Source organism: Roseomonas sp. E05 (assembly GCF_030063475.1).
Lineage (GTDB): Bacteria > Pseudomonadota > Alphaproteobacteria > Acetobacterales > Acetobacteraceae > Pseudoroseomonas.
Genome location: NZ_JASIRT010000016.1, coordinates 1 through 94,178 on the forward strand (window position 1 = coordinate 1; position 94,178 = coordinate 94,178).

Annotated in this window: 88 protein-coding genes, 3 tRNA genes and 2 pseudogenes; 52 read left to right on the plus strand and 41 right to left on the minus strand. The window is 70.9% G+C overall.

Annotated features, from left to right (window positions below; all coding sequences use genetic code 11):
- The 3 genes and pseudogenes from QMO56_RS15940 to QMO56_RS15950 form a co-directional block, all read left to right on the plus strand.
- Window positions 1-99, plus strand: a pseudogene (locus QMO56_RS15940) (IS5/IS1182 family transposase); the annotation flags it as partial.
- A gap of 127 nt (window positions 100-226) precedes the next feature.
- Window positions 227-1,057: a hypothetical protein gene (locus QMO56_RS15945; protein WP_283527229.1), complete on the plus strand. Its 831-nt coding sequence runs from the start codon at window positions 227-229 to the stop codon at window positions 1,055-1,057.
- Window positions 1,058-1,069: 12 nt separating this feature from the next.
- Entirely contained in the window at window positions 1,070-1,294 is a 225-nt protein-coding gene (locus QMO56_RS15950; RefSeq protein WP_283527230.1) for a hypothetical protein, read from the plus strand.
- Here the strand turns inward: QMO56_RS15950 and QMO56_RS15955 are convergent.
- Complete coding sequence (locus QMO56_RS15955) at window positions 1,260-2,246, minus strand: ribose-phosphate pyrophosphokinase (RefSeq protein ID WP_283527232.1); 987 nt, start codon at window positions 2,244-2,246, stop codon at window positions 1,260-1,262. The genes QMO56_RS15950 and QMO56_RS15955 overlap by 35 nt on opposite strands.
- Window positions 2,247-2,374: 128 nt before the next feature.
- Between QMO56_RS15955 and QMO56_RS15960 the strand changes: the two genes are divergently transcribed.
- Window positions 2,375-2,629 (plus strand): hypothetical protein, encoded by a 255-nt coding sequence (locus QMO56_RS15960; protein ID WP_283527234.1) that lies wholly within the window; start codon window positions 2,375-2,377, stop codon window positions 2,627-2,629.
- Here the strand turns inward: QMO56_RS15960 and QMO56_RS15965 are convergent.
- Window positions 2,598-3,194, minus strand: a complete 597-nt coding sequence (locus tag QMO56_RS15965) for a hypothetical protein (protein ID WP_283527236.1) — start codon at window positions 3,192-3,194, stop codon at window positions 2,598-2,600. The two genes, QMO56_RS15960 and QMO56_RS15965, sit on opposite strands and share 32 nt — an antisense overlap.
- A 191-nt stretch (window positions 3,195-3,385) precedes the next feature.
- Window positions 3,386-3,476, minus strand: a tRNA-Ser gene (locus QMO56_RS15970).
- A gap of 309 nt (window positions 3,477-3,785) precedes the next feature.
- Here QMO56_RS15970 and speD point away from each other — a divergent pair.
- A complete protein-coding gene (gene speD, locus QMO56_RS15975) occupies window positions 3,786-4,244 on the plus strand; it encodes an adenosylmethionine decarboxylase (protein ID WP_283527238.1) in 459 nt (152 codons plus the stop codon).
- A gap of 97 nt (window positions 4,245-4,341) precedes the next feature.
- Window positions 4,342-5,214, plus strand: coding sequence for a polyamine aminopropyltransferase (gene speE, locus QMO56_RS15980; protein WP_283527240.1), 873 nt, complete (start codon window positions 4,342-4,344; stop codon window positions 5,212-5,214).
- 22 nt (window positions 5,215-5,236) lie between these two features.
- On the opposite strand, the gene QMO56_RS15985 is transcribed toward speE, so the two are convergent.
- Complete coding sequence (locus QMO56_RS15985) at window positions 5,237-5,494, minus strand: hypothetical protein (RefSeq protein ID WP_283527242.1); 258 nt, start codon at window positions 5,492-5,494, stop codon at window positions 5,237-5,239.
- Window positions 5,495-5,603: 109 nt separating this feature from the next.
- Between QMO56_RS15985 and QMO56_RS15990 the strand changes: the two genes are divergently transcribed.
- The 3 genes from QMO56_RS15990 to recA all read left to right on the plus strand — a co-directional run bounded on the left by QMO56_RS15990 (window position 5,604) and on the right by recA (window position 8,671).
- Window positions 5,604-5,834 carry a hypothetical protein gene (locus QMO56_RS15990; protein ID WP_283527244.1) on the plus strand — a complete coding sequence of 77 codons (231 nt, stop codon included), beginning with the start codon at window positions 5,604-5,606 and terminating at the stop codon, window positions 5,832-5,834.
- Window positions 5,835-5,939: 105 nt separating this feature from the next.
- The gene (locus tag QMO56_RS15995; RefSeq protein WP_283527246.1) at window positions 5,940-7,412 is read left to right on the plus strand and encodes an ATP-binding protein; all 1,473 of its coding nucleotides are present in this window, start codon (window positions 5,940-5,942) and stop codon (window positions 7,410-7,412) included.
- Between the two features lie 215 nt (window positions 7,413-7,627).
- Window positions 7,628-8,671 carry a recombinase RecA gene (recA, locus tag QMO56_RS16000; protein WP_283527248.1) on the plus strand — a complete coding sequence of 348 codons (1,044 nt, stop codon included), beginning with the start codon at window positions 7,628-7,630 and terminating at the stop codon, window positions 8,669-8,671.
- 82 nt (window positions 8,672-8,753) lie between these two features.
- On the opposite strand, the gene QMO56_RS16005 is transcribed toward recA, so the two are convergent.
- The 5 genes from QMO56_RS16005 to QMO56_RS16025 all read right to left on the minus strand — a co-directional run bounded on the left by QMO56_RS16005 (window position 8,754) and on the right by QMO56_RS16025 (window position 15,089).
- Complete coding sequence (locus tag QMO56_RS16005) at window positions 8,754-11,309, minus strand: AsmA family protein (protein WP_283527250.1); 2,556 nt, start codon at window positions 11,307-11,309, stop codon at window positions 8,754-8,756.
- Window positions 11,310-11,313: 4 nt separating this feature from the next.
- A complete protein-coding gene (locus tag QMO56_RS16010; protein WP_283527251.1) occupies window positions 11,314-12,291 on the minus strand; it encodes an RluA family pseudouridine synthase in 978 nt (325 codons plus the stop codon).
- A 96-nt stretch (window positions 12,292-12,387) separates the two neighbouring features.
- Entirely contained in the window at window positions 12,388-12,774 is a 387-nt protein-coding gene (gene crcB, locus QMO56_RS16015; RefSeq protein ID WP_283527253.1) for a fluoride efflux transporter CrcB, read from the minus strand.
- On the minus strand, window positions 12,771-14,168 hold the full coding sequence (locus QMO56_RS16020) for a replication-associated recombination protein A (protein ID WP_283527254.1): 1,398 nt from the start codon (window positions 14,166-14,168) through the stop codon (window positions 12,771-12,773). Before QMO56_RS16020 ends, crcB begins: the two co-directional genes overlap by 4 nt.
- Before the next feature lie 123 nt (window positions 14,169-14,291).
- Window positions 14,292-15,089 carry an RES family NAD+ phosphorylase gene (locus QMO56_RS16025; RefSeq protein WP_283527256.1) on the minus strand — a complete coding sequence of 266 codons (798 nt, stop codon included), beginning with the start codon at window positions 15,087-15,089 and terminating at the stop codon, window positions 14,292-14,294.
- Between the two features lie 189 nt (window positions 15,090-15,278).
- Here QMO56_RS16025 and QMO56_RS16030 point away from each other — a divergent pair, with 189 nt between their 5' ends.
- From QMO56_RS16030 to QMO56_RS16040, 3 genes are all read left to right on the plus strand, one after another.
- Complete coding sequence (locus QMO56_RS16030) at window positions 15,279-15,875, plus strand: transposase (protein ID WP_283527258.1); 597 nt, start codon at window positions 15,279-15,281, stop codon at window positions 15,873-15,875.
- A gap of 102 nt (window positions 15,876-15,977) precedes the next feature.
- Window positions 15,978-18,623 (plus strand): alanine--tRNA ligase, encoded by a 2,646-nt coding sequence (gene alaS / locus QMO56_RS16035; protein ID WP_283527260.1) that lies wholly within the window; start codon window positions 15,978-15,980, stop codon window positions 18,621-18,623.
- Window positions 18,613-19,722, plus strand: a complete 1,110-nt coding sequence (locus tag QMO56_RS16040) for a P1 family peptidase (RefSeq protein WP_283527262.1) — start codon at window positions 18,613-18,615, stop codon at window positions 19,720-19,722. The genes alaS and QMO56_RS16040 overlap by 11 nt, the downstream gene beginning before the upstream one ends.
- A 12-nt stretch (window positions 19,723-19,734) precedes the next feature.
- Here QMO56_RS16040 and QMO56_RS16045 read toward each other — a convergent pair.
- The 4 genes and pseudogenes from QMO56_RS16045 to QMO56_RS16060 all read right to left on the minus strand — a co-directional run bounded on the left by QMO56_RS16045 (window position 19,735) and on the right by QMO56_RS16060 (window position 24,170).
- Window positions 19,735-20,686, minus strand: a pseudogene (locus tag QMO56_RS16045) (IS630 family transposase).
- Between the two features lie 111 nt (window positions 20,687-20,797).
- Window positions 20,798-23,134, minus strand: coding sequence for a glycosyltransferase family 1 protein (locus QMO56_RS16050; protein ID WP_283527263.1), 2,337 nt, complete (start codon window positions 23,132-23,134; stop codon window positions 20,798-20,800).
- Between the two features lie 74 nt (window positions 23,135-23,208).
- Entirely contained in the window at window positions 23,209-23,961 is a 753-nt protein-coding gene (locus tag QMO56_RS16055; RefSeq protein WP_283527265.1) for a tRNA1(Val) (adenine(37)-N6)-methyltransferase, read from the minus strand.
- The gene (locus QMO56_RS16060; protein WP_283527267.1) at window positions 23,958-24,170 is read right to left on the minus strand and encodes a DUF2007 domain-containing protein; all 213 of its coding nucleotides are present in this window, start codon (window positions 24,168-24,170) and stop codon (window positions 23,958-23,960) included. Before QMO56_RS16060 ends, QMO56_RS16055 begins: the two co-directional genes overlap by 4 nt.
- 110 nt (window positions 24,171-24,280) lie before the next feature.
- Here QMO56_RS16060 and QMO56_RS16065 point away from each other — a divergent pair, with 110 nt between their 5' ends.
- From QMO56_RS16065 to QMO56_RS16075, 3 genes are all read left to right on the plus strand, one after another.
- Entirely contained in the window at window positions 24,281-25,336 is a 1,056-nt protein-coding gene (locus QMO56_RS16065) for a polyprenyl synthetase family protein (RefSeq protein ID WP_408906531.1), read from the plus strand.
- A gap of 143 nt (window positions 25,337-25,479) precedes the next feature.
- Window positions 25,480-26,163, plus strand: coding sequence for a GntR family transcriptional regulator (locus QMO56_RS16070; RefSeq protein WP_283527268.1), 684 nt, complete (start codon window positions 25,480-25,482; stop codon window positions 26,161-26,163).
- A 15-nt stretch (window positions 26,164-26,178) separates the two neighbouring features.
- A complete protein-coding gene (locus tag QMO56_RS16075) occupies window positions 26,179-26,697 on the plus strand; it encodes a cysteine dioxygenase family protein (protein ID WP_283527269.1) in 519 nt (172 codons plus the stop codon).
- Window positions 26,698-26,728: 31 nt separating this feature from the next.
- Here QMO56_RS16075 and bfr read toward each other — a convergent pair whose 3' ends face one another.
- The 3 genes from bfr to recQ form a co-directional block, all read right to left on the minus strand.
- Window positions 26,729-27,220 carry a bacterioferritin gene (gene bfr / locus QMO56_RS16080; RefSeq protein WP_283527270.1) on the minus strand — a complete coding sequence of 164 codons (492 nt, stop codon included), beginning with the start codon at window positions 27,218-27,220 and terminating at the stop codon, window positions 26,729-26,731.
- Window positions 27,221-27,316: 96 nt separating this feature from the next.
- Window positions 27,317-27,508 carry a bacterioferritin-associated ferredoxin gene (locus QMO56_RS16085; RefSeq protein WP_283527271.1) on the minus strand — a complete coding sequence of 64 codons (192 nt, stop codon included), beginning with the start codon at window positions 27,506-27,508 and terminating at the stop codon, window positions 27,317-27,319.
- Between the two features lie 61 nt (window positions 27,509-27,569).
- Window positions 27,570-29,381, minus strand: a complete 1,812-nt coding sequence (gene recQ / locus QMO56_RS16090) for a DNA helicase RecQ (protein WP_283527273.1) — start codon at window positions 29,379-29,381, stop codon at window positions 27,570-27,572.
- 291 nt (window positions 29,382-29,672) lie between these two features.
- Here recQ and QMO56_RS16095 point away from each other — a divergent pair, with 291 nt between their 5' ends.
- From QMO56_RS16095 to QMO56_RS16110, 4 genes are all read left to right on the plus strand, one after another.
- The gene (locus QMO56_RS16095; protein ID WP_283527275.1) at window positions 29,673-30,641 is read left to right on the plus strand and encodes a Gfo/Idh/MocA family protein; all 969 of its coding nucleotides are present in this window, start codon (window positions 29,673-29,675) and stop codon (window positions 30,639-30,641) included.
- Window positions 30,642-30,674: 33 nt separating this feature from the next.
- Window positions 30,675-32,036: a M17 family metallopeptidase gene (locus QMO56_RS16100; protein ID WP_283527277.1), complete on the plus strand. Its 1,362-nt coding sequence runs from the start codon at window positions 30,675-30,677 to the stop codon at window positions 32,034-32,036.
- 156 nt (window positions 32,037-32,192) lie between these two features.
- A complete protein-coding gene (locus tag QMO56_RS16105) occupies window positions 32,193-32,594 on the plus strand; it encodes a MarR family transcriptional regulator (RefSeq protein ID WP_283527279.1) in 402 nt (133 codons plus the stop codon).
- 394 nt (window positions 32,595-32,988) lie between these two features.
- Window positions 32,989-33,453 carry a heme-binding protein gene (locus tag QMO56_RS16110; protein ID WP_283527281.1) on the plus strand — a complete coding sequence of 155 codons (465 nt, stop codon included), beginning with the start codon at window positions 32,989-32,991 and terminating at the stop codon, window positions 33,451-33,453.
- A gap of 46 nt (window positions 33,454-33,499) precedes the next feature.
- Here the strand turns inward: QMO56_RS16110 and QMO56_RS16115 are convergent, their stop codons facing one another.
- On the minus strand, window positions 33,500-33,832 hold the full coding sequence (locus tag QMO56_RS16115) for an NIPSNAP family protein (RefSeq protein ID WP_283527283.1): 333 nt from the start codon (window positions 33,830-33,832) through the stop codon (window positions 33,500-33,502).
- Between the two features lie 128 nt (window positions 33,833-33,960).
- On the opposite strand from QMO56_RS16115, the gene QMO56_RS16120 reads away from it, so the two are divergent.
- Window positions 33,961-34,539, plus strand: coding sequence for a YqaA family protein (locus tag QMO56_RS16120; RefSeq protein ID WP_283527285.1), 579 nt, complete (start codon window positions 33,961-33,963; stop codon window positions 34,537-34,539).
- Between the two features lie 43 nt (window positions 34,540-34,582).
- On the opposite strand, the gene QMO56_RS16125 is transcribed toward QMO56_RS16120, so the two are convergent.
- Both QMO56_RS16125 and QMO56_RS16130 read right to left on the minus strand, forming a co-directional pair.
- Window positions 34,583-35,050, minus strand: coding sequence for a peroxiredoxin (locus tag QMO56_RS16125; RefSeq protein WP_283527287.1), 468 nt, complete (start codon window positions 35,048-35,050; stop codon window positions 34,583-34,585).
- Window positions 35,047-38,007: a bifunctional [glutamine synthetase] adenylyltransferase/[glutamine synthetase]-adenylyl-L-tyrosine phosphorylase gene (locus tag QMO56_RS16130; RefSeq protein ID WP_283527289.1), complete on the minus strand. Its 2,961-nt coding sequence runs from the start codon at window positions 38,005-38,007 to the stop codon at window positions 35,047-35,049. Before QMO56_RS16130 ends, QMO56_RS16125 begins: the two co-directional genes overlap by 4 nt.
- A 17-nt stretch (window positions 38,008-38,024) precedes the next feature.
- On the opposite strand from QMO56_RS16130, the gene QMO56_RS16135 reads away from it, so the two are divergent.
- Complete coding sequence (locus tag QMO56_RS16135; protein ID WP_283527291.1) at window positions 38,025-41,225, plus strand: DUF3971 domain-containing protein; 3,201 nt, start codon at window positions 38,025-38,027, stop codon at window positions 41,223-41,225.
- A gap of 10 nt (window positions 41,226-41,235) precedes the next feature.
- On the opposite strand, the gene QMO56_RS16140 is transcribed toward QMO56_RS16135, so the two are convergent.
- Entirely contained in the window at window positions 41,236-41,628 is a 393-nt protein-coding gene (locus tag QMO56_RS16140) for a DUF3574 domain-containing protein (protein ID WP_283527293.1), read from the minus strand.
- A gap of 77 nt (window positions 41,629-41,705) precedes the next feature.
- Window positions 41,706-42,932 carry a tyrosine--tRNA ligase gene (tyrS, locus tag QMO56_RS16145; protein ID WP_283527295.1) on the minus strand — a complete coding sequence of 409 codons (1,227 nt, stop codon included), beginning with the start codon at window positions 42,930-42,932 and terminating at the stop codon, window positions 41,706-41,708.
- A gap of 68 nt (window positions 42,933-43,000) precedes the next feature.
- Between tyrS and QMO56_RS16150 the strand changes: the two genes are divergently transcribed.
- On the plus strand, window positions 43,001-44,086 hold the full coding sequence (locus tag QMO56_RS16150; protein WP_283527389.1) for an anhydro-N-acetylmuramic acid kinase: 1,086 nt from the start codon (window positions 43,001-43,003) through the stop codon (window positions 44,084-44,086).
- Window positions 44,087-44,176: 90 nt separating this feature from the next.
- On the opposite strand, the gene QMO56_RS16155 is transcribed toward QMO56_RS16150, so the two are convergent.
- On the minus strand, window positions 44,177-44,845 hold the full coding sequence (locus tag QMO56_RS16155; protein ID WP_283527297.1) for an alpha/beta hydrolase: 669 nt from the start codon (window positions 44,843-44,845) through the stop codon (window positions 44,177-44,179).
- Window positions 44,846-45,240: 395 nt separating this feature from the next.
- Between QMO56_RS16155 and QMO56_RS16160 the strand changes: the two genes are divergently transcribed.
- From QMO56_RS16160 to QMO56_RS16195, 8 genes are all read left to right on the plus strand, one after another.
- Window positions 45,241-45,750 (plus strand): Rrf2 family transcriptional regulator, encoded by a 510-nt coding sequence (locus tag QMO56_RS16160; RefSeq protein ID WP_283527299.1) that lies wholly within the window; start codon window positions 45,241-45,243, stop codon window positions 45,748-45,750.
- Window positions 45,747-46,823, plus strand: a complete 1,077-nt coding sequence (locus QMO56_RS16165; RefSeq protein ID WP_283527302.1) for a cysteine desulfurase family protein — start codon at window positions 45,747-45,749, stop codon at window positions 46,821-46,823. The genes QMO56_RS16160 and QMO56_RS16165 overlap by 4 nt, the downstream gene beginning before the upstream one ends.
- A gap of 48 nt (window positions 46,824-46,871) precedes the next feature.
- The gene (locus tag QMO56_RS16170) at window positions 46,872-48,062 is read left to right on the plus strand and encodes a cysteine desulfurase family protein (protein ID WP_283527304.1); all 1,191 of its coding nucleotides are present in this window, start codon (window positions 46,872-46,874) and stop codon (window positions 48,060-48,062) included.
- A 10-nt stretch (window positions 48,063-48,072) separates the two neighbouring features.
- A complete protein-coding gene (locus tag QMO56_RS16175; RefSeq protein WP_283527306.1) occupies window positions 48,073-48,405 on the plus strand; it encodes a ferredoxin family 2Fe-2S iron-sulfur cluster binding protein in 333 nt (110 codons plus the stop codon).
- 8 nt (window positions 48,406-48,413) lie between these two features.
- Window positions 48,414-49,103, plus strand: coding sequence for a TenA family protein (locus tag QMO56_RS16180; RefSeq protein ID WP_283527308.1), 690 nt, complete (start codon window positions 48,414-48,416; stop codon window positions 49,101-49,103).
- On the plus strand, window positions 49,100-50,209 hold the full coding sequence (gene mnmA / locus QMO56_RS16185) for a tRNA 2-thiouridine(34) synthase MnmA (protein WP_283527311.1): 1,110 nt from the start codon (window positions 49,100-49,102) through the stop codon (window positions 50,207-50,209). The genes QMO56_RS16180 and mnmA overlap by 4 nt, the downstream gene beginning before the upstream one ends.
- A 32-nt stretch (window positions 50,210-50,241) precedes the next feature.
- A tRNA-Met gene (locus tag QMO56_RS16190) sits at window positions 50,242-50,318 on the plus strand.
- Window positions 50,319-50,614: 296 nt separating this feature from the next.
- Complete coding sequence (locus QMO56_RS16195) at window positions 50,615-51,562, plus strand: RimK family alpha-L-glutamate ligase (protein WP_283527313.1); 948 nt, start codon at window positions 50,615-50,617, stop codon at window positions 51,560-51,562.
- Window positions 51,563-51,617: 55 nt separating this feature from the next.
- On the opposite strand, the gene QMO56_RS16200 is transcribed toward QMO56_RS16195, so the two are convergent.
- Complete coding sequence (locus tag QMO56_RS16200; RefSeq protein ID WP_283527315.1) at window positions 51,618-52,862, minus strand: Zn-dependent hydrolase; 1,245 nt, start codon at window positions 52,860-52,862, stop codon at window positions 51,618-51,620.
- Window positions 52,863-52,954: 92 nt separating this feature from the next.
- Here QMO56_RS16200 and QMO56_RS16205 point away from each other — a divergent pair, with 92 nt between their 5' ends.
- Entirely contained in the window at window positions 52,955-53,743 is a 789-nt protein-coding gene (locus tag QMO56_RS16205) for an aldolase (protein WP_283527317.1), read from the plus strand.
- A gap of 81 nt (window positions 53,744-53,824) precedes the next feature.
- Window positions 53,825-55,039: a class I SAM-dependent rRNA methyltransferase gene (locus tag QMO56_RS16210; protein ID WP_283527319.1), complete on the plus strand. Its 1,215-nt coding sequence runs from the start codon at window positions 53,825-53,827 to the stop codon at window positions 55,037-55,039.
- A 64-nt stretch (window positions 55,040-55,103) separates the two neighbouring features.
- Here QMO56_RS16210 and QMO56_RS16215 read toward each other — a convergent pair whose 3' ends face one another.
- From QMO56_RS16215 to QMO56_RS16235, 5 genes are all read right to left on the minus strand, one after another.
- Window positions 55,104-55,874: a methyltransferase domain-containing protein gene (locus tag QMO56_RS16215; protein WP_283527321.1), complete on the minus strand. Its 771-nt coding sequence runs from the start codon at window positions 55,872-55,874 to the stop codon at window positions 55,104-55,106.
- Window positions 55,871-56,056 carry a hypothetical protein gene (locus QMO56_RS16220; RefSeq protein WP_283527323.1) on the minus strand — a complete coding sequence of 62 codons (186 nt, stop codon included), beginning with the start codon at window positions 56,054-56,056 and terminating at the stop codon, window positions 55,871-55,873. The genes QMO56_RS16215 and QMO56_RS16220 overlap by 4 nt, the downstream gene beginning before the upstream one ends.
- Before the next feature lie 67 nt (window positions 56,057-56,123).
- Window positions 56,124-56,918: a 3-hydroxybutyrate dehydrogenase gene (locus tag QMO56_RS16225; protein ID WP_283527325.1), complete on the minus strand. Its 795-nt coding sequence runs from the start codon at window positions 56,916-56,918 to the stop codon at window positions 56,124-56,126.
- 29 nt (window positions 56,919-56,947) lie between these two features.
- Window positions 56,948-58,375, minus strand: coding sequence for an NAD(P)/FAD-dependent oxidoreductase (locus tag QMO56_RS16230; RefSeq protein ID WP_283527327.1), 1,428 nt, complete (start codon window positions 58,373-58,375; stop codon window positions 56,948-56,950).
- 15 nt (window positions 58,376-58,390) lie between these two features.
- Window positions 58,391-59,146, minus strand: coding sequence for a TVP38/TMEM64 family protein (locus QMO56_RS16235; RefSeq protein WP_283527328.1), 756 nt, complete (start codon window positions 59,144-59,146; stop codon window positions 58,391-58,393).
- Between the two features lie 190 nt (window positions 59,147-59,336).
- Here QMO56_RS16235 and rpmH point away from each other — a divergent pair, with 190 nt between their 5' ends.
- The 5 genes from rpmH to yihA are packed head-to-tail and all read left to right on the plus strand — an operon-like array spanning window position 59,337 to window position 62,634.
- A complete protein-coding gene (gene rpmH / locus QMO56_RS16240) occupies window positions 59,337-59,471 on the plus strand; it encodes a 50S ribosomal protein L34 (RefSeq protein WP_159994002.1) in 135 nt (44 codons plus the stop codon).
- Window positions 59,472-59,505: 34 nt separating this feature from the next.
- On the plus strand, window positions 59,506-59,847 hold the full coding sequence (rnpA, locus tag QMO56_RS16245) for a ribonuclease P protein component (RefSeq protein WP_283527331.1): 342 nt from the start codon (window positions 59,506-59,508) through the stop codon (window positions 59,845-59,847).
- A complete protein-coding gene (gene yidD, locus QMO56_RS16250; protein WP_283527333.1) occupies window positions 59,844-60,179 on the plus strand; it encodes a membrane protein insertion efficiency factor YidD in 336 nt (111 codons plus the stop codon). The genes rnpA and yidD overlap by 4 nt, the downstream gene beginning before the upstream one ends.
- A gap of 14 nt (window positions 60,180-60,193) precedes the next feature.
- Window positions 60,194-61,966: a membrane protein insertase YidC gene (gene yidC, locus QMO56_RS16255; RefSeq protein WP_283527335.1), complete on the plus strand. Its 1,773-nt coding sequence runs from the start codon at window positions 60,194-60,196 to the stop codon at window positions 61,964-61,966.
- Entirely contained in the window at window positions 61,963-62,634 is a 672-nt protein-coding gene (yihA, locus tag QMO56_RS16260; protein ID WP_283527337.1) for a ribosome biogenesis GTP-binding protein YihA/YsxC, read from the plus strand. The genes yidC and yihA overlap by 4 nt, the downstream gene beginning before the upstream one ends.
- A 12-nt stretch (window positions 62,635-62,646) precedes the next feature.
- On the opposite strand, the gene QMO56_RS16265 is transcribed toward yihA, so the two are convergent.
- Window positions 62,647-64,773, minus strand: a complete 2,127-nt coding sequence (locus QMO56_RS16265; RefSeq protein WP_283527339.1) for a hypothetical protein — start codon at window positions 64,771-64,773, stop codon at window positions 62,647-62,649.
- Between the two features lie 162 nt (window positions 64,774-64,935).
- On the opposite strand from QMO56_RS16265, the gene argB reads away from it, so the two are divergent.
- The 5 genes from argB to QMO56_RS16290 all read left to right on the plus strand — a co-directional run bounded on the left by argB (window position 64,936) and on the right by QMO56_RS16290 (window position 70,539).
- Entirely contained in the window at window positions 64,936-65,820 is an 885-nt protein-coding gene (gene argB / locus QMO56_RS16270; RefSeq protein ID WP_283527341.1) for an acetylglutamate kinase, read from the plus strand.
- A gap of 100 nt (window positions 65,821-65,920) precedes the next feature.
- Window positions 65,921-66,748, plus strand: coding sequence for a 2,3,4,5-tetrahydropyridine-2,6-dicarboxylate N-succinyltransferase (dapD, locus tag QMO56_RS16275; RefSeq protein ID WP_283527343.1), 828 nt, complete (start codon window positions 65,921-65,923; stop codon window positions 66,746-66,748).
- A gap of 5 nt (window positions 66,749-66,753) precedes the next feature.
- Entirely contained in the window at window positions 66,754-67,881 is a 1,128-nt protein-coding gene (dapE, locus tag QMO56_RS16280) for a succinyl-diaminopimelate desuccinylase (RefSeq protein ID WP_283527344.1), read from the plus strand.
- An 83-nt stretch (window positions 67,882-67,964) separates the two neighbouring features.
- Complete coding sequence (locus tag QMO56_RS16285) at window positions 67,965-68,435, plus strand: hypothetical protein (protein WP_283527346.1); 471 nt, start codon at window positions 67,965-67,967, stop codon at window positions 68,433-68,435.
- A gap of 721 nt (window positions 68,436-69,156) precedes the next feature.
- On the plus strand, window positions 69,157-70,539 hold the full coding sequence (locus QMO56_RS16290; protein WP_283527347.1) for a PleD family two-component system response regulator: 1,383 nt from the start codon (window positions 69,157-69,159) through the stop codon (window positions 70,537-70,539).
- Between the two features lie 83 nt (window positions 70,540-70,622).
- Here the strand turns inward: QMO56_RS16290 and rpmG are convergent, their stop codons facing one another.
- From rpmG to ruvX, 9 genes are all read right to left on the minus strand, one after another.
- Window positions 70,623-70,790 (minus strand): 50S ribosomal protein L33, encoded by a 168-nt coding sequence (rpmG, locus tag QMO56_RS16295; protein WP_007002299.1) that lies wholly within the window; start codon window positions 70,788-70,790, stop codon window positions 70,623-70,625.
- Window positions 70,791-70,925: 135 nt separating this feature from the next.
- A complete protein-coding gene (locus tag QMO56_RS16300; protein WP_283527353.1) occupies window positions 70,926-72,461 on the minus strand; it encodes a S41 family peptidase in 1,536 nt (511 codons plus the stop codon).
- 41 nt (window positions 72,462-72,502) lie between these two features.
- Complete coding sequence (rnr, locus tag QMO56_RS16305) at window positions 72,503-74,749, minus strand: ribonuclease R (protein WP_283527355.1); 2,247 nt, start codon at window positions 74,747-74,749, stop codon at window positions 72,503-72,505.
- 3 nt (window positions 74,750-74,752) lie between these two features.
- Window positions 74,753-77,452, minus strand: coding sequence for a type I DNA topoisomerase (gene topA, locus QMO56_RS16310; RefSeq protein WP_283527391.1), 2,700 nt, complete (start codon window positions 77,450-77,452; stop codon window positions 74,753-74,755).
- 57 nt (window positions 77,453-77,509) lie between these two features.
- Window positions 77,510-78,613 carry a DNA-processing protein DprA gene (dprA, locus tag QMO56_RS16315; RefSeq protein WP_283527357.1) on the minus strand — a complete coding sequence of 368 codons (1,104 nt, stop codon included), beginning with the start codon at window positions 78,611-78,613 and terminating at the stop codon, window positions 77,510-77,512.
- Complete coding sequence (gene plsY, locus QMO56_RS16320) at window positions 78,610-79,194, minus strand: glycerol-3-phosphate 1-O-acyltransferase PlsY (protein WP_408906532.1); 585 nt, start codon at window positions 79,192-79,194, stop codon at window positions 78,610-78,612. Before plsY ends, dprA begins: the two co-directional genes overlap by 4 nt.
- On the minus strand, window positions 79,194-80,468 hold the full coding sequence (locus QMO56_RS16325; RefSeq protein ID WP_283527360.1) for a dihydroorotase family protein: 1,275 nt from the start codon (window positions 80,466-80,468) through the stop codon (window positions 79,194-79,196). The genes plsY and QMO56_RS16325 overlap by 1 nt, the downstream gene beginning before the upstream one ends.
- Window positions 80,469-80,476: 8 nt before the next feature.
- Window positions 80,477-81,421 carry an aspartate carbamoyltransferase catalytic subunit gene (locus QMO56_RS16330; RefSeq protein ID WP_283527362.1) on the minus strand — a complete coding sequence of 315 codons (945 nt, stop codon included), beginning with the start codon at window positions 81,419-81,421 and terminating at the stop codon, window positions 80,477-80,479.
- A 74-nt stretch (window positions 81,422-81,495) separates the two neighbouring features.
- Window positions 81,496-81,969, minus strand: a complete 474-nt coding sequence (gene ruvX / locus QMO56_RS16335) for a Holliday junction resolvase RuvX (protein WP_283527364.1) — start codon at window positions 81,967-81,969, stop codon at window positions 81,496-81,498.
- A gap of 68 nt (window positions 81,970-82,037) precedes the next feature.
- Here ruvX and gatC point away from each other — a divergent pair, with 68 nt between their 5' ends.
- The 4 genes from gatC to QMO56_RS16355 all read left to right on the plus strand — a co-directional run bounded on the left by gatC (window position 82,038) and on the right by QMO56_RS16355 (window position 85,960).
- Window positions 82,038-82,325: an Asp-tRNA(Asn)/Glu-tRNA(Gln) amidotransferase subunit GatC gene (gene gatC / locus QMO56_RS16340; protein WP_283527366.1), complete on the plus strand. Its 288-nt coding sequence runs from the start codon at window positions 82,038-82,040 to the stop codon at window positions 82,323-82,325.
- Window positions 82,326-82,330: 5 nt separating this feature from the next.
- Window positions 82,331-83,815, plus strand: a complete 1,485-nt coding sequence (gatA, locus tag QMO56_RS16345; RefSeq protein ID WP_283527368.1) for an Asp-tRNA(Asn)/Glu-tRNA(Gln) amidotransferase subunit GatA — start codon at window positions 82,331-82,333, stop codon at window positions 83,813-83,815.
- On the plus strand, window positions 83,812-85,266 hold the full coding sequence (gene gatB, locus QMO56_RS16350; RefSeq protein WP_283527370.1) for an Asp-tRNA(Asn)/Glu-tRNA(Gln) amidotransferase subunit GatB: 1,455 nt from the start codon (window positions 83,812-83,814) through the stop codon (window positions 85,264-85,266). Before gatA ends, gatB begins: the two co-directional genes overlap by 4 nt.
- Window positions 85,267-85,330: 64 nt before the next feature.
- The gene (locus QMO56_RS16355; protein WP_283527372.1) at window positions 85,331-85,960 is read left to right on the plus strand and encodes a glutathione S-transferase family protein; all 630 of its coding nucleotides are present in this window, start codon (window positions 85,331-85,333) and stop codon (window positions 85,958-85,960) included.
- 106 nt (window positions 85,961-86,066) lie between these two features.
- Here the strand turns inward: QMO56_RS16355 and QMO56_RS16360 are convergent.
- The 3 genes from QMO56_RS16360 to QMO56_RS16370 form a co-directional block, all read right to left on the minus strand.
- Window positions 86,067-86,141 (minus strand) — tRNA-Thr (locus tag QMO56_RS16360).
- 116 nt (window positions 86,142-86,257) lie between these two features.
- Entirely contained in the window at window positions 86,258-86,500 is a 243-nt protein-coding gene (locus QMO56_RS16365) for a hypothetical protein (RefSeq protein WP_283527374.1), read from the minus strand.
- Window positions 86,501-86,676: 176 nt separating this feature from the next.
- Entirely contained in the window at window positions 86,677-87,153 is a 477-nt protein-coding gene (locus tag QMO56_RS16370; RefSeq protein WP_283527376.1) for an Hsp20 family protein, read from the minus strand.
- A gap of 163 nt (window positions 87,154-87,316) precedes the next feature.
- Between QMO56_RS16370 and def the strand changes: the two genes are divergently transcribed.
- The 6 genes from def (at window position 87,317) to QMO56_RS16400 (ending at window position 93,733) form a co-directional block, all read left to right on the plus strand.
- Complete coding sequence (gene def / locus QMO56_RS16375; protein ID WP_283527378.1) at window positions 87,317-87,850, plus strand: peptide deformylase; 534 nt, start codon at window positions 87,317-87,319, stop codon at window positions 87,848-87,850.
- A 5-nt stretch (window positions 87,851-87,855) separates the two neighbouring features.
- Window positions 87,856-88,797, plus strand: coding sequence for a methionyl-tRNA formyltransferase (gene fmt / locus QMO56_RS16380; RefSeq protein ID WP_283527393.1), 942 nt, complete (start codon window positions 87,856-87,858; stop codon window positions 88,795-88,797).
- Between the two features lie 5 nt (window positions 88,798-88,802).
- Window positions 88,803-89,564 carry a tRNA pseudouridine(38-40) synthase TruA gene (gene truA / locus QMO56_RS16385; RefSeq protein WP_283527380.1) on the plus strand — a complete coding sequence of 254 codons (762 nt, stop codon included), beginning with the start codon at window positions 88,803-88,805 and terminating at the stop codon, window positions 89,562-89,564.
- A 185-nt stretch (window positions 89,565-89,749) separates the two neighbouring features.
- Window positions 89,750-90,328: a cytochrome b gene (locus QMO56_RS16390; protein ID WP_283527382.1), complete on the plus strand. Its 579-nt coding sequence runs from the start codon at window positions 89,750-89,752 to the stop codon at window positions 90,326-90,328.
- Between the two features lie 322 nt (window positions 90,329-90,650).
- Window positions 90,651-91,085, plus strand: a complete 435-nt coding sequence (locus QMO56_RS16395) for a hypothetical protein (protein ID WP_283527383.1) — start codon at window positions 90,651-90,653, stop codon at window positions 91,083-91,085.
- Window positions 91,082-93,733 carry a UvrD-helicase domain-containing protein gene (locus QMO56_RS16400; protein WP_283527385.1) on the plus strand — a complete coding sequence of 884 codons (2,652 nt, stop codon included), beginning with the start codon at window positions 91,082-91,084 and terminating at the stop codon, window positions 93,731-93,733. The genes QMO56_RS16395 and QMO56_RS16400 overlap by 4 nt, the downstream gene beginning before the upstream one ends.
- Window positions 93,734-94,178: the final 445 nt, after the last annotated feature.

Here is a 94,178-nt window from a genome sequence, read left to right on the forward strand (position 1 = left end):
CTCAAGCAGTTCCGTCGCGTCGCAACCCGCTACGACAAGCTCCTCGCCAACTTCCGCGGCTTCGTTCTGCTCGCCTCAATCGCCATCCTACTCCGCTGAAATCGTCACCACCGCCTAGAACGCTGCTGGCATGATCCGGCGCCATGACCTGCGTCAGAGAATGCGTGGCCTGATCGATATCATCCCGCGTCGCGGCGCCAGGAGGCAAGCTGCGCGGATGCGGCCAATGACGATCCCGCCTCCGCCTCCGCAGCCACCGCCGCCGCCACCCGGCCTGGACGAGAAGGTGGCTTTCCTGCGCTCACCGCGGGCCTACCCAGAGGCGCCCGCCACGGTGGAGGTGCGGGAGACGCACATGTCCTGGATCTTTCTGACGGCATCCTTCGCCTGGAAGCTGAAGAAGCCGGTCGTCCACCCCTTCCTGGACTATCGCAGCCTGGCCCGGCGCCGGCACTTCTGCGGCGAGGAACTGCGCCTCAACCGGCGGCTGGCGCCGGATGTCTACCTCGCCCTCGTGCCGCTCACGCGCGCGACCGATGGCACGCTGCGGCTTGGCGGCACCGGCATGGCGGTGGACTGGCTGGTGCAGATGCGGCGCCTGCCCGCCGCGCGGATGCTCGATGCAGCCCTCGAAGGCCACACGGCCACGGCCGGGGAGGTCGGGCGCGCGGCCGACCATCTGGCCGCCTTCTACGCCGCTGCGCCGCCCGAGCATGTACCGGAGGCGGCCTATCTCGGTCGCTTCGCCCGGGAGTTGGCGCTCAACCGCCGCGCCCTGCACGAGGGTGCCCATGGCCTGCCGCATGACGCGGTGGCCGCGGCGCTCCACACACTGGACGCCTGCCTGGCCGGAGAACGGGACCTGCTGCTGGCGCCGCTGCGCGCCGGCCGTGTCGTCGAAGGCCATGGCGACCTGCGCCCCGAGCACGTCTTCCTCGGCGAGCCGCCGGCGGTGATCGACTGCATCGAGTTCGACCGCGGCTTCCGGCTGCTCGATCCCTTCGAGGAACTGGCCTTCCTGGCGCTGGAATGCACGCTGATCCCGGGCGGCGCCTAGGCGGGAGCGCAGGTGCTGGAGCGCTGCGCGGCGGCCCTGGGCGGGCCTCCGCCGGAGCGGCTGCTGGCCTTCTACACCGCCTTCCGGGCCTGCCTCCGCGCGCGGCTGGCGGTCGCGCACCTGCAGGAGCCGGAACCGCGCGAGCCCGCGAAGTGGCGGCCACAGGCGCTGCGCTACCTGGCGAGCGCCGAGGCCGCCTGCGCTAGCCTGCGCCGCCATCCTCCAGCAGCGTCGTAAGTGAACCGCCCTCGTGCAACCGCCGGATCGCCTTGGCAAAGAGCGGCGCGGCGCTCACCACCTCGACGCGCGGCCCGTGCAGCACCGGCGGAAGGCGGAAGAGCGGCACGCTGTCGCTCACCAGGACGCGGGCGAGCGCGGGGGAACCGATCGCCTGTGCGGCGGCGCCGGTGAACAGGCCATGCGCGGCAACGGCCAGGACGCGCGCCGCCCCCTGCGCCAGGCAGGCCTCCGCCGCGCGGAGCATGGTGCCGCCGGTGCTGATGAGGTCATCCACCACCACCACCGTGGCGCCGCGCACCTCGCCGGCGAGGTGTTCGCCGCTCACCACGCCGCCGCTGCGGCGCTTCTCCATGAAGGCGTCACCGACCTCCCGCCCCAGCATCCGCTCGAACTGCTCGCGGAAGAGCTGCGCGCGCTTCACGCCGCCGGGGTCGGGCGAGGCCACCACGACCGGCGCGGTGCCGACCAGGCTGCGCAGCCGGGGGGCGAAAAGGGCGCGGCTGTCCAGATGCTCCGCGCGGCAGCGGAAGGCATTCTGGAACGCGGCCAGGTTGTGCACCTCCAGGGTCAGGATGGCATCCACGCCCACCGCTTCGAGCAACTGCGCGACATAGCGGGTGGTGACGGGGTCGTGCGGCTTGGTGCGGCGGTCCTTCCGCGCATAGGCGAGGTAGGGGGCGACTGCCGTCACCCGTGCCGCGCCCGCGTCGCGCACGGCGCCAAGAAAGAACAGCAGGCGGCACAGCTTGTCGTTCGGGCTCTCGCGCGGCCCGCCATGCAGGCTGTGCAGGACATAGACGTCGCCGCCGCGCACGCTGGCCAGGGGACGCGCCTTGTGTTCGCCGTCCTCGAAGCTGCGCTCCTCATGCGCGGCGAGTGGAATGCCGAGCGCGGCGGCGACCCGCCCACCGAGTTCGTGGCTGTCGTCACCCAGCGCGAACAGGTGCATGATGGCCTCCTTGCCCTGCAGCCTCGCGCTGCCCGCGAACGGGCCGTGGTCTGGGCCCGAGGTTCCGAGCGGGAAAGCCGGATCCGCTCCGGCGCGGCCAGCGCAGCCCGCCAGGGGAGAACAAGGCTATGCCGCCCGGCCTGCCCGATGCAATGGCGCCGCAGGGCGCGCTGTTCACCGACCTCTACGAACTGCGGATGGCACGCGCCTATCTGGTGCTTGGGATGCTGGAGGAGGCGGTCTTCAGCCTCTTCGTCCGGCGCCTTCCGGACACGCGCAACGACCTGCTCGCCGAATGCAAGCGGCACGGGCAGGGAACCGGATCGGGCCTGACCGCGCCATGCCGCGGGCTCAGAGCCGGTGCGCGGGAAGGCCCGTCGTGAGGTCGATCACCGCGTAGCCCTCCGGCGGGTGGAAGCGCGCCGGTTCCTGGGGGCCATAGCGAAGCTCGATGGCTTCGCGCGCGAGCCGGTGCCCCTCGATCTCCGTCTCGCTGCGCAGCAGGACGCCATCCGCGGTGATGCAGGCGCGCACCGGCGGCGCTCCGGGCGGCTCGATTCGCCAGAGGATGCAGGGTGCGCCGGCAATGCGTTCCTGTCCCTCGCGGAGAAAGCGGGCGTCGGCGCGCAGGGCGGGGTCCTGAAGGCCGGCCTCGGATGGCCAGGGCAGAACGGTGACCGTGCGCGCCACATCGGACACCATGAAGGCGCGCTTTCCACGCCCGTCCAGGATCGTATAGCCCGCACGCCCCGGCACCGGCCCGAACTCCACCCGCAGCCGCGCCTCCGCGGCCAGCCAGGAACGCCGCATCAGGGCGCCCTGCGCCCCGCTCAGGCGATAGGTCACCGCGACGTCCTGCTGAGGGGCCAGCCGGAGCGGGTAGGCCGCGGGGACGGTGCCACAGGCAGCCAGCAGCAGCGGGGCGGCAGCGCGAAGGGCGTGCAGCATGGCGGTGAACTCCATCCCTCGCGCGCAGGCAGGAAAATCCGTGTCGCCACGAAAATAGACCCCTCACTTGGGGTGCCGGCCCGCCGATTCACAGGGGAGGCCCGGCAGGCTCCGCTGCCCGGACCGCGGACAGGCCGTGGCCTTCGCTCGGGCGGGGCCGGAGCGGAACGGGTTTTCAGGGATGCCGGAGATGGCGGATGGGGTGGGATTCGAACCCACGATACCCTTTTGAGGTATACACACTTTCCAGGCGTGCGCCTTCGACCGCTCGGCCACCCATCCAGCGCAGGCGGCGGGGTATAGCAGGCTTCGCCGGGGCGGCAAGGGGGTTTTGCACTGCGAGATCCTCATTCCCAAAGGGACTGGAGTTTTTCCGAAGGAGGGCGGGGAGGACGGGGGGCATTTGCGGGAAGGAAGTAGCTCGGCGCGACGAGATCCGCGCCTTACGCAGGCAGGACCCGCGATTTTTTCGGCCTTCAGGTCCCGATTTTCCTTGCGGCGTGGGGAGCATTGCCCCATATGCGCCCTCCGTTGACCTGATCGATCCACGATCACCTTGGTCATCTTCTGGTGGGAAGGAGCCCCCGCACCATGGACGCTCTCGTTTCTCCGCTGGGGATGGTTTCGGATTACAGCCCGAGCGAAGCCCAGTCTGTTAACAGCCCGAACGGCGAGGCGAAGGATTACTTCGTCGAGCGCGACGGCGTGCGCTTTGCCGGCACGCACCTGATCGTCGATCTTTGGGACGCCACGAACCTCGATGACCCCGCGCATATCGACGCCGTGCTGCGCGAGGCGGCGATCGCGACCGGCGCGACGATCCTGCACGGGCACTTCCACCACTTCTCGCCGAATGGCGGAGTGAGCGGCGTGCTGGTGCTGGCCGAGAGCCATGTCTCGATCCACACCTGGCCGGAGCGCGCCTATGCGGCGCTGGACATCTTCGTTTGCGGGGACTGTAACCCGTACAACGCGGTGCCGGTGCTGAAGAAGGGCTTCCTGCCCGAGCGCGTGCAGCTCGCCGAGCACAAGCGCGGCCTGATCGGCTGACCACAGCCTTTCACGTGACGCCGCGCGTCGCGTGACGAAACTGGGGGCGGGATCGCAGGATCCCGCCCTCTTTTGCTGATTCCGGGGAAATACCGCCATGCCGACCGATTCTTGGGTGAACGAGACTCTGTACCCCGAATGGGGCCAGCGCTTCCTGGTGAAGCGCGAGCTGGCCCGCGTGCAGAGCGACTTCCAGGATATCATGGTGTTCGAGAGCTACACGCATGGCCGCGTGATGCTGCTCGACGGCGTCGTGCAGATCACCGAGAAGGACGAGTTCGTCTACCAGGAGATGCTGACCCACGTGCCGCTGCTGGCCCATGGCGAGGCGAAGCGCGTGCTGATCATCGGCGCCGGCGACGGCGGCGTGCTGAAGCGCGTGCTGCAGCACCGGAACGTCGAGAAGGCCGTGATGGTCGAGATCGATGGCGAGGTGATCCGCCTGGCCAAGGAGTACATGCCCGGCATCGCCGGCGACGCCTGGAGCGATCCGCGCGCCGAGGTGCTGGTGGCCGACGGCATCGACTATGTCCGCAAGGCCGAGGCGGGCAGCTTCGACGTGGTGATCGTGGACAGCACCGACCCGATCGGCGTCGGCGAGGTCCTGTTCACCGACGAGTTCTACGCCAATGCCGCGCGGCTGCTCTCCGACCGCGGGCTGATCGTCAACCAGTGCGGCGTTCCGGCCATGCAGGCGGAGGAACTGGCCGAGACCAGCCTCCGCCGTGGCAAGGTGTTCCCGGATATCTGGGCCTATGTCGCCGCCGTGCCGACCTATGTCGGCGGCTTCATGACGCTGGGCTGGGCGGCGAAGGACGCCACGCTGCGGCAGGTGGACACGGCCACCATCCGCGCCCGCGCCGAGGCTGCCGGCATCCTCGGCCAGACGGAGTACTGGACGCCGGCGATCCACACCGGCGCCTTCAACCTGCCGCCCTACATCAGCAAGCACCTGCCGAAGCAGGGCTGAGGGCGGCAGGAAGGCCGGGCGCCTACGCCCCGGCCAGGTCTGACATCGTGCCGGCCTGCAGGGCGAGAATCCGCGCCTGCAGGCCCATCAAGGCGCCGCCGAAGGCGCCACGCTGCTCGCGCGGCAGGGTCAGGATGGCGGCGCAGAGCGCGGTGATCTCCGCGTCGAGCCCTTCAAGGTCCAGGCGGCGCCCCGCCTGGGCGAAGGCCAGAGCCAGCGCCAGCATGGCGTCGAGCCGCTCGATCGCGGCCAGCAAGGCAGGGAGTGCGGGGGCATCCATGGCGCCACCGTAAGGCGCGCCAGATTACCAATCCGTATGAACCGTGCGCCTTTACGCTTTTTTTGAGGGCGGGCGCGCACCCTCCGCCGCACGAGAAGAGGAGCGGCGGATGGAAATCGATGAAGCCCTGGCGTTCTGCCTGCGGCGTCTCCAGGCGGAGCCGGAGCGCCTTCTGCGGCTGGCCTTGTCCATCGCCGCGCCGGTCGGCGGGGAGCCCGGGGCGGTGCCCCTCCCGCCGCGGGCGGAGCCGGGCGAGGGAAAGGCCAACCGCACCGTGCTCCAGGCCAGCCAGGACGTCCTGGCGGAAACCCTCGCGCGCCTGGACCAGGATCATTCCTGACTTCACGCGCGTGTGATAATCAGCGCCTCCATGTGGGCGGTGCGCGAATCCTGGCGGCGATGGAATCCCCGGCGGCGCAGGGCCGCCCCGCCGGATGGCGCCACCTTGTTCGAGCACCTTCCCGACGCGGCCCTGCTGCTGGATGCGGAGAAGCGTGTCCTGGCCGCCAACCGGGCGCTGCTGCTGGCGCTGGGGCCGATGCAGCCGGTGCGGCCCGGCATGGCCCCGGAACGTCTTTTCGCCGCCGCCTCGCGCCCGGCCCTCGCCGCCTGGCTGCAGGGCGGGGCCGCTCCCGCCGAGCTTCGGCTCGTGGCGCCGGAGGGGCGGGCCGGCCATCCCGTCGCGCCGAAGGGCATCGCCATGCCCGATCGCGGCATGGTCCTGCTGCTGCACGACGTCACGCAGCGGCATGCCATGGCGGCGGAAATGGCCGAGAGCGACCGCCTCCAGGCGCTTGGCCGGCTGGCGGGCGGCATCGCGCATGACTTCAACAACCTGCTGGCCGTGGTGCTGGGCGCGGCGGACCACGCCACGAGCAGCCTCGGGCCCTCGCCCGATCCCGCCGTGGCGGGCGAGCTGGAGCAGATCCGGCAGGCGGCGCAGCGTGGCGCCGCGCTGGTGCGGCAGTTGCTGGCCTATGCGCGGCAGCAGGTGCTGGCGCCGAAGCTCGTCTCCCTGAATGGCGCGGTGGAAGGCATGGCACGGCTGCTCCGGCCGCTGCTGGGGCGCCAGATCAGCCTGGAGGTGACGCTGGACGAGCCGGGCCGGATGGTGCGGATCGACCCCTCCCAGCTCGACCGCGTGCTGATGAACCTGGCCATGAACGCCCGTCAGGCCATGCCGGAGGGCGGCCGGCTGACCCTCTCGACCGGCCGCGCGCTGCTGCTGGAGCCGCTTGCCGGAGGACCGGAGGAAGTGCCTCCGGGGCGCTGGACGGTGCTGGAGGTGGCGGATACCGGCACCGGCATTCCGCCCGAGCTGCTGTCCCGCATCTTCGAGCCGTTTTTCACCAGCCGGGCGCAGCAGGGCGGCACGGGCCTCGGGCTGGCGACGGTGCATGGCATCGTCCGGCAGTCCGGCGGCCATCTGCTGGTGGACAGCGCGCCGGGACGGGGAACCCGGATTCGCATCCTGCTCCCCCGCGTCGAGGAGACGGAGCCCGTCGCGGTGAAGGCCGCTGCCGCCGCGCCGGCGCCTCCACCGCCCCGCCAGGGCACCGGCCCCTTGCTGCTGGTCGAGGACGAGGCGCCGCTGCGCAGCCTGGCGGAACGCGCGCTGCGCCGCGCCGGCTGGGAGGTGGTGGTGGCGGAGGACGGCGAGGCCGCCCTGGCGCTGGTGGAGGAGACGGCCCTTGCGCCGGTCGCCGTGGTCTCCGACGTGATGATGCCCGGAATGGGTGGCGTGGCGCTGGCCTCGGAGCTGCGCCAGCGTTTCCCGGGCCTGCCGGTGCTGCTGGTCAGCGGCTACGCGGCCTCCGTGGTGCAGAACGGCCTCGACGAATCGGGCATGAAGTACCTTGCCAAACCCTATCGCCCCGCCGAACTGGTGGAGGCCGTGAAGGCGCTGGTGGAGGCCTGATTGCCCCTTGCGGAACGGCTGAGATGTGAACATATAGCGAACACGAAACCCGCGCCGCGGCGGATGCCTGCTCTCCCTTGGTGTGCCATCGGAAGTGCCGCATTCTGTTCGCGGGCCGGAGAACGGGCCGGAAGGCCTGGCGCCCGGGCGGGCGGCGCCAGGCCGCGCAGGCCGCCGCAGACAGTGAGATCGCCAGTCGGCGAAGGGATTCCAGAATGGACAAGAACAAGGCGCTCGACGCCGCGCTCAGCCAGATCGAACGGGCCTTCGGCAAGGGTTCGATCATGCGCATGGGCGCCAAGCAGCAGTCGGACGAGGTGGAGGTCATCCCCACCGGCTCGCTGGGCCTGGACCTCGCGCTCGGCATCGGCGGCCTGCCCAAGGGCCGCATCGTCGAGGTCTATGGTCCGGAAAGCTCGGGCAAGACGACGCTGGCGCTGCATGCCATCGCCGAGGCGCAGAAGCGCGGCGGCACCTGCGCCTTCATCGACGCCGAGCACGCGCTCGACCCCGGCTATGCCCGCAAGCTCGGCGTGGACGTGGACAACCTGCTGATCAGCCAGCCCGATGCCGGCGAGCAGGCGCTGGAGATCGCCGATACGCTGGTGCGCTCCGGCGCGGTGGACGTGCTGGTGGTGGACAGCGTCGCCGCCCTGGTGCCGCGCGCCGAGCTGGAGGGCGAGATGGGCGACAGCCATGTCGGCCTGCATGCCCGCCTGATGTCGCAGGCGCTGCGCAAGCTGACCGGCTCCGTCTCGCGCTCCAACACGCTGCTGATCTTCCTGAACCAGATCCGGCTCAAGATCGGCGTCATGTTCGGCAACCCGGAGACGACGACGGGCGGCAACGCGCTGAAGTTCTATGCCTCCTGCCGCCTCGAGATCCGGCGCATCGGCCAGATCAAGGACCGCGAGGAGGTCACCGGCAACCAGACCCGCGTCAAGGTGGTGAAGAACAAGATGGCGCCGCCGTTCCGGCAGGTCGAGTTCGACATCATGTATGGCGAGGGCGTCTCCAAGGTCGGCGAGCTGATCGACCTCGGCGTGAAGGCCGGCGTGGTGGAGAAGTCGGGCGCCTGGTTCAGCTGCGACAGCCAGCGCATCGGCCAGGGGCGCGAGAACGCCAAGCAGTTCCTGCGGGACAACCCCGCCATGGCGGACAGCATCGAGAAGCGCATCCGCGAGCAGGCCGGCATCGTCGCCAACAGCATGATGGTCAGCCCGGACAGCGGCGAGAGCGACGAGGCGGCGGCGGAGTAAGCCGCCACCCCTTCGGGTTTCGCATCGGAAGAGGGCGGGTTTCGCATCGGAAGAGGGGCGCGCGAGCGCCCCTCTTGCCGTTTCAACGCCCGAGCAGCCCGCGCAGCAGGTCGAGCGGGCTGTTCTGCCGGGTTCCGTTGCGCTGCGGCTGCTCCGGCGGCACCGGCCCCTGGCGGCCGCCGCGCGCCACGGCGAGCTGCTGCGCGCAGTCCGGCAGGCGGCCGGTGCCACGCCCGGCAAGCTGTTGCGCGAGCTGGCCCAGGGCACTGTCCTGCCCTTCCATCTGGCGGCCCACGAGGTCGCCCACGATGCCGGCCGCCGCCGCCGCCGCGCCGGACGGATCGAGCCGATAGCTTGGATTGGCGAAGCTGCCGCCGACCAGCACCGGCGCTGTCAGCCCCACGCCGCCGATCCGCACCTGCGGCAGGAGGCGCAGCGCCAGGCTTTCGTCGCGCAGGTTGATCTCGCCGCTGCCCACCACGTCGGCCAGCGCGGTTTCGATCAGCATCGCCTGGGGATGGGCCACGCCATCCTGCAGGTTCAGCCGCAGGGCGACGCAGCGCAGGGCGGTGCTTCCTGCGTTGGGAGCGTTGGGCACCAGCGCCTTGCGCAGGCCGCCGCCCAGGCGCTCCAGCAGCTGGTTGTCGATCTGGCCGTTGGCGAGCGCCAGTCCGAAATGGCCGCTCAGGCTTGCCGCCAGCGCCTGCAGGTCGGCCCCGGCACCCTGCAGGGCCGTGTCCAGCTCGACCTGCCCGCTGGCCTGGGGCGGCAGGCCATAGGCCTGGAGCATCGGGCGCAGGTCCAGCCCCGCGCCCTCCTGGCGCGCCGCAAGGGTCAGGCGTGGCGGTTCCGCGGCCGCGTCGGCCGTCAGGCTGCCGGCGAGCCGGCCGCCCGGCAGGGTGACGGCGAGCGGGTCCAGCCCGAGCCGCCCCGCCGCCAGTTGCACATGGGTGCTGAGGTCGCGGTAGGTGACGCCGCCGGCGCGGAGCTCCTGAACCTGCAGCGGGAAATCCGCCTCCAGCTGCCGCAGCGGCGCCAGCGGAAGGGGCAGGGCGGGGATGACGCGGCCGGGAGCGGATGCCCTGGGTGGCAGTGGAGGGCGCGGCGGCACCGCCGGCGTGGCAGCTTCCGGCGTGGTGGAAACGGGCGGAGCCGGCGTGCCGGCCGGCACCGGGGCCAGCAGGGCATCGAGATCGAGCCGCTCCACCGTCAGGCGGCCCGCGACGGCCGGGCGCGGCTGGTCCCGCCGGAATGCCGCCTCGCCCTCCAGCACCGCCTCGCGCGCCTGCAGGTGCAGGTCGCTTGCCGTGAACCGGCTGCCGGAAAGGGCAAGGCCGGCGGAAAAGCGGGCTTCCGTCAGCCGTGGGGCGGGCAGCGCGAAGGCCGCCAGCAGCGGCGCGGTATCGGCAACCTCGGCGGAGAGCGTCCCGCTGCCGTCGCCTGCTCCCCGGGCGGGCAGGCTGCCCTCGAAGCGCGCCGTCATGCCCGGGCCGCTGAGCGTCAGGCGCAGCGGCCCGGCGGCACCGTCCCGCAGCGCGGTGAGCGGCGGCAGTTCTCCTCTGGCCTGCAGCGGCAGGCCGCGCAGGTCGAGGGCGGCCGAGAGGGCCGGCGGCTGGTCCGCGCCCGCGGCATCGAGGCTGGCGGAACCCAGGCTGAGGCCCGGCAGCCACCGGCCCAGATCACCGCCCGCGACACTGGCGTGCAGGGCCTGCACCGCGGGAAAGGCGCCCTGGCCCGCATCGGCCATGTCCGCCGTGACCCGCAGCCCGGTCAGCGGCGGCAGCGCCAGGTCGGGCAGGAGAGGGGCCAGCCGCTCCGCCCGGTCGGCGGAGGCCTCCAGGTGGGCATGCCATCCCGCCGCCGCCTCGGGCTGCCGCATGCCCCCGTCCAGCACGGCCTGCAGGCCGGGGGCGGTCAGCGACAGCCGCAACGGCCAGTCCGCCGGCTCCGTGCTGGCGCCGAGCAGCCGGGGCAGGGGACCGGTGCTGCCCTCGGCCGCCAGATCAAGGCCCCGCAGGCCGAAGGCACCCTGGAAGGTGAGCGGCGCGGCGGGCGCCGCGGCGCGCAGCGCGAAGTGTTGGACGCCCAGCACCTCCGCCCGGCCGCTCCGGGCGTCCCGCCAGGTGAGTTTGCCGCCTTCGATGTCCACGGCGGCGACGGAGGGCATCAGTATGGCCTCCTCGCTGCCGGCCTGCGCCGGGGACGCCCCGCCGGGGCTCTGCGGCCGCGGCGGCCCGAATCGCCAGTTGCCGTTGCCGGAGGCATCCAGTTCCAGCAGCAGGTCGGGCTCGATCAGCGTGACGTGCTGGAAGGCGAGCCGGCGCGACAGCAGGGGAAAGAGAGCAAGCTCCGCTTCCACCCGCCGGGCGGTGAGCATCTCCGGCCGGCTGCCGCCGGGCGCATTGGCGAGGGCGACGCCTTCCAGCGTGATGGTCGGCACCAGGGAGAGCTTGACGCCCACGGGGCCGGAAAGCGTCAGTTGCCGCCCGGTGGCCTGCTCCACCGCGGCGACAAGGCGCGGCCGCAGCACCGAATCGCGCAGCAGCAGGTTGAGCCCGCCCCAGGCCAGGGCCGGCACGCCGACGAGGATGACACCGCCGACCAGCAGCAGCCGGCCGCGGCGGCGGGGCGCGGCCATCCGGTCAGACCCTCCGCTTCGGCTGCGGCGTGCGCGGCTTCTCGAAACCGAGGAAGCCGAAGGTTTCCAGCATGTGCGGCGGCAGCGGCGCGGAAACCTCCAGGCTGCCGCCTTCGGGGTGTGGCACCCGGATGCTGCGCGCGTGCAGATGGAGTGCGTGCGGCAGCCCCTCCAGATGCGCGGCCTGCCCGCCATACTTGCCGTCGCCCAGGATCGGGCATTCCAGCGCGGCGGCGCAATGGACGCGCAGCTGGTGCGTGCGGCCGGTGAGCGGCTTCAGCTCCAGCCAGGTGGCGTGCCGGCGGGCCACGTCCACCGTGTTGAACTCGGTGATGGCGTGGACGCCGTCCTTGCCCTGGGCGGGGGCGGTGCGCTCGCCCTGCGGCCCGCCGGTCCTGGCCAGCGGCATGTCGATGCGCCCGCCCTGGTACTGCGGCTGGCCGACCACGATGGCCCAGTAGGTCTTCTCCGCGTCCCGCCCGCGGAAGGCGGCGGCGAGGCGCTTGGCCGCGAAGGCATCGCGCGCCAGCAACAGCACGCCGGAGGTGTCGCGGTCGAGCCGGTGCACCAGCCGCGGGCGCTCCTCATGGCCGAAGCGCAGCGCGTCCAGCATGCCGTCCAGGTGCTTCTTGATGTTCGGCCCGCCCTGCACCGGCAGCCCATGCGGCTTGTTGAGCGCGATGACGCTGTCGTCGCGGTAGAGGATCATCTTCTCCAGCGCGCGGGCATCCTCCTCCGTCACCGGCCGCTCCTTCGGCGCGGTCTCGGGGGCCGGCCCCTCGGGCAAGGGCGGGATGCGGATTTCCTGGCCGCGGGCGAGGCGGGTGTTCGTCTCGGCCCGCTTGCCGTCCACGCGGATCTGCCCGGTGCGCAGCAGCTTCTGCAGCGCGCCCTGGGTGACCTGCGGGAAATGGCGGCGGAACCAGCGGTCCAGCCGGGAGTCGGCGTCCGCCGCCTGGACGATGCGGTGCTCGATGGGCATGACAGTCTCGATACTCGTGCGAAGGGGCTTCTACCAGCGGAAGCCGCCCGGCTCGACCCTCGATCGCCGGAGGGTGAGCCGCGCGCCACGCGGCCGTCAGAAGCGCCGCGTCAGGGTGAAGCAAAGGGCGAAGGCGCCGAGGCCCAGCAGAACGGTCGCCAGAAGATAGCCGAGGCCCCAGGCCGGCGAACGCGACCACAGCACGCCCACGTCCAGCGAGAAGGCCGAAAACGTGGTGAAGCCGCCCAGGAAGCCGGTGATGAGCAGCAGGCGGAGTTCGTTCGGAAGGGGCATTCCGCCCAGCATGGCGCCGCCCAGGATGCCGATCAGGCCGCTGCCGATCACGTTCACCGCCAGGGTGCCCCAGGGCAGGGCGGTGCCGAACCAGGCGGTGCACCACAGCCCGACCGAGTAGCGCAGCACCGATCCGGCCGCCCCCCCCAGCGCGACCAGGGCCAGCAGCGCCGGCGAAAATCCGCTCATCCTTGCTCCTTCGATGGCCGGGCGCTCCGGGCGCCGCTGCGCTTTTCGCGCAGTTCGGCCCAGCGTTCCAGCCGCTCCAGGATGCGCGCCTCGGCGCCGCGGCCGGCGGGGCGGTAGAACTGCTGCCGCTCCATACCATCGGGAAAGTAGTTCTGCCCGCTGAAGGCCTCCGCCTCCTGGTGGTCATAGGCATAGCCGGCGCCGTAGCCGAGCTGCTTCATCAGCTTGGTCGGCGCGTTGAGGATGTGCGCCGGCGGCATCAGGCTTCCGGTTCCCTTCGCCGCCCGCCGCGCCTCGTTGTAGGCGGCATAGACGGCGTTCGACTTCGGCGCCGTGCCCAGATGCACCACCAGTTGCGCCAGGGCCAGCTCACCCTCGGGCGAGCCCAGCCGCTCATAGGTCTCCCAGGCGGCGATGGCGGCGGGCAGGGCGGTCGGGTCGGCCAGGCCGACATCCTCGGCGGCGAAGCGCGTCAGCCGGCGGGCGATGTAGCGCGGGTCCTCGCCGCCTTCCAGCATCCGCGCGAACCAGTAAAGGGCGGCGTCCGGATCGCTGCCGCGCAGCGACTTGTGCAGGGCGGAGATGAGATTGTAGTGCTCCTCCCGGTCCTTGTCGTAGAGCGCGGCGCGCTTCGCCAGCAGGGCGGAGAGCCCGGCCGGGTTCAGCGCCTCCCCCCCGGCCGGCAGGGCGAGAAGCTGCTCCGCCATGTTCAGCAAATAGCGTCCGTCGCCATCGGCCATGGCGCGCAGCACGGCGCGGGCGGCGGCATCCACGGGCAGCGGCCGGCCACCCTCCTCCTCGGCGCGGGCGAGCAGTTTTTCGAGTGCCGCGTCGTCCAGCCGCTTCAGCACCATCACCTGGCAGCGCGAGAGCAGCGCCCCATTGAGCGCAAAGGAGGGGTTCTCCGTCGTCGCGCCCACCAGCGTGACGGTCCCATCCTCGACAACCGGCAGGAAGCCGTCCTGCTGCGCCCGGTTGAAGCGGTGGATCTCGTCCACGAAGAGCAGCGTCCCCTGGCCCGCCTGCCGCCGCGCGCGCGCCTCGTCGAAGGCGCGCTTGAGGTCCGCCACCCCCGAGAACACCGCCGAGAGCGCCGCGAAGCGCAGCCCCGCCGCCTCCGCCAGCAGCCGCGCGATGGTGGTCTTGCCCACCCCTGGCGGCCCCCAGAGGATCAGCGAGGCCAGCGCGTCCCGCTCCAGCATCCGCGTGATGCTGCCCTGCGGCCCGAGCAGGTGGTCCTGCCCGACCACCTCGTCCAGCGCGCGCGGCCGGAGGCGGTCCGCGAGCGGCCGGTCCGGCGCGGGGACTTCCGGGTGGCCCGGTTCCGGCGATGGCGAGGAGGCGCCGAACAGGTCGTCGGTCGGGGCGGCGGGGGCGGGGCGGCGAGGGGGCATGGAGCGAGTATAGCGCCGCCGAAACCGTCCCGCAGGAGGGGTAGGGGGTAGGGGCCTCGGACGCCGCCTTGCCGCCCGGTTATCCGCTGCAAACCGCTAAGCCTGCTGCCGGAACCAGGGATTTCATATTGGCCTAGCCTCGACCTTGATCGACTTCACTTCGTACGGGGCGCAACTCACAATCTCGACCGCGTCCGGGTCAAAAATCGCAAGATTGTATCCCTTGTTGTCGCCTTCGTCGCCAAAATGGCTTTTGTAGATGATCGCTTCATAGCCAACGCTACGAAACAGCTCCGCCAGGACCTGGGTGGGTGCATAATCGGCGCGATCGTCGGAGAGGGTTACCGGCCAGGAAAAGGCATTGTCGATCTCGATCCAGACGGCCTTTTCCTTCTCCTCCGCCGTAGGCGCCTCCCCACCCGTGAGGTGGCGAAGTACGGCGCCCTTGAGCGACGATTGTCCGTGCCCTTTCGAGAGATCGAGCGCTCTCAAGGGACGCAGAACCCTGCAAACAGCAACAGAGATTTCGGTTCCGACCCAGGGGCGCACTTCAGAGATGGCTGTCTCAACCGAACTGGCGACGTAAAGGACAGGAATGCCGGTCGGATTGGCGCGGCCTTCTCGGGCGCGGTCTGTGAGCGGCTTCATGCGTGACGGGCCAAAGCCACTCACTTCCGCGCCAATCGAATTGCCCTCCTCATCCGTCCGGTCAATCCACTCGACGCCACGTTGGGCGCGATAGAGGATCTGCCCCTGCTTCAGTTCGGTGTCGCGGTTCCGTATCGTTCCTAGTACCGTCCGAAGAAATGCGCGCTCCTTCTCGCCCCAGACGTAGCGACTGGTGGATCGAAGGTGGCGGGCAAACCGACGATAATCGTCCCAGTGTGCAAACTCCGGCTTGCCTGGGCCTTCCAGACTCATTCGGGCCTCTCTTCGTCAGATCGAACGAATGCTTTGCGGACACGATTTTGCCGATGCCAGTTCTTGCAGCGCAATGTGCAAAGCGGACGCCACTTAGCATTCCCTCAACACGACGCCCGGGCGCATGAACTTGACTTAAGGAATAAATTCCTGCATCCTGCCTCTTCCCGTCCATGGAGGTCGCCCCCCATGTCCCACCTCACGCCACCCCGTCCCTGGACCCCGCTCACCGACCTCCAGTGGCACGCCCTGCTTCCCTATGTCCTTCCCCGCGCCCCGCAGGGCCGCCGCATCGCCGACCTGCGCGCCCGCATGGACGCCATCTTCCACCTGGCCCAGACCGCCGGCGACCCCTGGCGCTGCCTGCCCGCGCGCTACGGCAAGCCCGAGACCATCGCCCGCCACTTCCGCCGTCTGACCCATGCCGGCCTCTGGCACCGCCTGCTCGAAGTCCTGGCCCGCGCCGACCTCGCCCCTGGCCACCCCCTGCGCCAGATCGAATATGCCATCTGCCGCGCCACCCGCCGCGCCGCGCGCCTCGGCGGCATGTCCCTCTTGCTCCTCATCCGCCGTCTCGGCCTGCGCACCGCCTTGAACGGCCCGCCCTGGCTCCTGCCGGACCCGCTTTTGTCCGAAACCCTCGCCCGGGTCCTTCCGGGCCTGTTGCTGCGCGCCGAAACCGGCCTCCACACCCTGCGGGAGGGCCTCCGCTCCGCCAGAACCCTCGCCGCATCGGCGGCCGGCCGCCGCCGCATTCCCCGCCTCGTCCGCCTCGCCTGGCCCTGAGCCGCCATGCCGGAACCCTCGCCTTCCGCGCCCCTCGACGCCCCACCCCTCACCGGGGTAAGGGGGGCAGGCGCGTTCCCGCGAGGACAAGAGCCGAAGCACATGACCAGCAGCAACGACATCCGGGCCACCTTCCTCGACTACTTCGCCCGCAATGGCCATACGGTGGTGGAATCCTCGCCGCTGGTGCCGCGCAACGACCCGACGCTGATGTTCACCAACTCGGGCATGGTGCAGTTCAAGAACGTCTTCACCGGCCAGGAGCGGCGCCCCTATTCCCGCGCCACCACGGCGCAGAAATGCGTGCGCGCCGGCGGCAAGCACAACGACCTGGACAATGTCGGCTACACCGCCCGGCATCACACCTTCTTCGAGATGCTGGGGAACTTCTCCTTCGGCGACTACTTCAAGGAACAGGCCATCACCCATGCCTGGACCCTGCTGACCCGGGATTTCGCCCTCCCGAAGGACAAGCTGCTGGTCACCGTCTATTCCGAGGACGAGGACGCCGCCGCGCTCTGGCGCAAGATCGCCGGCCTGCCGGACGAGCGGATCATCCGCATCGCGACCTCCGACAACTTCTGGCGCATGGGCGATACCGGCCCCTGCGGCCCCTGTTCCGAGATCTTCTATGACCACGGCCCCTCGATCCCCGGCGGCCCCCCGGGCTCCCCGGACGAGGATGGCGACCGCTTCATCGAGATCTGGAACCTCGTCTTCATGCAGTATCTCGAGGAGCCGGCCGGCACGCGCAACCCGCTGCCCCGCCCCTCGATCGACACCGGCATGGGCCTGGAGCGCTTCGCCGCCATCCTGCAGGGCAAGCACGACAACTACGACACGGACACGCTGCGCGCGCTGATCCTGGCCTCCGCCGAGGCCACCGGCCAGGACGCCGACGGCCCGTTCCGGATCAGCCACCGCGTGGTGGCCGACCACCTGCGCTCCGGCGCCTTCCTGATCGCCGACGGCGTGCTGCCCTCGAACGAGGGGCGCGGCTATGTCCTGCGCCGCATTCTCCGCCGCGCCATGCGCCACGCCCAGATGATGGGCGCGAAGGACGCGCTGCTCTACCGCCTGGTCCCCGCGCTGGTGCGCCAGATGGGCGCCGCCTATCCCGAGCTGGTGCGCGCCGAGGCGCTGATCGTCGAGACGCTGAAGCTGGAGGAAAACCGCTTCCGCAGCCTGCTGGAGCGCGGCCTCGGCCTGCTCGCCGAGGAATCCGAGAAGCTGGGCGAGAAGGGCACGCTCCCCGGCGAGGTCGCCTTCCGCCTCTACGACACCTACGGCTTCCCGCTCGACCTGACGCAGGACGCGCTGCGCGGCGAGGGCAAGTCGGTGGACGTGGCCGGCTTCGAGGCCGCCATGGCCGAGCAGCGCAAGCGCGCCCGCGCCGCCTGGGCCGGCTCCGGCGAGGCCGCCACCGAGACCCTCTGGTTCGACCTGAAGGAGCGCCTCGGCGCCACCGAGTTCCTCGGCTACACGACCGAGAAGGCCGAGGGCGAGATCCTCGCCGTCGTCGCCGATGGCGCCGTGACGGAGCGCACCGGCCCCGGCGCCGAGGTCGCCGTGGTCCTCAACCAGACCCCCTTCTACGCGGAAAGCGGCGGCCAGGTCGGCGACACCGGCACCATCACCGCCGCCGACGGCCTGCGCATCGCCGTGCGGGACACCCAGAAGAAGCTCGGCCTCTTCGTCCATCTCGGCACCGTCGAGGCGGGCGAGGCGGCCCCCGGCAAGGCGGTGAGCGCCGAGGTGGAGCACACCCGCCGCGGCGCCATCCGCGCCCACCACTCGGCCACCCACCTGCTGCACGAGGCGCTGCGCCGCCGCCTCGGCACCCATGTCGCGCAGAAGGGCAGCCTCAACGCGCCGGACCGCCTGCGCTTCGACGTCTCCCAGCCCACGCCGATGTCGCCGGACGACATCGCCTGGGTCGAGGATGAGGTGAACAACCGCATCCGCGAGAATGCCGAGGTCATCACGCGGCTGATGACGCCGGAGGCGGCGGTCGAGGCCGGCGCCATGGCCCTCTTCGGCGAGAAGTACGGCGACGAGGTCCGCGTCGTCGGCATGGGCCACGACCCGGCCGCCGCCGAGAAGCACGGCGTCTACTCCCTGGAGCTCTGCGGCGGCACCCATGTCCGCCGCACCGGCGACATCGGCCTGTTCAAGATCGTCTCCGAGGGCGCGGTCTCGGCCGGCGTGCGCCGCGTCGAGGCGGTGACCGGCGCCGCCGCCCTGGCGCTGATGGACAGCCAGGAGCGCACCCTGCGCGAGGCCGCTTCGGCGCTGAAGGTGGCTCCCGCCGACCTGCCCACCCGCATCGCCGCCCTGCTGGAGGAGCGCCGCAAGCTGGAGCGCGACGTGGCCGACCTGCGCAAGCAGCTCGCCACCGGTGGCGGTGCCGCGGCGGCCGAGGAAGTGGGCGGCCTCCGCCTCGCCGCCCGCAACCTGGGCGAGGTGCCGCCGCGCGACCTGAAGGGCCTGGCCGACGCCATCCTGAAGGCCGGCACCGCCGATGTGGTGGCGCTGGTCTCCACCGCCGAGGGCAAGGCCAGCATCGTGGTCGGCGTGGCCGAGGCGGCGAAGGGCCGCGCGGACGCGGTGGCGCTGGTGCGCGCCGGCAGCGCGGCGGTGGGCGGCAAGGGCGGCGGCGGCCGCCCCGACATGGCCCAGGCCGGCGGCCCCGAGGCCGACAAGGCCGAGGAGGCGCTCGCCGCCATCCGGACCGCCCTTGCCGGCTGAGCCGGACCTGCAGGCCGGGGCGCGCTGCCGCGCCCGCGACCTGGGGCTGCGGCCCGGGCAGTTCGCGCCCGGGCCGCTGAACGCCATTACCGACGTGGCGGGCGTGCTGGTCGGCCAGATCACCCGCATCGAGGGCGAGAGCATCCGCACCGGCGTCACCGCCATCCGCCCGCATGGCGGCAACCTGTTCCGCGAGCGCGTCCCCGCCGGCCTCTCCGTGATGAACGGCTTCGGCAAGCTGGCCGGCGCCACCCAGCTCCAGGAGCTCGGCGAACTCGAATCCCCCATCGTCCTGACCAACACCCTGGCCGTCGGCCGGGCGCTGGAGGCGGTGGTGGACTGGACCCTGGCCCAGCCCGGCAACGAGGACGTCCGCTCGGTCAACGCCGTGGTCGGCGAGACCAACGACGGCAAGCTGAACGACATCCGCCGCCGCGGCATCACCGGCGCGGACGTTCTCGCGGCGCTGGAGCAGGCCACTTCCGGCCCGGTCGCCGAGGGCAGTGTCGGCGCCGGCACGGGCACCATGGCCTTCGGCTGGAAGGGCGGCATCGGCACCGCCTCGCGCCTGCTCCCCCCGGCACTCGGCGGCTTCACGCTCGGCGCGCTGGTGCAGAGCAACTATGGCGGCGCCTTGCTGATGGACGGCGTTCCCATGGGCCGTGAGCTCGGCCGCTTTTACCTGCGCGAGCACAGCGACCGCGGCGATGCGGACGGCTCGGTGATGGTCGTCCTTGCCACCGACGCGCCGCTCTCCGACCGCAACCTCTCGCGGCTCGCGCTGCGGGCGATGGCCGGGCTGGCCCGCACCGGTGCCGCCTTCTCGGACGGCTCGGGCGACTACGCCATCGCCTTCTCGACCCATCCCGAGGTGCGGCGTGGCCGCCCCAGCATCGCCGACTGGCCGAACGAGCGGATGTCGCCGCTGTTCGTCGCCGCTGCGGAGGCGGTGGAGGAGGCCGTGCTGAATTCGCTGCTGATGGCCACCACGGTCGAGAGCCGTGACCCGCTCACACGCCGTAAGCGTCGCGGAGAGGCGATCGACCTTGCCTCGGTCCGGGCCGTGCTGTCGCGCCACCAGCCAGGCGGTCCCGCCTAGAGCATAATCTGATCAGTCTGGTTCATATCCTGCGGCGGTGAAGTAGCTGGCGCATTCCTGTGGCGAGAACTGCGGGAGGGCGTCGCGGATAGCATCCCAAAGAGCGTCGATGGTGCGGGTGGCGGCCTTTCGCAGGAGCGCCTTGAGCTTGGAGAAGGCGTTCTCGATCGGATTGAAGTCCGGCGAGTAGGGCGGCAGGAAGCGCAGTGTCGCGCCTGCGGCTTGGATGGCTTCCCGGACGGCAGCACCCTTGTGGGCGGGCAGGTTGTCGAGGATGACGATGTCGCCCGGGCGCAGGGTGGGTGCGAGAACCTGGCGCGCATAGGCGGTGAACCACTCGCCGGTCATCGCGCCGTCCAGCACCATCGGCGCGGTCAGGCCAGACAGGCGCAGCGCGCCGGTGAAGGTGGTTGTCTTCCAGTGGCCGTGCGGCACGGGCGCCCGGCAGCGGGTACCCCGCTTGGCGCGGCCGTAGAGCCGCGCCATCTTGGTGGAGGCGCTGGTCTCATCGATGAAGACCAGTCGCTCGGGATCCAGGTCAGGCTGCGCCTCGAACCAGGCCTCGCGCCTGGCGGCCACATCTGGCCTCAGTTGCTCAGCGGCGTGGGCGGTCTTTTTTTGACCGTCATGTCATGGCGGTCCAGCAAGCGCCAGACGGTGCTTGGAGCCACTGCGACACCGTGCTCCCGCCGGAGCATCTCCGCGCCAGCTCCACCAGCGTGATGTCGACCCTGGCGTCCACCGCCGCGAGGATGATGTCCTTGTAGGCTTCAGCCCGCTGCGACCGGCGGTCGCCGCCCTGGCGGCGTGCCCTGTCCTGGCCGCTCTCTCGCCACTCCTGCATCCAGCGGATCGCGCTGGATACGGAGACGCCGAACCGGGCCGCCGCAGCGCGGCGAGACGAGCCCGCCTCCACGGCCGCAAGGACGCGTGACCTGAGGTCAGACGACAGCGCTCTGCTCATCCCCACCGGCCTCCTCCCGGCCAACAGGGTGAATCAAATTCCCAGGCGTTTGGGAATCCCTCCCCGACTCCGTCAGGTCAGATCATGCTCTAGCGGCGGGGCGGCGCACGGTCATTGCACCGCTGGCGTATCGAAGCTCTGCTGTTCCAGGAAGGCCAGACGGGCCGCGTAGTCGTCCAGGCGGCAGATCATGAAGCTGAGCAGCCCCGCGCCGATGCATCGCGGATCGGGGAGGCCCATCGCCGCCAGATCCACGCCCGCGCCATTGTCCAGATCCATTTCAAGGATGCCGGCGGCACGGGCGGGCGGGAGGTCGAGCATGAAGGTGCCGTCGCGCCCGGTTTCCAGTGTCAGCTCGAAATGGGAGAAGGTGCCGTCAGCCGCCGTGCAGCGCACCGTCATGGTGCACCTGACCGGCGGTGAGCGCAGCTGGAGATAGAGGCGGAGCGGAGCATCCACGGCGCCCTCGGGCAGGGGAAGGCGCATCGTTGCCGTGCCGCCCCGGCTCCAGACGCCCCAGTCCTCGGCGGCATACCACTGGGGTCCGTCGCGCACCGCGTCAGCCAGTGCACCGCCAAGCTCCGGCTGGGTCCGCAGCATGCGCCGGGCGAGATAGCGCTGGCCGAGTTGCAGGGTCGCGCGCTGCTCCAGCGGCCGCGCGGGCTCACGGGCCAGCGCGGCCACGGCCGAGAAGATCTCGTCCTTCACGGCGCTCCAGCTGCGCGGCTTTCCCTTCTCGCGGACCACCGCCTCCTGCGCAGCGCGGAACTCCGCATCGAGGATCACGCGCTCCAGCTTCTCCTGTAGATCCGGCAGGCTCTGCGGGGTGAAGTAGACCGCGGCCTCGCCGCCAGCCTCCACCAGTGCGGAGTGGCGGGCGGTGACGACCACCTTGCCATGCGCCATGGCCTCGGTGATCGGCAGCCCCCAGCCTTCGTAGTAGCTGTTGTAGACGGTGAAGGCGCAGCGCTCGTACAGCGCCGACAGCTCCAGGTCGGAAATGCGCGAGAGCAGAACGACGTGTCGCTGCAGCTCGGGCGCGTTGCGCAGCAGGCTGAGGGCTGCCTCGGAGTGCCAGCCTTCCTTGCCCACGCAGACGAGGCGGGGAACCTTCGCGGGGCCATGCCGCCGCAGCAGCTGCAGCCAGGCATTGAAGACCAGAAGGTGGTCCTTGCGGCTCTCGATGGTGGCGACGAAGAGGGCGAAGGACTCGCTGGGTCGCAGCACGCGCAGTGCGCTCAGCGTCGCGTTGCCTGTCGGCGCCGCCACGCTGCGCGGGTCGGCATCCAGACGGATGACATGGCCCGGGAGGTTGAGGGCGGGGAACAGCCGTCCGAGCTGCTGCCGCACGTCGCGCAGGGTGTTCTCGGAGTTGCACAGCAGACCATGCGCATGCAGGCCGAGGGCGCCGAACCAGCGCGCATAGTCCTGCACCAGGGTCAGCAGACAGTGCTCCGGCACGATCAGCGGAACGCAGTCGTGCATGAAGGGGATGTAGCGCACCCCGTGGCTCTGCTGGATCGTGCGCAAGGCGCGGAAATAGTCGGGAAAGCCCCAGGAATTGCCGAGGTTGACGAGAACCGCGCCAGGCATGAAGTCGAAGGCAGGCGCCTTGGCGACCTTGCGGCGCAGGGTGTCACGGGCCTGCACCCAGGACGGCTCCTCAGGGTCCGAGCCGGTGACGGAGAGGGCGACGAGCGCGGTGAAGCCGGCCTCATCCACCGCGTGCCAGGCCAGATCGGCAGCGTCATAGGCGGCGAAGCAGAGCTCCATCGCGGGATGCGCGGGCTCGGCGATCGCGCGGCTGACGATGCCCATCTGCACGCGCTGGATGCCCGTCGGCGTCCGTGCGCCGTTGAAGTAGTCGAGCAGATCGGTCACATCCAGCACAAGCTGGAGCTTCGCCTCCGTGCTGCCGGCGAGTTCGGGCTCCGTCTCCGGCAGAGAAGGGGGCGGCATCAGCGCCAGCAGAGCAGCGTCCTCCGGCTCCGGCTCCTCCTCAACCTCTTCGTCCAGCGCGTCGCCGCCGGGGCGAGGGGCGTGCAGCGTCAGCCATTCGGAGGTTGCGGAGGCTTCCCGCCAGGCATCGGCGTTCCCCGGATCGAGCGCCACTGCGCGGGCATAGGCGAGCGCTGCCTTGTGCCATTCATTCAGGAGCTTGTGGGCGTGCCCGATCTGGAGCTGCAGGTCGGCATCCTCCGGCGCCAGGGCCTCGGCCGCCAGATAGCGCGCCAGGGCCTCCGCCGGCTGGCCGGCTTCCTTCCGGCAATGCCCTTCCTGCACCATCAGCGGCCAGGCATCGGGGCGCAGCCGCACCACGGCCGCGTAGAGTTCCGCCGCACCCGCCCAGTCGCGTCCCTCGCGCTTCTGATCGGCCTGCGCGAGGAGCGCATCCGGATCGGTCGCGATCCCGTCTCGTTCAAGCGTGCCGCTGAGGTCGTGGGTCATGGCAGTGCAGCTCGTCAACTTGTCCGGCGATTCTCGGATACACCACTAGCGGTGACACTTTCTGTTTACCACCGCTAATCCCATTTCAACTTTGCCTCGCCTCGCAGGAGTTCCTGGGCAGCTTCGGTCCAGCCCTCGCCCTCATGCAACACCATCCCGGGGGCAAGCTGGTCCTGCCCCCGGCCGCCACGCCGGGCACGAAGCAGTACCCGCCGGGCCGGCTGGCCGGCGCGCGGCCAGAGCGGGAAGAGGCCGACCTCGCCGCAATCCGCCTGCCGCAGCGCCGCCGCCCCCTCGGCGAGACGGGCGGCGGGCAGGACGAGGGTGATGCTGCCGCGGTGACGCAGCGGCGCGGCCAGGGCTTCCGACCAGCCAGCCAGGGAGGGGCCGGGGCCGGAATGCGTCGCATCCGCCCGAAGCGCGGCGGGCGGCGCGGTGCCGGAGGGCCAGTAGGGCGGGTTGGCGAAGGCATGGTGCAGCCGCGGCAGGTCGCGGCGCAGCGCGGGATCGGCGATGTCGCCTGTCAGGACCGTGACGCGCTCGGCAGCGCCGTTCAGGGCCGCGTTGCGGCGCGCCAGCTCGGCGAGTCCGGCATCACGCTCCACGGCGATGACATGCAGCTCCGGCACACGTGCCAGCAGGCACAGGAACGCCGCGCCGCTGCCGCAGCCGCCTTCCAGCACGGTCTCGCCGGCGCGGGCGGGGATGCTGGCGGCCAGCAGCACCGCATCCAGGCCCGCCCGCAGGCCCTGGCGCGGCTGGCGCAGCCGCACCCGGCCTCCCAGCAGCGTATCGTCGGTCAGGGCATCCAGGCCGGCCTCGCTCACGGCGCCGCTTCGCCGGCCTGCCGCAGCACCGCGCGCGCGCGGGCGTAATCCTCCGGCCGCACCGCCAGCCGGCGTGGAAAGACGCCGATCCCGCCATGCAGTGCGCTCACATGCGCATCGAGCTGCTGGCTGGCGATGCCGGCATCGGCCAGCAGCGCCGCCAGGAAGGACAGGCGGACCGGGTCGGCGCTTTCGGCAAGCACGCGCATGGCGGGCGCAGTCTCCTGCAGGGAGGGGGAGGGGTGTGATGGGGCGGTGCCTTGCTGCCCCATGCCCCCGTGGCTATGGTGCGCGCCCCAGCACAGAGGTCAATGGCCGCGTGAGCTCTCCCGCCGCGCCGATGCGCACCGCGCTTGATATTCAGTCTTCTCCCCTCGGAGCCTCTCAGCCTGACGCTGAGGACGCGCTGACCGCACTGGTCGGCCTGGTGCGAGAGGATCTGGATGCCTGCAACCGCTTGATCATCGCGCGGATGCAGAGCCCGGTGCAACTGATCCCGCAGCTGGCGGCGCATCTGATCGCGGCCGGCGGCAAGCGGCTGCGACCGCTGCTGACGCTGGCGGCGGCGCGACTCTGCGGCTACCGCGGCGAGCGGCATGTCGGCCTGGCCGCCTGCGTCGAGTTCATCCACACCGCCACCCTGCTGCACGATGACGTGGTGGACGAGAGCAATCTCCGCCGTGGCCAGGCCAGCGCCAACGCCATCTTCGGCAACAAGGCCAGCGTGCTGGTGGGCGATTTCCTCTTCGCCCGCGCCTTCCAGCTCATGGTGGCGGACGGCTCGCTGGAGGTGCTGGACATCCTCTGCTCCGCCTCGGCCACCATCGCCGAGGGCGAGGTGCTGCAGCTCGTCATCCAGAACGACACCGCCTCCACCGAGGCGCAGTACCTGGAGGTGATCGAGGGCAAGACCGCCGCCCTCTTTGCCGCCGCCACGCGCGTCGGCGCCGTGGTGGCCGATCGGCCGCGCGGCGAGGCGGAGGCGCTGGACAGCTACGGCCGCAACCTCGGCATCGCCTTCCAGCTGGTGGATGACGCGCTGGACTACTCGGCCGAGCAGGAGCGCCTCGGCAAGACGGTGGGCGACGACTTCCGCGAAGGCAAGATCACCCTGCCGGTGATCCTCGCCTTCGCGCGCGGCAGCGAGGCGGAGCGCGCCTTCTGGCGCCGCGTGCTGGAGGAGAAGCAGCAGGAGGAGGGCGACCTCGCCCATGCCCTCGCGCTGATGCACCGCCACAACGCCATCACCGACACCATCGCCCGCGCACGCCACTACGGCGATCTGGCGCTGGCCGGGCTGGCACCCTTCGCGGACTGCCCGGAGAAGAAGGCGCTGGCCGGCATCGTCGAGTTCTGCATCGCCCGCGCACGCTGAGGCAGAGGCGGGCTGGCGGTTCAGGGAAGGGCGGCTCCGGCCGCCTTTTTCGTGTCGGGCCGCCGGCAGGCTCACCCTGGCCTTGTATCGCCGCCCGCCTTGCAATACCGTCTGACATGTCAGCGACATCCGAGTGCCCTGTCATGTCGATGCTTACGCCCCTCGAACCGCCCGCCTCCCTGACGGAGCAGGCCGTCGCCGCCCTCCGGCGGGAGATCATCACAACGCGGCTGATGCCGGGCGAGACGCTGAGCGAGGCCACGGCCGCGCAGATGCTGGGGCTTGGCAAGGCGCCCGTCCGTGCCGCGCTCGCCCGGCTGGCGGAGGAGGGGCTGGTGCAGGCCGTGCCGCGGCGCGGCTGGATCGTTTCGCTGGTCACCATCCGCGACATCCACGAGGTGTTCGGCCTCCGCCTGCTGCTGGAGCCCGAGGCGGCACGGCGCGCGGCCGGACGCGTGGACGCGGAGGCGCTGCGGCGGCTCGACGCCGTCTGCGCCTGCGGCTACCGACCGGAGGATGAGGAGAGCACCCATGCCTTCCTCGACGCCAACAAGGCCTTCCATGTCGCGGTGGCCGAGCTCTCGGGCAATGGTCGCCTGGCCCGGCAGATCGACCGCCTGCTCGACGAGAGCACCCGCATGCTGGCGCTCGGCCTGCGCTCCCGCGACCGGACGGGGGAAATGGCGCATGAGCACCACGCGCTGATCGAGGCCCTCGCGCTGGGCCGCGCCGAGAAGTCGGCCGCGATCATGCACGAGCAGGTCGCCGCCTCCCACCGGATGGTGCTGGCGGCGCTGACGGCCCCGGATTCGACCGCCGCCATCTGACCCCGCGGAGGCCCCATGTCCTTCATCGCCCCTCGATCCGCCCTCGATGCCATGCTGGCCGATATCGCCGTCGCGGCGCGGGCGGACCTTGCCGAACGGCCGCGCCGGGTCGCGGAAGCGCTGGGCGCCCATGTCCTCAACCCTGACCTGCTCGCCGGGCGGCCATGCCCATGCTGCCCGGAGCGCTACATCCGCCACCTGCTGCATGCCGATCCGGCGGGAGGCTATGCCGTGGTCGCGCTGGCCTGGCGCCCCGGGCAGATGAGCCCGGTGCATGCGCATCGCACCTGGTGCGCTTTCGGCGTGCACCGGGGCATCCTCACGGAAGGGCACTACCGGGCCGGCGGAGGGGGTGAGCCCATGCAGTGCGGCAGCGCCTTGCGCCCGCCGGGCGCAACCTGCCACGGGGCGGCGGACCCGGAGCTGATCCACCGGCTCGCCAATCTGGGAAGCGCCGAGGCGCTCTCCATCCACGTCTATGGCGTGCCGTTCGAGCGCTTCGGGCAGGATGTGAACCTGGTCTACGCGGCCTGACGCCATTCGCCGGACCGCGCGGGCAAGGGGCTCAGTCCTTGTGCTGGTCGGGCGCCGCGTCGCTGTTGAGCGCGATGTATTTCGGCAGGCCGATCTGCTTGATCAGCTCGAACTGGGTATCGAGGAAATCGGCGTGCTTCTCCTCATCCGCCAGAATGCGGAGCAGGAGGTCGCGGGAGACGAAGTCGCGCACGCTTTCGCAATAGGCGATGCCTTCCCGCAGGTCGGTCATCGCCTTGTCCTCCAGGCGCTGGTCGCACCGCAGCACCTCCTCGACGTTCTCGCCGATGAGGACCTGGTTCAGCCGCTGGACGTTGGGGAGGCCGCTGAGGAAGAGGATGCGGCTGATCAGCTCATCCGCGTGCTTCATCTCCTCGATGGATTCCTCGTATTCGTGCCTGCCGAGCTTGGTGACGCCCCAGTTTTCCAGCATGCGCGCGTGCAGGAAGTACTGGTTCACGGCCGTCAGCTCGTTGGTGAGCTGCGTGTTCAGGTGCTCGATAACCTTAGGGTCGCGCAGCATTGCCGTTCTCCCGCCTGGTGCCTTGCGCAGAGAGTGGGAGCGGGGCGTTTTCGCGTCAAGCGAGTGGCTTGGGCGGCTGCAGCCGGCCGGGCGGGCTCAGCCGCGGGCGTCGCCCTGGAACGGGGCGGAAGGCTGGTCGCGGATGATGGAGAGCATCGTGCCGGTGCAGCAGCCGCACTGGGCGGAACAGTTGCAGGCGGCATAGACCTCCTTCGGCCGCCGGGCGCCCGCATCGATGGCGCCGCGGATCTGGGTGTCAGTCAGGCCGTTGCAGAGACAGACATACATGAATCGGAACCGCTTCGTGGGAGCGGTGCGATTGATAGCTGTTCTCAACTTGGCCTGCAAGTCATTCGCAATCGCGCAGCACCCCCAGCACGGCCTTGCCGTACCGCTCCAGCTTGGTCGTGCCCACGCCCGGAATGGAGCCCAGCGCCCGCAGGTCGGCGGGGTGCGCGGCGGCGATCTCGGCGAGCGTGCGGTCCTGGAAGATGACATAGGCCGGCACGCCCTGCGCCATGGCGGTGCGGCGGCGCCAGTCGCGCAGTGCGGCAAAGACCGGATCGGCCATCGCGCCCTCGGCTGCCGGGCTGGCCGGCCCCGACCTTCCACCACCGGCGGCAATCACGATGTCCTGGCGCAGCATCACGGGCTTCTCGCCCTTCAGGATCGGGCGCGCGGCCTCGGTCGGCACCAGCTCGCCATGGTTCTCGACCACCACGTCCAGCGCGCCCTGCGCCACGAGCTGCCGCGCCACGCCGCGCCAGGCGGCGTCCGGCAGGTCGCGCCCGACGCCGAAGGTCGGCAGCTGGTCGTGCCCGAACTGCGCCACCTTGGCCGTGGTCTTGCCGCGCAGCACGTCCACCACATGGCCGAGCCCGAAGCGCCGGCCGGTGCGCAGCACGGCGGAGAGCAGCTTCTGCGCCGCCACCGTGCCGTCGAACAGGCGCGGCGGGTTCAGGCAGATGTCGCAGTGGCCGCAGGGCTCGGACGCCTCCTCGCCGAAGCAGCGCAGCAGGATCTGCCGGCGGCAGGTGGCGGATTCGGCGATCGCCACCATCGCCTCCAGCCGCTGCCGCTCGACGCGCTTCTGCTCCTCCGGAGCGCCGCTCTCGCCGATGCGGTGGCGGGCGAGGGAGATGTCGCCGGCGCCGTAGAGCAGCAGGGCCTGCGCGGGCAGGCCGTCGCGCCCGGCGCGGCCGATCTCCTGGTACCAGCTCTCCGGACTGCGCGGCAGGTCGGTATGGGCGACGTATCGGACATCGGGCCGGTCGATCCCCATGCCGAAGGCGATGGTGGCGGCCATGACCACCGCGTCGCCGCGGGCGAAGCGGCGATGTGCGTCGCGCTTCGCGGCGGGGTCCAGCCCGGCATGGAAGACCAACGCGTCGTGACCCTCCTGGCCCAGCCATTCGGCGGTCTGCTCGGCCTTGCGGCGGGTGCCGCAATAGATCAGGCCGGCGCCCGCGCCGTCGCCGGCGCTGCGGATGAAGCGGCGGAGCTGGCTGCGCTCGGCCTCGCGCGGCTCGGCGGCGATGTGGATGTTGGGCCGGTCGAAGCTGGCGCGGAACAGCGGGCTCGCTTCGAGCCCGAGCTGGCGCTGGATGTCCTCGACGGTGCGCGGGTCGGCGGTGGCGGTCAGCGCCAAGCGCGGCACGCGCGGGAAGCGCTCGGCCAGCACCGGCAGGCCGCGGTATTCCGGCCGGAAGTGATGGCCCCACTGGCTGACGCAATGCGCCTCGTCGATGGCGAAGAGGGCGATGCGCATCTCGTCCAGCCGGGCGAGGGTGTATTCGGCGGTGAGCCGCTCGGGCGAGACGTAGAGCAGCTTGAGCTGCCCGCTGTCGAGGTCGCGCCAGATGGCGCGGGCCTCCTCCGGGTCCAGCTCCGAGTGCAGGGCGGCGGCGGGGATGTCCTGCTGCCGCAGCGCCGCCACCTGGTCCTCCATCAGCGCGATGAGCGGGGAGACCACGACGCCCAGGCCGGGCCGGCACAGGGCCGGCACCTGGAAGCACAGGCTCTTGCCGCCGCCGGTGGGCATCAGCACAAGGCCCGAGCCTCCGCCCACGACATGGCGAACCACCTCCTCCTGCAATCCGCGGAAGCCGGGATGGCCAAAGACGCGGCGCAGGACCTCCACAGGCTCGGCGTAGTCTTGCATGAAATCCCTGGTGGTCGCGCGGCGCCCGGGAGACCCGGCCGGCATCGCCGGTCCGCGCAGGGTGGGTGGAACGGTGCGCCGCAGCGCACCGGATGGCCACGCCACGGCGGCCGGAGCGGGCCGCGCGGCGGGGTGAGGCAAGATATGGCGCCGTATGTACCCTCTCCAAGGCGCGATGGAAGGCCGCAGGGATGCGCGCGGCGCATCCTGCTCCCAGAAAGCGCCTGGGAGGGACTGGCCGGCTCGCGGAGAGAGTCCTAGGTTCCGCGCTTTCGTTCTGGGATCGGGTGGATGGATCAGGTGAAACTCGGCATCGTCGGCTTCGGCATCATGGGCGAGCGGCTGGTGCGCTCCGCCTTCCCGCATCCCACTGTCCGGCTCGCCGGCGTCTGGGATCCCTCGCCCGAGGCGGTGGCCCGTCTGGCGGCCACGGAGTCGGGCGCGCCGATGCTGGCCGATGCCGAGGCGGTGATCGCCGCCTGCGACGCCCTCTACATCGCCGCCCCGCCGGCGGCGCACCTGCCCCTGGCGCGCGCGGCGCTGCGGGCCGGCCGGGCCGTGCTGCTCGAAAAGCCTCTGGCGACCGACCGCGGGGATGCCGCCGCCTTCATCGCCGAGGTGGAGCGGGAGAAAGCCCGGGCCGCCGTGAACTTCCCGATGGCCTCCTCGCCCGCCGTGGCGCAGCTCGCCGCCTGGCGCGAGGCGGGCGCGGTCGGCGCGCCGCAGCAGCTCCGCATCAGCACCGAATTCGCCCGCTGGCCGCGCGGCTGGCAGCAGGAGGCGGCGGGCTGGCTGGCGCGCCGCGAGGAAGGCGGCTTCACGCGCGAGGTGGTGTCGCACTTCCTTTTCCTCACCCGTCGGCAGCTCGGACCGCTGGAACTGGTCTCCGCGCAGGTGGAGTACCCGGCCGGCGGCGGCTCCGAGACGGCTGTCAGCGCCGAGCTGCGGGCCGGCGGCGTGCCGGTTCTGCTCTCCGGCAGCGTCGGGCGGATCACGGCGGACGAGGCGAATTCCTGGACGCTGACCGGCGCGGCCGGCTCCATCCGCCTGCGCGACTGGTCCTATGCGGAGCGGCTGGACCCGCAGGGGAACTGGCAGGCGGCCCCGGACGCCCTGCCCAACCCGGCGATGCGCCCGCAGGCGCTGCGCGCGCAGATGGAGAAGCTCGCCGCCCTGACACGCGGCGAGCCGCAGAACCTCGCCACGCCGCGCGAGGCCTTCGAGGTGCAGGAAATGGTCGAGCGCATCCTGGCGGCGTGAGTCGTGGCGCATCAGTCCGAGGAGTCCCTTCGCATGTTGCCCTTGGAATGGCAGCCCGATGCTGCTTCGCTGCCCCTTTTCACCGTGACCAGGGCGGAGCTTGCCGCCTTCCTGGGCGGCTGCCCGGCGGGGCAGCGCGCCTTCCTGGAGGCGGGCGGCTTCGGCGCCGCAGCGGGCGAGTGGCGCCTGCTGCCGGAGGAAGCCGGACTGGCCGGCGCGGTTCTCGGCCTGGGTGAGGGGCCCGCCTCGCTCTGGCACTACGGTGCGCTGCCGATGGCCCTGCCGGAGGATTCGGTGTGGCATCTGGCCGATCCCGGCCTGGAAGCGCAGGCGGCGCTCGGCTGGTGCCTCGGCGCCTATCGCTTCACGCGCTACAAGCCGGCGCGCCGGCGGCCCGCGCGGCTGCGGCTGCGGACCGATCAGCCGGAGGCGGTGGCGGCCGCCGAGGCGGCATGGCGCGTCCGCGACCTGATCAACACTCCGGCCGCCGATCTCGGCCCCGCGCAGCTGGCGGCGGAGGTTGCGGCACTGGGCGCGCGCCACGGTGCGGCGGTGGTGCGCATCAGCGGCGATGAGCTGGCGGCGCAGTTCCCGGCCGTGGCGGCGGTGGGGCAGGGCAGCCATCGGCCGCCGGAGGTCGCCATCCTGCAATGGGGGCGGCCGGAGCACCCGCTGGTGGCGCTCTGCGGCAAGGGTGTGGTCTTCGACAGCGGGGGGCTGGACCTGAAGGGTCCTGAAGGCATGCGCCGCATGAAGAAGGATATGGGCGGCGGCGCCATCCTGCTCGGCCTGGCCGAGATGATCATGCGCGGCGGCCTGCCGGTGCGGCTGATGCTCAGCCTGGGTTGCGTGGAGAACGCCATTTCCGACCGGGCGCTGCGCCCGGGTGACGTCATCCGCACCCGCAGCGGCCGCACGGTCGAGATCGGCAATACCGATGCGGAGGGCCGGCTCATCCTGGCCGATCTGCTCTGCCACGCGGCGGAGCAGCAGCCCTTCCTGATGATCGACTGCGCGACGCTGACCGGCGCGGCGCGGGTTGCCCTGGGACCCGACCTGCCCGCGCTCTTCAGCTCCGATGACGGCTTGGCGGCCACACTACTGGCTGCGGGCCGGAAGGCCGAGGACCCGCTCTGGCAGCTTCCGATACATGAGGGTTACGATTCGTGGCTCGACAGTTCGCTGGCCACTCTTAACAACGTGGGCCAGAAACCGATGGCGGGAGCCATCGTTGCTGCATTATTTCTGAAAAGATTTGTTCCCGACAATGTTCGTTGGGTTCATCTCGACCTATATGCGTGGAACGACACGTTGCGGCCGGGTCGCCCCGAAGGCGGAGAAGCGCAGGCGATGCGGGCCCTTTATGCCGGCATCGCGGACCTTTCCTCCGGCTGAACCGGCTAAAAAGGTGATCAGGTCATATCGAAACCGTGACGCTGTTCGCCGATTAAGACGTAACACCTTTTGCTGACCCGACGGTCAGCATTTGTTCCCACCTTCCGCGCGACGAGATTCGCCGCCGGAAAAAAACGCTTGCTTGAGGATCGACGAATGCCCGTTCATAACGCTCCGGATCACCTGATTGGGATCTTCCGGGATACAGTGGTGGCCTTGGTGCGGCGCGACGGGCATGACTTGTCGGCGCGGCAACTCGGGGTGTTCCTCACGGTCTATATGTCGGAAGGGCCGCATACGGTCCGCGGGCTGGCCGCGACGCTGAACGTCTCCAAGCCGGCGATCACCCGCGCTCTCGACCGCCTGGGTGAGCTGGATCTGGCGCGCCGCAAGACCGATCCGCAGGACCGTCGCAGCGTGCTGGTGCAGCGGACAGCGAAGGGGACCTCCTTCCTGAAGGAAATCCGCTCCGTCATGGTCGAGGCCGACGGCACCGGGCGGGCGGGAACTCCCGCGCAGCCCGCCAACAGCGAGAGCGCCGCACGCCGCGCCGGCTGATTTCCCGCCTCGGCGGGAGGCGAGGTTCATAGAGACACAATCCCTGCGCGCAGAATCCAGGATCACAACAACCGGCCATGCATCGTTGCGGGTGGGGACCAAACCTGCTTCCCACCCGCTGGCCTTCCGCTCCCGCCCCAAAACTGTTCTTCAGAGAAACGTTCGGTTACTTGGCTGTCGGACAAGACGACCGGCGCGGCCAAGGCCTCCCGCGGGTTTCCGCGCGAGCGGGCGGTGAGCAGCAGCTGCGTGCCGGCCGGGCGGCATGCTCCGCATGGCGTGCCATGTTACTGCACATGGCGCCGCGGAAGGCTGCTCGCCATGCCAGGGACGGTGCGGCACGTGCTGCAGGCCGCAGCCTGGCACCCAGATCCACCATCAAGGGACACCATCCATGCCCAATCCGCCGACCGGCTTCGCCCACGGACTCACGCTTGATGCCGCCCGCACCATTGCCGATTCGGCGCTGGCGCATGGGCGTCAGCTTGGTCTCGCGCCCCTGACCGTGGTGGTGCTGGATCAGGCGGCGCAGCCGAAGGCGGTGCTGCGTGAGGACGGCTGCAGTCTGCTGCGCCCGGAGATCGCGATGGGCAAGGCATTCGGCGCCATGGCGCTCGGCTTCGGCGGGCGCGAGCTGGCGCGCCGGGCGGCGAAGATGCCGGGCTTCATGAACGCCCTGTCGGATCTCACCGGGGGGCGTGCCGTGCCGGTGCCGGGCGGTGTTCTGGTGCGGGATGCGGCGGGGACGGTGCTTGGCGCCGTGGGCATCTCGGGGGACGCCTCAGAGAAGGACGAGGCCTGCGCGGTGGCGGGAATCGCCGCGGCGGGGCTGGTGGCGGACACCGGCGACCCGGAGTGAGCCGTTCGGGTGGCCGGGAACCTCTGCGGCTCCCGGCCGCCGCCGATCACTTTGCGCGGCGCGGTTCGGGCGCGAAGCCTGCGGGAAGCATCAGCTTGTTCTCCTGCCTCTCCAGATAACCCGCCTCGGCGCTGCGCTCCAGGTAGCTGATCCACTCCAGATCCGCCTGCATGGCGGCGCGGCGGCGGGCGCGGTCCGCCGCATCCTCATACATCCAGATGTGGACATAGGAGTTCACGTCACCCGTCTCGGTGGTGAGAAAGGCGATGGGCATGCCCAGATGACGCGTCTGCGCCGCCCAGCCATAGTTATGGTAGAGTTCCAGCTGCCTCTTCAGCGTGCCGGGGCGGCAGGTATAGGTGCGGTGATCGATCAGCATGGGGCCGGTTCCTCCGATGAGGACGGCAGCATGGCCTCCGGCCGCCGGAGCAACAAGCCTCGCCCGGGCGGCCGCACCCGCCGCGAAGCTCCCTTGCCGCAACGCAGCCGGCATGGGATGCCATGTTCATGCTCCGCGCCCTTTACGAACGTATCCTCTACCTTGCCGGCCATCGCCGTGCCGGCACCTGGCTGGCGCTGGTCTCCTTCGCGGAGAGCAGCTTCTTTCCCATCCCGCCCGACGCGATGCTGGTGCCGATGTGCCTCGCCCGCCCCGAGCGGGCCTGGCGCTACGCGGCGACCTGCACCATGGCCTCGGTGCTGGGCGGCCTGCTGGGCTATGCGCTCGGTTTCTTCCTGTTCGAGGCGGTGGCCCAGCCGGTGCTGGCCGCCTACGGGCACGCGCAGGCGCTGGAAACCTTCCGGGCCTGGTTCGACCGCTGGGGCGCTGCGGTCATCCTGATCAAGGGGCTGACGCCGATCCCCTTCAAGATCGTCACCATCGCCGCCGGCGCCGCCGCCTTCAATCCCTGGATCTTCCTGATCACCAGCGCGCTGACGCGGGGCGCGCGGTTCTTCCTGCTGGCCCTGCTGCTGCGCCGCTACGGCACGCCGATGCGCAGCTTCATCGAGCGGCGGCTGACGCTGCTGACCAGCGTCGTTGCCGTGGCCATCCTCTGCGGCTTCGCGGCGCTGCGCCTGATCTGAAGGCAAGGGGGGAGCGCCCCTGCGGAGAGGCGCCCCCCCTGTCTCAGCCGAGCTTCCCGGCCGCTTCCATCACCGCCCTGGCGTGCCCGGGCACCTTCACCTTGCGCCAGATGCGCGCCACCCTGCCCTCGCGGTCGATCAGGAAGGTGGAGCGCTCCATGCCCATGTAGGTGCGGCCATACATCGACTTCTGCACCCAGGTCCCATAGGCCTCGGCCGCCTGCTTCTCCGCGTCGGAGGCGAGCGGGAAGGTCAGGCTGTATTTCGCAGCGAACTTCTCGATCGGCCCCATCGGGTCCGGCGAGACGCCGATCACCTCCAGCCCGGCCTGCTGCAGGGCGGGCAGGGCTTCCTGGAAGTCGCAGGCCTCCCTGGTGCAGCCCGAGGTGTCGGCCTTGGGATAGAAGTACAGGACGAAGGGCTTGCCCTTCATGGCCGCCAGCGAAACCGTCCGCCCGCCGCTCGCCGGCAGGGTGAAATCCGGCGCGGGCGCGCCTTCCTCGATGCTCATCCATGGCCTCCAACAAGCGGGCCCAGGCGCCGTTCGAAAATCTCCCGCACCTGCTCAGCCTGCGCCCGCATCTGCTGCCGGAAGGCCGGGACGTCAACCGCGCCCTGGCCGAGAAGCGGCGCCGCGGCGCGCAGCAGCGCGGCGGCGGTGGGGGCGGGCAGGGCATCCTCCCGCCAGCGACCGACCGTCAGCCGCAGCAGCCCGAGCGTCGTGCGCCAGAGCCGGTCAGCCGCGATCAGCATCTCCGCTTCGTCCCGGGGCAGGATGCGGGCCTTGGCGAGATTGGCGAGCGCCACCCGGGTGGTCGGCGCCAGGATGGCGGGATGGCGGCGCGCATGGGCCAACTGCAGCGCCTGCGCGATGAACTCCACCTCCACCAGCCCGCCGGGCATGGCCTTGATGTCCCACGGCCCCTCGGCCGGCAGTTCGCGGAGCATCCGCAGGCGCATCGCGGTGGCGTCCGCGATGGCCGCTTCCCCCGCATGCTCCAGGATCGCGCTGCGGACCGCGCTGGCGATCCGCCGCCGCAGGCCGGGCGGCCCGGCGACACAGCGGGCGCGGGTGAGGGCCATGCGTTCCCAGGTCCAGGCGCTCTCGGCATGGTAGCGCGTGAAGCTGGAGAGGGAGGTGGCCACCGGTCCCTTGTTGCCGGAGGGGCGCAGCCGCATGTCCACTTCGTAGAGCTTGCCCTCCGCCCCCGGCGCGGTGATGGCGGCCACCACCTGCTGCGCCAGCCGGCCGAAATAGACGCTGGGCGGCAGGGCGCGGCGGCCGCCGCGGCTCTCCTCCGCCCCTTGCGGATGGTCGTAGATCAGCACCAGGTCGAGGTCGGAGCCGGGCAGCATCTCCCGCCCGCCGAGCTTGCCGAGCGCGACCACGGCGAAGGCGCCTCCCTTCACCTTGCCGAAGCGCTCGGCGAAGTCGCCGGTGACATGCGGCAGCAGGTTGCCGATGGCGGCATCGGCGAGATCGCTGCGCGCGAGGCCGGCCGCATCGGCGTCGAGCGCGCCCTCCAGGGCGGCCGCGTCGATCTCGAACTTGCCTTCCGTCACCAGCCGGCGGGCGCCTTCCAGCGCCTCCTCGAAGTGCCGGGCCGACTTCAGCAGCGCCGGCAGCACCGCGGCGGCGCTGCCCGGCCCGCTGCCGGCGAGCAGCCCGTCCAGCGAGCCGGGAGTGTGGGCGAGGTGGTTCGCCAGGGCGGGCGCCGCGCCGAGGATGCCCGCGACCCGCTGCAGCAGCGCCGGGTTGCGCTGGAACAGGGAGAGCATGTGCACCCCGGCCGGCAGGCGGGACAGCACGCTGTCGAAGCGGGCGAGGGCGACATCCGGCTCGCGCTGCGCGGCGAAGGCGGCGAGCAGCGCCGGCATCAGCAGGGTGAGCAGCTCGCGGGCGCGCTCGCTGCGGGTGGAGCGGGTGCGGCCATGATGCCAGCCCCGCACCAGCCCCGCCACATGCGCGGGACTGGCGAAGCCCATCGCCGCCAGCGTGCGCAGCGTCTCGGGGTCGTCCTGCGCGCCGGTGAAGACCAGGCTGCCGCCGCCGACCTGCCCCTCCAGGGCCGGCGCGCTGAGCGCCGGCTCACGCTCGAACATCTGCGCGTAGTGCTGCTCGACCCGGTTCAGATGGGCCGTGAGGGTGGCGCTGAAGCTGGCGGCGTCAGGAAAGCCCATGAAGCTGGCGATGCGGGCCAGCCCTTCCTCGTCCTCGGGCAGGCGCTGGGTCTGCCGGTCGGCCACCATCTGCAGCCGGTGCTCGACATCGCGCAGGAAGCTATAGGCGTCGGCGAGGTCGGCGGCGGCGCGGCGGTCGAGCCGCCCGGCGCCGGCCAGCGCGGCCAGGGCGCCGAGCGTCGTCGGGTCGCGCAGCGTCGGGTCGCGCCCGGCCCAGATGAGCTGCAGCACCTGGGTGGTGAACTCGATCTCGCGGATGCCGCCGCGGCCGAGCTTCACGTCGTGCCCGGCGACCTGCACCTGGGCATGCGCGCCGCGTGCACCATGCGCCGCATGGATCTGCCGCCGGATGGCGTGGATGTCGGCGATCATCGCGAAGTCGAGGTGCCGGCGCCAGACGAAGGGGCGGATCTCGGTCAGGAAGTGCTCACCCAGTGCACGGTCCCCGCCGACCGGGCGCGCCTTGATCATCGCCGCCCGCTCCCAGTTCTGCCCGAGCGATTCGTAGTAGGAGATGGCGGTCGGGATGCTGACGGCGAGCGGCGTCGCCGCCGGGTCCGGGCGCAGCCGCAGATCGGTGCGGAAGGCGTAGCCATCGGCGGTGCGCTCCTCCATGAGGCGCACGAGATCGCGCGCGATGCGGACATAGAGCGCGCCCGCCCGCTCGGCGTGGTAGGCTGCGGCGGTCGGCTCGTAGAGCACCATCAGGTCGATGTCGGAGGAATAGTTGAGTTCGCGTCCGCCCAGCTTGCCCATGCCAAGAATGGCCAGGCCCGAGCCGCGGGCGACCGCGCGCGGGTCACGCGCGCTGGCGCGCGGCAGCCGCAACTCTCCCCGCCCGGCCGCCTCGCGCAGCAGATGGGCGCAGGCGTAGTCGATCGCAGCCTCGGCCAGGGCGGACAAGGCACCGGTGACACGGTCCAGCGGCCAGAGCCCCGAAAGGTCGGCGGCTGCGATGACCAGTGCGGCCCGCCGCTTGGCCTGCCGGAGCAGCGAGGCCACCGCGGCGCGCGGCGCGCCCGGATCGGCGCGGCAGAGCGGGTCGAGCGCGATGTCGAAGGCCGTGTCGGGGCCGCGCGCGGCCAAGCGCAGCAGCGTGGCGCTTTCCTGCTCGGCCAGTTCCGCCAGGTAGGAGCTGTGGCCGCCCAGGGCGCCGAGCATGGCACGCCCCTCGGCCGAGGCGGCATAGGCCTGCTCGGCCGTGCCACGCTGGGTGAAGGCGTCGATCAGATGCCGCGCGGCGGCGGCATCGAAGGGGGGCGGCGGGCGGCGCTGCGTGTCGCTCATGACGGGGCAGCGAACCCATGCACCGCCTGAGCCGTCAAGCCCTCCGCTGCGGGCGGCTGCTGGGCCGCCTCGTGCTGGCACTCGGCCTGCTTGCCGGGCTGGGCGCGGGTGTGCTGGCCTGGCGGCTGGCGCAAGGGCCGCTGCATCTGCCCGTGGTGGCGGACATGCTGATGCGCAGCGGCTTCCTGGAGTCGCTGGCGCCGGGCCTGGAGGTGGGCGATGTGGCGCTGGCCTGGGAAGGCTTCCGCGAGGGCCATCGCTCGCCGCTGGAACTGCGCGTCGGCGGCCTTCAGCTGCGCGACGCGGCGGGCGCGGTGCGGCAGACGCTGCCGGACGCCGTCGTCACCCTGTCGCCGGGCTGGCTGCTGCGCGGCGAGGTGGCGCCGATCACGGTGGCGGTGCAGCGCCCCAGCATCGTGCTGGAGCGCGATACCGACGGCACCCTTTCGCTGGCGATGGGCAGCAGCCCCTCCGCCACGCCATCCTCCCCCGCCCCGCAGCAGGAAGGCGGGCTCGTGCTGCAGCGCCTGCTGGGACGCGAGGCGCGTGACAGCCCCTGGGGCGTGCTGCGGCGAATCGACATCGCGGGCGGGCGGCTCACCATCCTGGACCGCCAACTCGGCCTGACCTGGCGGTTCGAGGACGTGTCGCTGGCGCTGCGACGCGGCGCCGGGGGGCAGCGTGTGGACGGCGAGGGAGAGGCCGCCCTGTGGCTGCCGGGGCAGGGTGCCGCCGTCCCTGTGCGACTCACCGGCAGTATCGGGGGCGACGGTCCGGTGCTGGAAGGCAGGCTCTCCCTGCCCGCGCTGGAGCCGGCGCGGCTGGCCGCCCTGCTGCCCGCCCTCGCGCCGCTCGCCCTGTTCGACGGCTCGGTTGCGCTCGACGTCTCCGGCCGCTTCGAGGCTGGCAGCGCGACGGCGGTCCCGCAGCTGGGCCTGACGCTGAAGGCGGGGCCGGGCAGCTTCCGCGCGGGCGGGCACCGGATCGGCTTTGCCGCGCTGGAACTGTCGGCGACCGGCACGCCGGCCGCGTTGCAGCTCCACCAGCTGCGCGTGGCGCTGGCTCCGGGCATGCCGGGGGCCTCGGTTTCCCCGGCTTCCCCGGCGCCGGTGCTGACCGCCTCGGGGGAGGCCGCGCTGCGTGGCGAACGCTGGCTTGCCAGCCTGAATTTGGACCTCGACCAGCTCTCGGCCGGCGAACTTGGCACCTACTGGCCGCCGGACATCGTCCGCGGCGCCCGCAAATGGGTGGTGGAGAACGTGACCGCCGGCGCCTTCCGCGACGGCCGCTTCGCCCTGCGCGCGGAATCGGCGGCCGATCTTTCCGGCCTGCGCGTCACCGACCTGCAGGGGACGCTGCACCTGCAGCACGGTGTGGTGCACTGGCTGCGGCCGATCGCGCCGCTGGAGGAGGTGGAGGCCACGGCACAGTTCGGCCTGAAGGAAATCACGGTGCAGGTCGAGGGGGCGCGCCAGTCCGGCACCGCTCTGACCAGCCCGGCGGCGACCATCCGCTTCTCCGCCCTCGACACCCGTGACGAGCAGGCGGATATCGATGCCCGCCTGCGCGGGCCGGTGGCCCAGGCGGTGACCCTGATCAAGCACCCCCGCCTGAAGCTGTTCGAGCGTCGCCCCCTCGACCTGGAGGACCCCAGCGGTCAGCTCGACGGGCGCCTGCACCTGGCCTTCCCGCTGCTGGAGGACATTCCCTCCGAGGTGCTGCAGGTGAATGTCCAGGCCCAGCTTGCGCAGCTTCATCTCGCCGATGTCGTTCTGGGCAAATCGCTCGACCGCGGCACCGCAACCCTGGCGGTGGACAACAGCCACCTGCGCGCCACGGGCGAGGCGCAGCTGGACGGCATTCCGGCGCAGCTCGCGGTGGAGATGGATTTCCGCCCCGGGCCGGCCTCCCAGGTGGTGGAGCGGATCCGCGCCGAGGCCAGGCCGGATGCCAAGCGAATCAAAGAATTCGGCCTTGATCTTGAAGGCTTCGTGGAGGGTCCGGTCGGCGTTCAGGCGGTGATGGAGAAGCGGCGCGACGGAGAGATGAAGCTGCACATCACCGGCGACCTGAAGGACAGCCGCATGACCCTCTCGGCGCTGGCCTGGCGCAAGCCGCCCGGTCCGGCCGCTTCCGCCCGGGCCGAGCTGCGGGTGGTGGGCGATGCGCTGCGCGCGGTGGAGAGCTTTCAGGTGGAGGCGCCGGAGCTGCTGGCGCGCGGGCGGGTGAGCTTCGGCCCGCAGAGCAGCCTGGAGCGGGTCGACCTGACCGAAACCCGCATCTTCGCGAGCCGCTTCGCCGCCGAGATGCGCCCGCCCCTGCAAGCCGGCGCACCCTGGCGCTTCCGCCTGTCCGGTCCCGCGCTCGATCTCGGTCCGCTGCTGGCGGAACCGGACGCCAAGGGCGGCGCGGCCCCGGAGGATGGGGCGCCGGTGATGCTCGATGGCCGCTTCGACCGCGTGCTGCTGGGGGAAGGGCGCAGCCTGAGCGCGGTACAGGGACGCGCCGCCGCCGACCGGCAGGGCGTGCTGCGCGAGGCCCGCTTCTCCGGGCTGGCGGGCCCGGGAGGCGGGTTCGACCTGACCATCGTTCCGCGCGGCCAGGGGCGCGACCTGCGGCTGAACGCGGAGGATGCGGGCGCCCTGCTCCAGGCCTTCGACGTGCTGCGGCAGGTGCAGGGTGGACGGCTGACGGTGAACGGGCACTGGGCCGGCAACGCGCCGGGCGCTCCGCTGGCCGGCACGGCGGAGATGTCGGATTTCACGATCCAGGAAGCCGCCGGCATCGGCAAGCTGCTGCAGGCGCTGACGGTCTATGGCGTGCTCGATGCGGTGCGCGGGCCGGGGCTGAGCTTCTCCCGGCTGGTCGCGCCCTTCACGCTGACCCCGGAGGCGCTGGCGCTCCAGGAGGCACGCGCCTTCTCCGCCTCGCTGGGGGTAACGGCAAAGGGCACCATCCTGCGGCGCCAGCGGACCGTTGACCTGGAGGGCACGATCGTCCCGGCCTATGCGCTGAACACGCTGCTCGGGCAGATCCCGCTGCTCGGTCGGCTGTTCAGTCCGGAGCAGGGCGGCGGGCTGTTCGCCGCCACATGGCGCATGCGCGGCCCCCTGCAGGACCCGGCGGTGACGGTGAACCCCCTGGCGGCGCTGACGCCCGGCTTCCTGCGCGGCCTGTTCGGCGGCGGCGCGGAGACGGCGCAGCCGCCAGCCCGGTGAACCCGGCGGCTCAGAAGGCCACGCAGGCCGCGTGCTGGAGCCGCAGCACGCTCTCTTGCCGGAAGCGGGTGCGATAGGCCTCGGCCAGCGGCGCCACGCGCTCGGCGGCCCGCGCGGCGGGGGTATCCGGCAGCACCAGCAGCAGGCGCTTGGCCGGCTCGCGCACCACCTGCCCGGCCGCGTCGCGCCATTGCCCCTGCGCGTCCTGGACGGTCAGGCCGTCGGGGAAGGCGGGCGTCACGGTATCGGCCAGGAAGGCGTCCCACTCCGCCTCGCCGACGGTGCCGCCGCCGGGGACCGAGCGGCCGAAGAACAACTCGGCCACGGTGGCGGAGGTCTGCCCGGCCGGGCAGCCGGCACAGGCGCCCAGCAGCAGGCAGAGGGGCAGGGCGAGGCGCAGCATGATCGGCTCCGGGGCAGGGGAAGAGGCAGGGGCGGCCGGAAGGATGCCCGCGCCGCCCCGCTTCCGCCAGCCGCCGGTCAGCCGGCCGGGCGGATCAGCACGTGCCGCTTGCGGCCCGCCGAGAGCTTCGCCGCGCCATCGCGCAGGTCGTCCCCGGTGACGCTGCGGGTCTCATCGCTGACCGGCTCGTCGTTCAGCCGCAGGCCGTTCTGGCGGACAAGGCGGCGCGCCTCGCCCTTGCTGCCGGCGAAGCCCGCCTGCACGGCGAGGTCGATCAGCGGGGCCGGCAGGGTGGCGCTGATGGTCGGCAGGGTTTCGGCGGCCTGGCCCTCCTCGAAGGCGCGGCGGGCGGTCTCGGCGGCCTGCCCGGCGGCGGCGCGGCCGTGCAGCAGGGCGGTCGCCTCGGTCGCCAGCACCTTCTTCGCCTCGTTCACCTCCGAGCCGGCCAGGGCGCCGAGCCGCCGCACCTCGTCCATCGGCAGCTCGGTGAAGAGGGCGAGGAAGCGGCCGACATCCGCATCCTCGGCATTGCGCCAGAACTGCCAGTAGTCATAGGGCGAGAGCTTCTCGGCATTGAGCCAGACGGCGCCGGCGGCGGTCTTGCCCATCTTGGCGCCGGAGGCGGTGGTCAGCAGCGGCGTGGTGACGCCGAAGGCCTCCTTCGCCTCCATGCGCCGCACCAGGTCGGCGCCCATGACGATGTTGCCCCACTGGTCCGAGCCGCCGAGCTGCAGCGCGACGCCGTGCCGCCGGAACAGCTCCAGGAAGTCATAGCCCTGCAGCAGCATGTAGTTGAATTCGAGGAAGGAGAAGGACTGCTCCCGCTCCAGCCGCTGCTTGACGCTCTCCATCGAGAGCATCCGGTTGACGCTGAAGTGGCGCCCGACCTCGCGCAGGAAGGGAATGTAGAGCAGCTTGTCCAGCCAGTCGGCGTTGTCCACCATGATGGCGTCGGTCGGGCCGGTACCGAAGCTCAGGAAGGCGTCGAACACCTTGCGGATGCCGGCCTTGTTGACCTCGATCTGCGCGTCGGTCAGCAGCGGGCGCGCCTCGTCCCGGAAGGAGGGGTCGCCCACCTTGCTGGTGCCGCCGCCCATCAGCACCACGGGCTTGTGACCGGTGCGCTGCAGCAGGCGCAGGATCATGATCTGCATGAGACTGCCGACATGCAGGCTGTCCGCCGTGCAGTCGAAGCCGATATAGGCCGGAAGGACGCCCTGCTTCATCCGCGCGGCCAGCGCCGCCTCGTCCGTCACCTGGTGGATGTAGCCGCGCTCGCGCGCGATGTGCAGGAAATCGTCCATCGTCGTCCGTATCCGCTTCTGGGCGGGGGCTTCCCCCCGGGCTGCGGCCCTAGCACAGTGTGGGGATGCTGCGAACTATTGGGCTGATGAGTGGTACCTCGCTGGATGGCGTGGATGCCGCGTGGCTGGAGACGGACGGAGACCGGATCGGCAGGGTGGGGCCGAGCCTGACCCTGCCCTATGACGCGGAGCTGCGGCGGGACCTGCGCAAGCTGCTGGACCTCGCCGAGGCGCTGCCGCCGGACGACCCCTTCCTGAAGGACTGCGAGCGCCGCCTGACGGAGCGGCATGTCGAGGCGGTGATCAAGCTCGGGCTGGAGGCCGACCTGATCGGCTTCCACGGCCAGACCATCCTGCACCGCCCGGTGGCCGGAAGGCCCGGCGAGGGGCGCACCTGGCAGATCGGCGATGCGGCGCTGCTGGCGCATGCCACCGGCACCCCCGTGGCCTATGACTTCCGCAGCGCGGACGTCGCCGCGGGCGGGCAGGGGGCGCCGCTGGTGCCGATCGCCCACGCGGTGATGGCGGCGCAGTTGCCGAAGCCGCTGGTCATCCTGAACCTCGGAGGGGTGGGCAACGTCACCTGGATCGGCAGCGACCACCGGCTGCTCGCCTTCGACACCGGCCCGGCCAACGGTCCGCTCGACGACTGGGCGCGCCGCTCCACCGGCGCCGATTACGACAAGGACGGCCGCCTGGCGCTGGCGGGCCTGCCGGACGGCGCGGTCATGGGGCGCCTCCTGGCCCATCCCTATCTCCAGGCGCCGCCGCCGAAGTCGCTGGACCGGCTCGACTTCGACCGGGCGCTGCGCGATGCCGGCGCGGCCGAGCTTTCCCCGGCGGATGGCGCGGCGACGCTGGTGGCCTTCTGCGCCTGCGCGGTGGCCGCGGCGGCGCGGCACTTTCCGGAGCCGCCCGTGCAGTGGCTGGTGGGCGGCGGCGGCCGCCGCAACCCGGCGCTGATGCGGGCGCTGGCCTGCGCCCTGCCGGAGCCGGTGCGGCCGGTCGAGGTGGCGGGGTGGGACGGGGATGCGCTGGAGGCGCAGGCCTTCGGCATCCTGGCGGCGCGGGTGGCGCGCGGCCTGCCGCTCACCTATCCCGGCACCACCGGCGCACCGGAGCCGCTGACCGGCGGCCGCCTCACCGGCGGCTGAGGAGACCCGCCACGAAAAAGGGGCCGGACAGAGCTTGCGCCGTCCGGCCCCTTTTTCGCGTGAGCGCCCGAGGTGATCGGTCGTTCGCGGTCAGTCGGCCGCCATGGCCATCCGGGTGCGGTTCAGCATGGTCTGCACATGGTCCTCCGCCGCGTCGGCGACCTTGTCGGTCTGCTCGGCGGTGAAGACATGGCCGGCGCCTTCCTGGACGCGGTAGTCGATGGCAATGCCGCGCTGGGTGTTCAGCTTGTCCACCAGCTTGCGGACCGAGTTCTCCGGCACCAGCTCGTCCCCGGCGCCGTGCAGGATCAGGCCCGAGCAGGGGCAGGGCGCGAGGAAGCCGAAGTCGTAGTGGCTGGCGGGCAGGGCGATGGAGACGAAGCCGCCCATCTCCGGCCGCCGCATCAGCAGCTGCATGCCGACATAGGCGCCGAAGGAGTAGCCGGCGACCCAGAGCATGGAGGCGTTGGGGTTCACCGCCTGCAGGAAGTCGAGCGCCGCCGCGGCGTCCGAGATTTCGCCGATGCCGCCGTCGTAGCGGCCCTGGCTGCGCCCGACGCCCCTGAAGTTGAAGCGCAGGGTCGAGAAACCCATGTTCTGGAAGCGCGTGTACAGCGCGTGCACCACCCGATTGTTCATCGTCCCGCCATGCAGCGGGTGAGGATGCAGGACCAGCGCCACGGGGGCATTGGGCTGCTTCGCGTGGTGGTAACGACCCTCGAGCCGGCCATCCGGCCCGGCGAACATCACTTCAGGCATCGTCCCCTTGCATCCAGTACGGTGGGCGCGGCAGCGCCCGGTTGGGAAGCCATGATGACCCGGATGTCCCGCGAAGGCGCGACCGGGCCGGCCAAGGTGCGCTCCTGAGAGACGCCGTGGGACCAGCATGCACGCGGCTGAAGGCCGCCGAATGGTTGACCGGGCCAGTCAGGATCAATAGCGTTCGACTGGCACGACGGACCGTCGCAATGCATGGCTCCCATCATGCCCTTGTCGTCCCGGGGCAGGCTTCCGCTCCCCGCGACACGACCAATATAAGCATCTGAGCGCCGCTTTCATAACGGATTCATGGCATGGCCCTTATCGGGGCGCAGTTTCACCACACTGGATCCCTGGCCGACCGCGATGTCGCGGCGGCGTGGAAAAGCTGAGCGATGCGCTTGTCTACACGAGGGCGGTACGCCGTTATGGCCCTGGTGGAGCTGGCCGCGCGGACCCAGGACCATCCGCCGAAAGATGGCAGCATTGCGTCCTGCGCAAAGCTTCCGCGGCGCAGCGATGGCTCTGCCGGCCGGCCGGTCAGCCTGAGCGAGATCGCCCAGGCACAGCTTCTCTCCGTGGCCTATCTGGAGCAGTTGTTCGCCCGGCTGCGGCGCGCCGGCCTCGTGGCCTCGGCGCGCGGCCCCGGCGGCGGCTACCGGCTCGCCCGTCCGGCCGAGGCCATCAGCATCGGCGCCATCATCGAGGCGGTGGACGAGCCGATCGTCGCCACGCGCTGCGCGGAGGGGACACCCGGCTGCCTTGCCGGCAACCGGTGCCGCACGCACGACCTGTGGGACGAGCTGGGCGCGCAGATCAGCCTGTTCCTGTTCCACATCTCGCTGGCCGACGTGGTCGAAGGCCGCATCTGCGGCCGCGCCCTGCCGCCGCGCACGCTGCCATGACCGCGCTCTATCTCGACGCCAATGCCACCGAGCCACTGCGGCCGGCGGCGCGGCAGGCGCTGCTCGCGGCGCTGGACCTGGCCGGCAACCCGTCCTCCGTCCATGCGGCCGGGCGGGCGGCGCGGCAGGTGCTGGAACAGGCGCGCACCCGCCTCGCGGAACGGTTCGGCGCGCGGCCGCGCGACGTGGTCTTCACCTCGGGCGCGACGGAGGCGAATGCGCTGGCCCTCCACGCCCTGGGCCGGGGCCGCCGGGTCCTGGCGGGCGCGACCGAGCACCCCGCTGTCCTTCGGGCGGCTCCCGACCCTATCCTGCTGCCCGTGCGGCGCGATGGGCCGGTTGATCTGGAGGCTCTCGCCGCAGCCCTGGCGGAGGCGCCCGGCGCCCTGGTCTGCCTGATGACCGCCAACAACGAGACGGGCGTGCTGCACCCGCTGCCGGAGATCGTCGCGCTCTGCCGGCGGCATGCGGCGCTGCTGCATGTGGACGCGGTGCAGTCCGCCGGCCGGCTGCCGCTCGACCTGTCGGCGCTCGGCGCGGATTCCATGGCGATTTCGGCGCACAAGCTCGGCGGGCCGAAGGGCGCCGGGGCGCTGCTGCTGCGCGCCGGACTGGAGGTGGCGGCCCTGCTGCCCGGCGGCGGCCAGGAGCGGGGGCGGCGCGGCGGCACCGAGGCCCTGCCGGCGATCGCCGGCTTCGCCGCCGCTGTCGCGGCGCTGGATGCGGCGGAAGGCCCGCGGCTGGCCGCCCTGCGCGACGCCATCGAGGCCGGGGCCGGGGTCCAGGTGGTCGGCGCGGAGGCCCCGCGCCTGCCCAACACGACCTGCCTGCTCCTTCCGGGCGCCCCGGCAGAAACCCAGGTGATCGCGCTGGATCTGGCGGGGGTGCAGGTCTCGGCCGGCGCGGCCTGCTCCTCCGGCAAGGTCAGCGTGAGCCCGGTGCTGCAGGCCATGGGACTGGGAGCCGGGGCCGGCTGCGCCATCCGCGTCTCGCTGCCCTGGAACGCGGCGGAGGACGCGGCGGAGCGCTTCCTCGCCGCCTATGGCGCCATGCGGCAACGGCTGGGCCGCTGAGAGCGGCCCCGCCTTCCGCTCCGCAAGGGCAGGGACCATATTCGCCGCATGGCCGCCCCGAACCGACCGATCTATCTCGACAACCACGCCACCACGCCGCTCGATCCGCGCGTGCTCGCGGCCATGCGGCCGTGGTGGGAGGAGAACTTCGCCAATCCCCACAGCGTCGAGCATGCGCTCGGCCGCGCCGCCGAGGAGGCGGTGGAGGAAGCCCGCCGGCATGTCGCCGCGCTGGTCGGGGCGGAGGCACGGGAGATCATCTTCACGTCAGGCGCCACGGAGGCGAACAACCTCGCCATCAAGGGCGCGGCGCGCTTCGCCGCCGGGCAGGGCGACCCGCGCCGGCGGATCGTGACCGTCTGCACCGAGCACAAATGCGTCCTGGAGAGCGTGCGGGACCTCGGCGCGGAAGGCTTCGAGCCGGTTTTCCTGCCGGTGCAGGCCAATGGGCTGCTGGACCCGGAGGCGCTGCGGCAGGCGCTCGCCGAGGCGCCGGCGCTGCTGGTTTCCGTCATGGCGGTGAACAACGAGATCGGCGTGGTGCAGGACCTGCCCGTGCTCGCGGCCATTGCCAAGGAGGCCGGCGCGCTGTTCCACACCGATGCCGCGCAGGCCGCCGGACGCGTGCCGCTGGACGTCCGTGCGGTGCCGATCGACCTGATGTCGCTCTCCGGCCACAAGATCTATGGACCGAAGGGGGTCGGCGCGCTCTATGTCCGCCGCCGGCCGCGGGTGCGGCTGGCGCCGCTCTTCTCGGGCGGCGGGCAGGAGCGGGGGCTGCGCTCGGGCACCCTGCCGGCGCCGCTGCTGGTCGGCTTCGGGGAGGCCGCGCGGATCGCGGCGGCCGAGGGCACGCTGGATTCGGGCCGGATCGCCGGGCAGCGCGAGCGCCTGCTGGCCGCGCTCTCCGCCGCGGTGCCCGGGCTGCGGGTGAATGGCGATCCGGAGCGCCGCGTCACCGGCAACCTCAACGTCACCTTTCCCGGCGGCGTCGCCGCGCAGGACATGCTGGCGAGGCTCGGCGAGCTTTGCGTCTCCACCGGCTCCGCCTGTTCCTCGGCCGCGATCGAGCCCTCCTACGTGCTGCGCGCCATCGGTCTTTCCGACCGGGATGCGGCCGCGACCTTGCGGATCGGCATCGGGCGCTTTACTTCGCCGGCCGATGCGGACCGCGCCGCGGCCCTGCTGGCCGATGCCTGGCGCCAGGCCCTTTCCGAAACCCGAGACGCGGCGGAGTAGACGAACGGCGATGCCGAAGATGACCTTCATCGAGCGCGACGGAACGCCGCGCGAAGTCGAGGCCCCGCTCGGCCTGTCCGTGCTGGAGATCGCGCACCGCCACGGCGTGGACATCGAGGGCGCCTGCGAGGGCAGCCTCGCCTGCTCGACCTGCCATGTCATCGTCGATGGTGGCTGGTTCAAGAAGCTGGAGGAGCCGACCGAGGACGAGGAGGACATGCTCGACCTCGCCTTCGACCTGCAGGAGACCTCCCGCCTCGGCTGCCAGATCATCATGACCGAGGAGCTGGATGGCCTCGTGGTGAAGCTCCCGGCCGGCACCCGCAACGCCGGCGGCGACTGACCCCGCCCATGTTCCCCGCACCCTATGGCTCGCCGGACGGGCTGTTCCACCGGCTGCGCCACGCCGCCGAGGACCGCTGGGATGCCTATTGCTGGCACCCCTTCGTGCAGGGGCTGGCCGACGGGACACTGCCGCTGGCCGCCTTCCGCCGCTATCTCGTGCAGGACTGGCTGTTCCTGATCCATTTCGCGCGCGCCAAGGCGCTGGCCGCCTTCAAGGCCGAGAGCCTGGACGCCCTGCGCGGCAAGGCGGCCTCCCTGAACGCGCTGCTGGCCGAGATGAACATGCACCTCGCCTATTGCGCCGAGTGGGGCATGAGCGAGGCCGACGTGCTGGCGACGACCGAGGCGCCGGAAACCGTCGCCTATACCCGGTGGGTGCTGGATCGCGGCATGGCCGGCGACATCCTGGACCTGGAAGTGGCGCTGGCGCCCTGCACCGTCGGCTATGGCGAGGTGGCGCGGCGGATCGCGGAGCATCCGAGGCGGCGCCGCGAGGGCAACCCCTATGAAAGCTGGATCACCGCCTATTCCAGCCCTGAATATCAGGCCCTGGCGCGTGGCGCGGCCGAGCGGCTCGACGCCCTCGGCGTGAGCCATGGTGGCGAGGCCCGTTTCCGGACGCTCGCCGCCACCTTCTCCGAGGCGGCGCGGCTGGAGGCCGCCTTCTGGCAGATGGGACTGGACGCGGCGCGATGAGGATGCTGGTCGCCATGTCGGGCGGGGTGGATTCCTCGGTGGTCGCCGGGCTCCTGAAGGAGCAGGGCCACGAGGTGATCGGCGCCACGCTGCAGCTCTACGACCATGGCGCCGCCGTGCAGAAGAAGGGCGCCTGCTGCGCCGGGCAGGATATCCATGACGCCCGCGACGTGGCCGACCGCCTGGGCATTCCGCACTACGTCCTCGACCGCGAGGCGCGCTTCCGCCAGGCGGTGATCGACGATTTCGCGGACACCTATGCGCGCGGCGAGACGCCGATTCCCTGTGTCCGCTGCAACCAGACGGTCAAGTTCCAGGACCTCGTGCAGCTCGCCCGCGACCTGGGCGCCGAAGGACTGGCGACCGGGCACTATGTCCGCCGCGTCGAGGGACCGCAGGGGCCGGAACTGCGGCGCGCCGCCGATCTGGCGCGCGACCAGTCCTACTTCCTCTTTGCGACGACGCCGGAGCAGCTCGCCTTCAGCCATTTCCCGCTCGGCGGCTTCGCCTCCAAGGCGGAGGTGCGGGCGGAGGCGGTGCGGCTTGGCCTGGCCGTGGCCGAGAAGCCGGACAGCCAGGACATCTGCTTCGTGCCGCAGGGCAACTACCACGAGCTGGTCACCCGCCTGCGCCCCGAGGCGGCCGAGCCCGGCACCATCGAGGACGCGGAAGGGCGGGTGCTCGGCCAGCATCAGGGCATCGCGCGCTTCACCGTGGGGCAGGGGCGGGGCCTCGGCACCGCCTCGCGCGATGCGGGCGGGCAGCCGCTCTATGTCACCGCCGTGGATGCGCCGCGCCGGCGGATCGTGGTCGCGCCGCGCCCGCAGCTGGCGGCGGCCGAGGTGCTGGTCGAGGAGGTGAACTGGCTTGTCTCCCCTCCGAAGGCACCGCTCCCCTGCATGGTGAAGCTGCGCGCCCGCGAGGTGCCCCAGCCGGCCACCGTGTCCTGGGACGCGGCGAAGGGGCAACTGCATGTCGCGCTCGCCGAGCCGGCCATTGCCGCGCCCGGCCAGGGTTGCGTGCTGTATGACGGCGAGCGCGTTCTCGGCGGCGGATTCATCCGGCGCGCCTCGGAGCCAGTTGACAGCACGGGCCGCGCCGCCTAAACGGCGGCTCCCGGTTGGTTGGTTCGCTTTTTGGCGGTGTAGCTCAGCTGGTTAGAGCACGGCACTCATAATGCCGGGGTCGGCGGTTCAAGTCCGCCCGCCGCTACCAACCCTCCCTTTCCCCATCATTTCCGCCTTTCGCGCAGGATGCCGCACCGTGGCCTCTGCGCCGCCTTGCGCCGTCTCCAGGCATTCGGCCGCGCACAGCGGAAATCCACAGAATTTTCTTGGTAAATCCTGCTGCCTTCGGGCGCTTGCCCCCTTGTGGGCGGCGCTGCTCTGCCTGAACTCATCCGAGATCTTGCGCGTGAATTTCCCATTCACACATAATGCATCGGTACATAACGCCAGCGCAGGAACGCTCCGATGTCGAAGGTTCATGTTATCCACGAAAATCCGACGTGGTTGCCGCCCCTGGCTCAGGCCTTCGACCAGATCGGCCTGCCCTGGGCTGAGCTGGACCTCTCCCGCGGCACCTTCGACCTCTCCGCGCCGCCGCCGGAGGGCGTGTTCTACAACCGCATGAGCGCCTCCTCGCATACCCGCGGCCATCGCTATGCGGCGGAGCTGACGGCGGGCGTGCTCGCCTGGCTGGCGCGCCACGGGCGCCGTGTGGTGAACGGCTCCCCGGCGCTGGACCTGGAGATCAGCAAGGCCCGGCAATACGCCGCGCTGGAAGGGGCCGGGCTGCGCGTGCCCCGCACCGTGATGGTGCATGACGAGCCGGAGGCCGTGATCGAGGCGGCGCGCCGCCATTTCGGCACCGGGCCGGTGATCCTGAAGCCGAACCGGGGCGGCAAGGGGCTGGGCGTGCGCCTCTTCGCCTCCGCCGAGGCGCTGGCCGAGCACCTGAAGGACGCGCCGGCCGACGAGGCGCCGGTGGACGGCATCTGGCTGCTGCAGGACTACATCCGCGCGCCGCGCCCGGTGATCACCCGCGCCGAATTCGTCGGCGGCCGCTTCGTCTATGCGGTCGAGGTGGACACGACGGCGGGCTTCGAGCTCTGCCCGGCGGAGGCCTGCGCCACGGGCGACGCCTTCTGCCCGGTGGGCCAGACGCCGGCCTCCGCCGCGCCGGCGCCGCGCTTCAACATCCTGCGCGAGGGCATCGAGACCGGGTTGCGCACGAAGCTGGAGGGCTTCCTGGCACGGAGCGGCGTGGACGTGGCGGGCATCGAGTTCATCCGCACGCCCGAGGGGCAGGTGCTGGTCTACGACGTGAACACCAACACCAACTACAACCCGGGCGCGGAGGAAGCCGCCGGCGTGGCCGGCACGCCGCGCTCCGGCCCAGGCGCGCTGGCGGCCTTCCTGGCCGCCGAGCTGGGCAGGACGCAGCGCCAGGCGGCCTGAGGCACGCGGCGCCAGGTTATGGCGCCCCTGGGGGAATTCAGGGGCGCCACAATATTCAGAGCGCGCGGTTGGCGCGCGCCACCACCGCCTCGAACAGCACCTGGCAGCCGGCCGTGGCCTCCTCAGGCAGGATGCTCTCCGCCTCGTTGTGCGAGAGGCCATCCTTGCAGGGGGTGAAGATCATCGCCGTGGGCACGCTGCGGGCGACATAGACGGCGTCATGCCCGGCGCCGGAGACGATCTCCCGCGCCGAATAGCCGAGCCGTGCCGCGCCCTGGCGGACGAGGTCCACGCAGGCCGGGTCGAAGGGCTGCATGGGGATGCGGAACAGTTCTTCCAGTTCCAGCGCGCAGCCATTGGCGGCGACGATCTTTTGCGCCTCGGCGGGGAAGGTCCCGGCGAGGTGCTCGATCACCGCGTCCTCGGGGTGGCGGAACTCGACGGAGAAGCGCACCTCGCCCGGCACCACGTTGCGGCTGTTCGGGGCGACCTGCAGGAAACCCACCGTGCCGCGCCCGTCCTCGCCGCGTTCGCGCATCAGCGCGTCCACCCGCTCGATCACCCGCGCCGCCGCCAGCAGGGCGTCGCGCCGGGCCGAGGGCGGGGTGGTGCCGGCATGGGAATCCTGGCCGGTGATCACCGCGTCGTACCAGACCTGGGCCTGCGCGCCGGTGACGATGCCGATCTGCCTGCCCTCGCGCTCCAGGATCGGGCCCTGCTCGATGTGCAGCTCGAAATAGGCGTCGGCCGGGAAGGGTTTTGCCGGCTCCGGCCCCTTGTAGCCGATGGCGTCCAGCGCCTCGCTGACGGTCACGCCCTCCACGTCCTTGAGGGCATAGGCCTTGTCCTGCGTGTAGATGCCGGCCCAGACGCCGCTGCCCATCAGCGAGTGGCCGAAGCGGCTGCCCTCCTCGTCGGTCCAGTTGACCAGCTCGATGGGGGCCTCGGTCTGGATGTTGAGGTCGTGCAGGGTGCGCATCACCTCCAGCCCCGCCAGCACGCCCAGCGCGCCGTCGAACTTGCCGCCGGAGGGCTGGCTGTCGAGATGGCTGCCCAGCAGCACCGGCTTGCGGGCGGGGTCGCGCCCCTCGCGGCGGGCGAACATGTTGCCGATGGCATCCACCCGGACCGTCAGGCCCAGCGCCTCGCACCATTCGGTGAAGCGTTGGCGGCCGGCCTTGTCCACCTCGGTCAGCGTCAGCCGCCGCACGCCGCCCTTCGGCGTGGCGCCGATCTCGGCCATGCTCATCAGGCTGTCCCAGAGGCGCTTGGCGTCGATCCGCTGATTGGTGCCGGACATCGGAAATCCCCTTGCTAGAGCCGCCGCCATCTTGCCGCCCGGCGGCGCCTCTGCAAGCCTGCGGGTCTCGGCCCCGCCCGGAGGAGTTCACCATGGCCCATGCCCTCGGCACCCCGCGTGCCCCCGCCGTCCTGCGCAACTCCGACCTGGACCAGGAGGCGGTGCGCCAGGCGCGCGTCGATCTCGCCGCCTGCTTCCGCATGGCGGCGCGGATGGGCCTCCACGAGGGGATCTGCAACCACCTCTCGGCCATGGTGCCGGGGCGGGACGACCTGTTCCTGGTCAATCCCTATGGCTGGGCCTTCTCGGAAGTCACCGCCTCGCGCCTGCTGATCTGCGACTTCCAAGGCAATGTGGTGGCCGGCGAGGGGACGCCCGAGGCGACGGCCTTCTACATCCATGGCCGCCTGCACATGAAGCACCCGCGCGCGATGGCCGCCTTCCACACCCATATGCCGAACGCCACGGCGCTTTCGATGCTGGAGGGGCCGCCGCTGGTCTGGGCCGGCCAGTCGGCGCTGAAGTTCTATGGCCGCACCGCGGTGGACGAGGATTACAACGGCCTCGCCCTCGACGAGGCGGAGGGCGACCGCATCGCCGCCGCCATGGGCGAGGCGGACATCGTCTTCATGAAGAACCACGGCGTGATGGTGGTCGGGCCCAGCATCGCCGAGGCCTGGGACGACCTCTATTACCTGGAGCGGGCCTGCGAGGTGCAGCGCATGGCGCAGGCCACCGGCCGCGTGCTGAAGCCGGTGGCGCCGGAACTGGCCGCCCGGACCTATCAGCAGATGCGCGAGGGCGACCGCGAAAGCGCCCGGCTGCACCTGGAGAGCATCAAGCGCATCCTGGCGCGCGAGGAGCCGGATTACCTCGACTGAGCCCCGGCCCGGCTGCCGTCCGGCCATGGCGCCGGCGGCACGGCGCTGGCGCCGCCGGGAGAGCTGCCGTAATCCCGGTGCATGACCGCCGAACCTCTCGACACCCCCTCCGAGCGCCCGTTGCTGCGCCTGCTGCCGGGGCGCGACCGCCGCGTGAAGGCCGGTCACCCCTGGGCCTTCTCCAACGAGATCGCCATGACCGCCGAGGCGCGGGCCCTGCCGCCCGGCACGCCGGTGCGGCTGGAGGGCGATGACGGGGTGCGGCATGGCACCTGGCTGTTCAATCCGCACAGCCTGATCGCCGCCCGCTTCCTCTCGCCGCATGCCGAGGTGGCGCTCGACCACCGCTTCTTCCGCAACCGCCTCGCTGAATGCATGGCCCTGCGGGACCGGCTGATCGGCCAGCCCTTCTACCGGCTGGTCCATGCCGAGGCCGATGGCCTGCCCGGGCTGGTGATCGACCGCTATGGCGATGCCGTGGCGCTGCAGGCGAACACGGCAGGGATGGAGCGCGCGACGCCGCTGCTGATCGGGGCCCTGCAGGAGCTGCTGTCGCCCCGGGCAATCGTCTCCCGCAACGATGCCGGCGTGCGGCGCCTGGAGGGGCTGCCCGAGGAGAGCCGCCTCCTGCATGGGGAGGACGCCACGGCGCTGGTGCGGGAAGGCGGGCTGGAATTCTCGATCGACCTTCTCTCCGGCCAGAAGACCGGCTGGTTCTTCGACCAGAGGGAGAACCGGATGCGGGTGGCGGCGCTGGCCAAGGGTGCCACGGTGCTGGACGTCTTCTGCCACACCGGCGGCTTCGGCCTTCTCGCCGCCGCGGCGGGGGCGAAGAGCGTCACGCTGCTGGACCGCAGCGAACCGGCCCTGGCCCTCGCGGCCGATACCGCCCACCGCCAGGGGTTTTCGGATATCGTCTCAACAAAACGCGGCGAAGCTTTGGAAACGCTCGAAAAAATGCTGGGGCAGGGCCAGCGCTTCGAGGTGGTGGTGGCCGATCCGCCAGCCTTTGCCAAGACGCGCAAGGACCACCCCGCAGCCATGCGGGCCTATTCCAAGCTGGCCCGGGTTGCCGCCGGGCTGGTCGCGCCCGGGGGCTTCCTGTTCATCGCCTCCTGCTCACACCACGTGCCCGTGGGCGACTTCACGGATGCCGTGGCGCATGGCGTCAGCCGCACGCGGCGACCGGCGCGCCTGCTGGCGACGACCGGGGCGGGGCCGGATCATCCGGTGCATCCGCTGCTGCCGGAAAGTGCCTATCTCAAGGGTTTGCTGCTGCACCTTCCTGCAGCCTAGCAGCAGCAAACCCTGCTGTGGAAGCTCCGAAGAGAATTTCCGCAAGATGCTGTTCTTGCAGCATTCAGAGAGAAGCGAGCAGGAAGAGGCGCCGGAAGGGCAGCAGAACGCAGCCATCCGCCTGCGGCGGATAGGCGGACCGCATGGCCGCGGCATAGTCGCGGAGGAAGGCCGGGCGCTCTTCCTCCGTCAGCGCGTCGAGATAGGGGCGCAGGCTGGTGCCCATGGCCCATTGCACCACCGGGTCCGGCCCCCGCAGGACGTGCAGATACTCCGTGAACCACAGGTCCAGCGTGGCAACGCGAGGACGCAGCAGGTCGTAATAGGCACCCGCCGAGAGGATCGGCGGCGCCGAGGCAATCCCCGCGAGGCGATCGGCCCAGGGGCCGCTGCGGGCGATCGCATCCTGCCGCGCGCGCAGTGGCTCCGCGTGCATGGAAGGCATCTGCACAGCCAGCACGCCGCCCGGCGCCAGGAAGCCCAGGAGCCGGGGGAAGAGGCCTTCGTGGTCGCCCAGCCAGTGCAGGGCGGCATTGGAGAACAGCACGTCCACCGGCTCTTCCGGCGTCCATTGGGCGATGTCGGCCTGCTGGACGGGGAAGCCGGCATCCGTCGCCTTGCGCAGCATGTCCGCCGAGCCGTCCACGCCGGTGACGGTCGCGCCCGGGAAGCGCGCGGCGAGCAGGGGCAGGGCATTGCCGGCCCCGCAGCCGAGGTCCACCACACGCTGCGGCGCTGGATGGGCGATGCGGCCGATCAGGTCGAGGACGGGGCGCAGCCGCTCGTCGGCGAAGCGGAGATACTGCTCGGGGTTCCAACTGGGTTGGCTTGTCATGGCGAAAGCGTCCGGTCGAAGTGGCGCTTGACCATCAGCAGACCATAGCCGACCGCCAGAAGGAAGACGCCGAGGCCGATATGCTGCGTGGTGATCAGCGGCGCATTGCTGCGGGCGATGAACAAGCCAAGCACGGCGACCAGCCCCGCAAGAACAAGCTTCAATCCATCACGGAACACCACGCCATATCTCCTTGTTATGGAAAGATTCATTCCAATCCACCATACATCCTCAGAGCGAGGCGGCCGCTCAGGCCGCCGCCCAGCCCCCGTCGATGGAGAGCGCGGCGCCGTTCACGCTGCCGCTGCCGGGGCCGCACAGGTAGAGGGCCATCTGGGCGACTTCCTCCACCTCGACCCAGCGCTTGCTCGGCTGCTTGGCCAGCAGGAAGTCCTTCAGCGCCGCCTCCTCGGTGATGCTGTTCTTCTCGGCCAGGGCGGTCACCTGCTTCTCCGCCAGCGGCGTGCGGACGAAGCCGGGGCAGACGGCGTTGCAGGTCACGCCGCTCTGGGCGATCTCCAGCGCCACGGTCCGCGTCATGCCCACCACGCCATGCTTCGCCGTGACATAGGCGACCTTCTCCGGCGAGGCGACCAGGCCGTGAATGGAGGCGATATTGACGATCCGCCCCCAGGACCGCGCCTTCATTCCGGGCAGCACGGCCTTGATTGTGTGGAAATTTGCCGAGAGGTTGATGGCGATGATGGCGTCCCACTTGTCATCCGGGAACTGCTCGACCGGGCTGGTGAACTGGATGCCGGCATTGTTCACCAGGATGTCCACCTGACCCAGCGCCTGCTCGGCCTCGGCGCACATGGCGCGGACCTGGGCAGGGTCGGAGAGGTCGGCGGCGGAATATGGCGGCTCGGCGCCATTGCCGGCCTTCGCCACCTCGCGCCGCGCAGCGGCGATGTCCTCCGGCTTGCCGAAGCCGTTCAGCATGACGCTTGCGCCGGCAGCGGCAAGCAGCTTGGCGATGCCGAGGCCGATGCCGCTCGTCGAGCCGGTGATCAGGGCTGTGCGGCCGGTCAGGATCTGTTCCATGCGGAGTGCTCCTTGGGGTGGGGAGGAAATCAGGGAAGGCGGTTCAGCAGGCCGACGATGCCGCGCATCGCGGAGGACGTCAGCGCGGGCGTGTAGAAGCTTGCCGCGGCCCGCTTCGCGGCCTCCGCGCGGGTGGGATAGGGCAGAACCAGCTCGGCCAGGGCGGAGAGCGGCAGCTTGCGCCCGATGGTCAGCCCGAACAGGCCGGCCATCTCGCCCGCGCCCGCGCCCAGCACGCTGGCGCCGAGCAGGCGGCCGAGGCTGCTGACCACCAGCTTCACCTGCCCCTCGGTGTCACCCTCCGCCACGGCCCGGTCATTCTCGGTGAAGGGCTGGCGCAGCACGCGGACCGAATGGCCGGCGGCGCGCGCCTCGGCCTCGGTCATGCCGACCTGGGCGAGCTCGGGCGAGGTGTAGGTCACGCGTGGCAGGGCGGCGTAGTCCAGCCGCGCCGGGCGGCGGAACAGCATTGAGCGTATGACCACCGAGGCATGCAGCGAGGCCGCGTGGGTGAAGCGGCGCGGGCCGATGCCCTCGGGGTTCGCCACGTCGCCGGCGGCCCAGACGCGGCGGTTGGTGGTGCTGCGAAGGTCGGGCCCGGTCAGCACGCCTTCCGGGGAGGCGGCGATGTTGGCGGCGGCGAGATCCAGCGGCGCCAGCCGTGGCCTGCGCCCCAGGGCGAAGAGCAGGTGCGAGCCAGGGATCCGCGCACCGCCCTCGATCACCAGGGCGACGCCCTCCGGCGCACGCTCCACGCCAATGGCGTGCGTGTTCTCGTGGATGACCACGCCCTCCCGCCGCAGCGCCTCGCGCAGGGGCACGCGCAGCTCGACATCCTCAGCGCCCAGGATGTGGGGGCTCGCCTCGATCAGGCTGACGCGGCAGCCGAGTCGCGCATGGGCCTGGGCCAGCTCGACGCCCTGGCTGCCGCCACCCAGGATCAGCAGGTGCTCGGGCGCTTCCTCCAGGTCGAACAGGGTCTCGTGGGTGAGCCAGGGGCAGCTCACCAGCCCATGCAGGTCCGGCACCGCCGGCGCGCTGCCGGCGGCGATGACGGCCCGGCGGAAGCGATGGATGCGGCCCGCCGCCTCGATCTGGTCGGGGGCGACGAAATGGGCGCTGGCGCGGACCACCTCCACGCCCATCCCGTTGAAGCGCTCGGCCGAATCGGCCGGCGCGATATGGGCGATGGCGTCCTGGACATGCCGGCGCACACCCTGCCAGTCCACCCGGACCTCGCCGGCCTGGATACCGAAGCGGGCGGCGTCACGCACCGCGACGGCGCGCCTGGCGGCGGCGAGCAGCGCCTTGGAGGGCACGCAGCCCGTGTTGAGGCATTCCCCGCCCATCCTCTCGCGCTCGAACAGCACCACCTTGCGGCCGAGCGACGCGGCCATGGCAGCCACCGAGAGGCCGGCCGCGCCGGCACCGATGATCGCCACGTCATGGTCAGGCATGTACCTCAGATCCTTTTATCTTGCGGCCGGCGGGGCGGCCTGGAGGGTCCGTGCGCGCCGGCGCCACGCCGCCGCGCCGAGCGACAGGAGCGCCAGCCCGCCCAGCGGCAGCAGGATGCGCATGGACGTCAGCGCCGCAAGGTCGGGCTGCGTGCCTTCGTCCAGGGTCGAACCGAGGCCGGCGCCGATGCCGGCATAGACGAGGGTGCCCGGGATGATGCCCAGCAGCGTGGCGGCCGCATACGGCAGCAGGCGCATTCCCGCCAGGGCCGGGGCCAGGTTGACCAGCCAGTAGGGCAGCAACGGGAACAGACGCAGCGCCAGGAGATAGAGGAAGCCATCCCGCGCCAGCTCCTCGCGCAGGGCGGCGAGCCGGCCCCCGGAGCGGCGGGCAAGGCCCGGCGCGAAGGCGGCGCGGACCAGCAGGAACAGCAGGCAGGCCCCGAGGCTGGCGCCCACCACCGCCAGCCCGCCGCCGGCCCAGGGACCGAACAGGAAGCCACCCGCCAGCGTCAGGAAGCTGGCGCCGGGCAGGGAGAGCACCACGACCGCCACATACAGCCCCAGATAGGCCAGCGCCGCGCGGACCGGCGCCGCCTCCACCGTTTCAGCCAGGGCGGCGCGATGGGCGGCCAGCGCCGGCCAGGAGAGCAGGTCGGGCAGGGAGACGATTCCGGCCAGGAACAGCGCCGCGGCCGCCGCGAGCAGCGCCGGGGAGCGCCCCTTCCAGCCGGTGCGCGCAGAGGTGGGCAAAGGCAGGGAGGGACGCATGGTGCAGCCTGAGATGGGGCGCGCGCAACGCCAATGGAAGGTTGCAGCGAGCAACGGCGGTTGACGGGACGCGACACGCCTCCCTATACGTCCCCACCTTCGCCGGCCATCCTGAGGGAGGCCGGCTCGTGCCGCAGCGTTCCAGCCAGGAGCGGGGCGGCGCCGATCTCGATCAACGGAGTAGCGCGTCGTGAAGCGTACTTATCAGCCGTCCAAGCTCGTCCGGAAGCGCCGGCATGGTTTCCGCGCCCGCATGGAGACGGTGGGCGGCCGCAATGTGCTGGCCAACCGCCGCAGCAAGGGCCGGAAGAAGCTCTCCGCCTGAGTCGCCACGGGCTGCTTCGGAGAAGGGCATCGCCGTGGCCTCGCCGCCCCGCCTCAAGCGGCGGCGCGAATTCCTTCGCGTTGCCGGCAAGGGCAGCCGCACCGCCCGGCCGAGCCTCGTCCTGCAGGCCCTGCCGGGTACGGCGGGGCCGTTGCGCGTTGGCTTTACCGCGACGAAGAAGCTCGGCAATGCCGTGGTGCGGAACCGCGCGAAGCGGCGCCTGCGCGAAGCGGCCCGGCTGACCCTCGGCGAGAATGCGCCGGAGGGCTGGAACCTCGTCCTGATCGGGCGCGAGGGCACGGGCAACCGTGCCTTCCATCTGCTTCTGGCCGATCTGCGTGGGGCGCTGCGCCAGGCCGGCGTGTTGCAGCCATGAGGCGCCTGGCGGGCGGACGCTCCGTCAGCCCGGCCGCCTGGGTGCTGAAGGGCGCGGTCCGCACGTATCAGCTCACGCTGCGGGGGGTCATCGGCAGCCACTGCCGCTTCTATCCGCATTGCAGCGCCTATGCGATCGAGGCGCTGGAGATCCATGGCGCGGTGCGCGGCACCTGGCTGACGGCCGGCCGCATCCTGCGCTGCAATCCCTGGCATCCCGGCGGCTATGACCCGGTGCCCGCGGCTGCCAGCGCAGAGAATTCCTCGACGGAGCCTGAGGCGGCGCCGTCTTCTTGCCCGCCGCCGCGCGCGCGGGCCCACCAGAAGGCCTGACGGCACGGGATCCGATGGACCAGAAGCGACTCCTCGCTGCGATTGCACTCTCGATCGGCATCCTGCTGGCCTTCGACTTGTGGAAACGCGAAACCACCCCGCCGGCCGAGCCGCCGCCGCCTGCCGTGGCACAGCAGGCCCCGACGCCCGCCGCCCCGGTTGCACCTGGTAGTCCCGGCGCGGCCACGACTGCCGCGGCGGCGCCGGAAGCCAGCCGCCCGCCGGCACAGCGCCTGAAGATCGAGAGCCCCCGCCTGTCCGGCAGCCTGCTGCTGCGCGGCGCCCGGCTGGATGACCTGGTGCTGAAGGACTACCGCGAGACGACCGCGCCCAACTCGCCGCTGGTGCGTATGTTCGCCCCGCGCGACGAGGTGCAGCCCTACTTCACCCAGTGGGGCTGGTCGGCGGCGGATGGCCGCACCCGCGTGCCGGATGCCGACACCGACTGGACCGCCAGCGGCGGCCCGCTGAGCCCGGACAGCCCGGTGACGCTCTCCTGGGACAATGGCCAGGGCCAGACCTTCCAGATCCTGCTCAGCCTCGACCGCAACTTCATGTTCAATGCCGAGCAACGGGTCATCAACAACGGTGGCGACGCCGTGCAGGTGCTGCCCTGGGTGCGCGTGCGCCGCGAGGCGACGCCCCATGTCGCCGGCTACTACATCCTGCATGAGGGCTTCGTCGGCGTGCTGGGCGGCCGCCTCCAGGAGCAGACCTACAAGGCGGCCAAGGGCGAAGCCGAGGGCGAGGGCAAGAAGGGCGTCGCGCTCGAGCAGGACACCACCGGCGGCTGGGCCGGCTTCACCGACAAGTACTGGCTCTCCGCCATCGCGCCGGTGGACGCCGCGCAGCCGCTGCACGCCACCTGGCGCCACGCCGCCGAGGGCGGCCAGGACCGCTGGCAGGTGGACTTCGCGACCCCCGCGCCGCAGAGCGTGGCGCCCGGCGCGACCGGCGCGCTCGCCACCCGCGTCTTCGCGGGCGCCAAGGAGGTGCACCTGCTGGACGCCTACCAGTCGAACCTCGGCATCACCGATTTCGACAAGGCGATCGACTTCGGCTGGTTCTACTTCCTGACCAAGCCCTTCTTCTACGCGCTCGACTTCCTGTACCGGCTGCTCGGTAACTTCGGCATCGCCATCCTGGTGGCCACGGTGGTGCTGAAGGCGCTGTTCTTCCCGCTGGCCAACAAGGCCTACAAGTCCATGGCGCGGATGAAGGCGCTGGCGCCCAAGATGCAGGAGATCCGCGAGCGCTATAAGGAGGACCCGGCCAAGGCGCAGTCCGAGATGATGGCGCTCTACCGGACGGAGAAGGTGAACCCGGCCTCCGGCTGCCTGCCGATGCTGATCCAGGTGCCGGTCTTCTTCGCGCTGTACAAGGTGCTGTTCGTCACCATCGAGATGCGGCATGCGCCCTTCTTCGGCTGGATCCACGACCTCTCGGCGCCCGACCCGACGAACCTCTTCACCCTGTTCGGCCTGATCCCGTGGGAGCCGCCGCACCTGCTGCACATGCCGATCTGGGCGATCATCATGGGCCTCACCATGTTCTTCCAGCAGCGTCTCAACCCGACGCCGCCGGACCCGGTGCAGGCCAAGATCTTTACCTTCATGCCGATCATCTTCACCTTCATGCTGGCCAGCTTCCCGGCCGGGCTGGTGATCTACTGGTCCTGGAACAACCTGCTCTCCATTCTTCAGCAGTCCTACATCATGCGGCACGACCGGGCGGCCCGGCGCGAGGAGCAGGCGCTGAAGAAGACCACCGCAAAGGCCAAGGGGTGAGCGGCGGCCTGCTGGAGGCGCGCGACGAGGAGGAGCGCGCCTCCCTGATCGAGCAGGGGCGCCTGCTGTTCGCGCGCCCCTGCCAGTTCATCTTCGCCGCGCAGCGGATCGACCAGCTGCCGGAGCCCCGGCTGCCGGAGATCGCCCTCTGCGGGCGCTCCAATGTCGGCAAATCCTCGTTGGTGAACGCGCTGACCGGGCAGAACAGCCTGGCCCGCGTCTCCAACACCCCGGGCCGGACCAAGCAGCTGAACTTCTTCGAGCTGGGCGGCCGCCTGGTGCTGGTGGACATGCCGGGCTACGGCTATGCCCAGGCCGCCCGCAGCGTGAAGGAGGACTGGCAGGGGTTGATGTTCAACTTCCTCCGCGGCCGCCCGAACCTGCGCCGCGTGGTGCTGCTGCTCGACGCCCGCATCGAGACCAAGGCGAGCGACCGGGCGGCCATGGAACTGCTCTCCGAGGCCGCCGTGGCCTTCCAGATCGTGCTGACCAAGGCGGACGACACCAAGCCCGGCTGGCTGGAGCAGCGGCAGAAGGAGGCGGCGGCGCTGGTCAAGAAGTACACCGCCGCCCACCCGCTGGTGATCACCACCAGCAGCGAGACGGGGTTGGGCATCCCCGAACTGCGCGCCGAGCTGGCCTCGCTGGCCGAGCCCGCCGCGCCATAGGGCGACCGCCCCTCAGGCGGGGGCGGCCTGCGGCGCCTCGTTCCGCTCCAGCTCGGGGTAGCTGATCCAGTGGGCGCCCCTGGGCCGGCGCAGCGCCGGATCCTTTGGCGGCATCAGCTTGTGGAAGGGGAAGCCGGCATCCTCCACATTGGCGAAGACCGTCTCCGGGGCCGCCCGCACCGTCCAGGTGTAGACGGCGGTGGTGATGTTCTGGTCGATCCCCCAATGGCTGTTGCGGATGTGGCCGCAGGCCTGCAAATGCGTCGCCGTCACGCGCCGCAGCAGCTCAGCGAACCGCCGTGCGGCGGCCGTATTGGCGAAGACGACAATGTCCGCCGCGATGCCGACCCAGGGCCGGACGTATGCGTAGCGGAGGATGATCTGCCCGCCATCCGGCGCCGAGACCTGGCGGCGCACCGCGTCGAAGCCCCGGACGGCGACGTCGTAGTCCGGCCGCAGGCTCTGCAGGAACGCTTCGGGGGCCATCCGCCAGGCGAGGTCGATATCCGTCAGGATGAGCGGACCTTCCAGCAGGTCCATGATGCGCGCGGCCTGGATGAAGCGGGCCGAGGCGAAGTAGTAGGCGCGGTCCAGCGTGACCGGCTCGCTGGAGAGCGTCACATCGAAGCCGGGCAAAATGGCGCGCAGCTCGGCGAGCTCCTTCTCGATCTCCGCACGCTCGCCCACGAGATGCAGATGCAGCCGCCCTTCCTCGGCATGGGCGGCCAGCCCGCGCGCGTAGAAGCTGAGGAAGGAGCGGACGTAGCCGACATTCGCCGAGGTCATGATGAGCGGCAGCTGGTCCCGCCGTGCCCGGGCGCCGGGGTCGGCCGTGCGGTGCAGGATCTCGAACCGGAAGGGGGTGGAGGCCAGCGGCGCCTCGTCTTCGGTGAATTCCGCGTCGATCCGGCCGACGGCGCGGTAGTCGAGGTAGGAGGGATGGCCATAGCCCGTGGAGAGCAGCTCCGTCGCGAGGGCGAAGTTCTCCGTCGCGAGGTCCACCTGGCCGGAGCCGAAGGCCGCCTGCGCGATGTAGTTGGCGCGGGCATGCGGGTGGATCAACGCGCCACGCCGCTGCATCAGCTCCGTCATGCGCAGCCGCAGCTGCGGCTCCTCCCAGTAGCGGATGGTCTGCGGCAGGTAGCTGAGCAGCGCGTGCAGCACGCGGGAGAGCAGGTTGCCGCCATTGTCCGGCAACGCCTCAGCCACTTCCCAGAGATGCTCCAAGAGGCGGAAACGTACCGCCTCCATCTCCGGCGCCGCCGACTTCCACAGCATGGGGATGCGGGTCAGCGCCAGCAGGGTTTCGGTCGCCTCGCGCGGCCGCAGGAGCGCCACGCGGCCCAGGATCTCCTCCAGCACCGTGCCGGGGCGGACATCGCTGGCCTTGGCCAGGGCGGCCCGCAGCGCATCGTCGCCGAAGCCTTCGCCCAGATGGGCGTTCCAGCGGAGCGAGGCGAGATGCACCGCCCGCTCGAAACGGAAGCGGTCCAGGCTGGGGAAGGCCGCCGCCGGTACGGCGATCGGGATCTGCTCAGCGCCCTCGACGGCTTCCGCGTTGGGCGTCCGTTCCAGACGCTCGATCAGCAGGTCGAAATAGAAGCTGGCCACGCCTGGGCTGGCTGAGCGGCTGCAAGCGCGGCCGAGATAGGCGAGGGTGGAGGGAATGCCCGAAGCCTTGCGCATGAACTGCAGAAGGCCAAGCATCGCCCGCTCCTCCTCGGGAAACCGCAGCACGAGGTTGCGGAGGATGCGCTCCGCGCGGCTGCGCGCCGCGTTCACCTCAGCCGCCGGGGCGGTGCTCGCCAGGCGGGTGCGGATCTGGTCCCAGGCATTGGCAATGTTGAGGATCTGGGTATAGGCGAAGTCCTCCAGCGCGGCATTGCATTCCGGCAGCTGGGCGAGGGCGGCCAGGGCATCCAGCGCGGAGACCTGGAGGAGGTGCACGCGCGCTCGCGCCTCCACCCATTCCGCCAAGGTGAAGCCGTTCACATGGGCGAGGCGGTCAATCGCCGCCCGCAGCTCCGGGGCTTCGGGGTGCGGCCGCTCGCGCCGCCAGTCGATGGAGGGGGCGCCCTGCTGCAGGTCCGTCAGTTCCTTGAGGATCTCGGCGGCGGTGTTGCGAGGGGGTGTCGGCACGTGTTCGAGGCTCCATCCTGGAGCGCCTTGATACCATGCCGGAAGGTTGCGGGCCTACCCCTGAGCTCAACCCGGCCATGGGGTGGGCCGGCGGTCCCTCTTGACCCCCGCGGGCGCGCCCCCTAGACGCGCCGACGCAGCTTGAAGCGGGAAGGGATGTCCATGACCGAGGACGCGCGCAACCAGATGGAGATCCTCGCCGCCGCGCTCCCTTTCCTGAAGCGCTATGATGAGCAGATCGTCGTGGTGAAGTATGGCGGCCACGCCATGGGCGAGGAGGAGAGCGCGCTGCGCTTCGGGCGGGACATCGCCCTGCTGGAGCAGATGGGCGTGAACCCGGTGGTCGTGCATGGCGGCGGGCCGCAGATCAACGCCATGCTGAAGCGGCTCAACGTGCAGTCCACCTTCGTCAACGGCCTGCGCGTGACCGACGCGCAGATGGTGGACGTGGTCGAGATGGTGCTCTCCGGCACCGTCAACAAGCAGGTGGCCGACTGCATCACCCGCGCCGGCGCCATCGCGGTGGGCATCTCCGGCAAGGATGGCGGGCTGATCCGGGCGAAGAAGCTGACCCGCACCTATCGCGACCCGGACAGCAACGTCGAGAAGGTGCTGGACCTGGGCTTCGTCGGCGAGCCGGAGCATGTGGACCCGCAGCTGGTCGAGCTGCTGATCGCCGCCGACATCGTGCCGGTGATCGCACCGGTCGGCGCCGGGGCGGACGGGCAGACCTACAACATCAATGCCGATACCGCGGCCGGCGCCGTTGCCGGGGCGCTGAGCGCCTCCCGTCTGCTGATGCTGACCGACGTGCCGGGCGTGCTGGGCGCCGATAAGACGCTGATCCCCGAGATGAGCGTCGCCGATGCCCGCGCGGGCATCGCCGAGGGCTGGATCTCGGGCGGCATGATCCCGAAGGTCGAGACCTGCATCTATGCCATCGAGAAGGGTGTGAAGGGGGCGGTCATCGTGGACGGGCGGGTGCCGCATGCCGTGCTGATCGAGCTGTTCACCAATGGCGGCGCCGGCACGCTGATCCGCCCCTGAGGCCGGGCGGGGCCAGGGGGGTGGGAGGGCGCCGTTGACACCGCCCCGCACCCCTCCGATACCGGCAGCACCATTCTTCCTGCCGATCGGGACCTCTGCCATGGATCTTGCCGCCACCATCGAAGGGCTCTGGGGCCGCCGCGCCGAGCTTTCCCCCGCGACCAAGGGCGCCGAGCGGGAGGCGATTGAAGCGGCGCTGGAACTGCTGGATTCCGGCAAGGCGCGCGTGGCGGAGCCGGACGGGCAGGGCGGCTGGAAGGTCAACCAGTGGCTCAAGCAGGCGGTGCTGCTCTCCTTCCGCCTGGAGGACAGCGCGCCGATGGAGGTCGGCCTCGGCGCCTATGACAAGGTTCCGCTGAAGTTCAAGGACTGGGGCGAGAACCGCTTCCGCGAGGCCGGCTTCCGCGCCGTGCCGGGCGCGGTGGTGCGCCGCTCGGCCTATATCGCGCCGGGCGTGGTGCTGATGCCCTCCTTCGTCAATCTCGGCGCCTATGTGGACGCCAACACCATGGTGGACACCTGGGCGACCATCGGCTCCTGCGCCCAGATCGGCAGGAACTGCCACATCTCCGGTGGCGCCGGCATCGGCGGCGTGCTGGAGCCGCTGCAGGCCAACCCCGTGGTGATCGGGGACAACTGCTTCATCGGCGCGCGCTCCGAGGTGGCGGAAGGCGTCATCGTGGGTGAGGGGAGCGTGCTTTCCATGGGCGTCTTCCTCGGCGCCTCGACCAAGATCGTGGACCGCAGCACGGGTGAGGTCTTCGTCGGGCAGGTGCCGCCTTATTCCGTGGTGGTGCCGGGCAGCCTGCCAGGCAAGCCCCTGCCGGACGGCACGCCGGGGCCGAGCCTCTACTGCGCGGTCATCGTCAAGCGGGTGGATGCCCGCACGCGCGAGAAGACCTCGATCAACGAACTGCTGCGCGACTGAGTACCATGGACCCCTTGCCCCTCCTGCAGGAACTGATCCGCTGCCCCAGCGTCACCCCGGCGGAGGCCGGTGCGCTGGGCGTGCTGGAGGCGGCGCTGGTTCCGCTCGGCTTCACCTGCACCCGGCTGCGCTTCGGTGAGGTGGAGAACCTCTTCGCCCGGCGCGGCAGCCGGGGGCCGCATCTCTGCTTCGCCGGGCACACCGACGTGGTGCCGCCCGGCGATCCCGCAGGCTGGAGCGCCGACCCGTTTGGCGCCCAGCTCCGGGACGGGCTGGTCTATGGCCGCGGCGCGACCGACATGAAGGGCGGCATCGCCGCCTGGATCGCCGCCATCGCCAGCCTGCCGCGCGACCTGCCCGGCAGCCTCTCGCTGCTGATCACCGGGGATGAGGAGGGGCCCGCCATCGACGGCACCGTGAAGGTGCTGGAGTGGATGGCGCAGAACGGCCACCGGCCGGACATGTGCCTGGTGGGCGAGCCCACCAGCAAGGCCGTGCTGGGCGACACCATCAAGATCGGCCGGCGCGGCAGCCTGAACGCCGAGATCACCCTGCACGGCATCCAGGGCCACAGCGCCTATCCGCAGCGGGCCGACAATCCCGTGCACCGCCTGGTGCGGGTGCTGCACCGGCTTACCGCCGAGCCGCTGGACGCGGGCAGCCCCTGGTTCGAGCCCTCGACCCTGCAGGTGACGAGCTTCGACGTCGGCAATCCGGCGACCAATGTCATCCCCGGTGCGGCGCGCGCGAAGCTGAACATCCGCTTCAACGACCTGCATTCGAGCCGCTCGCTGACCGCGCATCTGCGCGCGGCGCTGGAGGCCGAGGCGGCGCAGTACGACCTTGCGGTCTCCTGCTCGGGGGAATCCTTCCTGACCGAGCCGGGCCCCTTCGTGGAGGCCCTGGTGGCCGCCACGCGCCAGGCCACCGGCACCGAGCCCCGCCTCGACACCGGTGGCGGCACCTCCGATGCCCGCTTCGTCGCGCAGTACTGTCCGGTCGCGGAGCTCGGGGCGGTCGGCGCCACCATGCACAAGGCGGATGAGTCCACGCCCGTCGCCGAGCTGCGGGCGCTGGCGGAGCTGTATGCACGGGTGATCGAAACCCTCCTGGCGCAGGAGCCACACGCCTGACGCCCGCCTACACGATCGCGGAGCTTTTCGCCGGCTTCCGGGGCATCCTGCTGCTGGCCCGCGGCCGCGCCGAAGGAGCAGCCTTGCTGCCAGCAACGCTGGAGGGGGCGGGCCGCTCCTTCTGGGTGGCCGTGCTGTGCCTGCCGATCTTCCTGGTGCTCGACCCCTCCTTCGCCGCGAGCCCGCGCGCCGCAGCGGCCGAACTGGCGGGCTACATCACCGGCTGGCCCGCCTATGCGCTGGCCGCCCTGGCGGTCTGCCGCTCGATGGGGCGCGAAGCGCTCTGGCCGCGACTGGTGGCGGCCTGGAACTGGACCAACCTCCTCCAGTATCTGATCATGCTGATCATCACGCTCTTTGCCGTGTCGCCGCTGCCGGCCTGGGTGCAGGAGGTCGTCAGCGTCGCCGGCATCGGCTATGCGCTCTGGCTGCAATGGTTCACGGCGAAGTGTACCCTGCAGGTCGGCGGAATGGCGGCCCTTGGCTTCGTGGTGCTGGACCTGGTGGTCAGCCTCCTGCTCTCCGGGGTGGTGACGGACCTGTCGCGCTCCTAGTGCGTTTGTTTTGGCGAGCATCTTCACCCGTTCCGATGATGCCACCGGAACGGCATCTGCTCCAGCGTCGTGCCTGCGCAGCGGCAGGAGGAAGCCTGCTTCAGGGCGCTGCTCCTGCGCGCGCCTTCGGCCGATCAGGCGGTTCGGCCCGAGCGGAGCCCCCCATCCCTTTCCTTCCAGGGGACGCCGTAAGGCGATGGATGATGCGGCTTCCACGCCGCTTTCCGCTTGCTTGCAGGAGCCGCATTGGTCAGGTTAGGTGGCCGTGGCTCCACCTGATTGATTTATCCGGCTGCACAAAGGGGGCATGCCACATGGCTCTGCGCCAGGGCTGCAATGCTGGAGTAGCCACACCGGCCGCCGGCCCGGCTCAGCCCGTCCTCCTTCAGGTTAATGCAGCCCTTGCCGAGCGCTCAATCGGAGCGCCACCCGATACTCATTACATTAACCATTATGGTATTAGACTGCTGTTCCGGACGCGCTAAGTTGGCCACATGCGCTGTGCGCCGCGACACATGATCCGGATGATGTGGTGGGCGTGACGGATGGGACATGCGAGACGCTGCTGCGGAAGAAGCCTTCCGACGGCAAGCAGGAGCCGAGAGCGGTCCTGTCGCCCTTCAAAGCGCTTGGCTGCAGAGGTCTTGTTCGAGCTTTCACGGGTTTCTGGCCCTGCCGGGCCACGAACGGGCGTTCTGTGGCCTGAAGAGAAGCAGTAGGCATGAGCGCGCGCATCCTTGTCGTCGACGACATTGCCGCCAACCTGCGGCTTCTGGAGGCTCGGCTGAACGCCGAGTACTACGACGTTGCGCTCGCATCCTCCGGGCCTGAGGCACTGGCCTGCGCCGAGGAATGGCTGCCCGACATCATCCTCCTGGACGTCATGATGCCTGGCATGGACGGCTACGAGGTCTGCCGGCGCCTGAAGGCCAACCCCGAAACGGCGCATATTCCCGTCGTGATGGTGACGGCCCTGGTGGACCCCGCCGAGCGGGTGCGTGGGCTGGAGGCGGGGGCCGACGACTTTCTCTCCAAACCGGTCGACCATCTGACCCTCTTCGCCCGGCTGCGTGCCCTCCAGCGCATGAAGCAGGTGCTCGATGCCTTTCGCCTGCGCGCCGAGACAGCGCAGGATCTCGGCGTCATTCCGCAGACCCCGCCCAGCGAAAGCCTCATCGGGGCCGCAGTCCTGCTGGCGACCGAGGATGTGAACGAGGCGGAACTGCTCAGCAGCGTGCTCTCCGCCGAAGGGGTGGCGCTGCATATCACGCCCAGCGGGGCGGAGGCCTGGAAGGAACTCAGCCAGGGCGGCTACGACGTGGCACTGCTCAGCCTCTCCCTGGAAGGCGGTGACGGGCTGCGCCTCACCTCACGGCTGCGCGCCCAGGCGGCCACCCGCGACCTCCCGCTGCTCCTGATCGCCGATGCCGACCAGCGCGCGCAGGTGCTGCGGGGCTTCGACCTGGGCGCCAGCGATCATGTCCTCCGCCCCATCGACCCGAACGAGCTGCGGGCGCGGCTGCGCAACCAGGTGCGGCGGAAGCGCTACCAGGAGCGCCTGAGGGCGGATCTGGACCGCTCCCTGGAAATGGCGGTCACCGACAGCCTGACCGGCCTGCGCAACCGCCGCTACGTGACACGCCATCTGGAAGGACTGCTGCGGGCCGGACAGGTCGCGCTGCTCCTGCTGGACGTGGACCGCTTCAAGGCCGTGAACGACACGCATGGCCATGCGGTGGGTGATCTGGTGCTGAAGGAGGTGGCGGCCCGCCTGAAGGAGCATCTGCGCAGCGTGGATGTCGCCGCCCGCTTTGGAGGCGAGGAGTTCGTCGTCGCCATGGGCGGCACCACCCAGGAAGAGGCCATGCAGGTGGCGGAGCGGCTGCGGGCCACGATCGCCGGCCAGCCGGTGCCGACGGAGCAGGGAACCCCGCTGCACGTTACCACCAGCATCGGTGTCGCCCTGGCGCAGAGTGGCGAAAGCCTGTCCATGCTGCTCCGCGCCGCCGATGCGGCGCTCTACCGCGCCAAGGCGAATGGCCGGAACCGGGTGGAGATCGCCGGCTGCGAGGATTGGGAGCGCCGCCCGGCCGACGTAGCTTGACGGCTGGGCGTGACGGCGGGCACAAAAAAAAGCCGCGCCTGATGTGAGGCGCGGCCCTTGCGGCGTCCTGTGGGGGCGCCGGCTTACTTGATCTTGGATTCGCGGAACGCAACGTGCTTCCGGGCAACCGGATCGTACTTGCGCATCTCCAGCTTGCCGGTCGTGTTGCGCGTGTTCTTCTTGGTCACATAGAAGTAACCGGTGTCAGCCGTGCTGACGAGCTTGATGAGAATGGTGTTCGACTTGGCCATGACGTTGTTCCGTGGGCACCAACTGGTACCTCAAGCCGGGCAGCACGGGGCCGCGCACCCGGGTGCGGCGTGAGAGGCGCAACCTAGTCGACCCGCCGCTCCAGTCAAGTCCAACCTGCGGCGCAGCCCAAGCTTTCAGGGAGCCAGCGCCGCCTCGTAGGCAATGGGATTGTCGATCAGGAACTGGGCGACCTCCTGATCCAGCGTGCGCCCTTCGGCCGGCGGGCAGGCAGAGCGCAGGGCGGCGACCTCGCTGGCCGGTACCGGCGCGCGCGCCTGGCGGGCGCGGGCCAGGACTGCGCCCATCGGCGCAACCCCCTGGCCGAGCTGCTGCAGTTCCCCGCGCGTGGCGTCCAGCCCGAGGCTGGTGCAGACCTCCGGGATCACCCCGAGCCCCTGCACCGGCCATCCGCGGGGGGCCAGCACGCGTGACCAGGAAATCAGCACCTCCGCCCCGTTCGGCAGGGGAATGACGATCTGGATGAGCCCTTTGCCCAATGTGGCGCTGCCGACCACCACGGCACGCCGCTGGTCCGAGAGGGCCGCCGCGGCGATCTCGGCGGCCGAGGCGGTGCGACCATCCACCAGAATCACCACCGGACGGCCCTGCGCGAGGTCGCTGCCCTCGGCGCGCCAGATGCGCTGCGCATCGGGGTGACGGCCGGCACTCTGCGCCACCACGCCCCCGGTCAGGAAGGCATCAGCAACGCTCATGGCCTGCATCAGCAGGCCGCCGCGATTGCCACGCAGGTCGAGCACAACGCCGCGGGAGGGGGTGCTGAGGGCGAGGCTGGCATTCAGCGCATCGGCGAGCTGGCGGGTGGTGGCTGCGGAGAACAGGCTCAGCCGCACCCACAGGATGTTGTCCTGCATCTCGGCGCGCAGGCTCGGCAGCGCCTGGCTGAGCCGCCGCAGGGTGACGGAGAAGCGCTGGCGGCCGCGCCGCACCTCCAGCCGGACATCCGTGTCCGGCAGGCCTTCCAGCAGCTCCGCCGCCTCGACGAGGCGCCGGGCGGAAACCGGGATGCCGTCGATGGCGAGCAGGACATCCCCTTCCCGCAGGCCGGCATGGCTGGCCGCGCTCTCCGCGGCCAGCGCCACCACGACCACGCTGTTGCGCGCGCCGGCCGCGATGCGCAGGCCGAGCCCGGTCTGCCCCACGCGCCGCTGCCGGGCCTGCCAGGCCTCCTCGGCGGTGATGTAGCGGCTGTAGGGGTCCAGGTGGTTGAAGACTTCGTCGAAGCCGGCCTGCAGCATGCGCTCGACACCCGCCGCGCGCAGGAGCGCCGAGGCCGTCCAGGCGCTGGCGTAGAACTGCGAGAGGGTCTCGGCCAGTGCCTCGGCGGCGGGCGGCGGGTGGATGCCCCGGCGGGCGGCCATCGCGGCCTGCGCGACCCCGGGTGCCGGCTGCGTGCCGAGCCGCCTGGCGCCCAGGCTCAGCGACAGCAGGCCGCCCTCGACCTGGGCAGAGAGCTGCGGGTCCACCGCGCCAAGGCCGCGCAGGGACCACAGCGCGAGGTCGGCGGGCGCCGCGGCCTCAAGATGCCGCTCGAGAATGGCCGTGAAGGCCTCCTCCAGGACCGCCCGGACCCGCGCACGGGAAAAGCCGCCCTCCGGCTGGGCGAAGGCCATGGCGGGCAGGGCGAGCGCGAGGATCAGGGCCGCCAGCACCAGCCGTGCCAGCGCGGGCAGGCAGGGAGGAGGGAGGCGCCTCAGCGTGGCGCGCCTCGCGCCCCCCGGGGCGGGGAAGCTGCCGGAAGGCGCCGCAGGCGGGCGCGGCGGCCGCCGCCGGCGGGCGGACTGCCCTGCAGGAGGTGGAACAGCATGCCGCCCGTCAGCGGCATGACTTCGGCCAGCCGCACCTCCACCGCCTGACCCAGCGCGAAGGACAGGCGCGTGTAGCGGCCGGAAAGCCGATAGGCGGCTTCCTCGTGAGTCCATTGATCGTCCGGCAGGGAGGCCAGCGGCACGAGTCCGCTCGCACCATTCGTCGTCACCGTGACGAACAGGCCGAAGCGTGTCACGCCCGAAATGCGCGCGTCGAACATGCTGCCGACGCGGGACGCCATGTGGCTGGCCAGGTAGCGCTCCACGGCCTCGCGCTCGGCGGCGGCGGCGCGCCGCTCGGTGCGGGTGATGTGCTCGGCGGTGTCGGGCAGACGCTCCGCCTCCTCCTCGCGCAGGGCGTCGGCCGTTCCAAGCCCGAGTCCGCGGATCAGCGCCCGGTGCACGACGAGATCGGCATAGCGGCGGATCGGGCTGGTGAAATGGGCGTAGCGCGGCAGGGCGAGGCCGAAATGGCCGATGTTCTCCGGGCTGTAGGCCGCCTGCGACTGGGCGCGCAGCACCGTCTCATGCACCAGCCGCTCCTCGGGGCGGCCACGCACGCGCTCCAGCACCTGCGCGAAGTGGCGGGGGCGCAGCTCGCCGGCGGCCGGGAGATCCAGCTCCATGGAGTCGAGGAACTGCCGCAGGGCTTCCAGCTTCTCGTCGGAGGGGCGGTCATGCACGCGGTAGAGCAGGGGCTGGCGGCGCCGCTCCAGTTCCTCGGCGGCGCAGACATTGGCGGCCACCATGAACTCCTCGATCAGCCGGTGGGCGTCGAGCTTCAGGCGGGGGATGACGTCGCGGACCTGGCCCTGCTCGTCCATCAGCACGCGGCGTTCGGGCAGGTCGAGATCCAGCGTGCCGCGCCGTTCCCGCGCCGAGAGAAGGCAGCGGAAGGCGCCAAAGAGATGCGCGACCTGCTGCGGCGGCACGGGCGTGCCGGCCGTCCCTTCCCAGGCGGCCTGGACCTGCTCGTAGGTGAGCCGCGCGGCGGAGCGCATCAGCCCGCGGCCGAAGCGATGGCCCGACTTCTGGCCCTGGGCATCGAAGCGCATCTCGACGAAGAGGCAGCCGCGATTCTCGCCCGGCCGCAGGCTGCACAACCCGTTGGAAAGGGCCTCCGGCAGCATCGGCACCACGCGGTCCGGGAAATAGACGCTGTTGCCGCGCTGGCCGGCCGCCTGGTCCAGCGCGCCGCCGGGCTGGACGTAGTGCGCCACGTCGGCGATGGCGACCAGCACCCGCCAGCCCTCGCCGAGCGGCTCGGCCCAGACGGCGTCGTCGAAGTCGCGGGCGTCCTCGCCGTCGATGGTGACGAGGGGGACCTCGCGCAGGTCCTCGCGGCCCTGCAGCGCGACGGGCTGCGCCGCCTCGGCCTCCTGCACCGCCTCGGCGGGGAAATGATCGGGGATGCCATGGGCGTGGATGCACAGGACCGACACGGCGCGCGGAGCGTCCATCCGGCCCAGACGCTCGACGATGCGGGCCGGGCGGAGGCCGAGCGCACGGCCGGGCAGCGGCTCGGCCAGGACCAGTTCGCCGTCCTCGGCGCCGCCGGCTTCCCCGGCGGGGATCACCCAGTCGGCCTTCTCGCGCTTGCTCGTCGGCAGCAGCCGCCCGTCCTGATAGACGCCGAGGATGCGCGACGGCCCGCCGCTGCCCAGGCGCTTGAAGGTGCGCCCCTCATACTTTCCCGCCCCGATCGGCCGCAGCCGGGCCAGCACCCGCTCGCCATAGGCGAGGGCAGGCTGCCCCGGCCGCTCGGGCCGCATATAGACCAGGGGAGGGCGCCCGGGCCCTTCCCAGCCGACCGGGCGGGCCAGGGGATCGCCATCCGGATCGGTGCCGGAGACCTCGACGACCGCCATGTCCGGCAGCTTGCCGCTCTCCCGCACCTGCCGGCCGCCGGCGCGCTGCAGCGCGCCCTCGTGCTCCAGTTCCCTCAGCAGCGCCCGCAGGGCGGGGCGCTGCTCGGCGGTCAGCCCGAAATGGCGGGAGATCTCGCTCTTGCCGACCCGCCCCGGCGCCTCCCGGATGAAGCGGCGCAACGCCTCGCGGGTAGGCAGGATGGCTGGGCCCGGCGACGCATCCCCTGGCCCTTTCGCGCCCGGTTCGTCGGGGCGCCCTGCCATGGATCAGGCCTTGGCCTTGGCCGGGCTGCGCGCCGGCTTCGCCTTGGCCGTGGTCGCCTTGGCGCTGGCCTTACGGGCGGGCGCCTTGGCAGCGGCCTTCCGCGCCGGCTTGGCCTCCGTGGCGGTGGCCTCCGCAGCGGCCGCCTTGCGGGGCGCCGCCTTCTTCGCGCCCTTCTTGGCGCCGAGCGGCGGCAGCTTCTTGCCCTTCTCGGCCAGGAGGGTCACCGCCTGCTCCAGGGTGATGTCCTCCATCGGCAGGTTGCGCGGCAGGCTGGCCACCATGCCGGCATGCTGCGCATAGGGGCCGAAGCGCCCGCGCTTGATCTCCACCGGCTCGCCATCCTTCGGATGCGGGCCGAGCGCCCGCACCTTGGCCTTGGCATCGGCCAGCAGCGCTACGGCGCGGTTGATGCCGATGGAGAGCACGTCGTCGTCGCGGTCGAGCGACTTGTAGATGCTGCCCATCTTCACATAGGGGCCGAAGCGCCCGATCGCGGCGCTGATCTCCTCGCCGGTCTCCGGGTGCACGCCGACGATGCGGGGCAGGGCGAGCAGGGCCAGCGCCCGTTCCAGCGTCAGGGAGTCGGGGTCCATGCCGCGCGCCAGGCTGGCGCGCTTGGGCTTGATCGCCTTGCCCTTGGCGTCGGTCTCGCCCTCGCCGAGCTGGACGTAGAGCCCGTAGGGGCCGCGCCGCAGCGTGATCGGGGCGCCCGTGACGGGATCGGTGCCGAGCTCCTTGATGCCGCCGGCCAGCGCCGCATCGGCCTCGCCCTCGCCGGCGACCGAGAGCGGGCGGGTGTGGCGGCATTCCGGGTAGTTGGAGCAGCCGATGAAGGCGCCGTTGCGACCGAGGCGCAGGCCCAGCCGCCCCGTGCCACAGGCCGGGCAGGCGCGCGGGTCGCCGCCCTCGGCGGGCTGGGGGAAGAAGTGGGCACCAAGCTCCTCGTCCAGCGCGTCGATGACCTCGCTGATGGTGAGGTCCTTGGTGGCGGCGACGGCGGCGTTGAAGTCCTGCCAGAAGTCGCGCATCACTTCGCGCCACTCGGCCCGGCCGCCGGAGATGTCGTCGAGCTGCTCCTCCAGCGCGGCGGTGAAGTTGGTGTCCACGTAGCGCTCGAAGAAGTTCACCAGGAAGGCGGTGACCAGCCGGCCACGGTCCTCCGGCATGAAGCGGCGCTTCTCCAGCTTCACGTAGTCGCGGTCCTGCAGGGTCTGCAGGATGGAGGCGTAGGTGGAGGGGCGGCCGATGCCCAGCTCCTCCATCTTCTTCACCAGCGAGGCCTCGGAATAGCGCGGCGGCGGCTGGGTGAAGTGCTGGTCGGCCTGGGCGGCGGTCAGCTTGGCCGGGTCCTTCTCGCGCATCGGCGGCAGGATGCGGCTGTCCTCGTCCTCGGCGCCGGCGGCGTCGTCCACGTCCTCGCGGTAGAGCTTCAAGAAGCCGTCGAAGGCGACCACGCTGCCGGTGGCGCGCAGGCGGACCTTGCCGGTGGCCTCGGCGAGGTCAACCGCCGTCTGGTCCAGCTCGGCGGACTGCATCTGGCTGGCGACGGCGCGCTTCCAGACCAGCTCGTAGAGCCGGCGCTGCTCGGGGTTGAGGAAGCGGGCGACCTGCTCCGGGGTGCGGCTCACCTCGGTCGGGCGGATCGCCTCATGCGCCTCCTGGGCGTTCTTCGCCTTGGAGGAATACTCGCGCGGCGCGGCGGGGATGTAGTCCGGCCCGAAGGCGTCCTTCACATGGTCGCGGATGGCGGACATCGCTTCCCGCGCCATCTGCACGCCGTCGGTCCGCATGTAGGTGATCAGGCCGACCGTCTCGCCCTGGATATCCACGCCCTCATAGAGCTGCTGGGCCAGGCGCATGGTCTGCTGGGCGCCGAAGCCGAGCTTGCGCGAGCTTTCCTGCTGCAGGGTCGAGGTGGTGAAGGGCGCGGGCGGATTGCGCCGGACGCGCTTCTTCTCGATGCTGGCGACGGTGAAGGCGCCCGCCTCGACGGCGGCCTTGGCGCGCAGGGCGCTGGCCTCGTCCGGCAGGTCGAACTGCTCCAGCCGCTTGCCGTCCAGATGCGTCAGGCGGGCGGTGAACGGAGCGCCGAGCGCGGTCAGGAAGCGGCCCTCGACCGTCCAGTACTCGCGCGCCCGGAAGGCCTCGATCTCGGCTTCCCGCTCGCAGATCAGCCGCAGCGCGACCGACTGCACGCGGCCGGCCGAGCGGCTGCCCGGCAGCTTGCGCCAGAGCACGGGGGAGAGGGTGAAGCCGACCAGGTAGTCCAGCGCGCGGCGGGCCAGGTAGGCCTCGATCAGCGGCGTGTCGAGCTCGCGCGGATGCTCCAGCGCGTACTGCACGGCGCGCTTGGTGATTTCGTTGAAGGTGATGCGGTGGACCTGCACGCCCTTCAGCGCGCCCTTCTCCCGCAGCATCTGCTGGACATGCCAGGAGATTGCCTCGCCCTCGCGGTCCGGGTCGGTGGCGAGGTAGAGGTTGCGCGCGCCCTTTACCGCCTTGGCGATGGCGGCCACCTGCTTCTCGCCCCGGTCCTCGGAGGACCAGTCCATGGCGAAATCCTCGTCCGGCCGCACGCTGCCGTCCTTGGCCGGCAGGTCGCGCACATGCCCGAAGCTGGCAAGGACGGTGAAGTCCTTCCCCAGATACTTGTTGATGGTCTTCGCCTTGGCCGGCGATTCGACGACGACGACGTCGGTCATGGCGGGTGTCGTGCGCTCTCTCATGGCCGCTTTGCGGTGGCGCCGCTTCGGCGGTGACTATCGTAATCCACTGCGGATCACGCGGTTGCCCGGCAGGGTTTCTATCCGCCCATCCAGCTCAAGTTCCAGCAGGACAGCCTGTACCGCAGCGGACGACAGGTGGCAGGCCCGCACAAGCTCGTCAACCGTGACTGGTGAAGATCCTATCAGATCAAGGATTTGAGCGGCGCCCGATGGAAGGCCGGCCGGCGGGGGCGCGGCGGGCGATGCCTGGGCGGCGGGCGCCCGGCGGAACAGGGGTGCGGGACGGGGGGCCTCGGGGAGATGCTCCAGCACGTCGGCGGCGCGCTCGGTCAGGTGCGCGCCCTGGCGCAGCAGGTCGTTCGAGCCGGCGCAGCGCGGGTCGAGCGGGCTGCCGGGCACGGCGAAGACCTCCCGCCCGGCTTCCAGGGCCAGGTTCGCCGTCATCAGCGTGCCGGAGCGGAGCGCCGCCTCGACCACCACCACGCCCAGGCTCAGCCCGGCGATGATCCGGTTGCGGCGGGGAAAGTGGCGCGCGATCGGCGCGGTGCCGAGCGGCGCCTCGGCCACCACCGCGCCGCGCTCCGCGATGATGGACTGCAGCTCCGTGTGCTCCGGCGGATAGGCGCGGTCCAGCCCGCCGGGAATGACGGCAACCGTCGGCCCGAGGCGCAGCGCACCGAGATGGGCGGCACCGTCGATGCCGCGCGCGAGGCCGGAGGTGACCACAAGGCCGGCGGCCACCAGCGATTCGGCCAGCTCGCCTGCGAGGCGGCGGCCGAGGGTGGAGGCATTGCGCGCCCCGACCACCCCCACCTGGCGGGCTGCCAGCAGGGCGGGATCACCGATGACGGCGATCGCGATCGGCGGATCTTCCAGCAGCGCCAGCAGGGGCGGATAGTCCGGCTCGCCCCAGAACAGGAAGCGGCCGCCCATGCCGTCCACCTCCTCCATCTCGCGCGCGACGGCGGCGGCGGAGGGTGGCCGGAAGGGCACGGCGCGGCGGGCGGAGAGCGCCGGCAGCGCCTCCAGCGCCGCCTCGGCGGTGCGGCAGCGCTCCAGCAGGCGGCGGAAGGTCATCGGGCCGATGCCGTCCGTCCGCGCGAGCCGCAGGCGCGCCAGCGCCTCCGAGGGGGTCACGTCTTGCGGCCGATCCGCGGCTCGGTGCCGGCCATCAGGCGCCGGATATTGTCCCGATGCCGGAAGATGATGAGCAGCGCCAGCACCAGGGCGAAGGCCGCGAGGTTCAGATCGCCCGCCAGCAGGGCGATCACCGGCGCGGCGCAGCAGGCCGCAAGCGCCGCGGCGGAGGAGATGCGCGTGATCTTCGCCATGGCCAGCCAGATCAGCGCGCAGATCAGGCCGAGCCACCAGGCGGCGGCGAGCAGCACGCCGGCGCCGGTCGCCACGCCCTTGCCGCCCCTGAAGCCCAGCCAGACCGGGAAGACATGCCCGGCCATGGCGCCGATGCCGGCCACGAACCCGGCCTCCCGGCTCCAGGCCGCCGCGCAGAGCAGGACCGGCACCACACCCTTCAGCACATCCAGCAGCAGGGTGGCGGCGGCCACCTTCCTGTTGCCGGTGCGCAGCACGTTGGTGGCGCCGATATTGCCGCTGCCGACCTTGCGGATATCGCCCAGGCCGGCGGCGCGGGTCAGCAGCAGGCCATAGGGCACCGAGCCGGAAAGGTAGCCGAGCAGGGCGGCCAGGACGAGCGGCATCATCCGAACACGCGCCGCCCGGCCTTCCAGGTGCCGAGCACCCGGCCCTCCAGGGCGCGGCCGTCGAAGGGAGAGTTCTGCGCCTTGCCCGGCAGCTTGCCGGCCTCGACCTTCCAGGCGCGCTCGGCGTCGAACAGCACGAGGTCGGCCGGGGCGCCGCGCGCCAGGCGGCCCGATTCCAGGCCAAGCAGCTTCGCCGGGCGGCAGGTCAGCAGCGCCAGGGCGTCGGCGAGGCGCAGGTCCTCCCCGTGCACCCGCGCCAGGGTGATGCCGAGCAGCGTCGCCAGCCCCGTGCCGCCGGCCGAGGCCTGGGCGAAGGGCAGGCGCTTGTCGTCCGGGTCGGCCGGCTGGTGGTCGGAGGCGATGGCGTCGATGGTGCCGTCCGCCAGGGCGGCGACCACGGCCAGCCGGTCCGCCTCCCGCCGCAGCGGCGGGGAGAGCTTGGCATAGGTGCGGAAGTCGCCGATCGCCGTCTCGTTCAGGTCGAAATAGGGCGGCGCGGTGTCGCAGGTGACGGCCAGCCCCTCGGCCTTGGCGGCGCGGATCAGGTCCAGCGCGGCGGCGGTGGAGACATGGGCGAAATGCACATGGCCGCGGGTGAGGCGGGCGAGGGCGACGTCGCGCGCCACCATCATGGCCTCGGCGGCGGGCGGGATGCCGGGCAGGCCGAGCCGGGTGGCCAGCTCGCCCTCGGTGGCGACGCCGCCGCGGGCGAGGGAGGGCTCCTCCGGGTGTTGCACCACGAAGGTGCCGAAGGCGCGGGCATAGGAGAGCGCCAGCCGCATGGTGCGGGCCTCGGCGATGGCCTTGCTGCCGTCGCTGAAGGCGATGGCGCCGGCCTCGCGGAGCAGGCCGAATTCGGAGATCTCCTTGCCGGCGCAGCCCTTGGTGGCGGCGCCATAGGGCAGGATGCTCAGGCTGCCGGTCGCCTCGCCGCGCCGGAGCATGAACTGCAGCAGGGCGGCGTCGTCCAGCGCCGGCTGGGTGTCGGGCAGGGCGCAAAGCGTGGTGATGCCGCCCGCCGCCGCCGCCTCGGCCGCGCTCTCGATGGTCTCGCGATATTCCGCGCCGGGCTCGCCCAGGGCGGCGCGCAGGTCGATCAGGCCGGGGGCGAGCACGGCGCCGCCGCATTCCACCACCTCGGCGCCCTCGGGGATGCCGAGCGCCCCGCCATGGTCCACGATGAGGCCGCGGCTGACCAGCAGGCTGCCCGGCGCATCCAGCCCCGCCGCGGGGTCGATCAGGCGGGCATTGACGAAGATGGTGTCGCGCATGGGGGTCATCACAGCCGGGCGTTCCGCCTCACGTTGCGGGAGAGGGTGTCGAGCACCGCCATGCGGACGGCGACGCCCATCTCCACCTGCTCGCCGATCACGCTGCGCGCCGGGTCGTCGGCGACGGCGCTGTCGATCTCGACGCCGCGGTTCATCGGGCCGGGATGCATGACGATGGCATCCGGCCTCGCATGGGCGAGCTTGGCCGCGTCCAGCCCGTAGAAGCGGAAATACTCCCGGGCGGAGGGCACCAGGCCGCCGGCCATGCGCTCCTTCTGCAGGCGGAGCATCATCACCACATCGGCCTCCGCCAGGCCGGCCTTCATGTCGTGGAAGACCTCGACGCCGAGCCGGTCCACCTCCGCCGGGATCAGCGCCGGCGGCCCGACGACGCGGACGCGGCAGTTCATGGTGGTCAGCAGGTGGATGTTGCTGCGGGCGACGCGGCTGTGCAGCACGTCGCCGCAGATGGCCACGGTCAGGTTCTCCAGCCGGCCCTTGTGGCGGCGGATGGTCAGCGCATCGAGCAGGGCCTGGGTCGGGTGCTCATGCGTGCCGTCCCCGGCATTGATGACGGCCGCATCCACCTTCTGGCTCAGCAGGGCGGGCGCGCCGGACTGGGCGTGGCGCACCACCAGCAGGTCGCAATGCATGGCGTTGAGGGTGGAGGCGGTGTCGAGCAGCGTCTCGCCCTTGTTCACGCTGCTGGTCGAGACGGACATGTTGATCACGTCCGCGCCCAGCCGCTTGCCCGCCAGCTCGAAGCTGGTGCGGGTGCGGGTGCTGTCCTCGAAGAAGAGGTTGATCAGCGTCTGGCCCTTCAGCAGGTCCCGCTGCGTCTTTCCGCTGCGGTTCAGGAGGGCATAGGACTCGGCCAGATCCAGGAGATCGGCGATGTAGGGCGGCTCCAGGCCCTGGAGGGCGAGGAGGTGCCGGTGAGGAAAGGGCAGCATCGAGGACCAGTCCGGCTAGAGGCGGGGGACCATAACCACCCTGGCGCCCGGCCGGAAGGGGCGCCGGGCCGGGGTCACGCGCGGGGAGGGGCCGTGGCGTCCAGCGCGGCCTGCAGCATGTAGGCGGCGGCGGCGGCATCCACGGCCTTGGCGCGCTTGCTCCGCGTCAGGTCCGCCTCCTCGATCATCATGCGGTTCACGGCGGAGGAGGAGAGCCGCTCGTCCCACAGCGCCGCCGGCAGCTCGGTGGCGCTGGAGAGGGCGATGGCCCAGTCCTTCGCCGCCTGGGCGGCGGGGCCGAAGCTGCCGTCCAGCCCCAGCGGCAGGCCGACCACCAGCCCGCCCGCGCCCTCCCGGCGGGCGATGGCGGCGATCTCGGCGGCGTTGGCGCCGAGCTTCGCCCGGGCCATGCCGCGATAGGGGCTGGCCAGCATCAGGGAGACGTCGCTCAGCGCGACGCCGATGATCCGCTTGCCGGGATCGAGGCCAATGAGCCTTTGACCCCGTGGCAGCGCGGCGCGAAGCTCGGTCAGGTTGATGATGGGCATGGCGGTGTTTATGGTCCGCCTCCGTTTGCGCGCAAACCTGACCTTTCACTCTCCGGAAGAAAAAAGAAATGTCGCTCGACACCGCCACTGTCCGGCGCGTCGCTTCGTTGGCCCGCATCAGGGTTGAGGAGGACGAGTTGCCACGCCTTGAGGCCGAGCTGAACGGTATCCTGGGCTGGATCGAGCAGTTGCAGGCCGTGGACACCTCCAGCGTCGAGCCGATGGCCGGCGGCGGCAACCAGGCGCTGCGGATGCGCGAGGACCGCGTGACCGATGGCGACATCCAGGAGAAGGTGCTGGCCAACGCGCCCGACCGCGCCGGCGCCTTCTTCGCCGTGCCCAAGGTGGTGGAGTGAGCCGCATGACCGCCCCGACCGACATGACGCTCGCCGGCGCCCGCGCCGCGCTGGGCCGGCGCGAGATCAGCGCCGTCGAGCTGACGCGCGCCCATCTCGGCGCCATCGAGGCGCTGAACCCGCGGATCAACGCCTACATCACCACCACGCCCGAGCTGGCGCTGGCCCAGGCCGAGGCGGCCGATGCCGCGCTCGCCAAGGGCGAGGGGCGGGCGCTGACCGGCATCCCGCTGGCCATCAAGGACCTGTTCTGCACCGCCGGCACCCGCACCACGGCGGGCAGCCGCATCCTCGGCAGTTTCGTGCCGCCCTATGAGAGCACCGTCTCCGGCAACCTGCTGCGGGATGGCGCCGTGTTCCTGGGCAAGGCGAACCTGGACGAGTTCGCCATGGGCTCCTCCAACACCACCTCGGCCTTCGGGGCGGTGGAGAATCCGTGGAAGCGGCAGGGGGAGGAAGAGACCTTCCTGGTGCCCGGCGGCTCCTCCGGCGGCTCGGCGGCGGCGGTGGCGGCGCGGCTGGCGCTCGGCGCCACGGCGACCGATACCGGTGGCTCGATCCGCCAGCCGGCGGCCTTCTGCGGCATCGCCGGCATCAAGCCGACCTATGGGCGCTGCTCGCGCTTCGGCATCGTGGCCTTCGCCTCCTCGCTCGACCAGGCGGGGCCGGTGGCGCGCACCGTCGAGGACTGCGCCATCCTGCTCGGCTCCATGGCCGGCTTCGACCCGAAGGATTCCACCAGCGCCGACATCCCGGTGCCGGATTTCGCCGCCGCCTGCGCCCGTGGGGTGAAGGGGCTGCGCATCGGCATCCCGCGCGAGTACCGGCTGGACGGGCTGCCGGCCGAGATCGCCGCGCTCTGGGACCAGGGCATGGCCTGGCTGAAGGCCGAGGGCGCCGAGCTGGTGGAGATCAGCCTGCCGCACACGAAACACGCGCTGCCGACCTACTACATCGTCGCGCCGGCCGAGGCCTCCTCCAACCTGGCGCGCTATGACGGCGTGCGCTTCGGGCTGCGCGAGAACGGCGAGGACCTGAAGGACCTCTACGAGCGCACCCGCGCCGCCGGCTTCGGCGAGGAGGTGCGGCGCCGCATCCTGATCGGCACCTACGTGCTGAGCGCCGGGTACTACGACGCCTACTACCTGAAGGCGCAGCAGGTGCGGGCGCTGATCAAGCGCGACTTCGACCAGGCCTGGGACAAGGTGGACGCCATCCTGACCCCGGCAACCCCGTCCGCCGCCTTCGGGCGGGACGAGAAGCAGGACGACCCGGTGGCGATGTACCTGAACGACGTCTTCACGGTGACGGCGAACCTCGCCGGCATCCCCGGCCTCGCCGTGCCGGCCGGGCAGGACGCGAAGGGGCTGCCGCTCGGGCTGCAGATCCTGGGCAAGCCCTTCGATGAAGAGACTGTCTTCGCCGTCGGCAGCGCCATCGAGCGCGCCGCCGGCTTCACGGCGCTTCCGGCACTGAGGGCCGCGGCATGAGCTACACGATCGAGGGCGCGACCGGCCCCTGGGAACTGGTGATCGGGCTGGAGGTCCATGCCCAGGTCACCTCGAAGGCCAAGTTGTTCAGCGGCGCCGCGACCGAATTCGGCGCCGAGCCGAACTCGCAGGTCAGCTTCGTCGATGCCGGCTTCCCCGGGATGCTGCCGGTGATCAACCGCGAATGCGTGGCCCAGGCCGTCCGCACCGGGCTCGGGCTGAACGCGCAGGTCAATCTCTGGTCCCGCTTCGACCGGAAGAACTACTTCTACGCCGACCTGCCGCAGGGCTATCAGATCAGCCAGTACCAGTTCCCGGTGATCGGGACGGGCGAGATCGGGATCGAGCTGGCCGACGGCACGACCAAGCTGATCGGCATCACCCGCCTGCACCTGGAGCAGGATGCCGGCAAGTCGCTGCACGACCAGCACCCGACCAAGAGCTACATCGACCTCAACCGCTCGGGCGTCGCGCTGATGGAGATCGTCTCCGAGCCCGACATGCGCTCGCCGGAGGAGGCGGGGGCCTATCTGACCAAGCTGCGGCAGATCCTGCGCTATCTCGGCACCTGCGACGGCAACATGGAGCAGGGCTCGCTGCGCGCCGACGTGAACGTCTCCGTCCGCCGCGCGGGCGAGGGGTTCCGCACGCGCTGCGAGGTGAAGAACGTCAACTCCATCCGTTTTGTGATGCAGGCGGTGGAGGCCGAGGCGCGGCGGCAGATCGAGGTCTGGGAGTCCGGTGGGACGGTGGACCAGGAGACGCGCCTGTTCGACACCACGCGCGGCGTGACGCGCTCCATGCGCTCCAAGGAGGACGCGCATGACTACCGCTACTTCCCGGACCCGGACCTGCCGCCGCTGGTGCTGGAACAGGCCTGGGTGGATGAGCTGGCGGCCGCCCTGCCGGAACTGCCGGACGCCCGCCGCGCCCGCTATGTCGGCGATTTCGGCCTGACGCCCTATGACGCCCATGTGCTGACGCTGGAGAAGGAGACCGCCGCCTTCTACGAGGCGGTGGCGCAGGGCCGCGATCCGAAGATGGCCGCCAACTGGGTCACCGGCGACTTCTTCGCCGGTCTCAACCGGACCGGCCATTCGATCGGGGATTCGCCGGTCAGCGCGGAGAACCTCGGCGCGCTGCTCGACCTCATCAAGGACGGCACCCTCTCCGGCAAGCTGGCCAAGGAGGTGCTGGAGGCGATGTTCGAGACGGGCAAGCCGCCCGCCGCCATCGTCGAGGAGCGCGGCCTCAAGCAGGTGACGGATACCGGCGCGATCGAGGGCGTCATCGACGAGGTGATGGCGAAGAACGCCGACAAGGTCGCCGAATTCCGCTCGGGCAAGGAGAAGCTGTTCGGCTTCTTTGTCGGCCAGACGATGAAGGCCATGCAGGGCAAGGGCAACCCGGCCCTGGTGAACGATCTGCTGAAGAAGAAGCTGGCGGGCTGACGCCCGGCGCCACTCCGTGCTTCCCTCCCGGTCCTGACCGCAGGACCGGGAGAGTCGCACCCCCATGATCACCCTCTACACCTGGAACACCCCCAACGGCCGCAAGATCAGCGTGGCCCTGGAGGAGATGGAACTGCCCTATGCGGTGAAGGTCATCGACATCACCAAGGGCCAGCAGTTCGATCCCGAATTCCTCAAGTTCTCGCCGAACAACCGCATCCCCGCCATCATCGACGACGAGGGGCCGGACGGGCAGCCGATCAGCGTCTTTGAGTCGGGCGCCATTCTCCTCTACCTCGCCGAGAAGACCGGGCGCTTCATGCCGAAGGACCTGCGCGGCCGCGTGGCGGTGTGGGAATGGCTGATGTGGCAGATGGGCGGCTTCGGCCCCATGCCCGGGCAATATCACCATTTCCTCACGCGCCCCGAGGGGCCTGCGCGGGACTACGGGTTGGAGCGCTACGGCAACGAGACCAAGCGGCTCTATGGCGTGCTGGACAAGCGCCTGACCGGCCGCGACTTCGTGGCGACCGAGAGCGAGCCAAGCATCGCCGACTTTGCCATCCTCGGCTGGGCTTGGCGGCATGAGCGCCACCTCGGCAGCCTCGATTCCTTTCCGGCTGTCGCTGCCTGGTATGCGCTAATGATGGCGCGCCCGGCAGCGGCACGCGGAATGCAGGTGGCGTTGGCCTGACGATGGGCGGGGGCCGGCCCTTACGAGGGCCGGCAACCCGCTGCGCCCCGGAGAGGGGGCGTGCACGGCCACTTGTGGCAAAATCCGAATTTTTTGGAGGGTCTGCTGGTGCCGACGCCCGGGATTGAACCGGGGACCTACTGATTACGAATCAGTTGCTCTACCGCTGAGCTACGTCGGCGCGCAGGCGCTATCTAGCCTCCCCGGCAAGGCAGGGCAACTGCCTTGCATGGGGGTTGGTGGAAGAAATGCAGGGGGCGGGGCGGGAACCCGGAACGGGTACCGCCCTGGGCCCCTTCAGTGCACCAGGACGGGCACCATCTCGTGCTGAAGAATCGCGGCAGTGGCGAGATTGGCGTCAGGCGCCGCGCCGATCTGCGTCCCATCGGCGGCGTGGATGGCCACGGCTTGGTTGCCGTCGACGAGAATGGGCCGGATATAGGCGATCTCCTCCGCTCCGAAGCGGGCCCATTCAGCCGGGGCAAGCTGCCGCAGCGCGTCGGCCGCGGTGAAGGAGCGAGTAGGCCCTTCCTTATTCATGACATGGATTCTCCTTGTGCTGTCTCGCCTGGCGAGCCCAGCGAGCGACCATAGTCTCGCGTCTTGAGGCAGCTTTTCTTCCCCTGTTCACTCCTTCCGGTTTCCTCTGTCTGCCGCCCTGGAGGCAGCTTCGGACAAAGGATCTATATCCAGAATGAAGGACGGGGGGGGAAAGTTTACCTGACCGTTGATGCGCCTTCGTCGACAGTGTCACGCTGCACCAGCGGCCGGCCACCCTGCGAACCACGGGTGCCGATGTGAATCGACTTCACCCGTACCTCGGGCTGCGGGCGCTTGAGGTCGATGTGCAGCAGCCCGTTGTCCAGCCAGGCGCCCTCGACATCGATGCCCTCCGCGAGCACGAAGGCGCGCTGGAACTGGCGCGCAGCGATGCCGCGATGCAGGAAGATCCGCCCTTCGGGCTCCTCGCGCTGCTTGCCGCGGACCACCAGCTGGTTGTCCTCCTGCGTGATCTGCAGGTCATCCATGCTGAAGCCGGCAACAGCCAGGGTGATCCGGAGGCGGTTCTCGCCCGTCTGTTCGATGTTGTAGGGCGGATAGCCATCGGCGTTCTTGGCCACGCGGTCGAGCATCTGCTCCAGATGATCGAAGCCAAGAAACAGGGGCGAGCCGAAAAGCGAAGAGCGAGACATGGGGGAACGGAACTCCTCAGAAGCGAGCGAGCCTGCGGCAGGACCCGAAGCACCCTGCCTTGGCTCATAAGTTGTGCAAACCAAGCGGTGATGCAAGGGGTCGTGCCGGCTGGCGGCCAAGGCAGTTGATGGCGCCGGGCGCGGCGGCTACAGCACCCTTTCCATGTCCGATACCGATCTGCTGCCCATTCTCCTGGTGCCTGATGCGCGGCTCCGCGCCAAGGCGCGCCCCGTTGGCGCCGGCGACACCGACACGGTGCGCGCCCTGGCTCCGCGCATGCTGGCCACCATGTACAAGGCTCCGGGCATCGGCCTGGCCGCCCCGCAGATCGGCAGCCTGCTGCGGATGGTGGTGATCGACCTCCAGCCGGACGAGAAGCCGGAACCAATGGTCATGGTGAACCCGGAGATCGTCGCCGCCAGCACGGAGATGGCGACGCGGGAGGAGGGTTGCCTGTCGCTGCCCAACCAGTACGCGGACGTGACGCGCCCGGCCCAGGTCAAGGTGCGCTGGCAGGACCTGGAGGGCGCGAAGCAGGAACGCACCGCCGAGGGGCTGCTGGCCACCTGCATCCAGCACGAGATCGATCACCTGAACGGGGTGCTGTTCGTCGACCACATCTCGGCGCTGAAGCGGAACATGCTGCTGCGCCGCCTGGCCAAGGAGCTGAAGGCCAGGACGCGGGACGGCGAATGACCCCGCTGCGCCTGGCCTTCATGGGCAGCCCCGACTTCGCGGTGCCGGCGCTGCGGGCGCTGCACGGGGCCGGGCACCACATCGTGGCGGTCTATACGCAGCCGCCCCGGCCCTCCGGCCGCGGGCAGAAGGAGACGCCCTGCGCGGTGCACCGCGCCGCGCTGGAACTCGGCCTGCCGGTGCGGAACCCGGCGCGGCTGCGGCGCGACGAGGCGGAACAGGCCGCCTTCGCCGCGCTGGGTCTCGATGCGGCCGTGGTCGCCGCCTATGGGCTGATCCTGCCGCCGGCCATGCTGCGGGCGCCGCGGCGCGGCTGCCTGAACATCCATGCCTCCCTGCTGCCGCGCTGGCGCGGCGCCGCGCCCATCCAGGCCGCCATCCTGGCCGGCGATGCGGAAACCGGCGTCACCATCATGCAGATGGAGGAGGGGCTGGACACCGGCCCCATGCTGCTGGCCGGCCGGGTGCCGATCGGCCCGCGCGACGGCACGCCCGCCATCCATGACGCACTGGCCGCGCAGGGCGCCACGCTGATCCTGCGCGCCCTGGCCGAGAACCCCGTGCCGCAACCCCAGCCGGAGGAGGGCGTGACCTATGCGCCCAAGCTCACCAAGGAGGACGGCCGGCTGCACTGGACCGACAGCGCCGCCGCCCTGGATCGCCGCGTCCGCGCACTGAACCCCTGGCCGGGCACCTTCTTCACGCATGATGGGGAGACGATCCGCGTCCTGCAGGCTGTGCCCGAGCCGCTGCCCGCCTCCGCCGCGCCCGCCTCCGCCGCGCCCGCCTCCGCCGCGCCCGGCGCCGTGCTGGACGACGCGCCGCGCATCGCCTGCGGGGAGGGCGTGCTGCGCCTGCAGCGCCTGCAGCGCGCCGGGCGCGGCGCGATGGACGCCGCCGCCTTCCTGCGCGGCTACGCGCTCCCTCCTGGCATGGTCCTGGGCTGAGCCACATGCCGCGCTACGCCCTGCTGGTGGAATATGACGGCGCCCCCTTCGTCGGCTGGCAGCGGCAGAGCAGCGGCCTTTCCATCCAGCAGGTGCTGGAGGAGGCCGCCGCGCCCCTGAACGGGGGGCAGCCCGCGCGCATGATGGCCTCGGGCCGCACCGATGCGGGCGTTCATGCCGTCGGGCAGGTGGTGCAGGTGGATCTGGGCCGTGAGCTGGCGCCCGAGCGCCTGCGCGAGGCCCTGAACTTCCACAGCCGCCCGCATCCGGTTTCGGTGGTCCGCGCCGCGCGGGCGCCGGAGGACTGGTTCGCGCGCTTCTCCTGCATCAAACGCGGCTATCGCTACCGCATCCTGAACCGCCGCGCCCGCCCGGCACTGGAGGCGGGGCGCGTCTGGCATGTCGCCCCGCCCCTGGACGCGGCGGCCATGCACGAGGCGGCGCAAGGCCTGCTCGGCCGCCATGACTTCTCGGCCTTCCGGGCGTCCTCCTGCCAGGCGAAGGACGCGCTGCGCACCCTCGACCGGCTGGACGTCACGCGCCAGGGGGACGAGATCACGGTGGAGACGGAGGCCCGCTCCTTCCTGCATCACCAGGTGCGCAACCTGGTGGGCACGCTGGTCGAGGTGGGCTTCGGGCGGCGGCCGGTCGCCTGGCCACGCGCCCTGCTGGAGGGGCGCGACCGCACCGCCGCCGGACAGACCGCACCACCGGAAGGGCTGACCTTCCTCTTCGCCCGCTATCCGCAGCCGCTGGACTGGGGCTGAGAGCGCTCTCCGAGGCTCCTGGCGCAAATGCGATGCGGGCCGGAGCCGATCGGCACCGGGGGGGCAGGGGAGCACGACACTGCCGGGGACTTCTTCACGGCCCGGCCGAGATTTTGAAATTGCGAATCTCTCGCATTTTCGGCAGGCCATCGGCCTTGGCCGTGGAATGAAGCGAGATCCGATCCTTGCAATGGCTTGATACACCCTCCCGCTACGGTCTGGTGAGCCGGGTGCTGCACTGGGGCATGGCGCTGCTCTTCGCCTGGCAGTTCGCCGGAATGGTCGTGCGGATCACCGTCGGGCGATCGCCGCTGACAGCCTTCATGGTGGGCAGCCATGGCGGCGTGGGCGTCCTGCTTTTTCTGCTGGTGTTGCTGCGCGGAGGCTGGAGCCTGCTCAACCGGGGGCGACGGCCGCACTATGAGCGCGGGCTTCCGGGCCTGGCGGCCCGGCTGGGGCACCTGGCGCTCTATGGGCTGATGGTCACGGTCCCGGCCCTGGCGCTCCTGCGGCAATACGGTTCGGGCCGGGCTTTCGCCCCTTTCGGCATTCCGTTGATGCCGGGCTTCGAGGGACGGATCGAGAGCCTGGTGGCACCGGCCAACGCGGTGCACGGGTTGCTGGCCTGGAGCCTGCTGGCCCTCGTGGGCGGACATGCCGCCATGGCGCTGGTCCATCGCTTTCTCTGGGGCGACGACATGCTGGCCCGCATGGCGGGTCGGCGTGGACGTGTCCGGGAGGTTGCACAGGCCGAGCGCGCCTGACGGGAGGGAGCACACCGGCGCAACAAGCCGGTTCTGGGAGAGCCCGGGCTTCGGACGGAGCGCGCTTCGCCTACCACTGGGCTGTGCAAAGCGGGCGAGCAGAAGGCGTCGCCGGGAAAAGGCCGGGTGGCGGAGCGAGTGCGACCGGATTCGAACCTTCTCCATGTGAGATGCCGACGTGTCGTCTTGTTTCCGCACCATCCGCATGCTTCAAATATTCGTTGCATACACAGAGCGTCCGGTAGGCAATTGAATCTTCAACAATCCCGTCTGTCGACGGTTCGTTCAGGACGAACCGGCACTCAACAGCTTCGATCGAACCTTGTTGCAGGAATCGACCAGGCTTCGCGAGGTTCTGGCGGAGCATGGCGGCGCATTCCTCCGGGCGGCGGCCATCTTCGCCGATGGCAACTGCAACACCGGGATCGCTGTGATGCGTAACGCGATCGCGCCGCACGGGACGCTGACCTGGCCGATCTCCACATACCTGCCGTTCCTGTGGTCGCCCGACAAGCGCATGTTCCTGAAGCCTACAGCCACTCGCGACTTCGTGGAGAGAATCGGCCATCGGTTCGCGATCGAGTATGACTCGGAGATCACGGCCGATGTGTATTGGAGCCTGCTCGACCTGGCTGACGATACGGCGGTGGGTATTGACGCAGCTCAACCCGGCCGACCGCATCGACGTGCAGAGCTTCATCTGGGTCGTAGGGGAGTATCGCGAAGAGAACCTCCCGTGATGGGCAGCGGGCGGTGATCGAGTGGCTGGCCCTTGGGGCGGTCGCGCTTGCCGGAAGCATATTCGGCTCGGACGAGAAGCGATCGTCCTTCAGCAGCGGTTCGTCGAAGCCCTTCGATCCGGATCGGTGGCGCCGTGAGCAGGAGGCACAGGAGCGCGACTGGCGAAAGAAATGGGAGCCCGAGGTTGATCGGTCTCGCTGGATCCCGCAGAGCGCCGCACATCGCATTATCGAGGCATATCCTCCGCCAGGGGCAGAGCGCGACAGCTTCGGTGCCACCACGCGGGTCGCGACCAGGAAGCTCCTCGCCGAGTTCGCGACACACAACCAGCAGCATCTGATTGATCAGAAGGCCAAGTTGAAGGCGTTCTTCGACACAGTGGAAGCCTCGCCGTTGACCGACGAACAGGCTGACGCCTGTATCTGCATGGACGATGCCGTGCAGATCGTGGCGGCTGCCGGCTCGGGTAAGACGTCCACGATGGTCGCCAAGACGGGCTATGTGCTTCACCAAGAGCTAGCCAAGCCCGAGCAGATCCTGCTGCTCGCCTTCAACACGGACGCTGCCGACGAGCTCCGTCAACGGGTGCGTGAGCGTCTGAAGGGGACGGACGGCGCGGAACGGGTTACGGTCAAGACATTCCACGCCTTCGGCAGGGACGTCATCACTAAAAGACAGGGTCTGAGGCCGGCCGTGGCGCGCTGGGTGGGCAAGCGGCGTCAGGAAGATGAGATGATCGTCGAGATCGTCGAGGATCTGCGCTCACGCGACCCGGGCTTCGGAGTCGAATGGGACCTGTTCCGGACGGTTTTCGGGCGACCTATAGGGCGGGCCGCCGATCTGATCGAACCAAAGGATACCGGTCGTGGTGACATCCACACCGCCAACGGCGATTGGGTCAAGAGCCAGGAAGAGCGACTGATCGCCGATTGGCTGTTTTACCACGGCGTGAAATATGAGTATGAGCGGGACTATCAGCACGACACTCGGACGGCCACGCACCAGCAGTATCGCCCCGACTTCTACTATCCCGATGCGGAGCTCTATCACGAACATTTCGCTCTCGGACGCGACGGAAACCCGCCACCCCACTTCACCGGTGACTATCTGGCGGGCATCGCCTGGAAGCGCGAATGCCATGCTGAACATGGAACGGATTTGTTCGAGACGACCTCGCATGGCATCCGTCGCGGCGTCACCTTTCACGAGCTTGCCGAAGCGCTGAAAGCGCGCGGAGTGGAGCCGGTCTACGATGCGAGCCGCCCAGCCAAGGGAGAGCCGCCGATGGACACGCTGGCTCTGGCCAACCTCGTGCGCGGCTTTCAGCAGCACGTGAAGGGTGGCGGCACGACGGTAGCTGAGATCCGCCGCCGCATCGAGGCATCCGACGACGACGCGCACTCGGCGCGCTCGCTGAGCTTTCTAGCCCTTTACGAGCGTATCGCGGATGAGTGGGAGCGACGCCTGCGGGAGGCGTCGTGCATCGATTTCGACGATATGCTCGTTGAAGCGGCGGCGCTGATCGAGGCCGGCGCCTACAACAGCCCGTACACCATGATCTTCGCCGACGAGTTCCAGGACAGTTCACGCGCGCGGGTCAGGCTTCTGAAGGCGCTGCTCGATCAGACGGATCAGCGCGGGCATCTCTGCGTCGTCGGCGACGACTGGCAGAGCATCAATCGCTTTGCGGGAGCCGATCTAACGGTGATGACCGAATTCGCCGGCACGTTCCGGCACTCCTCGCAATTGAAGATGGCAACCACCTTCCGTTGTCCGCAGTCGCTGTGCGACGCCTCGGGCGCCTTCGTCTCAGCGAATCCACGCCAGCTAGAAAAGACCGTTCAGACGACCAACACCCGGGAAGGACGGTCGATCGTCGCCTTCGCCTTCGACTCGTCGGAGCAGGCGCTGCAGGGCGCCGAGACGCATCTCAGGCGGCTGCACGGACAGATCCAGAAACATGCTGTCGATCGCGTAGAGGGGCGTCGAATCACCGTCATGCTGCTTGGCCGTTACAATCACGATGAACCCAAGGATGCACTCAGGGCCTGGCAACAGAATTTCGGGGACGAACTCGATATCGAGTTCCGCACGATCCACTCGGCGAAGGGGCTTGAGGCCGACTATGTGATGATCCTCAACATGGTTGAGGACACCCTCGGCTTCCCCAGCCAGGTCGCGGACGACCCGGTGCTGGTCTTGGCCATGCCCGACGGCGAAGACTTCCCCATGGCCGAGGAGCGGCGGGTCTTCTACGTCGCGATGACGCGGGCCCGGCGGCAGGTCCGGATATACACCAAGGCATCTGCGCCCTCGCGTTTCCTGATCGAGATGGCTGCAAAGGACCTGATCGAACTGCGATTGGAAGACGGCGGGCACCTTCGGCCGTGCCCTAAATGCCGTAGGGGGGTGCTGGCGCAACGATCAGGCACCTATGGTGCTTTCGAAGGGTGCGGCGTGTGCGACTTCAAGCGCAATGTCGCCGATGGCGAGCCACGCCGGTCCAGTAATCGCGTTCACCTGACCACGCCCATGGCTCCAGGCGACAGCTGTCCGACTTGCGCCAAGGGCCGCATGAAGGCGCGCCCGAAAGCGCGCTACAGTCCGATGGTGGGCTGCTCAGGCTATCCCGATTGTAAGACCACTGCGCCGCTGCGACGATAGGCGATCGCGAGAGCGCGACGTCGCATTCGAATGCGACACACCGATCATGCGTGCTGTCGCACGCTCTCCCGGCGCGCCGCCGCAGTGCTTTGGTTGGAGCGGCCCCCAATTCGACCGGACAGCCGGCACCAGCCGGAGGTGCGCGACGAGTTCCGCGCCATTGTGTCGGCGGCGACGCTGGACGAGGAGACGCCGCGCTGATCGGGGCGCGATCGCGCTCGCACGTCGGATTTGCGATGGGCTGACGCTGACCTAGCCGGCCACCCTGCCGGCGCCGGCGCCGGCGCCGGGGACCCGGACCCGAAAGCGCGGGGACCGCCGGAGACGCGTAAGCGTCAGCCCGTTCCCGCGGGTGATGCGGTGAGCCTGAAGTTCCACGGCAGGAGTTCGTCGATGCGGTCGATGGTGTGGCCCCGGGCGAGGCGGTCGAGCACAACGGCGATGT

Coding starts and splice junctions, on each gene's coding strand:
- QMO56_RS16070 (WP_283527268.1), top strand. CDS start 25,480: ATGTCGATGCTTACGCCCCTCGAACCGCCCGCCTCCCTGACGGAGCAG.
- truA (WP_283527380.1), top strand. CDS start 88,803: ATGCCGCGCTACGCCCTGCTGGTGGAATATGACGGCGCCCCCTTCGTC.
- QMO56_RS16125 (WP_283527287.1), bottom strand. CDS start 35,050: ATGAGCATCGAGGAAGGCGCGCCCGCGCCGGATTTCACCCTGCCGGCG.
- QMO56_RS16060 (WP_283527267.1), bottom strand. CDS start 24,170: ATGCGCGTGCTTGCCGAAAGCGCCGACCCGGTCCGCCTGTCCTTCCTG.
- QMO56_RS16225 (WP_283527325.1), bottom strand. CDS start 56,918: ATGGAACAGATCCTGACCGGCCGCACAGCCCTGATCACCGGCTCGACG.
- plsY (WP_408906532.1), bottom strand. CDS start 79,194: ATGCCGCTCGTCCTGGCCGCCCTGCTCGGCTACCTTTCCGGCTCGGTG.
- QMO56_RS16120 (WP_283527285.1), top strand. CDS start 33,961: ATGCTCCGCGCCCTTTACGAACGTATCCTCTACCTTGCCGGCCATCGC.
- QMO56_RS16100 (WP_283527277.1), top strand. CDS start 30,675: ATGTTGCCCTTGGAATGGCAGCCCGATGCTGCTTCGCTGCCCCTTTTC.
- crcB (WP_283527253.1), bottom strand. CDS start 12,774: ATGAGCGGATTTTCGCCGGCGCTGCTGGCCCTGGTCGCGCTGGGGGGG.
- QMO56_RS16165 (WP_283527302.1), top strand. CDS start 45,747: ATGACCGCGCTCTATCTCGACGCCAATGCCACCGAGCCACTGCGGCCG.
- QMO56_RS16355 (WP_283527372.1), top strand. CDS start 85,331: ATGATCACCCTCTACACCTGGAACACCCCCAACGGCCGCAAGATCAGC.
- speD (WP_283527238.1), top strand. CDS start 3,786: ATGGACGCTCTCGTTTCTCCGCTGGGGATGGTTTCGGATTACAGCCCG.
- yidC (WP_283527335.1), top strand. CDS start 60,194: ATGGACCAGAAGCGACTCCTCGCTGCGATTGCACTCTCGATCGGCATC.
- QMO56_RS16330 (WP_283527362.1), bottom strand. CDS start 81,421: ATGCTGCCCTTTCCTCACCGGCACCTCCTCGCCCTCCAGGGCCTGGAG.
- QMO56_RS16075 (WP_283527269.1), top strand. CDS start 26,179: ATGTCCTTCATCGCCCCTCGATCCGCCCTCGATGCCATGCTGGCCGAT.
- def (WP_283527378.1), top strand. CDS start 87,317: ATGTCCGATACCGATCTGCTGCCCATTCTCCTGGTGCCTGATGCGCGG.
- QMO56_RS16005 (WP_283527250.1), bottom strand. CDS start 11,309: ATGGCCGCGCCCCGCCGCCGCGGCCGGCTGCTGCTGGTCGGCGGTGTC.
- QMO56_RS16210 (WP_283527319.1), top strand. CDS start 53,825: ATGACCGCCGAACCTCTCGACACCCCCTCCGAGCGCCCGTTGCTGCGC.
- QMO56_RS16105 (WP_283527279.1), top strand. CDS start 32,193: ATGCCCGTTCATAACGCTCCGGATCACCTGATTGGGATCTTCCGGGAT.
- rnr (WP_283527355.1), bottom strand. CDS start 74,749: ATGGCAGGGCGCCCCGACGAACCGGGCGCGAAAGGGCCAGGGGATGCG.
- QMO56_RS16365 (WP_283527374.1), bottom strand. CDS start 86,500: ATGAATAAGGAAGGGCCTACTCGCTCCTTCACCGCGGCCGACGCGCTG.
- alaS (WP_283527260.1), top strand. CDS start 15,978: ATGACCAGCAGCAACGACATCCGGGCCACCTTCCTCGACTACTTCGCC.
- QMO56_RS16200 (WP_283527315.1), bottom strand. CDS start 52,862: ATGTCCGGCACCAATCAGCGGATCGACGCCAAGCGCCTCTGGGACAGC.
- QMO56_RS16290 (WP_283527347.1), top strand. CDS start 69,157: ATGAGCGCGCGCATCCTTGTCGTCGACGACATTGCCGCCAACCTGCGG.
- QMO56_RS16230 (WP_283527327.1), bottom strand. CDS start 58,375: ATGCCTGACCATGACGTGGCGATCATCGGTGCCGGCGCGGCCGGCCTC.
- dapE (WP_283527344.1), top strand. CDS start 66,754: ATGGACCCCTTGCCCCTCCTGCAGGAACTGATCCGCTGCCCCAGCGTC.
- gatA (WP_283527368.1), top strand. CDS start 82,331: ATGACCGCCCCGACCGACATGACGCTCGCCGGCGCCCGCGCCGCGCTG.
- QMO56_RS16110 (WP_283527281.1), top strand. CDS start 32,989: ATGCCCAATCCGCCGACCGGCTTCGCCCACGGACTCACGCTTGATGCC.
- QMO56_RS16130 (WP_283527289.1), bottom strand. CDS start 38,007: ATGAGCGACACGCAGCGCCGCCCGCCGCCCCCCTTCGATGCCGCCGCC.
- QMO56_RS16235 (WP_283527328.1), bottom strand. CDS start 59,146: ATGCGTCCCTCCCTGCCTTTGCCCACCTCTGCGCGCACCGGCTGGAAG.
- topA (WP_283527391.1), bottom strand. CDS start 77,452: ATGACCGACGTCGTCGTCGTCGAATCGCCGGCCAAGGCGAAGACCATC.
- QMO56_RS15985 (WP_283527242.1), bottom strand. CDS start 5,494: ATGGATGCCCCCGCACTCCCTGCCTTGCTGGCCGCGATCGAGCGGCTC.
- QMO56_RS16215 (WP_283527321.1), bottom strand. CDS start 55,874: ATGACAAGCCAACCCAGTTGGAACCCCGAGCAGTATCTCCGCTTCGCC.
- QMO56_RS16010 (WP_283527251.1), bottom strand. CDS start 12,291: ATGCCCATCGAGCACCGCATCGTCCAGGCGGCGGACGCCGACTCCCGG.
- gatB (WP_283527370.1), top strand. CDS start 83,812: ATGAGCTACACGATCGAGGGCGCGACCGGCCCCTGGGAACTGGTGATC.
- QMO56_RS16170 (WP_283527304.1), top strand. CDS start 46,872: ATGGCCGCCCCGAACCGACCGATCTATCTCGACAACCACGCCACCACG.
- QMO56_RS15960 (WP_283527234.1), top strand. CDS start 2,375: ATGCCGCCCGGCCTGCCCGATGCAATGGCGCCGCAGGGCGCGCTGTTC.
- mnmA (WP_283527311.1), top strand. CDS start 49,100: ATGAGGATGCTGGTCGCCATGTCGGGCGGGGTGGATTCCTCGGTGGTC.
- dapD (WP_283527343.1), top strand. CDS start 65,921: ATGGATCTTGCCGCCACCATCGAAGGGCTCTGGGGCCGCCGCGCCGAG.
- QMO56_RS16325 (WP_283527360.1), bottom strand. CDS start 80,468: ATGCGCGACACCATCTTCGTCAATGCCCGCCTGATCGACCCCGCGGCG.
- ruvX (WP_283527364.1), bottom strand. CDS start 81,969: ATGCCCATCATCAACCTGACCGAGCTTCGCGCCGCGCTGCCACGGGGT.
- tyrS (WP_283527295.1), bottom strand. CDS start 42,932: ATGGACGATTTCCTGCACATCGCGCGCGAGCGCGGCTACATCCACCAG.
- recQ (WP_283527273.1), bottom strand. CDS start 29,381: ATGCAAGACTACGCCGAGCCTGTGGAGGTCCTGCGCCGCGTCTTTGGC.
- QMO56_RS16030 (WP_283527258.1), top strand. CDS start 15,279: ATGTCCCACCTCACGCCACCCCGTCCCTGGACCCCGCTCACCGACCTC.
- QMO56_RS16140 (WP_283527293.1), bottom strand. CDS start 41,628: ATGCTGCGCCTCGCCCTGCCCCTCTGCCTGCTGCTGGGCGCCTGTGCC.
- QMO56_RS15990 (WP_283527244.1), top strand. CDS start 5,604: ATGGAAATCGATGAAGCCCTGGCGTTCTGCCTGCGGCGTCTCCAGGCG.
- QMO56_RS16205 (WP_283527317.1), top strand. CDS start 52,955: ATGGCCCATGCCCTCGGCACCCCGCGTGCCCCCGCCGTCCTGCGCAAC.
- QMO56_RS16160 (WP_283527299.1), top strand. CDS start 45,241: ATGCGCTTGTCTACACGAGGGCGGTACGCCGTTATGGCCCTGGTGGAG.
- QMO56_RS15945 (WP_283527229.1), top strand. CDS start 227: ATGACGATCCCGCCTCCGCCTCCGCAGCCACCGCCGCCGCCACCCGGC.
- argB (WP_283527341.1), top strand. CDS start 64,936: ATGACCGAGGACGCGCGCAACCAGATGGAGATCCTCGCCGCCGCGCTC.
- rpmG (WP_007002299.1), bottom strand. CDS start 70,790: ATGGCCAAGTCGAACACCATTCTCATCAAGCTCGTCAGCACGGCTGAC.
- recA (WP_283527248.1), top strand. CDS start 7,628: ATGGACAAGAACAAGGCGCTCGACGCCGCGCTCAGCCAGATCGAACGG.
- QMO56_RS16050 (WP_283527263.1), bottom strand. CDS start 23,134: ATGACCCACGACCTCAGCGGCACGCTTGAACGAGACGGGATCGCGACC.
- QMO56_RS16095 (WP_283527275.1), top strand. CDS start 29,673: ATGGATCAGGTGAAACTCGGCATCGTCGGCTTCGGCATCATGGGCGAG.
- QMO56_RS16370 (WP_283527376.1), bottom strand. CDS start 87,153: ATGTCTCGCTCTTCGCTTTTCGGCTCGCCCCTGTTTCTTGGCTTCGAT.
- QMO56_RS16115 (WP_283527283.1), bottom strand. CDS start 33,832: ATGCTGATCGATCACCGCACCTATACCTGCCGCCCCGGCACGCTGAAG.
- QMO56_RS16020 (WP_283527254.1), bottom strand. CDS start 14,168: ATGCCCCCTCGCCGCCCCGCCCCCGCCGCCCCGACCGACGACCTGTTC.
- gatC (WP_283527366.1), top strand. CDS start 82,038: ATGTCGCTCGACACCGCCACTGTCCGGCGCGTCGCTTCGTTGGCCCGC.
- QMO56_RS16135 (WP_283527291.1), top strand. CDS start 38,025: ATGCACCGCCTGAGCCGTCAAGCCCTCCGCTGCGGGCGGCTGCTGGGC.
- QMO56_RS16025 (WP_283527256.1), bottom strand. CDS start 15,089: ATGAGTCTGGAAGGCCCAGGCAAGCCGGAGTTTGCACACTGGGACGAT.
- QMO56_RS15955 (WP_283527232.1), bottom strand. CDS start 2,246: ATGCACCTGTTCGCGCTGGGTGACGACAGCCACGAACTCGGTGGGCGG.
- QMO56_RS16180 (WP_283527308.1), top strand. CDS start 48,414: ATGTTCCCCGCACCCTATGGCTCGCCGGACGGGCTGTTCCACCGGCTG.
- QMO56_RS16085 (WP_283527271.1), bottom strand. CDS start 27,508: ATGTATGTCTGTCTCTGCAACGGCCTGACTGACACCCAGATCCGCGGC.
- QMO56_RS16175 (WP_283527306.1), top strand. CDS start 48,073: ATGCCGAAGATGACCTTCATCGAGCGCGACGGAACGCCGCGCGAAGTC.
- yidD (WP_283527333.1), top strand. CDS start 59,844: ATGAGGCGCCTGGCGGGCGGACGCTCCGTCAGCCCGGCCGCCTGGGTG.
- QMO56_RS16155 (WP_283527297.1), bottom strand. CDS start 44,845: ATGCCTGAAGTGATGTTCGCCGGGCCGGATGGCCGGCTCGAGGGTCGT.
- bfr (WP_283527270.1), bottom strand. CDS start 27,220: ATGCTGCGCGACCCTAAGGTTATCGAGCACCTGAACACGCAGCTCACC.
- speE (WP_283527240.1), top strand. CDS start 4,342: ATGCCGACCGATTCTTGGGTGAACGAGACTCTGTACCCCGAATGGGGC.
- QMO56_RS15965 (WP_283527236.1), bottom strand. CDS start 3,194: ATGCTGCACGCCCTTCGCGCTGCCGCCCCGCTGCTGCTGGCTGCCTGT.